Source organism: Micromonospora sp. NPDC049101 (assembly GCF_040648675.1).
Lineage (GTDB): Bacteria > Actinomycetota > Actinomycetes > Mycobacteriales > Micromonosporaceae > Micromonospora.
The window spans coordinates 1-110,935 of sequence record NZ_JBEZED010000024.1; the positions used below are offsets into that span (position 1 = coordinate 1).

At 71.6% G+C, this 110,935-nt stretch carries 115 protein-coding genes, 2 tRNA genes and 1 pseudogene; 47 read left to right on the forward strand and 71 right to left on the reverse strand.

Annotated elements, in window-relative coordinates; all coding sequences use genetic code 11:
* Positions 1-90: 90 nt before the first annotated feature.
* The 5 genes from AB0B57_RS27140 to AB0B57_RS27160 all read right to left on the reverse strand — a co-directional run bounded on the left by AB0B57_RS27140 (position 91) and on the right by AB0B57_RS27160 (position 6,407).
* Positions 91-1,371, reverse strand: a complete 1,281-nt coding sequence (locus tag AB0B57_RS27140; protein WP_357075595.1) for an ABC transporter permease — start codon at positions 1,369-1,371, stop codon at positions 91-93.
* 3 nt (positions 1,372-1,374) lie between these two features.
* Positions 1,375-2,748, reverse strand: a complete 1,374-nt coding sequence (locus tag AB0B57_RS27145) for an ABC transporter permease (protein WP_357075598.1) — start codon at positions 2,746-2,748, stop codon at positions 1,375-1,377.
* 174 nt (positions 2,749-2,922) lie between these two features.
* Positions 2,923-4,686 (reverse strand): ABC transporter ATP-binding protein, encoded by a 1,764-nt coding sequence (locus tag AB0B57_RS27150; protein ID WP_357075601.1) that lies wholly within the window; start codon positions 4,684-4,686, stop codon positions 2,923-2,925.
* Positions 4,687-4,718: 32 nt separating this feature from the next.
* Complete coding sequence (locus AB0B57_RS27155; RefSeq protein WP_357075960.1) at positions 4,719-5,786, reverse strand: BMP family ABC transporter substrate-binding protein; 1,068 nt, start codon at positions 5,784-5,786, stop codon at positions 4,719-4,721.
* 276 nt (positions 5,787-6,062) lie between these two features.
* Entirely contained in the window at positions 6,063-6,407 is a 345-nt protein-coding gene (locus AB0B57_RS27160; protein WP_357075604.1) for a hypothetical protein, read from the reverse strand.
* 212 nt (positions 6,408-6,619) lie between these two features.
* Here AB0B57_RS27160 and AB0B57_RS27165 point away from each other — a divergent pair, with 212 nt between their 5' ends.
* Both AB0B57_RS27165 and AB0B57_RS27170 read left to right on the forward strand, forming a co-directional pair.
* A complete protein-coding gene (locus AB0B57_RS27165) occupies positions 6,620-7,666 on the forward strand; it encodes a LacI family DNA-binding transcriptional regulator (protein WP_357075607.1) in 1,047 nt (348 codons plus the stop codon).
* Positions 7,667-7,960: 294 nt separating this feature from the next.
* Entirely contained in the window at positions 7,961-8,332 is a 372-nt protein-coding gene (locus tag AB0B57_RS27170) for a VOC family protein (protein WP_357075610.1), read from the forward strand.
* Between the two features lie 12 nt (positions 8,333-8,344).
* Here AB0B57_RS27170 and AB0B57_RS27175 read toward each other — a convergent pair whose 3' ends face one another.
* From AB0B57_RS27175 to AB0B57_RS27200, 6 genes are all read right to left on the reverse strand, one after another.
* Positions 8,345-8,782 carry a hypothetical protein gene (locus tag AB0B57_RS27175; protein ID WP_357075613.1) on the reverse strand — a complete coding sequence of 146 codons (438 nt, stop codon included), beginning with the start codon at positions 8,780-8,782 and terminating at the stop codon, positions 8,345-8,347.
* Between the two features lie 80 nt (positions 8,783-8,862).
* Positions 8,863-9,237, reverse strand: coding sequence for a GntR family transcriptional regulator (locus AB0B57_RS27180; protein WP_357075616.1), 375 nt, complete (start codon positions 9,235-9,237; stop codon positions 8,863-8,865).
* 11 nt (positions 9,238-9,248) lie between these two features.
* The gene (locus tag AB0B57_RS27185) at positions 9,249-10,175 is read right to left on the reverse strand and encodes a YhjD/YihY/BrkB family envelope integrity protein (protein WP_357075619.1); all 927 of its coding nucleotides are present in this window, start codon (positions 10,173-10,175) and stop codon (positions 9,249-9,251) included.
* A 79-nt stretch (positions 10,176-10,254) separates the two neighbouring features.
* The gene (locus AB0B57_RS27190; RefSeq protein WP_357075622.1) at positions 10,255-10,824 is read right to left on the reverse strand and encodes a 2'-5' RNA ligase family protein; all 570 of its coding nucleotides are present in this window, start codon (positions 10,822-10,824) and stop codon (positions 10,255-10,257) included.
* A 25-nt stretch (positions 10,825-10,849) separates the two neighbouring features.
* The gene (trpS, locus tag AB0B57_RS27195) at positions 10,850-11,875 is read right to left on the reverse strand and encodes a tryptophan--tRNA ligase (protein WP_357075625.1); all 1,026 of its coding nucleotides are present in this window, start codon (positions 11,873-11,875) and stop codon (positions 10,850-10,852) included.
* 33 nt (positions 11,876-11,908) lie between these two features.
* Complete coding sequence (locus AB0B57_RS27200) at positions 11,909-13,030, reverse strand: hemolysin family protein (protein ID WP_357075628.1); 1,122 nt, start codon at positions 13,028-13,030, stop codon at positions 11,909-11,911.
* A gap of 194 nt (positions 13,031-13,224) precedes the next feature.
* On the opposite strand from AB0B57_RS27200, the gene galE reads away from it, so the two are divergent.
* Positions 13,225-14,211 (forward strand): UDP-glucose 4-epimerase GalE, encoded by a 987-nt coding sequence (gene galE / locus AB0B57_RS27205; RefSeq protein ID WP_357075631.1) that lies wholly within the window; start codon positions 13,225-13,227, stop codon positions 14,209-14,211.
* A complete protein-coding gene (gene galK, locus AB0B57_RS27210; protein ID WP_357075634.1) occupies positions 14,208-15,377 on the forward strand; it encodes a galactokinase in 1,170 nt (389 codons plus the stop codon). The genes galE and galK overlap by 4 nt, the downstream gene beginning before the upstream one ends.
* A gap of 141 nt (positions 15,378-15,518) precedes the next feature.
* Here galK and AB0B57_RS27215 read toward each other — a convergent pair whose 3' ends face one another.
* From AB0B57_RS27215 to AB0B57_RS27250, 8 genes are all read right to left on the reverse strand, one after another.
* Positions 15,519-16,772, reverse strand: a complete 1,254-nt coding sequence (locus AB0B57_RS27215) for a GTP-binding protein (RefSeq protein WP_357075963.1) — start codon at positions 16,770-16,772, stop codon at positions 15,519-15,521.
* A gap of 74 nt (positions 16,773-16,846) precedes the next feature.
* On the reverse strand, positions 16,847-17,758 hold the full coding sequence (gene cysD, locus AB0B57_RS27220; RefSeq protein WP_357075637.1) for a sulfate adenylyltransferase subunit CysD: 912 nt from the start codon (positions 17,756-17,758) through the stop codon (positions 16,847-16,849).
* 75 nt (positions 17,759-17,833) lie between these two features.
* Positions 17,834-18,664: an inositol monophosphatase family protein gene (locus AB0B57_RS27225; RefSeq protein ID WP_357075640.1), complete on the reverse strand. Its 831-nt coding sequence runs from the start codon at positions 18,662-18,664 to the stop codon at positions 17,834-17,836.
* A gap of 134 nt (positions 18,665-18,798) precedes the next feature.
* On the reverse strand, positions 18,799-19,392 hold the full coding sequence (pth, locus tag AB0B57_RS27230) for an aminoacyl-tRNA hydrolase (RefSeq protein WP_357075643.1): 594 nt from the start codon (positions 19,390-19,392) through the stop codon (positions 18,799-18,801).
* A gap of 88 nt (positions 19,393-19,480) precedes the next feature.
* On the reverse strand, positions 19,481-20,170 hold the full coding sequence (locus AB0B57_RS27235; RefSeq protein ID WP_357075646.1) for a 50S ribosomal protein L25/general stress protein Ctc: 690 nt from the start codon (positions 20,168-20,170) through the stop codon (positions 19,481-19,483).
* Positions 20,171-20,483: 313 nt separating this feature from the next.
* Positions 20,484-21,464, reverse strand: coding sequence for a ribose-phosphate diphosphokinase (locus AB0B57_RS27240; RefSeq protein ID WP_357075649.1), 981 nt, complete (start codon positions 21,462-21,464; stop codon positions 20,484-20,486).
* Positions 21,465-21,522: 58 nt separating this feature from the next.
* Entirely contained in the window at positions 21,523-23,058 is a 1,536-nt protein-coding gene (gene glmU, locus AB0B57_RS27245) for a bifunctional UDP-N-acetylglucosamine diphosphorylase/glucosamine-1-phosphate N-acetyltransferase GlmU (protein WP_357075652.1), read from the reverse strand.
* A 109-nt stretch (positions 23,059-23,167) separates the two neighbouring features.
* Positions 23,168-23,239 (reverse strand) — tRNA-Gln (locus tag AB0B57_RS27250).
* 383 nt (positions 23,240-23,622) lie between these two features.
* Here AB0B57_RS27250 and AB0B57_RS27255 point away from each other — a divergent pair.
* Complete coding sequence (locus AB0B57_RS27255; RefSeq protein ID WP_357075655.1) at positions 23,623-24,588, forward strand: acyl-CoA desaturase; 966 nt, start codon at positions 23,623-23,625, stop codon at positions 24,586-24,588.
* 223 nt (positions 24,589-24,811) lie between these two features.
* Positions 24,812-25,507, forward strand: coding sequence for a TetR/AcrR family transcriptional regulator (locus AB0B57_RS27260; RefSeq protein ID WP_357075658.1), 696 nt, complete (start codon positions 24,812-24,814; stop codon positions 25,505-25,507).
* 7 nt (positions 25,508-25,514) lie between these two features.
* Here the strand turns inward: AB0B57_RS27260 and AB0B57_RS27265 are convergent, their stop codons facing one another.
* The 7 genes from AB0B57_RS27265 to AB0B57_RS27295 all read right to left on the reverse strand — a co-directional run bounded on the left by AB0B57_RS27265 (position 25,515) and on the right by AB0B57_RS27295 (position 32,060).
* The gene (locus AB0B57_RS27265) at positions 25,515-25,991 is read right to left on the reverse strand and encodes a DUF4383 domain-containing protein (RefSeq protein WP_357075661.1); all 477 of its coding nucleotides are present in this window, start codon (positions 25,989-25,991) and stop codon (positions 25,515-25,517) included.
* A gap of 203 nt (positions 25,992-26,194) precedes the next feature.
* On the reverse strand, positions 26,195-26,650 hold the full coding sequence (locus tag AB0B57_RS27270; RefSeq protein ID WP_357075664.1) for a DUF4383 domain-containing protein: 456 nt from the start codon (positions 26,648-26,650) through the stop codon (positions 26,195-26,197).
* A gap of 101 nt (positions 26,651-26,751) precedes the next feature.
* A complete protein-coding gene (locus AB0B57_RS27275) occupies positions 26,752-28,557 on the reverse strand; it encodes an ABC-F family ATP-binding cassette domain-containing protein (protein ID WP_357075667.1) in 1,806 nt (601 codons plus the stop codon).
* Positions 28,558-28,677: 120 nt separating this feature from the next.
* Positions 28,678-29,628 (reverse strand): 4-(cytidine 5'-diphospho)-2-C-methyl-D-erythritol kinase, encoded by a 951-nt coding sequence (locus AB0B57_RS27280; RefSeq protein WP_357075670.1) that lies wholly within the window; start codon positions 29,626-29,628, stop codon positions 28,678-28,680.
* Positions 29,625-30,212 (reverse strand): Uma2 family endonuclease, encoded by a 588-nt coding sequence (locus tag AB0B57_RS27285; protein WP_357075673.1) that lies wholly within the window; start codon positions 30,210-30,212, stop codon positions 29,625-29,627. The genes AB0B57_RS27280 and AB0B57_RS27285 overlap by 4 nt, the downstream gene beginning before the upstream one ends.
* Positions 30,213-30,244: 32 nt before the next feature.
* A complete protein-coding gene (gene rsmA, locus AB0B57_RS27290; RefSeq protein ID WP_357075676.1) occupies positions 30,245-31,114 on the reverse strand; it encodes a 16S rRNA (adenine(1518)-N(6)/adenine(1519)-N(6))-dimethyltransferase RsmA in 870 nt (289 codons plus the stop codon).
* A gap of 46 nt (positions 31,115-31,160) precedes the next feature.
* Positions 31,161-32,060, reverse strand: a complete 900-nt coding sequence (locus AB0B57_RS27295; protein WP_357075679.1) for a TatD family hydrolase — start codon at positions 32,058-32,060, stop codon at positions 31,161-31,163.
* 226 nt (positions 32,061-32,286) lie between these two features.
* Here AB0B57_RS27295 and AB0B57_RS27300 point away from each other — a divergent pair, with 226 nt between their 5' ends.
* The gene (locus tag AB0B57_RS27300) at positions 32,287-33,531 is read left to right on the forward strand and encodes a hypothetical protein (protein ID WP_357075682.1); all 1,245 of its coding nucleotides are present in this window, start codon (positions 32,287-32,289) and stop codon (positions 33,529-33,531) included.
* Between the two features lie 45 nt (positions 33,532-33,576).
* On the opposite strand, the gene metG is transcribed toward AB0B57_RS27300, so the two are convergent.
* The gene (gene metG / locus AB0B57_RS27305) at positions 33,577-35,379 is read right to left on the reverse strand and encodes a methionine--tRNA ligase (protein WP_357075685.1); all 1,803 of its coding nucleotides are present in this window, start codon (positions 35,377-35,379) and stop codon (positions 33,577-33,579) included.
* A 159-nt stretch (positions 35,380-35,538) separates the two neighbouring features.
* On the opposite strand from metG, the gene AB0B57_RS27310 reads away from it, so the two are divergent.
* Complete coding sequence (locus tag AB0B57_RS27310) at positions 35,539-36,594, forward strand: hypothetical protein (RefSeq protein WP_357075688.1); 1,056 nt, start codon at positions 35,539-35,541, stop codon at positions 36,592-36,594.
* Between the two features lie 34 nt (positions 36,595-36,628).
* Here AB0B57_RS27310 and rsmI read toward each other — a convergent pair whose 3' ends face one another.
* Positions 36,629-37,477, reverse strand: a complete 849-nt coding sequence (rsmI, locus tag AB0B57_RS27315; protein ID WP_357075690.1) for a 16S rRNA (cytidine(1402)-2'-O)-methyltransferase — start codon at positions 37,475-37,477, stop codon at positions 36,629-36,631.
* Positions 37,478-37,561: 84 nt separating this feature from the next.
* On the opposite strand from rsmI, the gene AB0B57_RS27320 reads away from it, so the two are divergent.
* The 3 genes from AB0B57_RS27320 to AB0B57_RS27330 all read left to right on the forward strand — a co-directional run bounded on the left by AB0B57_RS27320 (position 37,562) and on the right by AB0B57_RS27330 (position 41,703).
* Positions 37,562-39,271, forward strand: a complete 1,710-nt coding sequence (locus AB0B57_RS27320) for a phospholipid carrier-dependent glycosyltransferase (protein WP_357075693.1) — start codon at positions 37,562-37,564, stop codon at positions 39,269-39,271.
* 366 nt (positions 39,272-39,637) lie between these two features.
* Positions 39,638-40,921, forward strand: a complete 1,284-nt coding sequence (locus tag AB0B57_RS27325; RefSeq protein WP_357075696.1) for a VWA domain-containing protein — start codon at positions 39,638-39,640, stop codon at positions 40,919-40,921.
* Positions 40,921-41,703, forward strand: coding sequence for a peptidase (locus tag AB0B57_RS27330; protein WP_357075699.1), 783 nt, complete (start codon positions 40,921-40,923; stop codon positions 41,701-41,703). The genes AB0B57_RS27325 and AB0B57_RS27330 overlap by 1 nt, the downstream gene beginning before the upstream one ends.
* A gap of 51 nt (positions 41,704-41,754) precedes the next feature.
* On the opposite strand, the gene AB0B57_RS27335 is transcribed toward AB0B57_RS27330, so the two are convergent.
* Positions 41,755-42,024: a hypothetical protein gene (locus AB0B57_RS27335; RefSeq protein WP_357075701.1), complete on the reverse strand. Its 270-nt coding sequence runs from the start codon at positions 42,022-42,024 to the stop codon at positions 41,755-41,757.
* Between the two features lie 201 nt (positions 42,025-42,225).
* On the opposite strand from AB0B57_RS27335, the gene AB0B57_RS27340 reads away from it, so the two are divergent.
* Positions 42,226-42,879, forward strand: a complete 654-nt coding sequence (locus AB0B57_RS27340; protein WP_357075704.1) for a 4'-phosphopantetheinyl transferase superfamily protein — start codon at positions 42,226-42,228, stop codon at positions 42,877-42,879.
* Positions 42,880-43,085: 206 nt separating this feature from the next.
* Positions 43,086-43,376, forward strand: coding sequence for a hypothetical protein (locus AB0B57_RS27345; protein ID WP_357075707.1), 291 nt, complete (start codon positions 43,086-43,088; stop codon positions 43,374-43,376).
* Positions 43,377-43,455: 79 nt separating this feature from the next.
* Here the strand turns inward: AB0B57_RS27345 and AB0B57_RS27350 are convergent, their stop codons facing one another.
* Positions 43,456-44,460 (reverse strand): hypothetical protein, encoded by a 1,005-nt coding sequence (locus tag AB0B57_RS27350; protein WP_357075709.1) that lies wholly within the window; start codon positions 44,458-44,460, stop codon positions 43,456-43,458.
* A 107-nt stretch (positions 44,461-44,567) separates the two neighbouring features.
* Complete coding sequence (locus AB0B57_RS27355; protein WP_357075712.1) at positions 44,568-45,653, reverse strand: Gfo/Idh/MocA family oxidoreductase; 1,086 nt, start codon at positions 45,651-45,653, stop codon at positions 44,568-44,570.
* 200 nt (positions 45,654-45,853) lie between these two features.
* Here AB0B57_RS27355 and AB0B57_RS27360 point away from each other — a divergent pair, with 200 nt between their 5' ends.
* From AB0B57_RS27360 to AB0B57_RS27370, 3 genes are all read left to right on the forward strand, one after another.
* Positions 45,854-46,741 (forward strand): hypothetical protein, encoded by an 888-nt coding sequence (locus AB0B57_RS27360; protein WP_357075715.1) that lies wholly within the window; start codon positions 45,854-45,856, stop codon positions 46,739-46,741.
* Positions 46,742-46,927: 186 nt separating this feature from the next.
* Positions 46,928-47,674, forward strand: coding sequence for a hypothetical protein (locus AB0B57_RS27365; RefSeq protein WP_357075718.1), 747 nt, complete (start codon positions 46,928-46,930; stop codon positions 47,672-47,674).
* A 76-nt stretch (positions 47,675-47,750) separates the two neighbouring features.
* Entirely contained in the window at positions 47,751-48,362 is a 612-nt protein-coding gene (locus AB0B57_RS27370) for a hypothetical protein (RefSeq protein ID WP_357075721.1), read from the forward strand.
* A gap of 224 nt (positions 48,363-48,586) precedes the next feature.
* Here the strand turns inward: AB0B57_RS27370 and AB0B57_RS27375 are convergent, their stop codons facing one another.
* From AB0B57_RS27375 to AB0B57_RS27410, 8 genes are all read right to left on the reverse strand, one after another.
* Positions 48,587-49,849: an ATP-binding protein gene (locus tag AB0B57_RS27375; RefSeq protein WP_357075724.1), complete on the reverse strand. Its 1,263-nt coding sequence runs from the start codon at positions 49,847-49,849 to the stop codon at positions 48,587-48,589.
* Positions 49,850-50,023: 174 nt separating this feature from the next.
* On the reverse strand, positions 50,024-50,236 hold the full coding sequence (locus AB0B57_RS27380; RefSeq protein ID WP_357075727.1) for a hypothetical protein: 213 nt from the start codon (positions 50,234-50,236) through the stop codon (positions 50,024-50,026).
* Positions 50,237-50,589: 353 nt separating this feature from the next.
* Positions 50,590-50,666: transfer RNA gene (locus AB0B57_RS27385), tRNA-Ala, on the reverse strand.
* A 347-nt stretch (positions 50,667-51,013) separates the two neighbouring features.
* Positions 51,014-51,796 carry a hypothetical protein gene (locus AB0B57_RS27390; RefSeq protein WP_357075729.1) on the reverse strand — a complete coding sequence of 261 codons (783 nt, stop codon included), beginning with the start codon at positions 51,794-51,796 and terminating at the stop codon, positions 51,014-51,016.
* 179 nt (positions 51,797-51,975) lie between these two features.
* Positions 51,976-52,626 (reverse strand): GNAT family protein, encoded by a 651-nt coding sequence (locus tag AB0B57_RS27395; RefSeq protein WP_357075732.1) that lies wholly within the window; start codon positions 52,624-52,626, stop codon positions 51,976-51,978.
* Positions 52,627-52,741: 115 nt separating this feature from the next.
* Positions 52,742-54,055 carry a gephyrin-like molybdotransferase Glp gene (glp, locus tag AB0B57_RS27400; RefSeq protein WP_357075735.1) on the reverse strand — a complete coding sequence of 438 codons (1,314 nt, stop codon included), beginning with the start codon at positions 54,053-54,055 and terminating at the stop codon, positions 52,742-52,744.
* Positions 54,052-55,014, reverse strand: a complete 963-nt coding sequence (locus AB0B57_RS27405) for a UTP--glucose-1-phosphate uridylyltransferase (RefSeq protein WP_357075738.1) — start codon at positions 55,012-55,014, stop codon at positions 54,052-54,054. Before AB0B57_RS27405 ends, glp begins: the two co-directional genes overlap by 4 nt.
* A 9-nt stretch (positions 55,015-55,023) precedes the next feature.
* A complete protein-coding gene (locus AB0B57_RS27410; protein ID WP_357075740.1) occupies positions 55,024-57,336 on the reverse strand; it encodes a diguanylate cyclase in 2,313 nt (770 codons plus the stop codon).
* 85 nt (positions 57,337-57,421) lie between these two features.
* On the opposite strand from AB0B57_RS27410, the gene AB0B57_RS27415 reads away from it, so the two are divergent.
* Both AB0B57_RS27415 and AB0B57_RS27420 read left to right on the forward strand, forming a co-directional pair.
* Positions 57,422-58,099, forward strand: a complete 678-nt coding sequence (locus AB0B57_RS27415) for a 5-formyltetrahydrofolate cyclo-ligase (RefSeq protein ID WP_357075743.1) — start codon at positions 57,422-57,424, stop codon at positions 58,097-58,099.
* Positions 58,096-58,302, forward strand: a pseudogene (locus AB0B57_RS27420) (FmdB family zinc ribbon protein); the annotation flags it as partial. The gene AB0B57_RS27415 and the pseudogene AB0B57_RS27420, both read left to right, overlap by 4 nt.
* A gap of 14 nt (positions 58,303-58,316) precedes the next feature.
* Here AB0B57_RS27420 and AB0B57_RS27425 read toward each other — a convergent pair.
* Together AB0B57_RS27425 and AB0B57_RS27430 are read right to left on the reverse strand one after the other, a co-directional pair.
* Positions 58,317-58,589, reverse strand: coding sequence for a hypothetical protein (locus tag AB0B57_RS27425; RefSeq protein WP_357075977.1), 273 nt, complete (start codon positions 58,587-58,589; stop codon positions 58,317-58,319).
* A 332-nt stretch (positions 58,590-58,921) separates the two neighbouring features.
* Positions 58,922-59,104 (reverse strand): hypothetical protein, encoded by a 183-nt coding sequence (locus AB0B57_RS27430; protein WP_357075746.1) that lies wholly within the window; start codon positions 59,102-59,104, stop codon positions 58,922-58,924.
* A 93-nt stretch (positions 59,105-59,197) separates the two neighbouring features.
* On the opposite strand from AB0B57_RS27430, the gene AB0B57_RS27435 reads away from it, so the two are divergent.
* Positions 59,198-59,530, forward strand: coding sequence for a hypothetical protein (locus AB0B57_RS27435; protein ID WP_357075749.1), 333 nt, complete (start codon positions 59,198-59,200; stop codon positions 59,528-59,530).
* A 19-nt stretch (positions 59,531-59,549) separates the two neighbouring features.
* Here AB0B57_RS27435 and AB0B57_RS27440 read toward each other — a convergent pair whose 3' ends face one another.
* Entirely contained in the window at positions 59,550-60,032 is a 483-nt protein-coding gene (locus AB0B57_RS27440) for a DUF2231 domain-containing protein (RefSeq protein ID WP_357075751.1), read from the reverse strand.
* Positions 60,033-60,236: 204 nt separating this feature from the next.
* Between AB0B57_RS27440 and AB0B57_RS27445 the strand changes: the two genes are divergently transcribed.
* Positions 60,237-60,662 carry a Fur family transcriptional regulator gene (locus tag AB0B57_RS27445; RefSeq protein WP_357075754.1) on the forward strand — a complete coding sequence of 142 codons (426 nt, stop codon included), beginning with the start codon at positions 60,237-60,239 and terminating at the stop codon, positions 60,660-60,662.
* Positions 60,663-60,734: 72 nt separating this feature from the next.
* The gene (locus tag AB0B57_RS27450; protein ID WP_357075757.1) at positions 60,735-61,598 is read left to right on the forward strand and encodes an oxygenase MpaB family protein; all 864 of its coding nucleotides are present in this window, start codon (positions 60,735-60,737) and stop codon (positions 61,596-61,598) included.
* A 21-nt stretch (positions 61,599-61,619) separates the two neighbouring features.
* Here AB0B57_RS27450 and AB0B57_RS27455 read toward each other — a convergent pair whose 3' ends face one another.
* From AB0B57_RS27455 to AB0B57_RS27505, 11 genes are all read right to left on the reverse strand, one after another.
* Complete coding sequence (locus tag AB0B57_RS27455) at positions 61,620-62,540, reverse strand: PD-(D/E)XK nuclease family protein (RefSeq protein WP_357075760.1); 921 nt, start codon at positions 62,538-62,540, stop codon at positions 61,620-61,622.
* Between the two features lie 44 nt (positions 62,541-62,584).
* A complete protein-coding gene (locus AB0B57_RS27460; protein ID WP_357075763.1) occupies positions 62,585-63,199 on the reverse strand; it encodes a MarC family protein in 615 nt (204 codons plus the stop codon).
* A gap of 41 nt (positions 63,200-63,240) precedes the next feature.
* A complete protein-coding gene (locus tag AB0B57_RS27465) occupies positions 63,241-64,113 on the reverse strand; it encodes a PHP domain-containing protein (RefSeq protein WP_357075766.1) in 873 nt (290 codons plus the stop codon).
* A gap of 61 nt (positions 64,114-64,174) precedes the next feature.
* A complete protein-coding gene (locus AB0B57_RS27470; protein ID WP_357075769.1) occupies positions 64,175-65,437 on the reverse strand; it encodes a hypothetical protein in 1,263 nt (420 codons plus the stop codon).
* Positions 65,434-66,252 (reverse strand): SigE family RNA polymerase sigma factor, encoded by an 819-nt coding sequence (locus tag AB0B57_RS27475; protein WP_357075772.1) that lies wholly within the window; start codon positions 66,250-66,252, stop codon positions 65,434-65,436. Before AB0B57_RS27475 ends, AB0B57_RS27470 begins: the two co-directional genes overlap by 4 nt.
* Positions 66,253-66,355: 103 nt before the next feature.
* Positions 66,356-67,231, reverse strand: a complete 876-nt coding sequence (locus tag AB0B57_RS27480) for a PH domain-containing protein (protein WP_357075775.1) — start codon at positions 67,229-67,231, stop codon at positions 66,356-66,358.
* A 6-nt stretch (positions 67,232-67,237) separates the two neighbouring features.
* Complete coding sequence (locus AB0B57_RS27485; protein ID WP_170285364.1) at positions 67,238-67,396, reverse strand: hypothetical protein; 159 nt, start codon at positions 67,394-67,396, stop codon at positions 67,238-67,240.
* 116 nt (positions 67,397-67,512) lie between these two features.
* On the reverse strand, positions 67,513-68,232 hold the full coding sequence (locus tag AB0B57_RS27490; protein WP_357075780.1) for a DUF6758 family protein: 720 nt from the start codon (positions 68,230-68,232) through the stop codon (positions 67,513-67,515).
* Positions 68,233-68,271: 39 nt separating this feature from the next.
* Complete coding sequence (locus tag AB0B57_RS27495) at positions 68,272-68,895, reverse strand: RNA methyltransferase (RefSeq protein WP_357075783.1); 624 nt, start codon at positions 68,893-68,895, stop codon at positions 68,272-68,274.
* A gap of 52 nt (positions 68,896-68,947) precedes the next feature.
* On the reverse strand, positions 68,948-69,484 hold the full coding sequence (locus AB0B57_RS27500) for a hypothetical protein (protein ID WP_357075786.1): 537 nt from the start codon (positions 69,482-69,484) through the stop codon (positions 68,948-68,950).
* A gap of 84 nt (positions 69,485-69,568) precedes the next feature.
* Complete coding sequence (locus AB0B57_RS27505) at positions 69,569-70,084, reverse strand: MaoC family dehydratase (RefSeq protein WP_357075789.1); 516 nt, start codon at positions 70,082-70,084, stop codon at positions 69,569-69,571.
* A 546-nt stretch (positions 70,085-70,630) separates the two neighbouring features.
* Here AB0B57_RS27505 and trxA point away from each other — a divergent pair.
* The 3 genes from trxA to AB0B57_RS27520 all read left to right on the forward strand — a co-directional run bounded on the left by trxA (position 70,631) and on the right by AB0B57_RS27520 (position 72,594).
* Positions 70,631-70,993, forward strand: a complete 363-nt coding sequence (trxA, locus tag AB0B57_RS27510) for a thioredoxin (protein WP_030329190.1) — start codon at positions 70,631-70,633, stop codon at positions 70,991-70,993.
* Positions 70,994-71,140: 147 nt separating this feature from the next.
* Positions 71,141-71,581 (forward strand): hypothetical protein, encoded by a 441-nt coding sequence (locus AB0B57_RS27515; RefSeq protein WP_357075792.1) that lies wholly within the window; start codon positions 71,141-71,143, stop codon positions 71,579-71,581.
* On the forward strand, positions 71,578-72,594 hold the full coding sequence (locus AB0B57_RS27520) for an HTTM domain-containing protein (protein ID WP_357075795.1): 1,017 nt from the start codon (positions 71,578-71,580) through the stop codon (positions 72,592-72,594). The genes AB0B57_RS27515 and AB0B57_RS27520 overlap by 4 nt, the downstream gene beginning before the upstream one ends.
* Here the strand turns inward: AB0B57_RS27520 and AB0B57_RS27525 are convergent.
* Complete coding sequence (locus tag AB0B57_RS27525) at positions 72,558-72,977, reverse strand: DUF393 domain-containing protein (protein ID WP_357075965.1); 420 nt, start codon at positions 72,975-72,977, stop codon at positions 72,558-72,560. The two genes, AB0B57_RS27520 and AB0B57_RS27525, sit on opposite strands and share 37 nt — an antisense overlap.
* A 93-nt stretch (positions 72,978-73,070) precedes the next feature.
* Here AB0B57_RS27525 and AB0B57_RS27530 point away from each other — a divergent pair, with 93 nt between their 5' ends.
* From AB0B57_RS27530 to AB0B57_RS27545, 4 genes are all read left to right on the forward strand, one after another.
* A complete protein-coding gene (locus tag AB0B57_RS27530) occupies positions 73,071-75,137 on the forward strand; it encodes an intein-containing Rv2578c family radical SAM protein (protein ID WP_357075798.1) in 2,067 nt (688 codons plus the stop codon).
* Between the two features lie 219 nt (positions 75,138-75,356).
* Positions 75,357-75,941 carry a sigma-70 family RNA polymerase sigma factor gene (locus AB0B57_RS27535; RefSeq protein WP_357075801.1) on the forward strand — a complete coding sequence of 195 codons (585 nt, stop codon included), beginning with the start codon at positions 75,357-75,359 and terminating at the stop codon, positions 75,939-75,941.
* Positions 75,938-76,900, forward strand: coding sequence for a hypothetical protein (locus AB0B57_RS27540; protein WP_357075804.1), 963 nt, complete (start codon positions 75,938-75,940; stop codon positions 76,898-76,900). Before AB0B57_RS27535 ends, AB0B57_RS27540 begins: the two co-directional genes overlap by 4 nt.
* Positions 76,901-76,961: 61 nt before the next feature.
* Positions 76,962-77,369 carry a CoA-binding protein gene (locus AB0B57_RS27545; protein ID WP_357075807.1) on the forward strand — a complete coding sequence of 136 codons (408 nt, stop codon included), beginning with the start codon at positions 76,962-76,964 and terminating at the stop codon, positions 77,367-77,369.
* A gap of 161 nt (positions 77,370-77,530) precedes the next feature.
* Here the strand turns inward: AB0B57_RS27545 and AB0B57_RS27550 are convergent, their stop codons facing one another.
* A complete protein-coding gene (locus tag AB0B57_RS27550; RefSeq protein ID WP_357075810.1) occupies positions 77,531-78,727 on the reverse strand; it encodes an acyl-CoA dehydrogenase family protein in 1,197 nt (398 codons plus the stop codon).
* A 176-nt stretch (positions 78,728-78,903) separates the two neighbouring features.
* Here AB0B57_RS27550 and AB0B57_RS27555 point away from each other — a divergent pair, with 176 nt between their 5' ends.
* Complete coding sequence (locus tag AB0B57_RS27555; protein ID WP_357075813.1) at positions 78,904-79,389, forward strand: DUF4190 domain-containing protein; 486 nt, start codon at positions 78,904-78,906, stop codon at positions 79,387-79,389.
* 24 nt (positions 79,390-79,413) lie between these two features.
* On the opposite strand, the gene AB0B57_RS27560 is transcribed toward AB0B57_RS27555, so the two are convergent.
* Entirely contained in the window at positions 79,414-80,319 is a 906-nt protein-coding gene (locus AB0B57_RS27560; protein ID WP_357075816.1) for an SDR family NAD(P)-dependent oxidoreductase, read from the reverse strand.
* Positions 80,320-80,438: 119 nt separating this feature from the next.
* Between AB0B57_RS27560 and AB0B57_RS27565 the strand changes: the two genes are divergently transcribed.
* On the forward strand, positions 80,439-80,963 hold the full coding sequence (locus AB0B57_RS27565) for a DUF4190 domain-containing protein (RefSeq protein ID WP_357075819.1): 525 nt from the start codon (positions 80,439-80,441) through the stop codon (positions 80,961-80,963).
* A 76-nt stretch (positions 80,964-81,039) separates the two neighbouring features.
* Here the strand turns inward: AB0B57_RS27565 and AB0B57_RS27570 are convergent, their stop codons facing one another.
* Positions 81,040-81,996: a CoA ester lyase gene (locus AB0B57_RS27570; RefSeq protein ID WP_357075821.1), complete on the reverse strand. Its 957-nt coding sequence runs from the start codon at positions 81,994-81,996 to the stop codon at positions 81,040-81,042.
* A 125-nt stretch (positions 81,997-82,121) separates the two neighbouring features.
* On the opposite strand from AB0B57_RS27570, the gene AB0B57_RS27575 reads away from it, so the two are divergent.
* Positions 82,122-82,946 carry an SDR family NAD(P)-dependent oxidoreductase gene (locus AB0B57_RS27575; RefSeq protein WP_357075968.1) on the forward strand — a complete coding sequence of 275 codons (825 nt, stop codon included), beginning with the start codon at positions 82,122-82,124 and terminating at the stop codon, positions 82,944-82,946.
* Positions 82,947-82,956: 10 nt separating this feature from the next.
* Positions 82,957-83,232, forward strand: coding sequence for a hypothetical protein (locus tag AB0B57_RS27580; protein WP_357075824.1), 276 nt, complete (start codon positions 82,957-82,959; stop codon positions 83,230-83,232).
* 31 nt (positions 83,233-83,263) lie between these two features.
* Here AB0B57_RS27580 and AB0B57_RS27585 read toward each other — a convergent pair whose 3' ends face one another.
* Positions 83,264-84,220: a DMT family transporter gene (locus AB0B57_RS27585; protein ID WP_357075827.1), complete on the reverse strand. Its 957-nt coding sequence runs from the start codon at positions 84,218-84,220 to the stop codon at positions 83,264-83,266.
* 105 nt (positions 84,221-84,325) lie between these two features.
* Between AB0B57_RS27585 and AB0B57_RS27590 the strand changes: the two genes are divergently transcribed.
* The gene (locus tag AB0B57_RS27590) at positions 84,326-85,045 is read left to right on the forward strand and encodes an HAD family hydrolase (RefSeq protein ID WP_357075830.1); all 720 of its coding nucleotides are present in this window, start codon (positions 84,326-84,328) and stop codon (positions 85,043-85,045) included.
* A 69-nt stretch (positions 85,046-85,114) separates the two neighbouring features.
* Here AB0B57_RS27590 and AB0B57_RS27595 read toward each other — a convergent pair whose 3' ends face one another.
* Both AB0B57_RS27595 and AB0B57_RS27600 read right to left on the reverse strand, forming a co-directional pair.
* Positions 85,115-85,645: a hypothetical protein gene (locus tag AB0B57_RS27595; RefSeq protein WP_357075833.1), complete on the reverse strand. Its 531-nt coding sequence runs from the start codon at positions 85,643-85,645 to the stop codon at positions 85,115-85,117.
* A 12-nt stretch (positions 85,646-85,657) separates the two neighbouring features.
* Positions 85,658-86,527: a PhzF family phenazine biosynthesis protein gene (locus tag AB0B57_RS27600; RefSeq protein ID WP_357075836.1), complete on the reverse strand. Its 870-nt coding sequence runs from the start codon at positions 86,525-86,527 to the stop codon at positions 85,658-85,660.
* Between the two features lie 33 nt (positions 86,528-86,560).
* On the opposite strand from AB0B57_RS27600, the gene AB0B57_RS27605 reads away from it, so the two are divergent.
* The 3 genes from AB0B57_RS27605 to AB0B57_RS27615 all read left to right on the forward strand — a co-directional run bounded on the left by AB0B57_RS27605 (position 86,561) and on the right by AB0B57_RS27615 (position 89,715).
* The gene (locus AB0B57_RS27605) at positions 86,561-87,847 is read left to right on the forward strand and encodes a CBS domain-containing protein (RefSeq protein WP_357075839.1); all 1,287 of its coding nucleotides are present in this window, start codon (positions 86,561-86,563) and stop codon (positions 87,845-87,847) included.
* Positions 87,840-88,490, forward strand: coding sequence for a DUF1003 domain-containing protein (locus AB0B57_RS27610; RefSeq protein ID WP_357075842.1), 651 nt, complete (start codon positions 87,840-87,842; stop codon positions 88,488-88,490). Before AB0B57_RS27605 ends, AB0B57_RS27610 begins: the two co-directional genes overlap by 8 nt.
* A 76-nt stretch (positions 88,491-88,566) precedes the next feature.
* Complete coding sequence (locus tag AB0B57_RS27615; protein ID WP_357075846.1) at positions 88,567-89,715, forward strand: Mrp/NBP35 family ATP-binding protein; 1,149 nt, start codon at positions 88,567-88,569, stop codon at positions 89,713-89,715.
* A 231-nt stretch (positions 89,716-89,946) separates the two neighbouring features.
* On the opposite strand, the gene AB0B57_RS27620 is transcribed toward AB0B57_RS27615, so the two are convergent.
* Both AB0B57_RS27620 and AB0B57_RS27625 read right to left on the reverse strand, forming a co-directional pair.
* Positions 89,947-90,372: a preprotein translocase subunit TatB gene (locus AB0B57_RS27620; protein ID WP_357075849.1), complete on the reverse strand. Its 426-nt coding sequence runs from the start codon at positions 90,370-90,372 to the stop codon at positions 89,947-89,949.
* Positions 90,373-90,448: 76 nt separating this feature from the next.
* The gene (locus AB0B57_RS27625; RefSeq protein ID WP_357075971.1) at positions 90,449-91,708 is read right to left on the reverse strand and encodes a trypsin-like peptidase domain-containing protein; all 1,260 of its coding nucleotides are present in this window, start codon (positions 91,706-91,708) and stop codon (positions 90,449-90,451) included.
* Positions 91,709-92,201: 493 nt separating this feature from the next.
* Between AB0B57_RS27625 and AB0B57_RS27630 the strand changes: the two genes are divergently transcribed.
* Entirely contained in the window at positions 92,202-92,852 is a 651-nt protein-coding gene (locus AB0B57_RS27630; RefSeq protein ID WP_357075974.1) for an O-methyltransferase, read from the forward strand.
* 59 nt (positions 92,853-92,911) lie between these two features.
* Here the strand turns inward: AB0B57_RS27630 and AB0B57_RS27635 are convergent, their stop codons facing one another.
* Both AB0B57_RS27635 and AB0B57_RS27640 read right to left on the reverse strand, forming a co-directional pair.
* On the reverse strand, positions 92,912-94,384 hold the full coding sequence (locus AB0B57_RS27635; RefSeq protein WP_357075852.1) for a leucyl aminopeptidase family protein: 1,473 nt from the start codon (positions 94,382-94,384) through the stop codon (positions 92,912-92,914).
* Positions 94,385-94,530: 146 nt separating this feature from the next.
* A complete protein-coding gene (locus AB0B57_RS27640) occupies positions 94,531-94,698 on the reverse strand; it encodes a DUF3117 domain-containing protein (RefSeq protein ID WP_007455245.1) in 168 nt (55 codons plus the stop codon).
* Between the two features lie 190 nt (positions 94,699-94,888).
* Between AB0B57_RS27640 and AB0B57_RS27645 the strand changes: the two genes are divergently transcribed.
* From AB0B57_RS27645 to AB0B57_RS27660, 4 genes are read left to right on the forward strand one after another with little or no spacing between them, the layout of a single operon-like run.
* Positions 94,889-95,707, forward strand: a complete 819-nt coding sequence (locus AB0B57_RS27645) for a PaaX family transcriptional regulator C-terminal domain-containing protein (protein WP_357075855.1) — start codon at positions 94,889-94,891, stop codon at positions 95,705-95,707.
* A gap of 4 nt (positions 95,708-95,711) precedes the next feature.
* Positions 95,712-96,503, forward strand: a complete 792-nt coding sequence (locus AB0B57_RS27650; protein WP_357075858.1) for an enoyl-CoA hydratase-related protein — start codon at positions 95,712-95,714, stop codon at positions 96,501-96,503.
* A gap of 59 nt (positions 96,504-96,562) precedes the next feature.
* Positions 96,563-97,861 (forward strand): DUF1800 domain-containing protein, encoded by a 1,299-nt coding sequence (locus tag AB0B57_RS27655; protein ID WP_357075861.1) that lies wholly within the window; start codon positions 96,563-96,565, stop codon positions 97,859-97,861.
* 14 nt (positions 97,862-97,875) lie between these two features.
* Entirely contained in the window at positions 97,876-99,117 is a 1,242-nt protein-coding gene (locus tag AB0B57_RS27660) for a DUF1501 domain-containing protein (RefSeq protein ID WP_357075864.1), read from the forward strand.
* Here the strand turns inward: AB0B57_RS27660 and AB0B57_RS27665 are convergent.
* The 4 genes from AB0B57_RS27665 to AB0B57_RS27680 all read right to left on the reverse strand — a co-directional run bounded on the left by AB0B57_RS27665 (position 99,114) and on the right by AB0B57_RS27680 (position 101,540).
* Positions 99,114-99,737, reverse strand: a complete 624-nt coding sequence (locus tag AB0B57_RS27665) for a hypothetical protein (protein WP_357075867.1) — start codon at positions 99,735-99,737, stop codon at positions 99,114-99,116. The genes AB0B57_RS27660 and AB0B57_RS27665 overlap by 4 nt on opposite strands.
* 25 nt (positions 99,738-99,762) lie before the next feature.
* A complete protein-coding gene (locus tag AB0B57_RS27670; protein ID WP_357075870.1) occupies positions 99,763-100,332 on the reverse strand; it encodes a DNA-3-methyladenine glycosylase I in 570 nt (189 codons plus the stop codon).
* A 69-nt stretch (positions 100,333-100,401) separates the two neighbouring features.
* Positions 100,402-100,899, reverse strand: a complete 498-nt coding sequence (locus AB0B57_RS27675) for an SRPBCC family protein (RefSeq protein WP_357075872.1) — start codon at positions 100,897-100,899, stop codon at positions 100,402-100,404.
* Positions 100,896-101,540, reverse strand: coding sequence for a DivIVA domain-containing protein (locus AB0B57_RS27680; protein WP_357075875.1), 645 nt, complete (start codon positions 101,538-101,540; stop codon positions 100,896-100,898). The genes AB0B57_RS27675 and AB0B57_RS27680 overlap by 4 nt, the downstream gene beginning before the upstream one ends.
* A 153-nt stretch (positions 101,541-101,693) precedes the next feature.
* Here AB0B57_RS27680 and folP point away from each other — a divergent pair, with 153 nt between their 5' ends.
* The gene (gene folP, locus AB0B57_RS27685) at positions 101,694-102,563 is read left to right on the forward strand and encodes a dihydropteroate synthase (RefSeq protein ID WP_357075878.1); all 870 of its coding nucleotides are present in this window, start codon (positions 101,694-101,696) and stop codon (positions 102,561-102,563) included.
* Positions 102,564-102,635: 72 nt separating this feature from the next.
* Here the strand turns inward: folP and ndhC are convergent, their stop codons facing one another.
* Positions 102,636-103,013: an NADH-quinone oxidoreductase subunit A gene (gene ndhC, locus AB0B57_RS27690; RefSeq protein WP_088986508.1), complete on the reverse strand. Its 378-nt coding sequence runs from the start codon at positions 103,011-103,013 to the stop codon at positions 102,636-102,638.
* Between the two features lie 128 nt (positions 103,014-103,141).
* Between ndhC and AB0B57_RS27695 the strand changes: the two genes are divergently transcribed.
* From AB0B57_RS27695 to AB0B57_RS27705, 3 genes are all read left to right on the forward strand, one after another.
* The gene (locus AB0B57_RS27695; RefSeq protein WP_357075882.1) at positions 103,142-104,587 is read left to right on the forward strand and encodes a hypothetical protein; all 1,446 of its coding nucleotides are present in this window, start codon (positions 103,142-103,144) and stop codon (positions 104,585-104,587) included.
* Between the two features lie 362 nt (positions 104,588-104,949).
* Positions 104,950-106,797: a 2-oxoacid:acceptor oxidoreductase subunit alpha gene (locus AB0B57_RS27700; protein WP_357075885.1), complete on the forward strand. Its 1,848-nt coding sequence runs from the start codon at positions 104,950-104,952 to the stop codon at positions 106,795-106,797.
* On the forward strand, positions 106,790-107,824 hold the full coding sequence (locus tag AB0B57_RS27705; protein WP_357075888.1) for a 2-oxoacid:ferredoxin oxidoreductase subunit beta: 1,035 nt from the start codon (positions 106,790-106,792) through the stop codon (positions 107,822-107,824). The genes AB0B57_RS27700 and AB0B57_RS27705 overlap by 8 nt, the downstream gene beginning before the upstream one ends.
* 70 nt (positions 107,825-107,894) lie before the next feature.
* Here the strand turns inward: AB0B57_RS27705 and AB0B57_RS27710 are convergent, their stop codons facing one another.
* Positions 107,895-108,539, reverse strand: a complete 645-nt coding sequence (locus AB0B57_RS27710) for an NAD(P)H-dependent oxidoreductase (protein ID WP_357075891.1) — start codon at positions 108,537-108,539, stop codon at positions 107,895-107,897.
* An 82-nt stretch (positions 108,540-108,621) separates the two neighbouring features.
* Here AB0B57_RS27710 and AB0B57_RS27715 point away from each other — a divergent pair, with 82 nt between their 5' ends.
* Entirely contained in the window at positions 108,622-109,101 is a 480-nt protein-coding gene (locus tag AB0B57_RS27715) for a MarR family winged helix-turn-helix transcriptional regulator (protein WP_357075894.1), read from the forward strand.
* A 27-nt stretch (positions 109,102-109,128) separates the two neighbouring features.
* On the opposite strand, the gene AB0B57_RS27720 is transcribed toward AB0B57_RS27715, so the two are convergent.
* A complete protein-coding gene (locus tag AB0B57_RS27720) occupies positions 109,129-110,142 on the reverse strand; it encodes a potassium channel family protein (RefSeq protein ID WP_357075897.1) in 1,014 nt (337 codons plus the stop codon).
* A 187-nt stretch (positions 110,143-110,329) separates the two neighbouring features.
* Here AB0B57_RS27720 and AB0B57_RS27725 point away from each other — a divergent pair, with 187 nt between their 5' ends.
* Positions 110,330-110,815 carry a helix-turn-helix transcriptional regulator gene (locus tag AB0B57_RS27725; RefSeq protein WP_357075900.1) on the forward strand — a complete coding sequence of 162 codons (486 nt, stop codon included), beginning with the start codon at positions 110,330-110,332 and terminating at the stop codon, positions 110,813-110,815.
* The last annotated feature ends 120 nt before the right edge of the window (positions 110,816-110,935 follow it).

A 110,935-nucleotide genomic window follows, 5' to 3' on the forward strand; every position in this document is an offset into this window, starting at 1 on the left:
CCCGCGGCCCCCGCCGCCGCCGCACTGGGGGGTGGGGGCCCCCCCCCGGGCGGCCGGGGGGGCCCGCCCCGCCGGGCACGCCTGTGGGCGTCAGCCCTTGATGTACGGCTTGCCGTCGGCGGCCGGCGCCCTAACCCGGCCGACCAGGCCGGCGACCGCGAGGATGGTCGCCAGGTAGGGCAGCATGGCCAGGAACTGGCTGGGGATCGAGCTGCTGATCGCGCCCAGGTAGGTGGCGAGCTGGTCGGCGAAGCCGAAGAAGAGCGCGGCGAGCAACGCGCCGGTCGGGTTCCAGCGGCCGAAGATCAGCGCGGCCAGCGCGATGAAGCCCTTGCCGCCGATCATGTTCTTGGTGAACGAGTAGAGCGCCAGCGTGTAGGACGCGCCACCGATGCCGGCGACCACCCCGGCCAGCAGCACGTTGCGGTAGCGAACCCGCAGCACCTTGACGCCGAGCGTGTCGGCGGCGATCGGGTGCTCGCCGACCGAGCGGGTGCGCAGACCCCACCGGGTGCGGAACAACCCGATGTGGATCACCAGCACCAGCAGCAGCCCGAGGTAGAGGAAGATGTTGCCGCGGAACAACGCCGGCCCGAGCACCGGGATGTCCTTCAGCAGTGGAATCTCCCAGTTGCTGAAGCGTGGCGCGCTGTTGTATTTCGCCGCGTCGGTCTGCATCAGCCGCTCGTAGAGGAAGCCGGTGACGCCGACCGCGAGCAGGTTCAGCACGATGCCCATGACGACCTGGTCGACCAGGTAGCGGATGGCGAAGACGGCGAGCAGCAGCGAGATGAACGCACCGCCGATGGCGGCGGCGACCAGACCCACCCAGACGCTGCCGGAGATGCTGCCGAACAACGCGCCGCTGAACGCGCCCATCAGCAACTGGCCCTCGATGGCCACGTTGACCACGCCGGACCGTTCGCAGAGGACCCCGGCGAGCGCGCCGAAGATCAGCGGCAGGGCCAGGATGAACGTGCCCCGGATGATGTTGACAAGCGGCATGAAGTTCTGCCCGGCCGGCGCGGCGGAGACCTGCCAGCAGAGGAACGAGAGCACGAAGCCGGCGAGCCCGACGCCGAGCACGGGGAGGAACCACCGCTTCGGCACCCCGGCGAGCAGCGCCGCGCCGGCGGCGATCGCGATGATCCCGAACAGGATCGCCCCGATCGTGCCGTTGATCTCCAACGCGGCACCGGCCGCGTCGTCGCTGAGCGTGAACCGGGCCTGCTGGTCGGTGGCGAGCGCGCCGAAGAGCACCGCGGCCAGCAGGCCGAGCGCCAGCAGGGTGAGGCCGACCTTGCGGCTCCGGGTCCAGAAACCCTGGTGGACCGGGGCGACCGCGATGTCGGGGACAGCCATGGTGGACATGAGCTACCAGCCCTTCGCCAGGCTCGTCTGCAACCGGGCGGCGCGCGCGGCCCGAAGCTGGAAGATCGCCTTCACCAGGGCCGGCGCGGCGATGAAGATGACGATCAACGCCTGGAGCACTGTCACCAGCTCCAGCGAGATCCCGGAGTACGACTGCATCCGGTTGCCACCGGCCTGCAACGCCCCGAACAGCAACGCGGCAAGCAGCACCCCCCAGGGCTTCACCCGCCCCAGCAGCGCCACCAGGATGCCGTCGAAGCCGATCTGCGCGACCACCAACGGGGTCAGCGCGCTGGCGGTGGAGCCGAGGACCATGTTCGAGCCGCCGAGGCCCGCCAGGATGCCGGCGAAGACCATGATCAGGATGTACGTCCGCGTGACGCTGATGCCGGCGGTGCGGGCGGCGTCCGGGTTGGCGCCGACCGCGCGCAGCTCGAAGCCGAGCGTCGAGCGGTTCAGCAGCCAGGCGACCGCCCAGGTCGCCAGCACGGCGAGCAGGATGCCGGCGTGCACCCGCAGGTTGTCACCGAACAGTCGGGGCAGCTGGGCGGAGGTGTCCACCGCCTTGCTGATCGCGTCGGTACGGTTCGGGTCCTGCACCCCGTCCTGCACGATCAACCAGGTGAGCAGGTACGTGGCGACGTAGTTGAGCATGATCGTGGTGATCACCTCGTGCGCGCCGGCGCGGGCCTTGAGGATGCCGGGGATGAATCCCCAGATCGCCCCGCCCAGGGCGCCGGCCAGCACCGCCACCAGCAGATGCAGGCCGGGTGGCAGGGGCAGCAGGAAACCGGCCAGCGCCGCCAGGATCACGCCGACGGTGGCCTGACCCTGGGCGCCGATGTTGAACAGGCCGCCCCGGAAGGCCAACGCCACCGACAGGCCCGTGAAGACCAGCGGCGCCGTGTAGGTGAGCGTCTCGGAGATGGGCGCGAGCACGGCCTCCCACCCGTTACTGCCGTTCAACCAGCCGGAGAACGCCTCGGGGTCGAAGACCGAACCCTTGAACAGGTTCGCGTACGCCTCGCTGACAAGCGTCCAACTGGAGTTGATCGCGTCGGACGGCCGCGAGGTGATGTACGAGTAGGTGGACAGCACCGTCGGATCAGAAATGATCATCAGCACCGCACCGACCACGATCGCCAGCACCAACGACAGCAGCGTCACCGTGAAGGTGTTGGCCGCCCAGAGGTTGTCCACGAACAACCGGCCCAGGCTGGGCTCGGGACGCTGGTCCGGCGCCGACGTCGCCGCCGAACGGTCCGGTTCGGTCGCCGACTCGGCCCGTTCGGTGTTGCCGAGCGCGTTCTGCGCGGCCTGCGCCTCGCTCGCCGGCCCCTTGTCCGGGGAACCCGACTGCGACGTGGGGTCGCTCATGCCGTCACTCCGCTTCGCTGCGTAACGCCATGAGACACCAACGCCCTGAAACGATGATTCGCTCGCTGACGCTCGCTCATGCCGTCACTCCGCTTCGCTGCGCGACGCCATGAGACACCAACGCCCTGAAACGATGATTCGCTCGCTGACGCTCGCTCATGCCGTCACTCTCGCTCATGACTCGTCCTCGTTCGCGGGGCCCGCGTCGCTCGCCGGGCCCCCGTCGGCCGCACCGGGCTCGTCGGCGGCGGGTGTCGCGACGGCTTCGTGGGCCTCGTCCGGGCTGATGCCAGCCATCAGCAGGCCGATCTCCTCACGCGGGGTGTCCGGGCCGACGACGCCGATGATCCGACCGCGGTACATCACCGCGATCCGGTCGGCCAGCCCGATCACCTCGTCGAGCTCGCTGGAGACCACCATGACGGCGGTGCCGACGTCCCGCTCGCGGATGATCTGGCTGTGGATGAACTCGATCGATCCGACGTCGACGCCACGGGTCGGCTGGGCGGCGATGAGGAGCTTCAGCGGCCGGGACAGCTCCCGGGCCACGATCACCTTCTGCTGGTTACCACCGGAGAGGGTGCCCACCGCCGCTTCCGCCGACGAGGTGCGGACGTCGAACTGTTCGATCCGTTCCTTCGCCGACGCCGCGATGGCATCGGGCCTGAGCGCGAGCCCCGCACCGAACGGCGGACGGTCGTAGATGTCCAGCACCAGGTTCTCCGCGACGCTGAACTCCTTGACCAGGCCGTCCACGCTGCGGTCCTCGGGCACGTAGCCGACGCCCGCGCGGAGCACCTTCTTTGGCGTCCAGCCGTCGATCCGGTCACCGACCAGGCTGACCGTGCCGGCGAGCACCGGGCGCAGGCCCATGATCGCCTCGATCAGCTCGGTCTGACCGTTGCCCTGTACGCCCGCCACGCCGAGCACCTCGCCGGCGCGAACGGTGAGGTCCACCCCGTCGACCGCGCGGACCTGCCGGTCGTCGTCGACGACGAGCCCGGCCACCTCCAGCACCGGGTCGCCCGGCGTGGCCGGGGACTTGTCCACGGTCAGCCGGACGTTACGCCCGACCATCAGGGCGGCCAGCTCGTCCCGGCTGGCCTCGGGTGAGGCGGTGCCGACGGTCTTGCCGCGTCGGATCACGGTGATCCGGTCGGCGATGGCCTTGACCTCGCCGAGTTTGTGGGTGATGAAGACGATCGACTTGCCGGCGGCCTTGAGCGACCGCATGACCGTCAGCAGTTCCTCGGTCTCCTGCGGGGTGAGCACGGCCGTCGGCTCGTCCAGGATGAGCAGGTCGACGTCGCGGGTGAGCGCCTTGACGATCTCGACGCGCTGTTGGATGCCGACCGGCAGGTCCTCGATCACCGCGTCCGGGTCGACCCGCAGGTTGTAGCGCTCGGACACCTCGGTGACCTCGCGCCGGGCGCGACGCCGGTCCAGGAAGCCGGCGATGCCGCCCCGGGTCTGCTCGGCGCCGAGCATGATGTTTTCGGCGACGGTGAACACCGGCACCAGCATGAAGTGCTGGTGCACCATGCCGATCCCGGCGCCGATCGCGTCGGACGGGCCCCTCAGCTTCAGCGGCTTGCCGTCGACCAGGATCTCGCCCTCGTCGGGCTGGTAGAGCCCGTAGAGCACGTTCATCAGTGTCGACTTGCCCGCGCCGTTCTCGCCGAGCAGGGCGTGAATCTCTCCAGGCTCCACCGTCAGGTCGATGTGGTCGTTGGCGACCAGATCACCGAACCGCTTGGTGATGCCGCGCAGTTCGAGTCTCAGCGCAACCTCCTGGAGTGCGAGCGATGGTGCAGCGTAGCTGCCGTCGACCCGACCGGACCGGCCCGGCCGACGTGGTGCGCGATCGGCCGCTCCGACCCCACGGTCACCCGCGAGGCCGAAGCGGCCGATCGGTCGTAGCTGTCCCCGCCGACCCACCCGATGATCTCACCGGAGGGGCTGGCCGGACGTCACTTGGTCGGCTGGGCCTTCGAGGTGACGGTGATGGTGCCGGCGGCGATGTCCGCCTTGATCTTGTCGACCTCGGCCTTCAGCTCGGCCGGAACCTTGCTGTCGAAGTCGTGGTACGGGGCGATCGAGACACCGGTGTTGGCCAGGGTGCCGACGAAGCCCGGGTTGGCCGGCAGCTTGTCGCCGCCGGCGGCCTTGACCACGGCCTCCTTGACGGCTTCCGGGATGTTCTTGACGACCGTGGTGATGATCGCCGAGCAGTCCGGGGTGCTCTGGCAGCCGTCAACGTCCACCCAGATGGTGCTGTACTTGCCGCCCGAGGCCTTGGCCGCGGCGGTGGTGCCGAGGCCGGAACCGCCGGCGACCGGCATGATGATGTCCGCACCCTGGGCGACCAGCGCGTCGGAGACCTTCTTGCCCTCGTCCTGCTTGGCGAAGTCGTTGGTGAAGGAACCCTTCTGGGTCTCCTTGTTCCAACCCAGCGCCTGGACGTTCTTCTTCTTCGTGGTGTTGAAGTACTTCACACCGTCGACGAAGCCGTCCATGAAGATGGTGACCGGCGGGATCGGCAGACCACCGTAGGTGCCCACCTTGCCGGTCTTGCTCATCCCGGCGGCCAGGTAGCCGGCCTGGAACGCGGCCTGGGCGGTGTCGAACTGCATCGGGTAGACGTTGGCGTCACCCGGGTTCGCGTCGACGATGCCGAACTCCTGGTTCGGGTTCGCCTTGGCGATCTTCGAGGTGGCGTTGGCCATCAGGCCACCGACCGCCAGGATGAAGTCGCACTTCTGGTTGACGTACTGCGTCAGGTTCGGCTCGTAGTCGGCCTCTGCCTTCGACGCGACGAACTTGATGTCGATGTTGTCGTTGGCGGCCTTGGCGTCCTTCAGACCCTGCCAGGCCGAGGTGTTGAACGACTTGTCGTCGATGCCACCGACGTCGGTCACCATGCAGGCGCTGAACTTCTTGCCGCCACTGCCGGCGTTGTTGTCATCCTTGGGGGCCTCGCCACAAGCGGCGGCGGTGAGCGCGAGCCCACCCACCGCGACGATCGAGGCGATCCGCATCCCACGCACCGAGCGCAAGACGTCTCCTTCCCATTGCACACCGCGCCTAGTGCGGTGGCAGCCCATCAGCCGACCTGCGGTGTGCCGCCGGCTGTCCCACGTTACGGACGGGAGCGTACGCCCGCGCCCACCCACCGGCCGACAATCGTGCACGACTGTTGAGCGCCTGTTACCCGGGTGTAACCCTTGCGTGGGGCAGGTCACTCCTGGCGCTGGTAGGCGCGTGTCCCGGCGTCCGCAACGTCCGCTTTCGGGGGCGGCTGCCCCCCTCGGACGTTACCGCCAAAAGACCGCGACCGCCGCGTTGACCAGGGTCAGACCGACTATCGCGAGGAAATGGCCACGGTTTACCACGTCCCGCTTCCGGGAGAAGAAGACCATGACGAAGATCAGCAGCGCGATGACCAACTTCGTCACAAGTTTGGCGAGTGCCGGCTCGTCGCCGTCGCCGCGCAGCGGGGCGGAGAGGCCCAGCCCGGTCAGCAACTGGATCACCGAGCCCCAGAGCATGGCCGGGTTGATCCGGAGCCGGCCACTGACGTATTGAGCGATCGAGCCGCCGAGCAGCAGGGCGAAGCCGATCAGATGGACATAGAGGAGAATGAGTCGCAGCGCTTCCACGCCGCTCATCCTCCCCTATCAACGACGCTTTGTAGTAGGGGGTCGGGCCGCTCGGCGCGTCGATGCCGCACGGAGTGGCCGTCGGGCCCGGGCCGGGTCGGTATCAGCACGCCCGAGCGTCGGGCGCAGCCGGTTGTCAGCAAGATTTTGCAGGCGGTGGAACGGCTTGCAGAACGCTCCGCAAGAACTTGCCGGTGGGCTAAAGTGCCGCCATGCGCGCTCGCCTGTCCGACATCGCCCAGCAGGCCGAGGTCAGCGAGGCCACGGTGTCGCGGGTGCTCAACGACCGCCCCGGCGTGGCCCCGGAGACCCGGCAGGCCGTCCTCACCGCACTGGACGTGCTCGGCTACGAGCGCCCGGCCCGACTGCGCAAGCGCAGCGCCGGGCTGGTCGGCCTGGTGGTGCCGGAGCTGGACAACCCGATCTTCCCCGCCTTCGCCCAGGTCATCGAGTCGACCCTGGCGCAGAGCGGGTTCACCCCGGTGCTCTGCACCCAGACCGCCGGTGGCGTGACCGAGGACGAGTACACCGAGATGTTGCTGGACCGGCAGGTCTCCGGCATCGTCTTCGTCTCCGGGCGGCACGCCGACGCGGCCGCCAACCACGACCGCTACCGGGCGCTGCTCGCCCGGCCGCTGCCGGTCGTTCTGGTCAACGGGTACGTGCCCGACATCGGCGCTCCCTTCGTCTCCTGCGACGACCGGGAGGCAGCCGAGCTGGCCGTCGCCCATCTGGTCGCGCTCGGGCACCGACGGATCGGGCTGGTCACCGGCCCGAACCGGTTCGTCCCGGTGCGGCGCAAGGTGGCCGGCTGGCGCTCCGCGATGACCCGACTCGCCGGTGTCGCGGAGGCCGACCTCGGCCCGCTGGCCGAGCTGTCGCTGTTCGGTGTGGAGGGTGGTGAGGCGGCGGCCGGCCGCCTGCTCGACCGGGGTGTCACGGGCGTGGTCTGCGGCTCCGACCTGATGGCGCTCGGCGCGATCCGGGCGGCCCGCCAGCGCGGCCTCCGGGTGCCCGACGACGTCTCCGTGGTCGGCTACGACGACTCGCCGCTGATGGCCTTCACCGACCCGCCGCTGACGACCATGCGGCAGCCGGTCGCCGCGATGGCGGTGGCCGCCGTCCGGGCGCTGGTCGACGAGATCAACGGGTACGGCGCTCCGCACTCGGAATACCTGTTCCGTCCGGAGCTGGTGGTACGCGGCTCGACCGCTGTCGTACCGAGTGCCGCACGGCTGCCTTACGCAAGAACTGCTTGACTCTTGCAACTCCGGGGCGGCATATTGCTCCGATGATCAGCACCGCCACCCCGGCCCAAGCCGACAGTCTGGTTACCACGGCGCTGAACGGGTAAGACCTACTCGACCTGGTCGTTCGTCGTGCCCCGCGCCGGCGGGCGACTGGGCTACCGGCCCCTTGTGGTGGGGGGTGAGGTGCCACCGGCGCCGCGCGGAGTCCGCTCCGCGTGGCGCCGGTGTCCGTGCGACGCGGGTGGTGTGGCCCGCAACCGACGCGGGTACCGCATCGGGCACCGTCGCCACGGAGGTGACCCGATGGGGGTACGGATCGGGCAGTGCACGCTCGACGTCGAGGACCTGGACGTGATGGTCGCGTTCTGGTCAGCGGCGCTCGGCTACGAGGTTGAGCGGGGCGACGACGGCAGCGCCAAGCTCTGGCCGCCGGGGCAGTCGCCGGCCACCGCCCCCACCGTCTGGTTGCAGGGCTCGGGCACCACCAAGCGGGGCAAGAACCGACTGCACCTCGACCTGGTCGCGGACACGGACCCCGAGACCGAGGTACGACGGCTGCTGGGCCTCGGTGCGCGGCACGTCGACGTCGGGCAGACCGGGACCGAACGGTTCACGGTGCTCGCCGACCCGGAGGGCAACGAGTTCTGCGTGCTGGACGGCCCGCCGACCCGCTGACGGCCCCCGAGGTCACTTCGCGGTGAGCAGCGCCGCGATCCGGGTGAAGCCTTCGCGTACCTCGGCCTCGTCCGGCGGCTCGGCGGACGCAGCGTGGCCCGCCTCGTCGGCGGCGGCGTCCAACTCCTCGTCGATCACGTCCTCGAAGTCGCCGTACAGGTCGGCGCCCTCGACCTGGCGGGCCTCGTCCTCGGCGGCGACCTGCGCGGCGGCGATCTCACTGCGGATCTCGTCGGCCGACAACGCCGGCAGCAACGGCTCCACCACCGCCATCAGTTGCTCCTCGGCCACCACCGCCTCGGCCAGCGCCAACGCGTGTGGCCGCTCGTACGGCCCGCAGACCACCGGCTCCCACTCGTCGAGGTCGCCGAGCGGACCAAAGGTGATGATCCACGGCAGACCGAGGAGCGGCGAGTCGGCCGGCAGGTCCAGTGTCATGAGTGCGCCCACCGGCTCATCATGGTCCGCGAACGCGAGCGCCGACGGCTTTCGGCTCAGTTTTCGCCCGTCCGGCGGGTGATCGACGACCCTCAGCCGGGGCGGGCCGCATCCAGGGCGGCGCGGACCAGGGCGAGGGCGGTGGCCGGCGGTACGCCGAGCCGTGCCGCCTCGGCCGCGTAGCCGGCCGCCGCCCGCTGGAGCCGGTCGACGGCGTCGTCCCGCCCGGGGGCGACGAACGTGCCGTTGCGCCCCCGGGTCTCCAGCAGACCGGCAGCCTCCAACTCCCGGTACGCCCGGGCCACCGTGTTCGCCGCCAGCGTCAGGTCGGCGGCGAGCTGCCGGACGGTGGGCAGTCGGCTGCCCACCGGCAGCCGACCGTCGCCGATCAGCTCGGCGAGTTGCCCACGAACCTGCTCGTACGGGGGCACCGACGAGTCCGGGTCGACCGAGATCAGCACCTGCACACCTTCCGTCCTCAGCCCGCACCGCCCGGCGTACCGGGATCGGTGTCCTCGTCGACCACCTTCGGTGCGGCGGGGGTCTCCGCCAGGTCCACCACCCGACCGTTGGTGCTTGTCGCGAGCAGGGCCGCACCGAACAGCACCAGTTGGTTGAGCAGGTAGAGGTAGAGCAGCAGCCCGACGGCGCCGGCCACCACCGTGTACGCCGGGTTGCGCTCGGTGCGCACCACGTAGTAGCGCCCCACCGTGTTCAACAGGGTGATGCCGACCGCGACCAGCAGCACCACCGGACGCAGCCGGGACCGGCTCATCCGCAGCCGGGGCACCGCGAGGAGTAGCGCGGTGGCGAGCACCGCGTTGACCACCACGCTCAGCACCGCGCTGATCGTGGTGAGCCCGACCGACCCGGTGCTGCGCAGCAGGAAACGCAGCAACGACTCCAACGCGTCCACCGCCGCGACCGAGACGCCGAGCAGCACGAAGATGCCGATCATCACGCCCAGGTCGACCAGCCGCCGGATCACCAGGTTGCCGGGCTGCTGGTTGAGCGCGTACATCAGCCGCTGCGAGGACCGGATGGCCTCCACCCAGCCGATCCCGGTGAAGACCAGGATGACCAGGCCGACCACCCCGACCGTGCCGCTGGAGTTGGCGATCTGCTCGGCGTCCAGGAAGGGCAGGTTCTCCTTGAGGAAGCCGGCCGCCGCCGCGCTGACGTCGTCGTTGTCCTCCAGGATCGCACCGAAGATGGAGAACGCGACAAGGGCGAGGGCGAACACCGCGAAGAAGCCGTAGTAGGCGATCGCGGCGGCCAGCCGCCCGGCCAGCACCTCGGCGTACAGGGCGCCGGCGCGCCAGACGTGATCGAAGAGCCCCGACCGGTGGCGCGCGGCGCTCACCCAGCGGTCGATGGCCGCCTCGATCCCGCCGATCACGTTCACGCGATCATCCTCGCCGATCTCCCACCGCCGTAGTGGCAACCGGCTCCCGATGCTCACCTACCGGCGCGTCGCCGACGGGTCAGTCGCCGAGGCAGAAATCCCGACGCGGCTGCCACCGGGCCTCCCCGCTGTGCGAGAAGAGGGTGAACGCGTCGACCTCGAACATCGCGGAGAAGTCGGCCAAGTCCTCGTACACCTTGTCCAGGGCCTCCGGAGCCACGTCCTGCGCCACGGTGACGTGCGGATGGTACGGGAAGCGGGCCCTGCGGTGTAGGTCCGGCGTCGCGGTGATGGCGGCGGCCAGCAACTCACACTCGCTGATGCCGGCGGCCACCGCGACGAACACCACCTGGGTGACCGGCCGGAACGTGCCGGTGCCCCGCAGGTGCAGCGCGAACGGCAGGTGCGCGGCGGCGACGGCGGCCAGGTGCCGCTCGACGGCGGGCAGATGTGCCGTCGGGATCTCGGTGGGCCCGAGCAGCGTCACGTGCGCGGGCACCGCGAGCGGGTCGCCGGCCTCGATCCGCCGGCGGGTGAGCTGGGCACCCCAGGGCTCGGGAATGTCCACCGCGATGCCGATCTGGATGGTGTCGCCGATCGGCGGCACCCCGCCACTGCGATCCACGCTTCGCGCCGCCCCTCCGGCCACCGACCCGTCCACCTGTCCCGCGGCGCTACTCGCCGCGCACGGGCGGGAAGAACCCGACCCGCTCGTACGTGGAGTGCAGGGTCGCCGCGGCCACCGCGCGGGCCTTCTCCGCACCGGAGGCGAGCAGCTTGTCCAACTGCGCCGGGTCGTCGAGGTACGCGCGGGTGCGCTCCTGGACCGGACGGACGAAGTCCGCCACCACCTCGGCCAACTCCTTCTTCAGGTCGCCGTAGCCACGACCGGCGAACGCGGCCACCAACTCGTCGATGCCGCGACCGCTGAGCGCCGAGTGGATGGTCAGCAGGTTGGACACACCCGGCTTCGTCTCGGCGTCGAAGACGATCTCCCGACCGGTGTCCGTCACCGCCGAGCGGATCTTCTTGGCGGATCGGGCCGGATCTTCCAGCAGGTCGATGATGCCGGCCGGCGAGGACGACGACTTGGACATCTTCGCCGTCGGGTCCTGCAGGTCGGTGATCTTCGCGGTGTCTTTGACGATGTGCGGCGCGGGCACCGTGAACGTCGGGCCGAACAGCGAGTTGAACCGCTGGGCCAGATCCCGGGAGAGCTCCAGGTGCTGGCGCTGGTCCTCCCCGACGGGGACCGCGTTGGCCTGGTAGAGCAGGATGTCGGCGGCCTGCAGGACCGGGTAGGTGAACAGCCCGACGCTGGCCCGCTCGTTGCCCTGCTTCTGCGACTTGTCCTTGAACTGGGTCATCCGGCTGGCCTCGCCGAAGCCGGTGATGCAGCCGAGCACCCAGGCGAGCTGCGGGTGCTCGGGCACCTGCGACTGCACGAACAGGGTGCTGCGCTCCGGGTCGAGACCGACCGCGAAGAGCTGTGCGGCGGCTACCCTCGTCCGCTGCCGCAACAGCGCCGGGTCGTGCCCCGCGGTGATGGCGTGCAGGTCGACCACGCAGTAGAACGCGTCGTGGGTCTCCTGTAGTGCCACCCAGTGCCGCACCGCGCCCAGATAGTTGCCGAGGTGGAACGAGTCGGCCGTCGGCTGGATGCCGGAGAAGACGCGGGGACGGGCGGGAACGTCGGACATGGCGATAATTCTGTCAGCAAGCAAGCGGGTCCGTCATGACGGGCCGGCGGGTCGGCTGCGGCCCGCCGTCGTCGGGGTGCTGACCTCGGGTGGTGCGCTCGGGCCGACCCGGCGCGTCGGCCCGGCCGCCGGCTGCCGCGCCGACGCGCCCTGGTGCTCGCGGGGCCGCTCGTGTTGCTGCTCGCGGCGCTGCTCCGGCACCCGGACGGCGGAGACGGCGAGCCGGGCCACCCGGCGGCCGTCCAGGGCGAGGACCCGCAGCAGCCAGCCGTCCGCCGGGTCGGCCGGATCCGGTCCGACGCCGTCGGCCGCTTCGCCGGGCACCGGCACCTCGTCGCCGGTCACCGGGAGCCGACCCAGCGCGGCCATCACGAACCCACCGACCGTCTCGTACGGCCCGGCGGGCAGCGCCACCCCGGTCCGCTCGGCGAAGTCGGCGAGGTTGAGGCGACCGTCCACGACGGCAGGCAGGCCGGCGCGCACCGGGTCCGGAGTCGCGTCGTACTCGTCGCGGATCTCGCCGATCAGCTCCTCGATGAGGTCCTCCAGCGTGACGATGCCGGCGGTGCCGCCGTACTCGTCGACCACCACCGCCAGGTGCTGGCCCTCCCGGCGCATCTCGGTAAGCGCGGGTAGCACCCGTTTGCTCCCGGGCAGTCGCTTCACCTCCCGGGCCAGCTCGCCGACTGTGACACACGGATCGGCGTCCGGACGCAGCAGCACGTCCCGCAGGTGCACGAAGCCGACCACGTCGTCGTGGGTGCCGTCGGTGACCGGGTAGCGGGTGTGCGTTTCGGCGCGCACCAGCCGGGCAGCCTCGGTGATGGTGAGCCGCGCCGGGAGGAAGACGACCTCGGTGCGCGGCATCATCACCTCGCGGATCAGGCTGGCACCGGCCACCAGGACCTCGTCGATGATCCGCCGTTCGTCCGGGTCGAGCACCGTGTTCGCGGCGACCAGGTCCCGCAGCTCGGCCTCGGTGATCCGCTCCCGGCCGGCCGCCGGCCCGGCCCCGAGCAGGTCGGTGACGAGTCGGGAGGCACCGTCGGCGGTGCGGACCAGCACCCGGGCGACGGCCCGGGCGAGCGGCCCGGGGTCGCGACGGGGTCGCACCCGCACGCGTCGCCGGAGCCCGGTACGGGCCACTTCCCGCATGACAGAGATGGTAGACACCGTTGGCTCACCGCACCCGCGGATCGCGCGGAGGAGCCGCACATGTTCGGCTCTGTTTAATCATGAAGGATTATGATGGAATGAGGATGGCGGTGCCGTCGGCCAGCGTGCCGGCCGCCGCCTTAGGGTGATCAGCGAAGGCCACGTCCCGGGCGGGCCAGGCAGGAGGCAACGACGTGAAACTGCTCGTCACCGGGGGCGCCGGCTTCATCGGCAGCGTGGTGACCCGGATGCTGCTCGACGCGGGTCACCAGGTGGTCGTCCTGGACGACCTGCGCACCGGGCACCGCGAGGCGCTCGCCCCGGACGCGACCCACGTCGAGGCGTCCATCCACGACGCCGCCCGCGTCCTCACCCGCGACGCCGGGTTCGACGGGGTGCTGCACTTCGCCGCCCTGATCGCCGCCGGCGAGTCGATGGTCAAACCCGAGCTGTACTGGCAGAACAACACAGTTGGCAGCCTCGCCCTGATCGACGCGGTCCGGGCCGCCGGCGTGCCGCGGATGGTCTTCTCCTCCACCGCCGCCGTCTACGGCAACCCCACCGAGCTGCCGATCCCGGAGACCGCCGTCAAGGCGCCCACCAACACGTACGGCGCCACCAAGCTCGCCGTCGACATGGCGCTCACCTCCGAGACGATCGCGCACGGACTGGCCGCCGTGTCACTGCGCTACTTCAACGTCGCGGGTGCCCACCTCGACGGCGACATCGCGCTCGGCGAACGGCACGACCCGGAGACGCACCTGATCCCGATCGCGCTGGAGGTCGCCGCCGGCCGACGGGAGAAGCTCCAGCTCTTCGGCGACGACTACCCCACCGTGGACGGCACCTGCGTCCGGGACTACATCCACGTCGCCGACCTGGCCCGCGCGCACCTGCTGGCCCTGGACGCGGCCACCGGCGGCCAACACCGGATCTACAACCTGGGCAACGGCAACGGCTTCACCAACCGCCAGGTCGCCGACGTGGTCCGCGAGGTCACCGGGCACCTTCTGCCCGTCGAGGTGGCCCCACGCCGCGAGGGTGACCCGGCCGAGCTGGTCGCCTCCTCCGCGCTGGCCCGCGACGAGCTGGGCTGGGTGCCGCAGAAGCCGACCCTGCACGACATGGTCGGCGACGCCTGGGCCTTCTACCGCGCACACGTCCTGGAGCAGCAGCCGTGACCGACCCCACGCGTGCCGTGGCCGACCGGGCCGCCGCCGGCTTCACCACGCGGTACGGCGGCCAGGCCGCCGGCCGCTGGGCGGCTCCCGGCCGGGTCAACCTGATCGGCGAGCACACCGACTACAACGAGGGGTTCGTGCTGCCCTTCGCGCTGCCGTTGCAGACAGTCGTCGCCGCCGACCGGCAGGACGCGGAGCAGTGGACGGTCTGGTCCGAGCTGTCCGACGAGACGATCACCTTCGGGGCGGACGACGTCGCCGAGGCGGGTCGGGTGACCGGCTGGGGCGCGTACGTCGCCGGGGTGGTCTGGGCACTGCGCGAGGCCGGTCACCCGGTTCCGGGCGCGCGGCTGGCCATCGCCTCCGACGTGCCGCTGGGCTCCGGGCTCTCCTCCTCGGCCGCGTTGGAGTCAGCCGTGCTGGCCGCCCTGCTCGACCTCGGTGGGCTGGAGCTGCCCGCGGAGCTGCAGCCCCGGCTGGCGCAGCGGGCCGAGAACGTCTACGTGGGCGCGCCAACCGGGATCATGGACCAGTCCGCGGTGATCCGCTGCCGTGCCGGGCACGCCCTCTTCCTGGACTGCCGCGACGAGTCGGTCGAGCAGATCCCCTTCGACCTGGACGCCGCCGGCCTCGCGGTGCTCGTCATCGACAGCCGGGCGCCGCACCGGCACGCCGACGGTGAGTACGCTGCCCGCCGCCGTTCCTGCGAGGCCGGAGCCGCCGCGCTCGGCGTCCCCGCGCTGCGGGACGTGAGCGTCGACCAACTCGACACCGCACTGGCCCAACTCGACGACGAGGAGACCCGGCGACGGGTCCGTCACGTCGTCACCGAGGACCAACGCGTACTGGACACGGTGGCGCTGCTGCGCGCGGCCCGGGTCCGCGACATCGGCCCCCTGCTCACCGCGTCGCACGTCTCCATGCGCGACGACTTCGGAATCACCGTGCCGGAGATCGACACGGCGGTCGAGGCGGCGTTGGCGGCCGGCGCGCTCGGCGCCCGGATGACCGGCGGCGGCTTCGGCGGCTGCGTCCTGGCCCTGATCGACGCCGACCGCGCCGACGAGGTGGCCGCCGCCGTGACCGCCGCGTACGCCGAACGAGGCTTCACCGCCCCCGGCACCCTGACGGTCCGGCCCTCCCCCGGCGCCACCCGCCTGCCCTGAGCCGTGATTCGGTGATCGTGCTCGAACATGGAAGTAGTGGCCTCGCCCAGTGGGTGAGGCCACTACTTCATGGATCGAGCGCGATCTTGCCGGCGGTCAGCAGCCGGCGACCGCCCGCGGCCAGCAGCGGTGAGCCGGGCCCTAGCTCGCTTCGACGATCATGGCGGCACCGACCGTGCGGTTGGTGGTCTCGTCGATGATGACGAAACCTCCGGTGGTGCGGTTGCGGCGGTATTCGTCGGCCAGCAGCGGGACCGTCGTCCGCAGCCGCACCCGGCCGATCTCGTTGAGCCGCAGCTCGTCGGCCGACTCGTCGCGGTGCAGCGAGTTGATGTCCAACCGGTAGTGCAGTCCGCGCACGATCGCCCGTGCCGAGCGGGTGGTGTGCTTGATCGCGTACCGACCGCCGACCCGCAGCGGGGCTGTCTCGTCCATCCAGCAGACCATCGCCTCGATGTCCTGCGCGACCGCCGGTGCGTTGTTCGGCCGGCAGATCAGGTCACCCCGGGAAATGTCGATCTCGTCAGCCAGTCGTACCGTCACCGACATCGGGGGGAACGCCTCCGGCACCGGCCCGTCGGCGGTCTCCACGGCGGAGATCCGGCTGGTGAACCCGGACGGCAGCACCATCACCTCGTCACCCGGCTTGAGCACGCCGGAGGCGACCTGACCGGCGTAGCCGCGGTAGTCGGTGACAGTCGTGGACTGCGGCCGGATCACGTACTGCACCGGGAACCGGACGTCGACCAGGTTGCGGTCACTCGCGATGTGCACCCGCTCCAGGTGGTGCAGCAGCGACGGCCCCTCGTACCAGGGCATGTTCTCCGAGCGGGCGACGATGTTGTCACCGCGCAACGCCGAGATCGGCACCACGGTCAGGTCCGGTGCGTCGAGCTTCGCGGCGAACGCGGTGAACTCGTCGGCGATCCGTTCGAAGACCTCCTGCGACCAGTCCACCAGGTCCATCTTGTTGACACAGAGGACCAGGTGCGGCACCCGCAGCAGGGAGCACAGGAACGCGTGCCGGCGGGACTGCTCGACCAGGCCCTTGCGGGCGTCCACCAGGATCAGCGCCAGATCGGCGGTGGAGGCGCCGGTGACCATGTTGCGGGTGTACTGGGTGTGCCCCGGGGTGTCGGCGATGATGAACTTGCGCCGGGGGGTGGCGAAGTACCGGTACGCCACGTCGATGGTGATGCCCTGCTCCCGCTCGGCCCGCAGACCGTCGGTGAGCAACGCCAGGTTGGTGTATTCGTCACCGCGGGCCGCGCTGACCGCCTCGACGGCGGCCAACTGGTCGGTGAAGAGCGACTTGGTGTCGTAGAGCAGCCGACCGATGAGTGTCGACTTGCCGTCGTCCACGCTGCCGGCGGTGGCGAACCGGAGCAGGTCCATCGCCCGGGCCTCCGGCCCGGCCCCGGTAACAGCCCGGGCCTCCGCATTCGCGGACGCCACGATCTCGGTGCTCATCAGAAGTAGCCCTCCCGCTTGCGGTCCTCCATGGCGGCCTCGCTGACCCGGTCGTCACCACGGGTCGCGCCACGCTCGGTGATCCGGGTGGCGGCCACCTCCTCGATGACCTTCTCCACGGTGTCCGCGTCGGAACGGACCGCGGCGGTGCAGGAGGCGTCGCCCACGGTGCGGTAGCGCACCTGTGCCTTGAACCGCTCCTCACCCGCCCGGGGGCGGAAGAACTCGTTGACCGCGTAGACCATGCCGTCGCGTTCGATCACCTCACGCTCGTGCGCGTAGTAGATCGAGGGCAGCGGGATGCGTTCCCGGGCGATGTAGTGCCAGACGTCCAGCTCGGTCCAGTTGGACAGCGGGAAGACCCGGATCGACTCGCCCGGGTGGTGTCGGCCGTTGTACAGCGACCACAGCTCCGGCCGCTGGTTCTTCGGATCCCACTGGCCGAACTCGTCGCGGAAGCTGAACACCCGCTCCTTGGCCCGAGCCTTCTCCTCGTCGCGCCGGGCACCCCCGAACAGCGCGTCGAAGCGGTGTTTCTCCACCGCGTCCAGCAGCACCGGCGTCTGGATCCGGTTGCGCATCCCGTCGCCGGACTCCCGGACCATGCCGCTGGCCAGGGCCTCCGGCACGCTCGCCACCACGAGCTGCAACCCCAACTCGGCGACCCGCTGGTCGCGGTATTCCAGGACCTCGGGGAAGTTGTGCCCGGTGTCGACGTGCATGACCGGGAAGGGAATGCTGGCCGGCGCGAACGCCTTCTGCGCCAGCCGCAGCATGACTATCGAATCCTTGCCACCGGAGAAGAGCAGCACCGGGCGTTCCATTTCGGCAACCACCTCGCGCATCACGAAGATGCTCTCCGCCTCCAGGGCGTCCAGGTGGGAGACCCGGTAGGCGGCGGGGGTGGTCATGACACCGGCTCGATTCGCTCGATCATCCGATTTCCAGACCTTTCCGGTCGGACATGTCAAGAAAGTGCGCTCAGGCTACCCGGAATGTCTCTGCAACGCTGCAAGCAACCGAGTGGCGAGATCCTTGCGACAGACCAGCAGGTCCGGCAGGCGCGGATCCGCCTCGTTGTATTTCAGCGCAGAACCATCGATCCGGGAAGCGTGTAGTCCGGTGGCCGTCGCCACAGCCACCGGTGCCGCCGAGTCCCACTCGTACTGACCACCGGCGTGGATGTACGCGTCCACCTCGCCGGTGACCACGGCGGCGATCTTCGCGCCGGCCGAGCCCATCGGCACCAGATGCGCCCCGACGTCCTCGGCCAGGTCGGTCAGGAAGACCGGCGGTCGGCTCCGGCTGGCCGCCAGGCGGATCTTCCGCTCGCCGGCGGTCGCGGCCTCCACCGTCATCGGCGGGTACGCCGGCGGGTAGTCCGTGCCCAACACCCGGTGCTGCGCCGGCAGCCCCACCGCCCCCGCGACCAGCCCGTGCGGGCTCGGCGCGTTACGTGCCCAGAGCGCCACGTGCACCGCCCAGTCCGACCGGCCCTCCTCGGAGAACTCGCGGGTGCCGTCCAACGGGTCGATGATCCACACTCGGTCCGAGGTCAACCGCGACACCGCCCCGGTGTTCACCTCGGCCGCCCAGGCCAACCGCGACCCCTCGTCCTCCTCGGAGAGCACCGCGTCGCCCGGCCGCCACTTCGCCAACTCCGTGCGGATCAGGTCGTGCGACACCTTGTCCCCGGCCGACTTCAGCGCGCCGGTGTCCGCGAAGCCCATCTCGGCGCGCAGGTCGAGCAGCGCCTGCCCGGCCCGGGACGCCAACCACCTGGCGAACGCGCCGTCGATCATCGGAGGACTGGTCATCTGCCCGCTCCCGTCGCCTCGCCGCGACCCGTGCCCGCACGGACCGATTCGCCGCGACCCGCGTCGTGGGCGCGGCACGCCGAAAGGCGCAGACTACCGGCCAACCGTTTCCGATCCGGTACGCCCCGCCCGACTCAGCCCCCGTGGTAGAGGTTCTGCGTCGGCTCCACACCCTTGACGATCACCGACTCCACCACGTCGGCAGCCCGGTCGACCAGGAAATCCAGCTCCTTGCGTTCTGCCGCGCCGAAATCCGACAGCACGTAATCCGCCGGATCCTGCCGCCCCGGCGGTCGGCCGACGCCGAACCGGACCCGGGCGTAGTCCTTCGTGCCCAACGACTTCGACATCGACCGCAGGCCGTTGTGCCCGCCCTCGCCGCCGCCGAACTTGACCCGCACCTGGCCGAACCCGATGTCCAACTCGTCGTGCACCGCGATCACCTGCGTCGCCGGCACCTTGTAGAACTGCGCCAGCGCCGCCACCGGCCCGCCGGAGAGGTTCATGTACGTCAGTGGCTTCGCCAGCACCAGCTTCGGCCCACCAAACCCCAGCCGCGCCTCGCCCACCTCGGCCACCGCCCGCTTGTGCCGACCGAACCGCGCACCCAACCGCCCGGCCAGCAGGTCGGCCACCATGAACCCGACGTTGTGCCGGTTACCGGCGTACTCCCGACCCGGGTTGCCCAGGCCGACCACCAGCCACGGCCCCGCCACCTCGTCCGTCACGACCCGTCCCTCTCGCCGTCCATCCCACCGGATACGCCGACAGGCGCCCCCGAACGTCCGGGAGCGCCTGTCGCAAAGCTGGAACCGATCAGGCCTCGGTGCGCGCCTCGGTGGTCTCTGCGCCCTCGGCGGTGTCCGCGCCCTCGGAGCCCTCGGTGGTCTCGCCGACCTCGGCCTCGGCCTCGTCGGTGGCCGCCTCGACCTCGGGCAGCGTCGCCTCGAGCTGCTCGGCGGTGGGGGCCGCGGTCACCGACGCGACGGTCAGGTCCGAGTCGGCGGCCAGCTCGACACCGGACGGCAGCTCGACGTCGCCGGCGGTCACCTGGGTGCCCGCCTCCAGACCCTCGATCGACGCCTCAAGGTGGTCCGGAACCTTGGTGGCGTCGGCGGTCACCGACAGGGTGTCGTGGTCGTGCACGATCAGGGTGTCGCGGGCGGCCTCGCCGGTCAGCTGCACCGGGACCTCGACGGTGACCTTCTCGCCCCGACGGACCAGGATCAGGTCGACGTGCTCGAAGGTGTCCCGGATCGGGTCGCGCTGGATCGCCTTCGGCAGCGCCAGCACCTGGGTGCCATCGGTGATGTCGATCGCGAAGAGCTGGTTGGCACCGCCCTTGCGGATCGCCGCGGCGAACTCCCGCGACGGCAGCGCGATGTGCTTGGGCTTCTCGCCGTGACCGTAAAGCACGGCGGGCACCTTGCCGGCCCGGCGGGTACGGCGGGCACCACCCTTGCCGAACTCGGTGCGGGGCTCGGCGCTGATCTTTACCTCGGACACGGGGAAACTCCTGATGCTTTTCGCTGCGGCGGCTTGTCGTCTGGCGGTGCTGGGGCGAGGGGCTCGCTGGGGCTCATGCGTCATGAACGACTGCCCGGAGCACCGCGTCGATGACGGTGCCTCCGTGCGGCGCTTTATCAGCGGCCCGCCGGGCACCCTCGCCGTGGCAACCGCACCAGTCTACCCGAGCTGTTTCCGGGGTTTCCGGCAGTCCCCGTTCACGGCTCCAGACCGGCGCGTCGGTGGTTTTCCCACCAGCGCGCCGGCCTCGTTTCCCTCAGTCTGCCAGCCCCGTTGCCCCCGGGGCGCGGGCTCAGCTCAGACCACCGAAGAGGGTGGTCACCGAGCCGTCGTCGAAGACCTCCCGGATCGCCCGCGCCAGCAGCGGCGCGATCGACAACACGGTCAGCTTGTCCAACTGCTTCTCCGGCGGAAGCGGCAACGTGTTGGTCACCACGACCTCGCTGATCGAGCTGTTCTTCAGGCGCTCGGTGGCCGGGTCGGACAGCAGCGCGTGGGTGGACGCGACCACGATCTCCGCCGCCCCCGACTCCTTGAGGATGTCCGCGGCCTTGGCGATCGTGCCACCGGTGTCGATCATGTCGTCGACGATCAGGCAGACCCGGCCCTCGACCTCGCCGACCACCCGGTTCGCCACGACCTGGTTCGGCTTCATCGGGTCACGGGTCTTGTGGATGAAGGCGAGCGGGCAGCCACCCAGCCGGTCGGTCCACCGCTCGGCCACCCGCACCCGGCCCGAGTCCGGTGCCACCACGGTCATCGGCCGGCCGGCGTACTTGTGCTCCACGTACTCGGCCAGGATGTCCATCGCGAAGAGGTGGTCCACCGGGCCATCGAAGAAGCCCTGGATCTGCGCGGTGTGCAGGTCGACGGTGAGGATGCGGTTGGCGCCGGCGGTCTTCAGCAGGTCCGCCACCAGGCGGGCTGAGATCGGCTCCCGACCACGGTGCTTCTTGTCCTGCCGCGCGTACGGGTAGAACGGCAGCACCACGGTGATCCGCTTGGCCGACCCCCGCTTCAGCGCGTCCACCATGATCAGGGTCTCCATGACCCAGGTGTTCACCCCGTGCGTGACGGACTGCACCACGAAGGCGTCCGAACCACGCACCGAGTCCTTGAAACGTACGAAGATCTCACCGTTGGCGAACTCGTACGCGTCGGCCGGGGTCGGCGCGACGCCGAGCACCTCACCGATCTCCTTGGCCAACTCCGGAAAGCCACGTCCGGAAAAGAGCATCAGGCTTTTGCGGTTTTCGGCGACGATGCTGCCCATGGGCCCGTCTGCTCCCGTTTTGTCGGCGGTACCCGACCCGGTGGTGGTGGGTCAGGGACTATTCGGTTGCAGTATCTCCCGTGCCGGACGCGCCGCCCACCGTCTCGGTCACCCCGTGGATTGCCTCACTGTCGCTTGCGGCGCGGGCCACCTCCGACGCACCCTCGGCACCGCGTACCGCACGCTCGGCAGCCGCCGCGGAGATCGTTCCGGCCCGCTTGCGCGCCACCCAGCCCTCGATGTTGCGCTGCGGCGAGCGGGTCACCCCGAGCGCGCCCGGCGGCACGTCCTGACCGATCGCGCTGCCCGCCGCGACGTACGCCCCGGCACCCACCTCGACCGGCGCGATCAGGCTCGTGTCGCACCCGACGAACGCAGCCTCGCCCACGACCGTGCGGTGCTTGTGCACGCCGTCGTAGTTGACGAAGATCGTCGCCGCGCCGATGTTGGCCTTCGCGCCGATCGTCGCGTCACCCACGTAGCTGAGGTGCGGCACCTTCGCACCCGGGCCGATCTCGGAGTTCTTCACCTCGACGAACGTGCCGACCTTGGCCTTCTCGGCCAGCTGGGCGGCGGGCCGCAGGTACGCGTACGGCCCGACGCTGGCACTCGCACCGACCTCCGCGCCGACGGCGTGACTGCGGATCACCGACGCGCCAGGGCCGACGATCGTGTCGATGAGCGTGACGTCCGGCCCGACCAGCGCTCCCGCACCAACGACCGTACCGCCGCGCAACTGGGTGTTCTGGTCGATCACCGCGTCGCGGTCCAGTGCCACCGTCACGTCGATCCAGGTGGTCACCGGGTCCAGCAGGCTGACCCCGGTGCGCATCCACGCCTCGTTTACCCGGTCGCGCAACAGCCGGCGCAGCGTCGCCAGCTCCACCCGGTCGTTGCAGCCCAATGTCTCGGAGTGGTCGACTGCGACGTGCACCGCCACCGGCTCGCCGGCCGAGCGGAGCAGACCGAAGACGTCGGTGAGGTATTCCTCGCCCTGGTCGTTGTCGGTGGAGAGCTTGCCCAGCGCCGCACGCAGCCGCACCGCGTCGAACGCGTAGATGCCCGCGTTGATCTCCCGGATCGCGCGCTGCGTCGCGTCGGCGTCGCGTTCCTCGACGATCTGCTCCAGCCGACCGTCGGCGTCCCGGACGATCCGCCCGAGGCCGGTCGGGTCGGGCACCTCGGCGGCCAGCACGGTAGCCGCCGCGGCCGCCTCCTCGTGCGCGGTCACCAACGCGCCGACCGTCTCGGGGCGCAGCAGCGGCACGTCCCCGTTGATCACCACGACCGTGCCGGCGCCCTCCGGGACGGCGTCCAGCGCGATCCGCACGGCGTGCCCGGTGCCGAGCTGCTGGGCCTGGAGCACCGGCGTGGCGTCCGGAGCGACCTCGGACAGGTGCGCCCGGACCTGGTCGGCACCGTGCCCCACCACGACCACGGTCCGATCCGCGGCCAGCGGCGCGGCGGCGCTCAGCACGTGACCGAGCAGCGTCCGACCGAGCAGGGGGTGCAGCACCTTGGGCAGTGTCGACTTCATCCGCTTGCCCTCACCGGCGGCGAGCACGACGACGGTACGAAGGTGGGGCTGGGGCACGACGTGGCTCCCGTCGGGACGGCGGACACTCTCGCGGCCATGCTAACCGCGGGGCCCGGCACCTTCCCCTCTTACCCCCACCCGAACCTAAAACGGACGTAGGGGGCAGCTCGGCCGCCAGGGTTCGAACCTGAAATACGGGTACCAAAGACCCGGGTGTTGCCAATTACACCACGGCCGATCAGCGACGCGAGGACGTCGCGCGGGTGACGGATCTCCCGCCGCTACACCTTAGCGCCCCGGCCGCCAGACGCCATCGCTCATCCCCGCCAGCACAACCACTGACAGCTCCGCCCCACACCGCCGCCGACACCTCCAAGCCGCCGTCCCACCACGTGCCCGCACCCCGGTGATCATGGAGTTATCGCCCAACACGCCGACGACACGCGCGCATAACTCCATGATCAACGCGTGTGGGTGGGGGTGGGTGGACGGGGGCTCACCTGCGAGTTTGGGCGGGTACGCGAGGGTGTTTCGAAACTTCCCCGTGCGATCTACGGGGCGGTAAGTTACGGTGACGTAGGCGTAGCTTCGTGACCGTCCCCCGTCCCCCTGCGAGGTCTCATGTCCACCACACTGCTCGATCCCAACCCGCCCGCCAGCGGTCCCAAACCACTCACCGACGGCAGTCAGGCCAACGGCATCCTGGCCGCTCTCTGGGCCTTCGTGGTGATCCCCTTCGTCGCCCTGCTGGTCGCCGTGCCGGTCGCCTGGGGCGGTTGGCTGGGCTGGAGCGACGTGATCATCGGCTCGGTCTGGTACGTCGTCTCCGGGCTCGGCATCACCGTCGGCTTCCACCGCTACTTCACGCACGGCTCGTTCAAGGCCAAGCGTTGGCTGCGGGTGACGCTGGCGGTGGCGGGGTCGCTTGCGGTGCAGGGCGAGATCATCCAGTGGGTCGCCGACCACCGGCGCCACCACGCGTTCTCCGATCTGGAGGGTGACCCGCACTCCCCCTGGCGCTTCGGCACCAGCCTCTGGGCGTTGACCCGGGGCCTGTTCCACGCGCACGTGGGCTGGCTGTTCCGCCGGGAGCTGTCCAACCGTGAGCGTTTCGCACCGGACCTCATCGCCGACCGTGACATCAGCCGGGTCGACAGGCTCTTTCCCGCGTTGGTGGCGATCTCGCTGCTCGGCCCGGCACTTATCGGCGGTCTGGTGACCTGGTCCTGGCAGGGCGCGCTCACCGCGTTCTTCTGGGCCGGGCTGGTCCGGATCGGCCTGCTGCACCACGTCACCTGGGCGATCAACTCGGTGTGCCACGTCTACGGCGAGCGTCCGTTCGCGATGCGCCAGGGCGACCGCGCGTCGAACTTCTGGCCGCTGGCGATCCTGTCGTTCGGCGAGAGCTGGCACAACCTGCACCATGCCGACCCCACCAGCGCGCGGCACGGCGTGCTGCGTGGCCAGGTGGACATCTCCGCCCGGGTGATCTGGTTGTTCGAGAAGACCGGCGCGGCGACGCAGGTGCGCTGGCCAAAACCGGAGCGCCTCGCCGCGAAGCTGGTGAAGCCGGTCGCACCCCGGTAAAACCGGGCGGTGCGCCAGGATGGCGCCTGGCAGGATAGCCGGATGACCGAGCGACGCGGGGGGACCGGGCGGCTCGGCAGACGGGGGCCGGGCCCGATCCGGGTCCGATCGGACGGCGCGGCAGGGCGGTCGGACCGCCGGCCAGTGAGGCGACGACGTGAACGGGCACAGCGGAGGCACCATTCCACGGCAGGGCGTCACCGAGCGCCAGCTAGGCGGCGACATGCCTGAGGTCACCGATGGTGACAGCGTCGGCGGCCGACGGGTGACACCGTCGGTCCCGGCTCCCAAACCCAAACCCACCTCCCGGGTCCGCATGTCGGCGGCCCAGCGCCGCGAGCAGTTGATCGCGACCGGCCGGCAACTCTTCGCCGAGCGTGGCTTCGACGCCACCTCCATCGAGGAGGTGGCGGCCCGCGCCAAGGTCTCCAAACCTGTGGTATACGAGCATTTCGGCGGCAAGGAAGGGCTCTACGCGGTGGTGGTGGACCGGGAGGTCCGGGCCCTGCTCGACCGGATCACCACGGCGTTGACCGCCGGGCATCCACGGGAGCTGCTGGAGCAGGCGGCGCTGGCCCTGCTGACCTACATCGAGGAGGAGACCAGCGGCTTCCGGGTGCTGGTCCGCGAGTCCCCGCTGATGTCCGGCACGGCCAACTTCAGCAGCGTGATGAACGACGTCGCGCACCAGGTCGAGCACATCCTGGGCGCCGAGTTCAAGAGCCGGGGGTACGATCCGAAGCTCGCCGAGCTGTACTCGCAGGCACTGGTGGGCATGGTGGCGTTGACCGGCCGCTGGTGGCTGGAGGTGCGCAAGCCGCGCAAGGAGACGGTGGCGGCGCACCTCGTCAACCTGGCCTGGAACGGGCTGTCGCACCTGGAGGCGAAGCCGACGTTGATCACCGCCCGGCGTTCCTGACCGTTCGTCAGCCGCGGTGCACGTCGGCCACCGGGTGTTTGCGGTTCGCCAGCTCCGCCTCGGCGTGTTCCGCCGGGCCGACCTTGTCGTACAGGCCGGTGCCGAGCAGGATCAGGCCGAACAGCATCGACACGACCACTGTCGACATCGAGAAGTTGAGGAAGTTCGCCCCGGTCTGCAGCACCGACATCATCAGGATGCTGGTCACCAGGAACACCACACCGGCCGTGAGGTTCATGTAGTGGCCGAGGTTCGTGCGGCGGGACGCCCCGATGATCAGGACGACGCCGAAGACCACCGAGGCGAGTGAGAAGGCCAGGTTGGTCCGCAGGCCGAGGGCCCAGGTGCTGCTTCGGTCGAAGAGTGGGTCGCCGATCGTCTCGGCGACACCCCAGACGCCGAACACCAGGATGTAGACGCCGATCAAACCGGAGAGGACCCGGTAGAGCGGCCGTGCCGGATGGTTGACCGGAAAGTGCGGCATACCAGACCCCCTGATGTGACCGTTTCAGGGGGAATTGTCACCCAAGGCAGAGCCAACTGTCCGAAGAACCAGAAAGCCGGAAAGGGTCCGTCGAATGGCTGGCCCAGGTCAGGTTTTCGCCGGAGCCCGAGCTGCGCAGGAATCAAGCCTGACCGCCCGGAGCAGCTCGGGCTCCGGCGAAAACCCACGACCGTAACCAAAAATCAGAGAACCAGCCGAGCCTTGTGGAACGCCTCCGCCTCCTCCTCCGAACCGACCTTGCCGTACATGCCGACCATCAGCAGCACCAGGGCGACGGTCATCGCGACGATGACGGTGACGATGCTGAAGTTGAGGACATTGGCGTCGGTCCGGATGAAGGCGAGGCTGGCCAGGCTGATCACCATCAGGGCGTACGACAGCCACTGGTTGATCGCCACGTCGATGTTGCGGCCGAGCGCGGTGCCGACCAGCACGACGAGCCCGAGCAGCACGCTGAGCAGCCCGAGGCCGAGGTTCGTGCCCTGACCGAGGACCCGGGTGTCGTCCTGGGCGAGGATCTCGTTGCCGGTGCTCGCGATGATGCTGAGCACACCGAAGACCACCAGGTACAGACCGGTCAGCCCGCCGATCGCCCGGTAGATCGGCCGCGCGGGGTGGTTGACGGGGGTGTGGGCCATGTCTGAGTCTCCAACGCCGTGGGGTAGGTGTCGCCGACGATTGTCCCGCATGTGGCGGTGTGACGCCGCACACGGCCCCCGGGCTGGTGCGTCCGGCCCGGTCAGCTCTCCGGAAGCTCCTCGGCGAGCGTCATCCAGGTCTCCTCGATCCGCTCCCGCTCGGCGCGCAGATCCTTGAGCTGGGTGTCCAGCTCGGCTACCCGGGCGTAGTCGGTGGCGTCCGCGGCGAGCTGGTCGAGCAGCGTGGTCTCGCGCTGGTCGAGCTTGCCGAGCTGCCGTTCCAGCCGGGTCAGCTCCTTGCGGGCCTGGCGGACCTCGGCGGCGGACATGCCACCTCCCGAGGCGGCGGCGGGCGCGGCGGACGACGTGCCGCCCGCCCGCGGAAGGCCGGCCCGCTCCGCGGTCCGGGCGAGGTATTCGTCCACACCGCCGGGCAGGTGCACCAGCCGGCCGTCGCCGAACATCCCGTACGCCGTGTCGGTGACCCGCTCGATCAGGTAGCGGTCGTGGCTCGCCACGATGATCGTGCCGGGCCACGAGTCGAGCAGGTCCTCCAGCGCGGCGAGGGTGTCGGTGTCCAGGTCGTTGGTGGGCTCGTCGAAGAGCAGCACGTTGGGCTCGCCGGCCAGCAACCGCAGCATCTGCAACCGGCGTCGTTCCCCACCGGAGAGGTCACTGACCGGGGTCCAGAGCCGGCGGTCGTCGAAGCCGAACACCTCGGCGAGTTGCGCGGCGGAGACCTCCCGGTCGCCGAGCTGCACCCGGCGGGCGACCTCCTCGACGGCTTCGAGCACCCGCAGGTGGCCGGGCAGCTCGCTGAGCTCCTGGGAGAGGAACGCGGGCCGCACGGTGGAGCCGGTGCCGAGGCGGCCACCGTCGGGGCGGGTGATGCCGGCCAGCATCCGCAACAGCGTGGTCTTGCCGGCGCCGTTGGCGCCGAGGATGGCGATCCGGTCACCGGGGCCGACCAGCCAGGTGACGTCGCGCAGGATCTCCTTGGGGCCGGCGTGCAGCTCGACGTTCTCCAGCTCGTACACCTGCTTGCCGAGCCGGGAGGTGGCCATGCGCTGGAGCGACATGGTGTCGCGGGCCGGCGGCACGTCGGCGATCAGCGCGTTCGCGGCGTCGATGCGGAACTGGGGCTTGGAGGTCCGGGCCGGCGGCCCACGGCGCAGCCAGGCGATCTCCTTGCGGAGCAGGTTCTGCCGGCGAGCCTCGGTCGCGGCGGCGACACGATCGCGTTCGGCGCGGGCGAGGGTCCAGGCGGCGAAGCCACCCTCGTAGGCGCGGACGGTCTGGTCGGCGACCTCCCAGGTGTAGGTGCAGACCGCGTCCAGGAACCACCTGTCGTGGGTGACCACGACCAGGGCGCCCTTGCGCCCGACCAGGTGCCGGGCCAGCCAGTCGACACCGCCGACGTCGAGATGGTTGGTGGGCTCGTCGAGGATGAGCAGGTCGGAGTCGCGCACGAGCAGCGCGGCGAGTGCCACCCGGCGCCGTTCGCCACCGGACATCGGGCCGACCGGCTGGTCCAGGCCGAGGTGCGGCATGCCGAGGCCGTCGAGGATGGCCCGCACCCCGGCGTCGCCGGCCCACTCGTGCTCGGCGCCCATGCCCTCGGCCAGCCAGGCGGTGCCGAGCACGACATCCCGGACGGTGGCTTCGGGAGCGAGGGTGAGCTGCTGCGGCAGCCAGAGCACGCGGAGGTCACGGCGGTGGGTGACCCGGCCGTCGTCGGGGTCCTCCTGCTTGGTGAGCAGCCGCAGCAGGGTGGACTTGCCGGCGCCGTTGAGGCCGACCACGCCGATCCGGTCGGCGTCGTCCAGGCCGAGCGAGACGTCCGTGAGTAGCCGCCCCGCGGCGCCGTACCCCTTGGACACCCGGTCCAGATTGACGATGTTCGCCACGTTCCACCCTTCATGATCAAGGCGTCCGGGTGCCGGCGGGCACCTGGACGCCTGACCCAAGGGTACGCGGACGCCCGCGCTGCCCGCGCCGCGCGCCCGCCGGCCCGCCGGGACGTGCGGTCAGCCGACGCGAGCGCCGGCGACCGGACCGCGCGCGACCCGCGCCTGACGGCACACGCCAGCGGCGGTCAGCTCGGCGGCGATCCGCTCCGCGTCGGCCGCGTCGGCGGCGAGGAACACGCAGGTCGGCCCGGAGCCGGAGACGATGCCGGTGAGCGCGCCGGCCGCCTCGCCGGCCTTGAGCGTGTCGGCCAACGCCGGACGGATGGCCAGCGCGGCGTCCTGCAGGTCGTTGCCGAGCGTCCGGGCCAGCACCCGGGGGTCACGTTGGCGCAACGCGCCCAACAGCGCATCGGTGCTGCCCAGCGGGGCACCGGCGGCACCGGAGTCGCGGAGCCGGTCCAACTCCCGGTACGCGGCCGGGGTGGACAGGCCGACGTCGGCGATCGCCACCACCCAGTGCCAGGAGGTGGGGCGGACCAGCACCGGGCTGACCGCCTCGCCCCGGCCGGTGCCCAGCGCGGTGCCGCCGTAGATCAGGAACGGCACGTCGGAGCCGAGGTCGGCGGCGATCCCGGCCAACTCGTCGCGGGACAGCCCGGTGCCCCAGAGCGCGTCGCAGGCCACCAGTGCGGCGGCCGCGTCGGCGCTGCCACCGGCCAGCCCACCGGCGAGCGGGATCTGCTTGCGCAGGTGCAGTCGGGCGTGTGGCAGCACGCCCGCGTACCCGGCGAGGGCGTGCGCGGCGCGGATCACCAGGTTGGTGTCGTCCAGCGCCAACTCGCCGGTGCCCTCGCCCTCCATGGTCAGGGCGAGCGTGTCGCCCCGGCGGGCCGTCAGCTCGTCGTAGATCGAGATGGCGTGGTAGACGGTGTTCAGCTCGTGGTAGCCGTCCCGGCGCAGCGGGCCCACCCCGAGGTGCAGGTTGACCTTCGCGGGCACCCGGACCTTCACCGGCCCGATGGCCCCGCGCCGCTCGTCCTCGTCGTCAGGTCGCCAGGCCTCGGTCACGGAGTGATGTCCCGTACGTGCAGGCGGATGTCGAACGGCTTGGCCACGATCAGCTCCTCGGCGGAGTCGGCGGCCAGCTCGTACCGGCCGTCGACCAGGTCGTACGCGTACACGTGCACCGGATTCTGCTCGATCCGCCAGTAGTGCGGGATCCCGGCATCGGCGTAGTCGGCCGGCTTCTCCAGCCGGTCCCGCCGACGCGTGCTGCGGGAGACGACCTCGACAACCAGAATCACGGGCTCAGCGGTCGAGTAGTGGCTGTCATAGTTGATCGTCTCGGCCGCGAGCAGCATGACGTCAGGCTCAAAGGTCTGGTCGACGCCGACCATGACGCCTGTGGCGAAGCTGGGCTCCATCCCCTTCGGCGAATGTTGCCTCAGCCAATTCCAGAGCAGGCCGCTGATCTTCTGATGGCCGAACGTCGGGGAGGGGACCACGATCATGACTCCGTCGCGTAGCTCCACCCGGGGAGCGTCATCGGGCAGGGAGAGCACGTCTTCGACGGTGTAGTTGCCGAGCCTCTGGCGCCAGAGGTCCGGACCGGACCAGCGGTCGCGCGGCGGGGGCAAAGCATCCGCGGTCACTCGTACACCTCCTCGGCGGGCACGGCGTCAGCCTACTTCGCGGCCCGCTTACCGGCCGGAGCCGACGCGGCGATGGCGGCGAACTGCTCGACGGTCAGTGACTCCCCCCGGGCGCCGGGGTCGACACCGGCCGCGGTGAGCGCGGCGGCGGCCCGGTCCGGGCCACCGGCCCAGCCGGCCAGGGCGGCGCGCAGCGTCTTGCGGCGCTGCGCGAACGCCGCGTCGACCACGGCGAAGACCTGCTCCCGCCCCACGTCGGTGCGGGGTGGTTCGTGGCAGGTGAAGGCGACCAGGCCGGAGTCGACGTTGGGCACCGGCCAGAACACGTTCGGCGGCACCTTGCCGGCACCTCGGGCGTGGGCGTACCAGGCGAGCTTGACCGACGGGATGCCGTACACCTTGGAGCCGGGACCGGCGACGAGCCGGTCGGCGACCTCCTTCTGCACCATCACCAGGCCGTGCCGCAGGGTGGGCAGCACGGCGAGCAGATGCAGCACCACCGGCACGGCCACGTTGTAGGGCAGGTTCGCCACCAGCGCCGTCGGTGCGGGGTCGGCCACGTCGGCGGCGGCGATGCGCAGCGCGTCGGCGCGGTGCACGGTGAGCCGGTCGGCGTCCGCGTCGGCGTGCCGGGCGACGGTCTCCGGCAGCGCCCCGGCGAGCACCGGGTCGATCTCCACGGCGTGTACGTGCCCGGCGACCGGCAGCAACCCCAGGGTCAGCGAACCGAGCCCGGGGCCGACCTCCAGCGCCACGTCGTCGGGGGTCAGCCCGGCGGCGGTGACGATCCGGCGCACGGTGTTCGGGTCGTGCACGAAGTTCTGGCCCAGCTTCTTGGTGGGCGCGACGCCCAGCCGGGCGGCGAGTTCCCGGATCTCCGCCGGGCCGAGGAGACCGGTCATGCCGGGCAGCGTAGCGACGGGGTCGGGGCCGACCGTCGGGCCGGGCTCACCACGGGCCGAAGGCCCGGTCACCGGTGGCGGAGATGGCCGCGCACAGCTCGTCCAGGTCGCTGCCGGTGGTCGCGGCGAGCGCGCGGACGGTGAGCGGGATCAGGTACGACGCGTTCGGCCGGCCCCGGTACGGCGTCGGGGTGAGGTACGGGGCGTCGGTCTCCACCAGGATCTGGTCCACCGGGGTGAGCGCGGCGGCCTCGCGCAGGGCGGCGGCGCTGCCGAAGGTGACGGTGCCGGCGAAGCTGAGCAGGTAACCCCGGCGGACGCACTCGCGGGCGAACTCGGCGTCACCGGAGAAGCAGTGCAGCACCACCGTGTCCGGGGCACCCTCGTCGTCGAGGATCCGCAGCACGTCGGCGTGTGCGTCCCGGTCGTGGATGACGAGCGTCTTGCCGTACCGCTTGGCGATGGCGATGTGCGCCCGGAAGCTCGCTTCCTGCGCGGCACGCCCCTCGTCCCCGGTGCGGAAGAAGTCCATGCCGGTCTCGCCGATCCCCCGGACCCGGTCGCGGGCGGCCAGCGACTCGATCGCCCGCAGTGCCTCGTCGAGGTCGGTCAGCCGGGGCGCCTCGTTGGGGTGCAGCGCCACGGTGGCCAACACGGCGGGATACGCCTCGGCGGTGTCCGCACTCCATCGCGAGGAGGCGACATCCACCCCCACCTGGACCAGCCGGTCCACGCCGACCTTGCCGGCCAACGCGATCGCCACGCCGACCGGGTCGTCGGCCGGCCCGCCACCGGGCACACCCGCCTCACTGACCGTGATGTCCAGGTGGGTGTGGCTGTCCAGCACCGGCCGGGGCAGCGGCTCGGGGGCGGGCGGAAACTCTCCGGCCCGCCGGGCGGCACGCTCGCGACGGGATTCAGTGGGCTCGCTCATCAGCCACAGCATCACACACCGGGCCTGTCCATCTGCCCGCCACCCGACGTTCACCCCGACTACGCCGCGCGACTCTACCGTCGCCGCGTGAGCGAGCGCGGCCGAGCGCAGCGAGGCGGTGGCGTGAGCGAGTGCAGCGAGCGAACCAGGTGGCACAGCAGCCCGGCGTCTCACGCCGCTGCCGAGCGCAGCGAGGCGGTGGCGTGAGACAGCGAACCGAACAGGGGGAGGTGGCAGCATGAGCGTCACCCCTCAGGTCGGCGCGGCCGGCGAACGCACCGGGCTGCACGTGGCGTTCGGCGGTGGCGTCTACCCGGCCGAGGAGATCGCCCGAGGCGCCGCGTACGAGTTGTTCAGCGCCGACGAGGTAGCCGGCTTCGAGTGGGCGCCCCGACCGGGCAGCGCCCTGCCGTGGCGGCGGTTCGTGCACGTCACCGAGGTGACCGCGGTGCACGGCGCGGGCGAGCCCTCCGACGAGCCGGAGACACCGCTGATGGTGCCGGCGCACCGCGAGCGGGGTTGGGCGTACCTGCACCAGCTCAGCCAGCAGCCGGCCGCGGCGGGAGACCCGACGCTGGTCGCGGCACGGGCGTCGGCGGTGGTCCGGCGGGGCACCCGGATGGTGAAGGTGCTCTCCACCCAGCAGGTCGCCGGGTACCTGCGGGGCTGGCTGCCGCACGGCTTCTGCTACCGCGAACACGACGTGGCGCATCTGCGTACGCCGGCGGCGACGACGGTGTTGCGCACCGACGGTGAGGTCGGCCGGGACGGCCCGGAGGTGACGTACGCGTTGCGCTGGCGGGCGTCCGACCCGGGCGACTACGACGTGCCGGCGGGCGAGGCGCACCGCGGCCTGACCGCGTTGGCCTCCCGAGACCGGCTCGGTGCGCCGGTGCTGGGCACGGGCTTCGTGCCGAGCAACGGTCAGCTCATCCCGGAGTTCGTCACCCGTGACTTCGCCGACCTGCCGATGCCGGCGAACGCCGCCCTGCTCGCCTACCCGGCCCAGGGGGAAGAGGTGGTGCTCTACACCTACCAGGCCGAGCAGCGCGGGTGGCTACGGATGGTGGGACCGCAGTGGCGGCACCTGCTGGCCGCGGTGCCGGGCCTCTCCCCGGACCAGGAGTACGTGCCGAACGCCGACGCGCCGCGCTCCACCCAGTTGGTGGGGCTCTACGGCGACACCGAGTACGAGGCGGTGGCCGACCTGCCCGGCGGGTTCCGGGTGTTGGCGATGACCCGGGCGGCCCGTTATCCGGTCAGCGCGGTGGCCCGCCGGGTCCGGTTCGCCCAGTGGCGGGGCGTGCCGTGCCTGGTGCTGCGGGAGGAGGCCGGCTGGCTGCGGGTGCGGCTGCGCCACCCGAACCCGGACGCGGTGCTGACGACCGGCGCGCAGTGCCACGAACGGGGCATCTACGAGGCCTGGGCACCGGGTGCCGAGGTCACCGACGACCAGGTGATGGACACCCGGTACGCGATGTGACGGCCCCCGGTCGACAGGATGTCCTGCCGACCGGGGGTCGGGCGTTCAGTCGGCCAGCCGGGCCAACTCCTCGTCGACGATCGACGGGTCGAGCTTGCGGAACACCGGCTTCGGCGTGACCAACGGCCGGCCCGCCTCGATCGACACCGACTCCCAGCGCGCGCCGACCGTGTAGTCCCCGGTCAGCACCGGGTACGCCGGGCCGCCGTCGAGGTCGTCGACCTGCTCGATGACCGGCATCGGCGCGTGCACGCCGGTGCCGCCGAGCAGCTCGTGCACCTGCTGCGCGGAGTGCGGCAGGAACGGCGTGAGCAGCGTGTTGGCGTCGCTGATCACCTGGAGTGCGACGTGCAGGATGGTGCCCATCCGGGGCTTGTCCGCCTCGTCCTTGAGCTTCCAGGGCGCCTGCTCGGAGAGGTACCTGTTGGCCTCGGCGACCACCTTCATGGCCTCGCCGATGGCCTGCTTCTGCCGGTGCCGGCCGATCAGGTCACCGACCGTGGTGAAACCGGTGCGGGCCGCCGCGAGCAGCGCCTCGTCGGCCTCGGTGAGCCCGGCCGGGTCGACCGGCGGGATCGCACCGAAGTTCTTCGCCGCCATCGACACACACCTGTTGACCAGGTTGCCCCAGCCGGCGACCAGCTCGTCGTTGTTGCGGCGCAGGAACTCGGCCCAGGTGAAGTCGGTGTCGTTGCTCTCCGGGCCGGCGGCGGCGATGAAGTAGCGCAGCGCGTCGGCGTCGTAGCGCTCCAGGAAGTCGCGAACGTAGATGACCACCTTGCGGGACGAGGAGAACTTGCGCCCCTCCATGGTCAGGTATTCGCTGGAGACCACCTCGGTGGGCAGGTTGAGCCGGCCCAACTCGCCCGGCTCACCGTCGCGGGAGCCCTCGCCGGAGTATCCGGAGAGCAGCGCCGGCCAGATCACCGAGTGGAAGACGATGTTGTCCTTGCCCATGAAGTAGTAGGAGCGCGAGTCCTTGCCCTCCGCGTCAGTCGACCACCACTTGCGCCACGCCTCCGGGTCGCCGGAGCGGCGGGCCCACTCGATGGAGGCGGACAGGTAGCCGATCACCGCGTCGAACCAGACGTAGATCCGCTTGTCCGGCCGGTCGCGCCAGCCGTCCAGCGGGATGGGCACGCCCCACTCCAGGTCGCGGGTGATCGCCCGGGGCTGGAGGTCGTCGAGCAGGTTGCGGGAGAACCGCAGCACGTTGGGCCGCCACCCGTCCCGGGTGTCCAGCCACTGCCGCAGCACCTCGGCCAGGGCGGGCAGGTCCAGGAAGAAGTGCTCGGTCTCGACGAACTTCGGAGTCTCCCCGTTGATCCGCGACTTCGGGTCGATCAGGTCGATCGGGTCGAGCTGGTTGCCGCAGTTGTCGCACTGGTCGCCGCGGGCGCTGTCGTACCCACAGATCGGGCAGGTGCCCTCGATGTACCGGTCGGGCAGGGTGCGCCCGGTGGACGGCGAGATCGCGCCCATGGTGGTCTTCGGCACGATGTAGCCGTTGCGGTACATCCCCTCGAACAACTCCTGCACCACCGCGTAGTGGTTGCGGGTGGTGGTGCGGGTGAACAGGTCGTAGGAGAGCCCGAGGCCGTGCAGGTCCTCGACGATCACCCTGTTGTACCGGTCGGCCAGCTCGCGCGGGGTCACCCCGTCGGCATCGGCCTGCACCTGGATCGGGGTGCCGTGCTCGTCGGTGCCGGAGACCATGAGCACGTCGTGGCCGGCCATCCGCATGTACCGGGCGAAGACGTCGGAGGGAACGCCGAAACCGGAGACGTGGCCGATGTGGCGGGGGCCGTTGGCGTACGGCCAGGCCACTGCCGCGAGAACGTGACTCATGAGCAGCAAGCCTAGTGACCCGTCCGGGGCGTCCGCGAACCAATGGGGGGTGCCCGGCCAAGCGGACCGGCCCAACCACCCCGGCCTTTGGTCCGATTTGTCGCCGACACGCGCCTCAACTGCCCGTTCCGCCCTCCCGGTCGGTGTGCAATGAACCTCGTGACTGGCAGACGAGCGGCGTGGGACCACGAGGACCGTCCCAGCGGCCCGGCGGTCGGCGGCGACCCCGGCAGCGAGCCTGCCGCGCCCCGCGGTGCCGGGGTCGCGCCGCAACCCCGGCTGGTGCCCGGCGTCGACTCCGGTGCGCAGCGGCCCACACCGGCGGGCAGGGCCGGCCCACCGGCCCGCCCCACGCCGGCGACGCCGACGCCGGTCCGTCCGACCCCGGCCGCACCGGTGCCCAGCCCAGCCCGACCCGGTCCACCGGGCCCCCCGGCCGGCACGGCCCCCGCCTCGGCACCGGGCTCGGACGCCGTCGAGGTGGAGCCGACCACCGGGGCGCCGGTGGACGCCGTGCCGAGTCGGGTGCCCGTCCGGCAGCAGAGCCGCCGGCAGCGGGGCCGCCAGCCCGGCAGCGACCTGCCGGACGACGACGACGGCGCCTTCTGGGCACCGATCGAGCAGGTGCACTGGGACGGCACCCCGGTCCGGGAGGACCCGTCGCCGGAGCGCGACCGCGGCTCACGACCGGCGGGGCGCCGAGCACCCAGCCGTGCCGTCCCACCGCCGGATCCGCTGCCCGGACTCGCCGCGCTTGTGGCACTAACCCTGGTCACGGCCTTCTTCGCCTGGGTCAGTGCCGGCCCGTTCTGGCTCGCGGTCGGGCACGCCCGGCCGGGCACGGTGGTGATCACCGACTGCACCGGCGGCGGGCTCACCCAGCGGTGCCGGGGGATCTTCACGGCCGAGGACGGGCGGTTCATCGCACACGGTGTCCGGGTCGGCGGCGTGCCCGCCGGAGGGGACGCCCCAGGTACGCCGCTGTCGGCCCGGATGACCGGCCCCGACGGCGGCACCGCGTACGCGGACACCGGAGTGGGCCGGCACCTGCGCTGGCTACCCGGCCTGCTGGTGATGCTGGGCTGCACCGTCGGCATCGTGCGGTGGACCGGGTCGGCGCGGCTGCCCGGCCGCCGGCACCGCCGCTGGGCCGTGGCCGTCGCCGTCGCCGGGCCGACGCTGATCACCGTCGGCTTCCTGGCCGCCGCCTGGTGAACCCGGGCTTCCGCGCGACGTGGGAGAGCCTCGGTCAGCTGTGCACGATCGTGTAGACGTCCCGGCGGCGCAGCGCGTACTCGGTGGCGACGTCGGTGATGGCGTCGCGGCGCGACCGGCCGGCGGCCTCCCGCTCGGCGACCGCCGCGCGCAGGGTGTCGTCGTCGGGGCGTTCCGGGGCGGTCACCGGTGCCCCGGCCACCACCAGGGTGATCTCACCGCGCGGGTCTCCCTCGGTGGCCCACCGGGCCAGCTCGCCGAGGGGACGGCGGAGCACCTCCTCGTAGGTCTTGGTGAGCTCGCGGCAGAGCGCGGCCGGCCGATCCGCGCCGAACGTGTCGGCCAGGTCGGTGAGCGCCGCGCCGATCCGGTGCGGGGCTTCGAAGAAGACGAGCGTGCGCTCCTCGGCGGCGAGCGCGCGCAGCCGGGACCGGCGGGCGCCGGGAGTGCGGGGCAGGAAGCCCTCGAAGCAGAACCGGTCGCAGGGCAGCCCGGACACCGCCAGCGCGGTGGTCACCGCGCTCGGCCCGGGAGCGACGGTGACCGGCGCGCCGACGTCCAACGCGGCCCGGACCAGCCGGTAGCCGGGGTCGGAGACGCTCGGCATCCCCCCGTCGGTCACCAGGGCCACCACGTACCCGCCGAGGATGACCTCGACCAGCTCGGGCGTACGCCGCTCCTCGTTGCCCTCGAAGTAGGAGACGATCCGACCGCCGACGGTGATGTCGAGATCGCGGGCCAGCCGGGTGAGCCGGCGAGTGTCCTCGGCCGCCACCACGTCGGCGCTGACCAGCACCTCCCGCAGCCGGGCCGAGGCGTCGGCGGGGTTGCCGAGCGGGGCACCGAGCAGGATCAGGCGCCCAGCTTCGGACATTTCACCCACGAATTCGTCTCCTTCATCGACAGCTGATACCGGTATCGGGGACGACGGGCGCCACCGGGCACCTTGGCAGCCTACGATCGCCGGGTGACGAGTGCGTCGACAGCGCAGAGCCCGAGCGCCGATCCTGCCAAGATGGTCGAGGTGACGGGCGAGCCCAGTCCCAACCAGGAGCCGACGGCACCACCTGCCGGTGCCGGCGGTGCGCCCGAGAGGATCCGGCGACGGTTCGCCACCGTCGACACCCAACTGGACCGGTTCTCCTGGGCGGCCACAGCGGTGGTGGTGGCCATCGCGGCGATCCTGCGTTTCGTCGGGCTGACAAACATCAAGGGCAAGATCTTCGACGAGACGTACTACGCCAAGGACGGCTACGGGCTGATCAGCCGGGGCGTCGAATGGAACTACAAGGACAACGGCCCGTCGTACGTCGTGCACCCGCCGCTGGGCAAGTGGCTGATCGGCCTCGGCGAGTGGGCCTTCGGCTACCAGGACGCCGACTCGAAGGTCTCCGTCCCCGGGCACCTGGTCACCGCCGCACCGGAGCTCGGCTGGCGGTTCTCGGCGGCCGTGGTCGGCACCCTGTCGGTGTTGCTGCTGGTCCGCATCGGTCGGCGGTTGTTCCGCTCGACGGTGCTCGGCTGCGCCGCCGGCCTGCTGCTCGCCCTGGACGGCTTCCACCTGGTGCTGTCCCGCACGGCGCTGCTCGACATCTTCCTGCTGTTCTTCGTGCTGGCCGCGTTCGGCGCGTTGGTGCTCGATCGGGACGCCCGCCGTCGCCGCTGGGCGCGGGCCCTGGACGACGGGCTCGACCCGAGCCAGCCGGGCCGGGCCGGGCGCCCGCCGACCGGTTGGCGCACCTGGCCGTGGTGGCGGCTGGCCGCCGGGGTTCTGATCGGGTGCGCCTGCGCGGTGAAGTGGAGCGCACTGTATTTCGTCCCGGCCTTCGCGCTGCTGGTCCTCCTCTGGGAGGTCGGCGTCCGCCGGTCGGCGGGGACCCGCCGACCCTGGCGGGACGCCCTGCTGGACGAGCTGCCCTGGCTGCTGCTGGCCGGCGTGCTCATGATCGGCACCTATCTCGCCACCTGGTCGGGTTGGCTGATCACCGACGACGGCTACTACCGGCTCGCGTCGGCCTACCCGGCCGCCCACCTCAGTGACCGCCCGGTGATCGGCCCGCTGATCAACCTCTACGAGTACCACCGGGCGGCGTACGGCTTCCACGCCCAGCTCGACGATGCGCACAAATACCAGTCGTGGCCGTGGCAGTGGTTGCTACTCGGCCGCCCGGTGGCGTTCCACTGGACGCAGGAGGTCGGCTGCGGCGCGCCGAGCTGCGCCTCCGAGATTCTGCTGCTGGGCACTCCGCTGCTCTGGTGGTCGTTCCTGCCCGCCCTGGCGGCGCTGGCCTGGCTGGGCCTGGCCCGTCGCGACTGGCGGGCCGGCGCGATCCTGCTCAGCGTGGCCGCCGGGCTGCTGCCGTGGTTCTGGTTCGCCCTCGACGGCCGGACGATGTTCTCGTTCTACACCGCTCCGGCGCTGCCCTTCCTGGTGCTGGCCGTGGTCTACGTGCTGGGCGCGATGATCGCTCCCGCCGGGGGTGACGTGGGCACGGTGGCGCCGCTGGTGCCCGGCGACCCGGCTTACGAACGCCGACTGGTGGGCAGCATCGCGGCCGGGGCGTACGTGCTGCTGGTGGCGCTCTGCTTCGCGTACTTCTATCCGATCTTCGTCGGCAAGAACATCCCGTACGCGGACTGGTTGTCGCGGATGTGGCTCGACGGTCGGTGGATATAAGCACCGACAGGCGACGCGCCGCACAGCGCGACGGAGAAGGGCCCGCACGCCGAAGCGTGCGGGCCCTTCTGACATAGACGCGCGCCCCGATCGCCTGCCACGGGGGAAGCGGGCGATTGGGGCGCGCATGAAGAGCTTAACCACCGCGCACCACCGGCACAACGGGTCAACTTAAGTCAGATTTCCGACCGATGGCGGCCGAACCCATGCTTGCCGTCGAGCAGTTGACCGAGGGTGACCCGGAGTGGACCCAGAGCGCGATGTCGATCGACCAGGGGTGGTCGTCGGTTCGGGCGGGACGGGCAGGACTGGAACCCGCACCAACCCGGGTGATCATCCAAAGTGGATCTCATTACACTGCGGGCCGTGATCAACTTCAGACGATCGGCGGCTGTCCTTCTCGGACTGTTGGCGACCACCGCGCTGACCGGGCCGGCCCCGGCGCGGGCAGACGAGGAACAGGCGCCGGAGCCTCCCCGGGTCGAGCTCGTGCTCGACGTCAGCGGCTCGATGCGCGCCGCCGACATCGACGGACGCAGTCGGATCTCGGTCGCCCAGCAGGCCTTCAACGAGGTCGTGGACGCGCTGCCGGAGGAGACCCAGCTCGGCATCCGGGTGCTCGGGGCGACCTACCGCGGCAAGGACAAGCAGGTCGGCTGCCAGGACACCCAGCAGATCGTGCCGGTCGGTCCGGTGGACCGTGCCGCCGCCAAGGCCGCGGTGGCGACACTGCGGCCGACCGGCTTCACACCCGTCGGCCTCGCCCTGCGCTCGGCCGCACAGGACCTGGGCACCGGGGCCACCACCCGGCGGATCGTGCTGATCACCGACGGCGAGGACACCTGCGCCCCGCCGAACCCGTGCGAGGTGGCCCGGGAACTGGCCGCCCAGGGCACCAGCCTGGTCGTCGACACCCTCGGTCTGGCCCCCGACGAGAAGGTCCGGCGGCAACTGCTCTGCATCGCCAGCGCGACCGGCGGCACCTACACCGCTGCCCAGAGCGCCGAGGAGCTGACCGGCCGGATCAAGCAGCTCGTCGAGCGGGCCGGCGACACCCACACCCGGGCGCCGACAGTCGTCGGCGGCGCGAACGCCTGCGACTCGGCGCCGCTACTCGCCCCCGGGGTCTACGCCGACCGGGAGGCGTTCTCCGAGCACCGCTACTACCGGGTGCCGGTACGCCCCGGGCAGGAGCTTCGCGCGTCGGTCAGCATGGCGCTGGACCGCCCCGTGAACCGGGACTACGGGGTGTTGCTGCGGGCCACCGCGGCGGACGGTCGGGAACTGGTCCGCGGCGCGGACGCCGGAAGCGGGCGGGCCGACGTGCTCTCCGCCGGGTTGCGCTGGTCCGCCACCGCCGACGACGAGGATGCCGCGCAAGCCGAGGAGACCGCCAACCCGGTCGTCGAACCCACCACCGTCTGCCTGGTGGTGAGCAACTCGTTCGCCCCGCGCCCCGGCACCGCGGCGACCCCGGGCATGCCCGTGGAGTTGACAGTCGACGTGGTCGCCGCCGCCCCCGCGCCGGACGGACCGGACCTCGGCCGGGGTTGGGTGCTGCTCGCCCTGCTCACCGTCGCCGGGCTGCTCACCGGTCTACTCGCCGGCCTGCTCACCCGCTGGTGGGTTGCCACCTGGAGGGAGAACTGATGCGTACCGCACTGTTGCGTTCGCTGGCGGCGCTGCTCGCCGCCGGCGGGGCCGCGCTGCTCCCGGCCACGGCCGTCGCCGCGCCGACCCCCTCCCCCGGGGCCACCCCGGTGAACCGGGCCGGTACGTCGTTCCTCAGCGCCACCCCGATCTCCGCCGGGCAACCGGTGCGGGTGGACGCCTCGATCGGTGACCACCTCTACTGGTCGTTGCCGGCGACCGCCGGTCAGGTGCGGGAGGTCAGCGCCACCGTCACCTTCCCGAAGGGACGCAGCGGCCCCTCCACCTGGACGGTCGACGTCTTCGACGGGTTGCGGCGGCGCCAGGCGTGCACCGCGGGGGCGCAGACCCCCACCGTGGACGCGAAGGCGACGAGCGTGGCGCTGGGCTGCACCCTGCGCGAGGTGCGGCCGTGGGCCGAGCCCTGGTCGGCCGACCCGCTGCCCGGCACGTACGTCGTCCGGCTCTCCGTGACCGATCTGCCGGAGTCGGATCTGGGTGCGCCGATCGACGTGGACCTGCTGGTGGGCACCATCGCCGACCGGGGTTCCTCGGCCGACGACGGTGAGTTGGCCGCACCGCTGGTGCCGAACACCAAGGCGGGCACGGTGCTCAACGCCGTACCCCCGGTGGACCCGGAAGCCGACGACGAGAGCGACCCGCTCGCGGACTGGTTGCCGGACCTCGGCTCGCGCTGGGTCTGGACCAGCATCGGCGGCGTGCTCGCCGCGGTGGCCGGCGTGGTCGGTTTCGCGGTGACCCGACGACCCCGGCGGCGCTGAACGACGCCCGGCCCCGCTGGTGGCCCCGCCCGACGGCGGGGCCACCAGCGCTCAGGCGCGCCGGCGACCGCGTGGCAGCCAGCCGATGAACCGGCTCTGCAGTGACATCACCGGGGCAGCGCGCAGATCCTCCGTGGCGGCGGCGAGGCAGGACCCCAGATAGACGCTGAGCATTGCCCGGTCACTGCCGTACTCGGCCAGCAGCCGGCTGCGTTTCGTCGCGCACGGCCATTCGTCGCCGCAGGAGCCGCAGCTCCAGCAGGGGGTCTTCGGGGCGTGATCATCGGCCCGCACGCCCGGTCGTTCGGCACCATCGGTCATCGCACGTCCTCCCAGATGTCCAAGGGTCTGGCCGGCAGCCGTGCCCGGCCAAGGTTCGATGGTCGTCCCCCCGGAGCCATCAGAGAGAGCGATGCGCAGCCCTCCGGTGATACATCCTTGCGGTACCTTCTCCGGTTGTGGGAGTCGGAAATTTGACGCTTGACCCGATGCTCCATCCCTACCGACGGGTAAGCCAGCGCGATGCGTGACCTGTTGCCGTCGACTGTCGCGGTGGCCGTCGCCGGCCCGGACGACTGGGTCGGCGAGCTGCTCGCCGCCGAGCAGGCGTGCCTCAGCGACCAGGCCGTGCCGACCCGCCGGAGGGACTTCACCGCCGGGCGGGTCTGCGCCCGCAGGGCTCTGACCGGGCTTGGCCTGCCACCGACCGCCGTGCCGGCCGCCGACCGCGCGCCGGTCTGGCCCGCGGGGGTGGTCGGCACCATCACCCACACCGCAGGCTACTGCGCCGCCGCCGCGGCGCGCGCCAGCGACATCCGGTCCGTCGGAATGGACGCGGAACAACACCGCGAGATCAGCCCGGGAGTACGCAGACTCGTGCTGCTGCCCGAGGAGGAGGCCGATCTCGCGCGGTTGCCCAGCGGCATCTTCTGGCCGATCGTGCTGTTCAGCGCGAAGGAGACCGTCTACAAGGTCTGGCATCCGGTCGTCGGGAGCTGGTTGGATTTCCAGGACGCCCGGCTCGACATCGACCCCGACGCGGGCACGTTCACGGCCCGGATCGCGCCGGCCCGGATCGCCGAGGCGGACGTCGACGACCCACCGGCGACGATCAGCGGCCGCTTCGTCGTCGCCGACGGGCTCGTCCGCACCGCCGCGGTGCTCCCCCCGCGCTGAGCCCCGGGCGCTCGGCGCTTGAGCCCGGGCCCTCGGCGCTGAGCCCCGAGGCGCTCGGCGCGACGGTCCGGCGGTCGGCCACGCACGGTAGCGTCGGTCGGGTTCCCGGAACCGCACGTACCGAGGCGTCAAGGAGTACGGTGACCCACCCCCAGCCCCCCGTCGGGCCGCACCACCGCCAACAGTCGTACCAGGGGTCGTCGTTTGTGGCGACAACGCAGCCGCCGTTCTCGGGCGCCGCGTATCCGACGGCTGGCGGTGGGCACCCGGGCACCGACCGCCCGTTCCCGGTGACCGGTCTGCCGGGCTATCCGCTCGTCGCACCGGCGACGGCACAGACGAACACCTCCAAGCGCACCGCCGTGGTCGTCGCGATCACCACTGCGGTGCTCACCCTGCTCTGCTGCGTGGGCGGGATCGTGGCGGCGGTGGTCAGCACCAAACAGGACGACGACGCCAAGACCAACGCGATCGGCACCACTGGCTGGAAGTCGTAACCCAGGCGCGGGGCGACCGCACGCGCGGAGGGCGGGCACCCGTACGGGTGCCCGCCCTCCTTGTCAGTTGCCTCCGACGTCAGCAGCCCGTCCAGCGCACCGGGGTGACTCGCTCCGCGTTGCGGAACCCGACGATGGTGCCCGTGTCCGAGATGGACCGCGCGCCGATGGTCACCCGGTCGCCGCCGCCCGGCAGCACCCGGGAGATAGCGCCGCGGGCGACCCGGTCACCGCCCACCACGACGCCCTTGGCGTTGACGTCGCCCAGCCACTGCAGCTGCGGGTCGAGCATCGTGTACGAGCCGTCGCGGAGGTTCCACCGCACCTTGTCCCAGCTGCCGTTCAGGTCGACATTGCCGATCGCCCAGTGACCCGCGGCCGTGTTGACCTGGGCCGTCTGCGCGCCGGGGACCGTGAGTGCGTCGAACCGACCGTTCGGCCGGCGGACCCAGCTGGTCCAGGCCGCGAATTCACCGGCGAAACCGACGATGGTCCCGTTCGCCGTGATCCCGGTCGGCTGGGCGTTGGCCGGGGCGTCGAGCACCTCGACGGTGCCCGGCCGGGTGGCCGGCCAGCGCACCGCGAAGAACTCCCCGGTGTCGGCGTCGTTGCCGCTGCCGACGATGTCGCCGGCCGCGTTGATGGCGGTGACGGAGACACCCGTGGAGGACGGCACCACCGGCAGCAGCTCGACCTTGCCGTTGCGGTACCGCCACGGCTGGCCGTCGCCGCCCCAGCCGTTGCCGATCACGACGCCGTCGGCGTTGACGTCGGCGGGGGTCGCCATGCTCGGTGCCTCGACCTCGGTGAGCCGATTCCCGTCCCAGAGCAGCAGCAGGTACTGGTTGCCGGTGCCCACCTTCCGCAGGGCCGTGCCGGCGACGTAGCGGCCCGTCGGGTCGATGACGTTCGCGTCGGCACGATAGGTGTCCGTCGGGTACGGCAGAGTGCTGATCTTGCAGGTGTTGAAGGTCGCAGGCCTGGGCGCGGCGGTCGCCGGTGCGGAGACAGCGACGCCGAGAGAGGCGGCCAGCAGTCCGGCGGCGGTGACGCCGGCCAGAGTCCGTCGAGCGGTGTGAGTCATCTCTACTCCCCGTGTGAGCCCGGGTGATCCCGAGCGCCGTTTACTACTTGTGTCACACGCGACCGGGCCGCACGGTTGCAGCGTGTCGGGGAAAATCTGCGACGGAACTAGGGCGCCCACGGTTCGGCAGCGGTGACGACCGGCCCGCCGGTGCGTACCGATTCTTCGATGGCGAGGCTGATCAGATGGTCCTGACACGCCTCGGCCAGGGGGTACGGCGCCGGGCCCTCGTCGCGCGCCCACGCACCGGTGCGGGCGACGATGTCCGCGACCGCGATGTCGTCGTCGGACATTCCACTGCCGACGAACGGATTGCGGTAGACCACGACACCGTCGAAGCTGATGTGCTTCAGGTCGAGCCCCTCCAGGTTCAGGTCGAGCCCGGTCTGACGGCGCACCAGGGACGACTCCACAGGCGTTTCCGGGTCGACGAGGCGGACGACCCGCTCGTCCACCAGCTCGCCGAGAGACCCCCGGACCACCAGCCGGCGTGCGCGCAGCGGATTCCACCACTGGTTGTCGGTGAAGTCGTACAGGCCCATTCGCCCGTCGAAATCGATTGTCGCGAGGGTGGTGGTGAGCTGCTGTGGGGTGCTGTCTGCCCGCCAGCCGGCCGGTGACAGCGGGTCGGCCAGCGGTGCGACGAAGGCGCGCGCACTGACCTCGGCGACGTCGAAGCCGACGCCGAGCAGGCCACGGATCAGGGAGACGGCGTGGTAGAGGTGCGTCGAGGAGAGCTGGACCGAGGTCGGCTCGCCGAGCACCCCGGCGCGGACCAGACCCAGCCGGGCCGCGTGCCCGGGCATCAGCAGGTACTGCTCGGCGACCTGCACCAGACCGCTGCCGCCGACGTCGGTCCAGAGTGACCGCAACCCCGCCAGGTCGGGGGCGGGCGGCGTTTCGGCGAGCACCGGTACGCCGGCCGCGACCAGCTCGCGGGTCACGTCGGGCGTCACGGGCCAGGGCACCGACACGATGACGAAGTCCGGTCGCTCGTGGGCGAGTAGGTCGGCCGTCGTGCGGAAGGTCGGCACGCCCCATTCGGCCGCGACCACGGCACCACGCGATTCGGTACGCGTGACCACCCCGGTCACCCGGAACCGCTCCGGTAGGAGGCGAGCCAGTCGGAGGAAGAACTCGCCCCGCCAGCCGCTGCCGACGATGCCGAACCGGGTCTGGGTCGCCGCTGTCATCTGGGCTCCTCTCGTCGAGACCCGGATGCTAGTCGCCCGACCCTCGACTGCCTGACGGATTGGGGCCACACGGGCGGCTGGTCCCCTTTGTACGGTTTGTCGCACCGGCCGAATATGACCATCAATCCGTGCCGTAATTGACGGACAGTAACCGCCGGGCAACCGCCCGTGCGGCTGTCCTGCTCCAGAGAGGAACGGGGATGCAAGGATCCTGGCGTAAGGCGGCACTCGCGGCCACCCTGTCGATCGTGGGTGTCTCGGCCGGGTTGGCCCTGGCGACACCCGCGCAGGCGCAGATCGTGGAGTCCGGTTCGGTCTCCTTCGGCGGCGACCCCGGCGACTACATCACCGATGGCGGCTCCTACTCGTACTCCACCGACGACGGCGACCAACTCAAGGTGGACGGCCCGCTCGACAACAGCCGTGTGTCGGTCAGCATCAGCGGTTACAACGGCGACCAGTGGTCCCTCACCTTTGACGCACCCGGCAGCGCGGCACTGACTCCGGGCACCTACGAGACAACGAACCGATACCCGTACAACGGGGCCGGCCCCGGCCTCGACCTGTCCGGCAACGGGCGGGGCTGCGAGAACGCGACCGGCACCTTCACGATCATCAACGCGGTATTCGGCTACAAGGGCTACCTGCGGACCTTCGACGCCACCTTCGAGCAGTACTGCAACGGCGCGACGGCGGCTGCTCGCGGCGAGGTGCACATCGCCAACCCGCCGCCGCCCGAGCGGCTGGAGCTCTCCCTCGCCGTGGCGACCGACGGCATCGCCCACCGGGTGAACGGCAACGCGGTTCTACACGGCACAGTGACCTGCAATCAGCCCGTCTCGGTGTCGCTGGACGGCACGGTCACGCAGATCGTCCGGAAGGTGATCGTTCGTGGCAGCTTCTCCACTCAGGTGACCTGCACACCGGGCAGCGCGGTCCCGTGGACGGCGGCGGCCGTCCCGACCGGCACCACCCCGTTCGCCAAGGGCCTGGCCGAGGCCATCACCCGGGCCATCGGTTACGACATTCCCTACGACGAGTACGTCTTCCTGACCGACACCTCGACCGTCAAGCTCACCCGGTCCTGACCCGTCGACGCCTGGCCGCCAGGCACGGCCGAGCGCACCTGATCGCCGGCCGCACCTGGTCGCCGGGCGCGACGGGCCGCCGGGCGGCGACGATGGCCGAGCACGCTTGGTCGCCAGGCGACGACGAGCCCCCCAGGCGCTACGGTGGCCGGGTCCGCGACGGAAGCACGACGAAAGATGTCACAGATGGCTGCCCACCCCGGACACACCGCGCCTCGCCCAGCGGTCACCACGGCGAGCCAGCCACCGTCCTCCTTGGACTACTACCTGGTCCTGCCTCGGCCCGGTGACCCCGACCCGGCCACCGCGGTCGGAGGGCTCGTCGTCGAGGAGTTCACCCGCGAGCACGACCAGGTCAGCACGGGCCTGGACAGCGCGGGCTGGACGCCGGCCACCGGCTGGTGGAGTTCCGCCTCGCTCAGCCGGGGCATCCGCACCGACCCGGCCACGCTGGCACGTGTGGTGCCCACCTCTCGCGCCCAGGCCGAGGGTCACTACCGCAGACTCGGCGGCGGGCAGCTGCCCGACGAGGCGGTGCTTCGCTCGTACTTCCTCGCCCACCAGCCGATCCCGACCGCCGCACCGCTGCGGCTCGGCCCCGACCAACCGCCGGCCGGCTACCGTGAGCGACGCGTCTACCGCGTCCTCTTCGCCAAGGACCTCCACCCAGACCAGGTGACGAGCCTCCGGGCGAGCTGGCGTACGCCGGTCGACGCCACCAGCACATCAGCCGCGAGCGGCCACCTGGAGACGAACGTCGACCGGTTCAGCTGGGAGCTGCGACGGGTCGGCCACACACGTGCCTGGGCTCTCGACGTGATAGTCCTGCTGGGCACCGCCGCCGACGACGTGGTGGGTTCGGCCCTGTCCGACCTGACGAGAGTCCTGCGTCAGCACGGTCTGATACCGGTGACGACCGAGCGCTTCAGCTAGGAGCAGCGGTGACGTCACATTCCGCCTCATGGCGGCGCCAAGACGTCCCCTCCGATGGCTGAGATGGTAAGCGCGCATGGCTGAGCAAATTTCGGCAGGTCAGATTCTGAAGATCGGTATGGCCATTGGTGTGATCCCAGAATCCGCGACGGTGGATCGCAAGGGACATGCTACGTGGTCTTCGGATGAGTTGGCGCTGGTGGCGATGCTGGAGCGACGCCCTGATGGCCGGCTTGGCTGGCACATTTTCGTTGGCGACCTCAAGCTCGGCCCGGCATTGTCCAGCTTTGGCAGCCTGACGGTCGCGATCGATCCCGCGGTAGATGATGCCATCGGTTGGCCGATGACAGACGAAACCGTCGAGCAATTCTTGCGCGGTGGCATCGGGATTGCCCGAGGGTTCGTTGTGGACCGTCTCGATCTCGCACAGCTGCTCGCCTCGGCATTGAACGTGCGACGGGGCAGTCTGACCACCTGGCTTCCCTTGGCCAACTATCCCGCGCGACTCGTCCAAGCACTGATCCTTGCTCGCGACCTGGGAGCGACCGAACTCGAAGTTGAAATCCAGGCAAAGCTAGGGTCCGGGACACTGCTGCTGCCCGGGGGGCAGGAAGTCGATGTTGCGGGCTCGGCGAAGCGCTGGGCGAAGCAGTACGCGGGGGCCCTCGGCCGCGAGATCTTGGTCTAGTGGCCGTCGGTAAGACAGGACTCAAGTTCAGCCCTGCCTCTATCGGTCAGGGTGGCGCTGCTGGATCAGCACTCGAGGATTTCGGAGCAGAAGATCAGGGCCGGGCTCGGTGCCCGACGTCGATGACGGGCTGCACGTGGGCCGCCACGGACAAGCGGACGGCGGACCGCGGCCGGCGCGGGTGCTCGCATTGGCGCCGTCGCCGCCGGAGGCGAGCGCCCTGGTCAGCATGTCCGTGGGCCGGCAACCTGCCACAAGGCACTAACCGGCAATGCGCGGAGCCTGTCGCCGAACGGCAGTGTCGAGGTCCCGGTGTAGAGGACGATGCCGGCGATGAAGTCGTCGCCGAGGCGGTCGGCGAGTCGACGTAATCCGCGGAAATCGTCGGATCCGACGGTTGTGGCTGCCTTGACCTCAATCCCGACCACATGGCCGGATCTGTTTTCGAGCACTGCGTCGACCTCGTACCTACTCTGGTCGCGGTAGTGGGAGAGGTCGGCAGACTGCTCCGACCAGGTGAGCTGGCGGGACAGCTCGGACAAGACAAATGATTCGAGCAATGCGCCGAAAGATGCGCCCGGCCGGAGCAGTGCGCGGGCGTCGGTCGCGATCTCGTTGGCGGCGATGCCCGAGTCGACAAAGATCAGTTTCGGCGCGGCAGTTGAACGGGTGCCAAGATTTCGGGACCAGCCAGGGATCCGCTTGATGAGGAAGATCTCTTCCAGTGCCTGGAAGTATCGTGCGATCGTCGGGCGGCTCAGTCCGAGGGCGGATTCGAGGGCGTTGGCGGCGATGATGGTCGCGGATCTGGCGGCGAGTAGGCGCACCAGCTTGCGCAGCTCGCCCTTGTGCTGAATGTCGGACAGTTGTCGCACATCGCGATCGATGAGCGCTTGGACATACGCGTCAAGGAATCGTTGGCGGCGCCGCGGGTCGACGCGGTTCGTGGCCTCGGGCAGGCCGCCTCGCACGATCCTGGCCGCGTAGTCGGCGCGGGTCACGTCCGACTCGTGTCGCAGTTCGGGGCCGAGCGCGAAGACGGCGTCGACGAATCCGTCCGGCTCGCCGTCGAGTTCGCCTTGTGAGAACGGCCAGAGCTCGACGGTTTCCATCCGGCCGGGCAACGCGTCCGGGGCAGCCACCATGCCGAACAGCCGCGATGAGCCGGTGAGCAGATAGCGGCCGGGACGAACGTCCTCGTCGACGGCCGCCTTGATGGCCAGCAGCAGTTCCGGAGCGCGCTGGATCTCGTCGATCACCAGCAGTTCGGCGGAGTCCACGAAACCAACCGGGTCGGCGATCGCCGCAGCCCGGTCCTGCGCCCGGTCGAGATCGCGGCGCTCGGCGAGCCGGTCGCCCGCGACGATGCGAACCAGGGTGCTCTTGCCTGCTTGGCGTGCTCCGTTGATCAGCACGACGCGGGTGTCAGCGAGTGCTGCGTCGACTTGCGCGGCGGCGTGGCGGGGGATCAAGTGCGGTGTGGGCACGAGTCATGATAACCGGCGGGGTTACGATCTGCGGGCAAGTCTGCTTTCGATCTGCGGCTCGGCGATGTTCGGTTCGCGGGCCTGTGGCGTTCGATATGCGGCGGCACGCCGATCGACGAGGAACATCGCCGGACCGCCACCTGGCTCGGCCGCAATCACTTGCCGCAGTCTTGGTCAACTGGCGGTGAGCACTCTGATTTTGCTGAAGGTCACGAACAAGCCGCCAGCGGCTGTCGTCGGGTGGGTGGTCTCTTGCGGACCCGGTGGCCCGTGCCAGGCAGCAGGACGTACCGAACCGGTTTCGCGGACGCCCAGGTCCGGTTCGGTAATCCGCCAGAGGTTTTTCGCGTGCCGGTGGATCAATGCGCCGCAGATCGGTGCTGGCATCAGCGCCTCTACGCCAGGAGTGCTAGCGGTCAATTTTCCCACAACAACCGGGACGCACTCTGTAGCTGGCAATTACTTCAGCATCCAGCGAACCACATCTTCATCGACGCACAGCGCCCGTCAAAGTGAGGGGCGGGAGCTATGAGCCGCACGGTGACGCACATCGTGGGAGCACTCGACCGCTGCGCAACCTCACGCTTGGGGCCACCGCCTCCGTCGAGCTCAGCCGTTCGGCTCAGGTTCTGCCGCCCCGTGCCGCGGTCTGGGGCCTCCGTCCGGCGGTCAAACGACGGTCAAATGTTCAAGGGCGGGTTCCCCGTCATCCGGAAACCCGCCCTTGACCTGCTGTTTCTTGGTGGAGCTGAGGGGATTTGAACCCCTGACCCCCTCGATGCGAACGAGGTGCGCTACCAGTCTGCGCCACAGCCCCCCACCGGCGAACCGGCTTCGGTCCCACCCGGCTTACACCGGGCGGGCCGGCAGCAAGGCTAACAGGTCGCCGGCCCCCACCGCGAATCCGCCCCCGGTGCGGCGCTCCACCCCACCCGGAGATCCACTCGGGTTCCTGCAAACCGGGGCATCCGGGACGCCCCGACACCCCACTTTCCTGAAACCCGAGTCGATCAAGCCGCCGGCCACCACCCGGCCAAGCCGCCGGCCACCACCCCGGCCACCACCCCGACCAAGACGCAGGCCGGGGCGCAGGCCAAGCCGCCGGCCACGACGCCGGCCAAGACGCCGGCCAAGACGCCGACCACGACCCCGGGGCGCTGGCGGTCAGGCTCCTCGGCCGGCCTCGTAGGGGCGTCCGCGTAGCCCGCCGGACCGTCGGTACGAGACCGAGCCACCGTTGACCGCCGCTGGCAGGTCGCCGGGGCGGTCCAGGCCCATCGCGGCTCGGCGTACCCCCTCGCGTTGGGCCGCCAGGCGGCGCTGCGCCTCTCGGCGGGCCGCGGCGCGGCGGGCCTGTTCCCGGCGCACCTCGGCCTGCCGGGCGGCCAGCCAGGCGGCCTCCCGGGCCCGGGCGCGGCGGCGGCGACGCCCGGCGAGGGCCCGACCGCGCAGGTGGACGACGTAGACGGCCAGGAGCAGGAAGGTGACCGCGAAACCGATCCAGAAACCGGGGCTGGCGAACAGCACGCCGACCAGCTCGACGACGTTGAGCAGCAGCAGAGCGGCGAGCACCCGACGACGCCGGTAGACGGCGGGAGTGTGCTGGCGGCGGGGCGGTGGGCGGCGGCGGGACCGCTTCGATGCGGGTGGCACGGCGCGCAGGCGACCGGAGCGGCGGCTGGCCGGAGGCGCGGAGACCGGTGCGGTCAACGCTCCGGTGGTCGCATCCTCGCTCAGGGTGACGACAAGTGCGCGCGGAGGGTGGACCGGGCTCCGACCAGGCACAGTACGGCGCCGCCGGCGGCGCTGGAGCACCCGCGCCGTCGACTGCGCCCGCTCCGCCACCAACCGCTCGGTGGCGTCGTACCGGCGAACCAACGCCGGGGCCAGGGCGAGCAGGCCGGCGGCGGCGAGGACGGCGAGGAGCACCGAGGTCGGCACCCTCACCCCTCCCGTCACCGAATTCGGAGCAACCGTCGCCCGACCGCAGGATCTTCCACCGATCGCGCCTGGATGCGTGGATCGTCCGGCCGGGGAGCGCTTGCCGCAGCTTGCAGTTACTTGAGGTTACGGCGCGCCGACCAGGATGCCGCCACGCCGCGCCGATCCCGTCCGTGGGACAGCCTCTACCGGGCGTTGGCGCGTACCCGATGCCAGCGGGCCAGCAGGCCACCCTCGGCGGCGATCTCCTCACTCGTCAGCGCGTATCCGATGTGGTCACGCCACGCGCCGTCGATGTGCATGTAGCGCACGTGGTACGACTCCTCGCGGAAGCCCAGCTTTTCCACCACCCGCCGCGACGGGCGATTCTCCGGGCGGATGTTGACCTCCACCCGGTGCAGCCCGCCCGGACCGAACGCGTGGTCCACGGCGAGGGCGAGCGCCGTCGGGATGACACCCTGCCCGGCGACCCGGGCGTCCACCCAGTAGCCGACATAGCCGGAGCAGAGCGCCCGTCGCACGATGCTGCCCACGTTGATGTGCCCGACCAGCCGGTCCCGGTTGGCCTCACGCAGGCAGACCGCGAACGGCATGCCGTCACCCGCTCGGGCCGACCGTCGCTGGTCGCGGTGCACCCAGCGGAACGCGGCGGGTGAGTTCAGCTCGTCCCAGCCGCCGGGCAACGATGACTCCCAGGGCGCCAGCCAGGCCCGGTTGGCCCGCCGGATATCCGACCACGCGGCGGCGTCGGAGCGCCGGTAGGGCCGCAGCAACACCGGGCCGTCGGCCAACTCCACCGGCCAGCCGGGTGACCGCGCGGGTCCGAAGAGACTCACCCGCACAGTCTCCCGCGCGGGACCGTGTCGTGCGCAAGTGGACCCGCGGTGATCCGGCGACCACGCGACGCGGAGGCCGACCGCGGACGGACCGAACGGACCGAACGAACAACCGTCACCGGCGACGGTCGAGCAGCAGGACGTCCACGGTGGAGCCGGCGGCGGCGGTGGTGACCCGCTCACCGAGCACCAGCAGCCCGTTCGCCTCGGCCAGCCCGGAGAGGGTGAAGGGCCCGCCGCTGAGTGGCTGGACCGTGTACCCGCCACCGCGCCGCTCGGCGACGTGCGCCGGTCGGAACTCGCGCAGCCCCGCCGGGGACGACACGGTCTCCAGCAGGTGCGCCCGCACGCTGGGACGGAACACCGGCTCGGCGCCGGCGAGCAGTTGGATGGCGGGACGGGCCAGCACCTCGAACCCGATCAGCGCGGCGCCCGGGTCGCCGGGCAGGCAGACCACCGGCACCTCCTCGGCGCCGACCGTGCCGAACCCGAGCGCGGTGCCGGGGTAGAGCGCCACGTCGGTGAACGTGACCGGCCCGGCCCGGCCGCCCTCGCGGCGGGACAGGATGCGGCGCACCATGTCGCCGGGGCCGGTGCCGGTGCCCCCGGTGGTGAGGATGAGGTCGGCGCGCAGGGTCTGGTCCTCCAGCAGGCCGCGCAGCCCCTCCGGGTCGTCGTCGCAGATGCCCACCCGGTACGCCAGTGCGCCCACCTCGGCCGCGGCGGCGGTCAGCGCGTGCGAGTTCGCGTCGACGACCTGCCCGGGTTGACTGCCCCGACCCACGTCGACGAGTTCGTCACCGGTGGCCACGATGACCACCCGCGGACTGGGCCGGACCACCACGTGCCCGATGCCGGTGGCGGCGAAGACCGCGACCAGGGCCGGGGACACGTACGTGCCGGCCCGCGCGAGCAGGGTGCCGGCGGGCAGTTCCTCGCCGGCGCGGCGCACGCCGTACCCCCGTTTGGGGGTGCGGAAGATCTCCACCGCGGCCATGCCCTGGTCGGTCCACTCCACCGGGACCACGACGTCGGCGGCCACCGGCAGCGGTGCCCCGGCGGCCACCGAGAAGCACGAGCCCGGGGTGAGCCGCACCGGCCGCCAGCTCGCCGCCCCGAGATCGCCGACCACGTTGAGCCGGATGGTCCGGCCACCGCGCGTGCCGGAGGGGGCCGGGACGTAGCTCGGGCCCCGGCCCCCTCCGGAAATGTCCTCCCAGCGTGCCGCGTAGCCGTCCACGGCCGCCTGGTCGAAGGCCGGGAAGGCGTGCGGCGCGACGACGTCCTCGGCGAGGACGTTGCCGTGCGCCTGGGTGAGCTCGAGGTCGAGTGGCGGCAGCGCACGCAACCTGCGCAGCACGCTGCCCAGGTACTCGGCGAGCGGCGTCAACTCGTTCGCGGCCGCCTCGGCGTCGGCCGTCGCGGTCATGTACCAGATCCGCCTGCCGCGTCGGCCTTGACGAAGTCGGCCAGCCAGGACCGGAACTCGGTGCCCAGATCCTCGCGCTCGGCGGCGATCTGCACCACCGTCTGGAGGTAGCCCAGCGGCATGCCGGTGTCGTAGCGGGTGCCCCGGTAGACGATCGCGTGCACCGGAGTGCCCTCGGTGCGCAGCAACTCCATCGCGTCGGTCAGCTGGATCTCGCCGCCGCTGCCCGGCTTGGTCCGCCGGATCGCGTCGAAGATCTTGCCGGGCAGTACGTAACGGCCGAGCACCGCGAGGTTGCTCGGGGCGTCCTCCGGCTGCGGCTTCTCCACCATCCCGGTCACCTTGACGACCTCACCGATGTCGGTCAGCTCCGCCTCGGCGGGCTCGACGGAGGCGATGCCGTACCGCTTGGTCTCGGCCGGGTCGACCTCGAAGAACGCGAGCACCACACCGCCGGTGCGGGCCTGCAGCTCCAGCATCGCCGGCAGCAGCGGCTCCGACGGCTTGACGAACTCGTCGCCGAGCAGCACCGCGAAGGGCTGGTCGCCGACGTGGGACTCGGCGTACCCGATGGCGTGGCCGAGCCCGAGCTGCTCGGGCTGCCGCACGGTGTAGATCTCCGCCAGCTCGCTGGGCCGACGCACCGCGGCCAGCCGCTCGGTGTCGCCCTTCTCCTCCAGCCTGGTCTCCAGGTCGGGGCGACGGTCGAAGTGGTCCACCATCGACGTCTTACCCCGACCGGTGATCAGCAACACGTCACCGATGCCGGCCTGGGTGGCCTCCTCGACGATGTACTGCAGAACCGGCCGGTCCACCACCGGCAGCAGCTCCTTGGGCACCGCCTTGGTGGCCGGCAGGAACCGGGTGGCCAGTCCGGCGGCCGGGATGACGGCCTTGACCGCCAGGGGACGGCCGGTCGCGGCGGCCGTCGATGAGGGGTTCGCTGAGTGCTCCGACATGCCGCGAGACTATCGGCCACGGCTCTGCCGCGGCGGGTGTGGCCCAGAAGACGCGCCGCCACCCGGCCCCGGCCGCGCCGCGTCCGGCCCGGTTCGGGCCGCATCCGCGTCGATGTCCGCCGGGTCGTCGGCCGAGTCGGGCCAGGCGTGCCCGGGCGACCCCTCCGGTACGCCCACCGCCGGCTCCGACCGGGCGGGCCCGCCCGGCTCCCGGTTGACAGGCCCGGGCTGGCCGGCGCGCGGCAGCCCGTCGGGCGGGCTCACGGCCCCCGCGAGCACCGGTATCTCCCGCGTCGCCGCCTCCGGGCGCACCTCGGCGACCCGGTACGTGTCGCGGCCGGCGGCCTTGGCCGCGTAGAGCGCGTCGTCGGCGGCCTCCAGCACCTCCCGCCCGGTGCTGCCGTTGTCCGGGTAGACGGCGATGCCCACCGACACCGTCACCAGCACCGGCCCGGCGTACGCCTCGACGGCGATCGGCGTCTCGCGGACCGCCGCGCCGAGCCGCTCGGCCACGATCGCCGCACCTCGCGCGTCGGTCTCCGGTAGCAGCAGCACGAACTCCTCACCGCCCTGCCGGAAGGCCAGGTCGACCTCACGGATCTCGCCGCGTACCCGCCTGGCGAACTCGGCGAGCACGGTGTCCCCCGCGGCGTGCCCGTAGGTGTCGTTGACGTCCTTGAACCGGTCGAGGTCCAGCGCGAGGACGCTGAGCATCCGCCCGAAGCGGCTGGCCCGTTCCACCTCCCGGCGGATCGACTCGCGCAGGTAGCGGTAGTTCCACAGCCCGGTGAGCGGGTCGGTGAGGGAGAGCCGTTGGGCCTCCTCGTGCACCCGGACGTTGTCGACCGCCACCGCCGCGTGGCCGGCGAAGGTACGCAGGGTGACCAGGTCGTCGTCGTCGAACTCGTCGGCGCCCAACCGGTCGTACAGGGCCAGCACCCCGAGCGCCGCCGCCACACCGGTCTCGTCGGCGGCGCATCCGCCGAGGGCGGCCGCGACAGCTCCCGGGGCCGCGAACGGAACCGCCACGTACGTGCGGCAGCGTGGCTCGACCGACGGGGCGTCGGTCGGCTCCGCCCTGCCCCGCTGCGGTTCCCCGGTGGCGGCGACGGCGCCGACCACGCCGACGCCCACCGGCACCCGGAGCGTCGGCGACCCGTCCGCGTCCACCTCCGGCCAGCGCCCCTCCAACCCCTCGGTGCACTGTGCGACGAGCACCCCGCCGGTCTCCACCAGCAGCACCGCGCCGGCACGCGCGCCGGTGGCGCCGATGGCGCTGCGCAGGATCACCCGCAGGATGCGTTGCAGGTCGTGCGTGCTGGCCAGGGTGTCGCCGAGCACCGCGAGGTGACCGCGGAGCTGGTCGCGGTTGCTGGTCAGCGCCGCGACGTAGGAGCCGGTCTCCCGGGTCATCCGGTTGAACGCGGCGGCCAGCCGGCCCAGCTCGTCGCGGCTGCGCACCGGCACGCGGGCGGTCAGGTCGCCGTGGGCCACCCGGTCGACCGCGCCGGCCAACTCCATCAGCGGCCGGGTGGTCACCCGGGCCAGCCGCCAGGCGGTCAGCACGGCGAGCAACGCGGCCACCACGACCACCCCGATCAGCGTGACGTACAGCCCCGGCGGTCGCTCGCTGGGCACGGAGACCACCAGGGGCAGCGGCTGCGCGTCCGACGGCCCGATCCGGCGCACGTACCGGCCCTGGCTGGTCTCGGTCACCCGCTCGCCGTCGGCGGTGCTGGCGGCGGCCAGCACCGCGTCGCGTACCTCGCGGGACTCGGTCGTGTGGGTGACCCGCGCGGCGCTCGCTCCGCTGTCGAGCAGGGTGACCGCCACCCCGGTCACCGCCGCCAGCCGGGCCACGAAGGCCGGGTCGACGAGCTGCGCGGCGGTCACCGTGCCCAGCAGCGCGCCGGCGCGGTCGCGGAGGTCGACGTGGGCGGCCAGCGCGCGGACCGGACTTGTCGCGTCCGTGGTCGGGCCGGAGCAGTCCCGCCACGGGGTCGACGGCGCGCCTGGCGAAACGTAGCTGACCTGGCCGGCCACGTCGGTGATCAGCACCGCGGTCACCAGGCCCCGGCCGACCAGTTGCGCGGCGGCGACGGCCGGATCGGTGGTGAGGGCCACCACGTCCGCGGCGGCCCGGAGCTGCTGGCAGAGCGCGTCGACCGAGGTCCGCACGGTGGACGCCGCCACCGCCAGGCGCTCGGTGGAGCGGCTGCGGTCGACGGCGGTGACGGTGGAGGCGACGAAGAGCGCGCCGAGCAGGACCGGGCCGAGCACCACCACGAGGAAGGCTGCCGTCAACCGCCCGCGTAGCGTCACTCGGTCCCCCCGGAAGTTCCGCCTCCGTTGCTTGCGATGCTGACACAGTGCAACCGTGGGAGAGGCGTTGCGTCAGGAGTGTTGCGTGGCGGAATTTTCTGATGAAGCGGAAGTGACACGTGCGGCGAAGCGGGACGCCCGGGTCGAGCTGCTCGCCCGCCGCCGGTCGCTGAGCGGTCCGGCCCGGGCCGTCGCCGCCGGGCGCGTGCAGGCCGAGCTGGTCACGCTGGTACGCCGGCTGCGCCCGCGCCGGCTGACGGCGTACGTGCCGGTCGGCTCCGAACCGGGTGGCGCGGACCTGCCGGAGGTGCTGCGGGCGGCACTTCCCGCCGACGCCGAGTTGCTGCTTCCGGTGCTCCTCGACGACCTGGATCTGGACTGGGCGGCCTATACCGGGCCGGGGGCCTTGATCGCCGCGGGTCGGGGTATCCGGGAGCCGTCCGGGGCCCGCCTCGGGGTGGCCGCCGTGGCGGAGGCGGAGCTGGTGGTCGTACCGGCTCTCGCGGTCGACCGTCTCGGCCGGCGACTCGGGCGCGGCGGCGGCTCGTACGACCGGGCACTCGCCCGGGTGCCCGAGGCGACGCTGACGGTGGTGCCCCTGCACGACGGGGAACTGGTCGAGGCGCTGCCGGCGGAACCGCACGACAGTCGTGTCCGCGCGGTCGTCACCCCCGCCGACGGGGTGCGTACGCTTGACGCCGGCCCGGGTGCCCCGCACGGTGTCGCGCCCCACACGTCCGCTGGACGAACCCGGGGCGAATGACGCACCATTGGCACTCGAATACATCGAGTGCCAACTGGCTGAGCCCAGATCCGGAGGAGAACGTGCCCACGTACCAGTACGCCTGCACCACGTGCGGTCACCAGCTCGAGGCGGTGCAGTCCTTCTCTGACGAGCCGCTGACCGAGTGCCCGGCGTGTCAGGGGCGGCTGCGCAAGGTCTTCAACTCGGTCGGCATCGTCTTCAAGGGCTCGGGCTTCTACCGCACCGACTCGCGGGCGACCGCCGGCGGCGCGACCAGCAAGCCGGCGAAGTCCGAGTCGTCGTCCTCGGGTGGCGACTCCGGGTCGTCGGGTTCGTCCTCGTCGTCGGGTTCGTCGTCGTCGGGATCGTCCTCGTCCGGGTCGTCCTCGGGCTCGTCGTCCGGGTCGTCCTCGTCGGGGTCGTCCTCGTCCGGCGGGTCGAGCGGCGGCAAGGCACCGGCGGCCAGTTCCGCGTCCTGACCCGCCCGCCCCGCCTCGGTCGGCAGCAAGACCTTGATCGACTCGGTTTCACGGAAATCGGCCTGTCCGCGCCCGACCGGACCTTGATCAACTCGGGTTCATGAAAGTCGCGCTATCCACGCCGGGCGGACACCCCGGTTTCCGTGAAGCCGAGTTGATCAGCGGCGCGGCGGGCAGCAGCGCGGAAGGCCGGGCGGGCAAGCACCGCGGCAGGCGCGGCGGGCAGCAGCGCGGAAGGCCGGGCGGGCAAGCACCGCGGCGGGCAGCGGGCTGGTCGAGCCGCCCCGGGTCACCTCGCGGATCCTGCCGGAACGCCGGGCCGACCTGCGCACCGCTGCCGACCCGACCAAGGGGCGAGCGGTCAGCCCCAGTGCGGAGGGCGTTCGGCGAGCAGCCAGTCGTCGTTGCCGTCCACCCGCTCGCCCCAGCCCCGGTCGGTGTCGTCGGAGGTCTGCTCGGGCAGCACCACGAGGTCTTCGCTCAGATCGACGGTGCGGTCGTCGTCGCCGCGCGCGGCCGGGGTGCCGGGGTCCATGGTGCTCACGAGCGGCAAGACTAGCGCAGCGGACCGTCGCCGACGGTGGCACGCCGTGCAGAAACGGACGGGCCGCCGGCCGCGTTGGTAGCGTCGGACGGCGTGACGACCCCCAGCGGTGGCAGCAACCCGGACGACTACTGGCGACGGCCCGGCACCGGTGACGACGCGGTGGCCGACCAGCCCCCCGCCCCGTCCACCAACCCCCCTGCGAGCGGGTATGCCGGCCCGCCGCCGAGTGTGCCGCCGCCCAGCGGTTGGCGACCACCCGTACACCTGCGGCCGGCACCGCCGCGACGGCTGCCGCCGCAGGACATGGCCGACCTGGACGTGGCTGAGCAGCGCTCGCAGCGGGTCACCTACGGCTTCGGTGTGGCGGCCGGCGTGGTGCTGGTGGTCGTGGTCTGCCTGCTCTGCTCGCGGATCATCTTCTGAGTCACGCCCTGCCCGCCGGTCAGAGGGTGGTGCCCCAGACGGCCTCGGCGCCGCTGTGGCCGGTCAGGTAGACGTAGACCAGGGCGGCGATGGACAGCGCCACGACCGCCACCGCCAGCACGGGGGTGACGAGCGCCGGCAGTTGCGGCACCCGGGGGTGCCCACTTGTCGCCACCAGCAGGAGGATGGCCACGATCCCGAGCGGCACCACGATGCGGAACAGGATGTCGCCGTAGCGGGAGTGCTCGAAGATCTGGTCGAGGATCTGCCCCTGGAAACCCCGGGCGACAAGCGCGTCGGTGAACGCCTCACCCGACTTGACGGCCACGAAGGCGGTCACCGGCGCGGCCACGGCGAGGAGGCCCAGGGCCCAGTCCAGCCGGTGCCGCCACCGCGGCAGCCCCACGTACGCGATGGCCAGCGCCGCCAGCAGCGGCACGAACACGACAACCGCGTGGACCACCATCACGTGCGCCGGTAGACCCAGGATCTCCTCGAACATCGAACCCCTCCAGGTGGATCATGGTCAGGAGAGGGTCAGCGTACGGTCCGCCGGCCGCCCCCAGGCTCTCGACCGGTCACACGCGCGCGGCGTCGATCGGGTTCATCCTTGGAGGGCCGCGCCCCTGACCTTCGTGGCTGTGTCGGTGAGCACCCGAGCCGGGCGACGGTTGTCGATGCTGGTCGCGCGTGCTGTCATTGGCGAATGTCCGCCGAGGAGCTGCTGCGATCGAAGGGCCTGCGTGTCACGCGGCCACGCCTCGCGGTGCTCGACGTGCTTGCCGGCGGGGGCCACCTGGAGGTCGACGAGATCAGCCGGCGCGTCCGGGAACGCCTCGACTCGGTCTCCACCCAGGCGGTGTACGACGTGCTGGGTGCCCTGTCCCGGGCCGGGCTGTCCCGCCGGATCGAGCCGGCCGGCGGTCCCGCCCGTTATGAGGCACGCGTCGGCGACAACCACCATCACGTGGTCTGCCGGAGCTGCGGCGAGATCGCCGACATCGACTGCGCGGTGGGCAGCGCGCCCTGTCTGGAGCCGAACGTGTCGCACGGGTTCGAGGTGGACGAGGCGGAAGTGACCTTCTGGGGTCTCTGCCCGGGCTGCCGGGCGCGCCGCTCCGCCGACGTGTGAGCCGACGACTGAGCCGACGGCATCGACGGGACGTGCCCGGCGGGGTCGGCCCGCGCGTGGCACTCTTGGGCGGTGGACTCCGATGACCTCGGCCTCTTCGGTCCGGGTTCGGTCACGTGGAAGGTGCACGAGGAGCCGATCCTGATCGTCGCCGGCCTGCGCTCGCTCTACCTGCAGGCGTTGCATCCCCGGGCGATGGCCGGGGTCGCGCAGAACAGCAACTACCGCACCGACGCCTGGGGTCGCCTGGTCCGCACCTCGACCTACGTCGCGACCACCATCTACGGGACCACCGCCGAGGCGGAGGCGGCCGGCGCCCGACTGCGTCGACTGCACGACCGGTTGCGGGCCACCGACCCGTTCAGCGGTGCGGAGTTTCGGATCGACGAACCGGACCTGCTGCGTTGGGTGCACGTCACCGAGGTCGAGTCGTTCCTCAGCACCGCCCGGCGGGCCGGGCTGCCGCTCACCGACGACGAGGTGGACGGCTACTACACCGAGCAGCGCCGCGCGGCCGCCCTGGTCGGTCTGGACCCGGCCACCGTGCCCGGCACCGCGGCCGAGGTCGCGGACTACTACGAGGCGGTACGCCCGCAGTTGCGGATGACCAGGGAGGCCGCCGAGACGGCGCTCTTCCTCACCGCCCCGCCGCTGCCGTGGAAGCTCAGCCTGCCGGCCCGGTTGGGGCTCACCCTCGGTCCGCCGCGCTGGGCGTACCTGGGCATCGCCGGCACCGCCTTCGCGCTGCTGCCGGCCTGGGCGCGCCGAATGTACGGCGGGCTCGGTCTGCCCACCACTGCGATGTCGGCGGACCTGACGGTGCGCGCACTGCGGCTCGCGTTCGCTGCCGTGCCCCGTCGCTATCTGGAGGGGCCGTTGATCCAGGCCGCCAAGGAGCGGGCCGCCCGCCACGCCGCCACCCCGCTGGCCGGCTGACCCGACCTCGGCGGTCGGAGGTCAACCGTCGGCGGGCCGGTCCATGGCCGCCCACGGCTCCTTGCCCGGCACCTGCGCGCCGGTCGGGCAGTGCCGCCGGAAGTCGCACCAGCCACAGCGGGGGCCGGGTGCCACCGGGAACGCCTCGTCCGCGTCGGCACCGTCCGCGACCGCCCGTTCGGCGGCCATGATGTCGCGGGCCGTCTCCTCCGCGCGGGTCAACTGCCGGGCCAGCGACTCGACGGTGTGCTCGTGGCCGGCGATCGTGCCGGTCGGCAGGTGGTGCAGCTCCACCCGACGGCACGGCTTGCGGAACACCCGCTCGGCCGCGTACGCGTAGAGCGCCAACGCCTGCGAACCCCGGGCGTCGTCCGCGTCCAGACCGGTGCGACCGGTCTTGTAGTCGACGATGACCAGCTCGGGCCCTTCTGGCCCGGGCCGTGAGTCGATCCGGTCGGCTCGACCGTTGAACGCCAGCACGGCGGTCTTGACCGCCACCACCCGCTCCACGCCGAGCGGGTCGGCATCCGGCTCCAGGGTTTCGACGTAGCCCTCCAACCAGCCCAACGCCCGCCGGTAGGCGGCCCGCTCCTGCTCGTCGTCGCGGTAACCCTCGCGGACCCAGGTGCCCTTGAGCAGGGTGGCCAACGCTTCGGGACGGCGCCGGTCGGCGGGCAGCGCATACCAGTTTTTCAGGGCGGTGTGCACGCTGGCACCGAGTGAGTTGTGCGCCCACGGCGGGCCCTTGGGCGGGGCCGGTCGGTCGACGTAGGAGTAGCGGTAGCGGCGTGGGCAGTCCGCGTACGCGCCGAGTTTGCTCGGTGTGCAGACGAAGAGGCGCTCCGGCATGCCCTCGAAGCCAAGCTGCTCGGCGCCGCCGGCGCGCTGTCGGGGAGCCCGGCCACCGGCCGCCGGCCGTCCCGCTGAGGAGGATCGTCGCACGCCTGCGATCCTGCCACCCACCCCCGACACCGTGCGGGAGCCGGTCAGGTCATGTTCACGTACTGGGTGACGAAGGCGAACACCGCGTCGGCGATGAGCTGTACGGCGATGGCCGCCAGCAGCAGGCCGGCGATCCTGGTGAGCACCTCGATCCCGCCCGGGCGGAGGATCTTCACGATGCCGCCGGAGAAGCGGAGGACGATCCAGACCGCGAGCATCACGGCGAGGATCGCCACGGCGATGGCCGTGAAGTCGGCGAACCCGTCGGCCTGCTGGACGAAGAGCATGGTCGCCACGATGGCGCCCGGGCCGGCCAGCAGTGGGGTGCCCAGTGGCACCAGGGCGATGTTCGAGGTGGCCTCCGAGCTCGGACCGTCGGTCTTGCCGGTGAGCAGTTCCAGTGCGACGAGCACGAGCAGCAGCCCACCGGCCGCCTGCAACGCCGGCAGGTCCACGTGCAGGTAGTCCAGCAGGGTCTGCCCCGCCACCGCGAAGACCACGATCACGCCCAACGCCAGCGTGACGGCCTGCCAGGCGGCCCGGTTACGGTCGCGGGCCGGCAGCGGGCCGGTCAGCGCCAGGAAGATCGGCATCATGCCCGGCGGGTCGGTGATCACCAGCAGAGTCACGAAGACCTCGCCGAACAGCTTCAGATCCACGTGATCAACCTAGCCGCGCCGCAGTGGGCAAAATACCCGGATCACCCCGAAGCGACCTCGGTCACCCCGGCGGCGACGATGCGCTCGTACGCATCGGCGCCCGTCGTGAACGCGCCGAGCTGGACGGTCTTGTGAGTGCCGTGAAAATCCGACGAGCCGGTGACGAACAGGCCCAGCTCGGCGGCGAGCGCCCGGACGTGCTCCCGTTCGGCCGGGCTGTGGTCCTCGTGGTCGGCCTCAAGTCCGGCCAGCCCCGCGGCGGCCAGCTCGGCGATCAACTCGTCGGGCACCACCCGACCGCGCCGGGTGGCCCGGGGATGGGCGAAGACCGGCACGCCGCCGGCCGACCGGACCAGGTGGATCGCCCGGAACACGTCGATGTCGTCCTTGGGCAGCCGATAGCGTTCGCCCAGCCAGTCCGGACCGAATGCCTCCCGGGTGCTGCCGACCAGGCCGGCCCGGATCAACGCCTGCGCGATGTGCGGACGGCCCACGGTGCCGCCGCCGGCACCCGCCAGGATGTCCGGCCAGCTCACGTCGATGCCGTCGGCGCGCAGCAGCGCGACGATCCGCTCACCGCGCTCCTCCCGGGCGGCCCGCACCCGGCCCAGCTCGGCCACCAACTCCGGGTGCTCCGGGTCGAACAGGTACGCGAGCAGGTGCAGCGGCACCGCCGGCCGGGTGCCGGACCAACGGCAGGACAGCTCCGCGCCCCGGACCAGGCGCAGCCCCGGCGGTAGCGCGTCCACGGCCGGCGCCCAGCCGGCGGTGGTGTCGTGGTCGGTGATCGCGAGCACGTCCAGCCCCGCCGTGGCGGCAGCGCGTACCAGGTCAGCCGGGGGCAGCGTGCCGTCGCTGGCCGTCGAGTGGGCGTGCAGGTCGATACGCGGGGCGGAGCCGGTACGCGAGGTCACCGCCCGACGCTACCGAGGAACAACCGAGCCCGGCTCACGGAGGCCACCTCGACCGCGCGGATCAGAAGTCGGCCACCAGGACCGGCTGGTCCCCGGCCGACACACCGGGCACGGCGGCGGGGCTGGCGGGTGTTCCGGCCCGCGCCTGGCCGACGTCGACCCGGACCAGCGCGCCGGAACCATCGAGGTAGGAGGCGTGGGACTCGTCGCTCCAGACGATCGCGCCGGTCATCGGCGGCCCGGCCGGGACGGCTGACGTGTTCGGCCCGAGCCGCCGCAGGTCGACAAGCAGCGCCCGGGTGGCCTCGCCGACCCGCCCGTTCACCAGCAGCCACCGCCCGTCGGCGGAGACCGCGCCGACGCCGTCCTGGCTGAGGTCCGGCCCGCAGCCGGTCTGGACCGGGTTCAGCTGACGTGTCGGGTCGAGCAGGGCCAGGCAGGACCGGCCCGGGGCGACCGTGGAGATCTGCCCGACGAGCCGCCCGTCGGGCAGCCGGCCGTAGAAGTTGAGGCTTTCCTGGTCGACGGCCTCGGTCAACTGCCCCACGCCGGGCCGCCACAGGGTGTGGCCGGCCTCCGCCGGGTCGGGTCGGACCAGCACGCTGTCGCCGACGAACCGGACGGGCACCGCCCCGGCGGGCACCGGGGTGCGCGCCGCCCCGATGAGCTGATTGCCGACCACGCCCGCCACCAACAGGTCGCTACCGTCCCGCCAGGCGACCTGGCCGCTGTCCGCCGCCAGGACGATCGGACCGGCTCCGGCCAGCAGTACCTGCACGAGACCGTCGCCCTGCACCGTCCAGAGGGAGCGGCCGGCGGCGGTCGGCGTGCCGACCACCAGCCAACCGTTGCCACCGGGCAGGAGCTGGGCGCGTTCGGCCGGCCCGACGTCGTGCAGCACCAGCCGTCGACCGTCGGCGCTGACAAGCGTCTCGCTCCCGAGCAGACCCGCCGACGGCCCGGGTGCGGGATCGGTGCCGGGCACACTGGCCGTCGGGATGGGCCGGCTGGACGGATCCGGGTCACCGATCACCACGATGGGTGTCCCGTCGCGCCCGGTCTCGGCACCGAGCCGCGCCATGCCGGCGCTGAGCAGGACGGTGACGACCGCCGCGACGGCGACACCAGCCGCGGTACGCCGACGCCGGATCCGGTTCGCCCGGCGGATGGCCTGGCCCGCCGGGTCGACGCCCAGGGGGCGGGCAAGGGCGACCTGGTGCGAGAGGGTCTCCCGCACCGCATCTTCCAGCTCGTCCGGCCGCACCTGGTAAGAACGCCGCGGCCCGTCCGTCAGGTTGTCGGACTCGCCGGGAAAAACGCTCACTGCGGCTCCCCGGAGCCCGTGCCGACGGGCACGGCCGCCGGGGCGGAGGGGAGCACGACCTGCGGACCGATCGGCTGCGGCGCGGCCGGACGGGGCGCGGGTCGGTCGACCGCCTGCCGGGCTGTCGGCGTGGCGGCGGCACCGGCGGCCGGAACCCGACCGCTCGGGGCAGCCGAGCCACCGGACCGGGTGGCGCCGGCTGCCGACCGACCGGCACCGGCTGACGCCGCCCGAGGGGCGTTACCGGCGGTGGCCGACCGACCGGCGGCACCGGCGGTGGCCGACCGACCGGCGCTGCCGGCGGTGGCGGTCAGGTCCGGTGCGTCGGCGCCCATCCGACGGCGCAGCGTGGCCAACGCTCGGGACGCCTGGCTCTTCACCGTGCCCGGGGAGATGTCCAGCATCGCGGCGGTCTGCGCCTCCGACATGTCCTCGTAGTAGCGGAGCACCAGCACCGCCCGCTGCCGTTGGGGCAACAGCCGGAGATGCCGCCAGAGCAGATCCCGGTCGAGTTGCTGCGAGATCTCGTCGACGCCGGCCCGCTCCGGCAGCACCTCGGTGGGGCGTTCACCGTGCCAGCGTCGGCGCCACCAACTCGTCGATGTGTTGACCATCACACGTCGGGCGTACGGCTCGACGGCCTCGATCCCCCCGAGCCGCTTCCACGCCAGGTAGGTCTTGGTCAGTGCCGTCTGGAGCAGATCCTCGGCCGTGGCCCAGTCGCCGGTGAGCAGATAGGCGGTGCGCAGGAGCGCGGCGGAGCGGGCCGCGACGAACTCGCGGAACTGCTCCTCCAACGAGTCCCTGCTCGCCACCGCCCACCTCCACACCCCAGCCGTCCTGGCAGAGTGCCACGTCAGAGGCGGTCTGGTCCATGACGAAAGGTGCGCACTTGCTCCGATGTTCGGTCGAAAACCTTCACGCCCCGTCGTCGGCCTTGGCCTCGTCGGCCTCCTTGCCGAGCCGGGCCTCGACCGCCTGCGGCTCGTACATCTCCTCGACCACACGCAGGTAGAGCTCGTTCGGATTGGGCAGATTCTTGATCTCGCGGAGCGCCTGCTCCTGACCGGCGGACTCCAGCACGAAGGTGCCGTAGTTGAGCGCGCGACCAGTCGGCGTCTGCTCATACTTCATGTCGGTGACCCGGACCAGCGGCATCATCGCCACCTTGCGGGTGACGATGCCGTTGACCACCATGACCCGCTTGTTGGTCAGGATGAAACGGTCATACCACCAGTCGGCGACCTTCCACGCCACCCAGCCCATCACCCCGAACCAGAGCAGCACGGCGATGGTGGTCAGCGCGCCGACGTCGTTGCCGGCGAGGAAGCCGGAGAGATAGCCGAGCACGAAGGTCGCCGCGACGCCGATGAGCAGCGGGTTGGTGAGGTGGATCCAGTGCCGCTTCCACTCACCCCGGTAGCGCTCGGTGGGGAAGAGGTAGCGGGCGACGAGCGAGCTGGGCTCGTCTTCCAGGGGCAGCACCCGCCGTGGAGTCGCACCTGTCGCGTCGGCGCGCAACCCGGCCAGCTCGTCCTCGGAGATCTGCGGCTGCTGGTAGCCGGCCTCCGGATCACGAACCCACGCTCGACCCGACCGGCCCTGGCCGGCATAGCCGGGCCCGTCGCCATAGCCGACGTCGTCCGAAAGGGACGGACCGTCGGACAGGCCGGGACCGGCCCCGTAACCCGGGCCGTCATCAGGCCCGATCCGCGGGATCGGCTCGGTGTCGCGCTCGCGACGCTCCCGGTCGGGGTCGTCCGGGTCGAAGGGTGGTCCGGAGGGGCTGCCCATCGGCGGTTAAGCGACGAGGCTGGTGAAGAAGTCGCCGAACCCTTGAGCAATATCCATGATCCCGCCGCCGAGCGACTTGAACACGTCTGCCGCAGAGTTTGGCCGGTAGGCGACGAAGAAGATCAAGAATGCAACTCCGGCCCAGGTGAGGACCTTCTTGACCATGGCGGGCCATCCTCTCGCGCGGCGCCGGGTCCCATTACCGCAGCGGCACCCAGAGTATCAGTGTGGTGTCGTACAGTGAATATCTGCGTCCGTTCTCCGTCAATCCGGATGGGTTGTCAAGCCCTACCGGGTAAGTACGGGGACGGTGCGCCGTACACGAGCTCGGGCGGAGTCCACTCGGTCAGGTCGTGTAACACGACATCTTCCGCGAGCAGATGACCCGCACTCGCCGGCCAGGCTATCGCATGGAGCCACATTCCCCGAGCCTCGCCGGCGTACGCGCTTCGATCTGTCGGAGAATTCACCAACCACAGTGGAGTAGGGTGCCCGCCGACCCTGATCCTGGCCTGGCCCACATGGTCGGGGTGACCCGGCCCCGGGTCGGTCAACGCGCCGGCCAACTCCGGCCCCGGATCCGGGCCGGCCAGTCCGGCGAGCCGGGTGCCCAGGCCGACGCCCGGCTCCTCGGCCACGAAGACCAGATCGGCCGGGCCGCCGCCGAGTGGCGCCGGGCCCGCGCAGGCCACCGCGGTCGCCCGCACACCAGTCCGCTCGTCCCCGGCGTACGCCACACCGGTGAGAGTCCAGCCGGTGGGCAGCGGCCACGGGCACCACAACGGTGTCACCGGCGGATCCGCGGCGGTGGTGATCCGTTCCACCACGCTCGCCACGATCTCCGCTCCGATGTGCTCGGGCACGTGCAGCGGCGGCACCGGGCCGCACCGCAGACACCTCGAGTCGGTGTGCATCAGATCCGGCGCCCGGACCGGGCCCCCGCATCTCGGACAACTCACCGCGACACTCACAACTCCACCGTCACCCCGCAGCGCCGGCACGTCAAGCCGGAACGTCCGATTCGGTCGCTGGGGCGAGGGTCAGTCCGGCGGCGCGCCGGCGTGCGCACGGATCCAGGCGTGCATGGCGATGCCGCTGGCCACGCCCGCGTTGATCGACCTCGTCGAGCCGTACTGGGCGATGGAGTAGAGCCTGTCGCACGCGGCCCGGGCGGGCGCGGAGAGACCGGGCCCCTCCTGGCCGAACAGCAGCACACAGTCCCGGGGCAGGGTGCCGGTTTCCAGCGGGCGCGACCCCGGCAGGTTGTCGATGCCGAACACCGGCAGCCGGCGCTCCCCCGCCCAGGCCACGAACTCCTCGATCGTCTCGTGGTGCCGCACGTGCTGGTAGCGATCGGTCACCATGGCGCCGCGCCGGTTCCACCGACGCCGCCCGACGATGTGCACCTCGGCGGCGTTGAACGCGTTGGCGTTGCGGACCACCGTGCCGATGTTGAAGTCGTGCTGCCAGTTCTCGATCGCGACGTGGAAGCCGTGCCGGTGCCGGTCCAGGTCGGCGACTATCGCCTCGTGCCGCCAGTAGCGGTAGCGGTCGACGACGTTGCGCCGGTCCCCCTCCGCCAGCAACTGCGGGTCGTACCGTGGGTCGTCCGGTGGGTCCCCCGGCCAGGGGCCCACACCCACCTCAGGCTGGTCGTCGGTCACGGTCATCAGAGGGTACGGACCGGGCCGGGGCGCGGTGCGACGGCCCGCCGGATCAGCCCAGCCCGAGCGCCGCACCGAGGTGGTCCAGGAAGCGCCGGTCCGCCGGGGTGGTGGGTTGGTCCTCCCGGCGCTCGCCGGGGCCGGGCACCGCCCGGCAGACCCGGGCCGCGACCGACTGCACCCACTGGCGGTACGCGGCCGAGTCCGCCGGGTCGGCGCGCCGCCTGAGGACCCGGCTCGCGGCCCGACAGGCGGCCAGCAGGTCCACCAGGTCGGTGAGGCGTTCGGCGGGCGGTGGGGTGCCGTCCGGACGGGCGTAGATCGCGGCGACCACCGCGCGGACCAGATCGCTGTCGAAGGCTCGGCCCGCGGCCACGGCGTCCAGGCCGGCCAGACCCGCCAGGACCCCCCGGTCCGTGCGACCGGGACCGGAAGCCGCCGCGGTCACGAGGACCCGACCGGGCAGGCTGATGAGCAGATCCCACTCGGTGGCCGAGTAGACAGCGGTGGTCAGGGGTGCGGCTCGGCGGCCGGCAGAGGGCGGCTCTCCGGCGACGGAGTGGCTCATCGGAACCTCCGGCGCCAGCATATGTCCCCCGCGACCCGGACAGCGCCCCTTCCCGGCAGACCCGCTGTCGGCAGAGGGCACCTGGAGTGCGGCGGCCCGGGCCGTTCAGCGTGGCTCGGGGAAGCTGGGCCGCTCCGGGTCCACTCCCTCGGGGACGGCGCTGGCCGCGTACTCCCGTTTGGGGACCATGACCTTGCGCCGGAAGACGCAGACCATCGTGCCGTCCTGGTTGTAGCCACGGGTCTCCACCGACACCACGCCCCGATCGGGCTTCGAGCCGGACTCACGCTTGTCCAGCACGGTGGTCTCGCCGTAGATGGTGTCGCCGTGGAAGGTCGGCGCGACGTGCCGCAGCGACTCGACCTCGAGGTTGGCGATCGCCTTCCCGCTCACGTCGGGCACCGACATGCCGAGCAGCAGCGAGTAGATGTAGTTGCCGACCACGACGTTGCGCTTGAACTGGCTGGCCGTCGCCGCGTAGTGCGCGTCCATGTGCAGCGGGTGGTGGTTCATGGTGAGCAGGCAGAAGAGGTGGTCGTCGTACTCGGTCACGGTCTTGCCCGGCCAGTGCCGGTAGACCGCGCCGACCTCGAACTCCTCGTAGTAGCGGCCGAACTGCATCCTGGTCCCCTTCGACGGGCGGCGATGGAGTTCGGCACAGCATGCCTTACCGAAGGTTAAGGAAACTGGCCGGGAGCGGCGCCGGCGGAAATGTCACACCGGTCACTCACCAGGGGGAGACGCAATGAGCGGCGGGGCCCTCCCCGGCACCCGCCGCCCACGCTCTGATGGGGAGAATTCTGCCCTACGGAAGCGTAGGTCCGACAGAGATCGAGGTCACATTTATCTTTTTGTAACACTACTCTCGGTGACGAACCGGGGGTTGATCGGCGATCTTCGCAGGCCGGATACCTCCTCGCCAGGTGCCAAGTTACCGATTCGTAGTGCTCGAATGGGTGGATCTCCCTGGAAACGCTCCCATCACCGCAGGTCACGCAAGTGCGTCATGCATTTGCGTTCCGCAGATCGAGATGAACAGACGTGGGTCGATGACCCCCGGCGCCCACCGGCAGGCTGGGCACGTTTCGGGCCTGAGCGCCCGGGAATTCGATACGGTCAGCCCTGGTTCTACGGGACGTAGACAAACCGCGGTGATCGGAGAGTGCAATGGCAACCGTTGAGCTGACCTCGGCGAACTTCGACGAGGTGACCGGCAACGACGGCATCGTCCTGGTCGACTTCTGGGCCGACTGGTGTGGTCCGTGCAAGCGGTTCGCCCCGGTCTACGAGCGCTCCTCGGAGAAGCACCAGAACATCGTCTTCGGCAAGGTCGACACCGAGGCTCAGCAGGAGCTGGGCGCCAAGTTCGACATCCGGTCGATCCCGACGATCATGGCGATCCGCGACGGCGTGATCGTCTTCGCCCAGCCGGGTGCCCTTCCGGAGTCCGCTCTGGAAAACCTGATCGAGCAGGTCGAGGCCCTGGACATGGACGACGTTCGTAAGCAGTTGGCCGAGCACAATCACTGAGTCGTCGCCACGACGACATCCGAAGGCCGGGCCCCGACGCGGGCCCGGCCTTCGTCGTACCCCCTCCGTGATCACCTGCCTGGGCAGGCCCAACTGACCGTCGGAGGGACCCGACGCGGCCGGTACATCCCGTATCGTCACGACCTGATGGAGACCCTGACCACCCGCGGGCGCGTGACCCGGCTGGGCGCGACCGCACTCGCTCTCGTCCTGCTGCTGGTCGGCACCTTCTGGGGCAGCGACGACGACTTCCCGTTCGGCCCGTTCCGGATGTACTCCACCTCCAACCCGCCGAACGCACCCGCCCCGGACACCCGCGTCGAGGGGGTGAACAGCACGGGCGCCGTGGTCGACCTCGACCAGGCCGCGACCGGCATCCGCCGCGCCGAGATCGAGGGGCAGCAGAGCAGGTACGCCGCCGATCCGGCGCTGCTCGCCGAGGTCGCCGACGCGTACGCCGAACGTCACCCGGATGCCGCCGCGCTGGTCGAGGTCCGCATCGTCATCCGCTGGCACGGCATCCGGGCCGGCCGGCCAACCGGCCAGCACACCGACGAGACAGTGGTCCGCTGGCAGGCCCCGCGATGAGCCGTTGGCTGACCGAGGCCGTGCCGCGCGGTCGCATCGCCGCGTTCCGCACCGTGATCTACCTCTTCGTCGCCGCCGACCTGGTGATCTTCACTCCCTGGGTGCGCACCCGGGTCAGCGTGCCCGGCGACCTGTACCAGCCGCTCCTGATCGGCCGCCTGCTCCCCCTGCCGACGCCAACCGAGACGCTGGTGACGGTGATCTTCTGGGCGTTGCTGCTGCTGGCCCTTCTCGCCGCGACCGGACGGGCGCCCCGACTGCTCGGCTGGACGGTCTGCGCGCTGTACCTGCAATGGATGATCATCGCGATGAGCTACGGGAAGGTCGACCACGACCGGATCGGGCTGCTCGTCGCACTGGCCGTGCTGCCCACCGCCGGTCGAGCCCGGCACGGCGACACCACCCGCACCGAGGCCGGCGGCTGGGCGCTGCGTGCCACCCAGATCGCGGTGATCTGCACGTACTTCCTGGCCGCCTTCGCCAAACTGCGCTACGGCGGCCTGGACTGGCTGACCGGCTCGGTGCTGGCCCGCGCGATCATCCGGCGCGGCACCGACCTGGCCGACCTGATCGCCCAGGTGCCGCACCTGCTGATCGTCGCCCAGTTCGGCATCGTGGCGTTCGAGCTGCTCAGCCCGGTGGTCTTCCTGCTACCGGCCCGCTGGCGACTCGCCATGGTCGGTTTCTTCTACTCGTTCCACGTGGTCACCATCGCGACCATCACGATCTCGTTCGCGCCGCACCTGGCCGCGATGACCAGCTTCCTGCCGCTGGAACGGGTGCGCCCGGTGGTGTGGGCCCGCCGACTCCTCGGCCGCGACCCCGCCGGGACAGCGACGGAAACCCCGGCCCCGACACACGCCGACACGGCAGCGCGCCTCGGCGACCAGGCCACGGGGCGGGCCGGCGCGGACGTCGCTCCGCCCGGAGATCAGGCGCCGGTGCGAGCCGGTGCCGATCTGGTGCCGCTCGGCGATCAGGCTCCGGTGGTCGGGCGTCCGGCCGGGCCGTAGAGCCGCTCCCGCGCCTCCTGCGGCAGCGAGCAGGCCGCCGTGCCGCCCGGCAGGCGGTGCCGGTTACGCGCCACCCAGCGGTACACCGGCCAGGCCGCCGCACGCACCGGCGGGAACCGCAGGCCCGCACCGGCGATCCGCCAGAGCGGGCCACTGTCGGCGAGCAGCTTCGCGATGGCATCCGGGCCGGCAGCACGCGCGCCGTCCGCACCGACCCACTGCACGGCCTCCTCGCACTCGGCCACGGTGAGGCCGAGCGCGTCCAGGTCGGAGAACTGCCAGGGCACCACCCGCGCGCCCGTGGGGATCCGGCGAGCGATGAACTCGGCGCACTGCGTGCAGAACGCGCAGTCCCCGTCGTAGACGAAGGTCGACGTCTCCATGGAGTCCATCCTCCCCTCCCCGACCACCAGAACCACCACCGGTGTACGGCGGGTCACTTGCACTCCACTCGTACGCGTGTTCGAATAGTGGTCATGCGCTGGGACAACCTCACCGCTCCCCCGATCGAGGGAGATCCCGAGCGGGCAGCGCCAGCGACGCCACCCCTGCCGCTGGCGCTGCCCGGCGCCGTCGCCCGCACCTTCGACACCCCCGAGTTCGCCGGGATGACCTTCTACGAGGTGCAGGCCAAGTCCATCCTCAACCGGGTGCCCGGCCAGTCCCGCGTCCCGTTCGAGTGGACCATCAACCCGTACCGTGGCTGTTCTCATGCGTGTGTTTACTGCGTCTCCGGTGACACCCCGATCCTGATGGCGGACGGCCGCACGAAGCCGATCAGCGAACTGGAGCCGGGTAACCGCATCTATGGGACCGAGCAACGAGGTAACTATCGTCGATACGTGATCACTACCGTCCTCGACAAGTGGTCCACGGTGAAGCCGGCCTACCGGGTCACTCTGGAGGACGGCACGACCCTCATCGCCAGCGGCGACCACCGGTTCCTGACGGATCGAGGCTGGAAGCACGTCACCGGCAGCATGTTCGGCACCGACCAGCGCCCCTATCTCACCACCAACAATCGCCTCATTGGCACTGGGGCCTTCGCGGCTACTCCGAAACAATCTCACGACTACCGTCGTGGCTACCTCTGCGGCATGGCTCGTGGCGACGGAACCATAGGCAGCTATGCCTCAGGCAAGAGCTGGAGTCATCAGTTCCGCTTGGCGCTCGCAGACAGCGAGGCCCTTGATCGGACCCAGCAGTTCCTGAGAGAGGCGGGCGTCGAGACAAGCCGCACCTCCTTCGGGCAGGCGAGGCCCGACCGACGGGCGATGGAGGCGATCCGCGCGTCGGGGAAGCGGAAGGTCGATGCCATCAGGGAACTGATCCGATGGCCGCAGCAAGCTACTTCCGAGTGGCAGAGAGGATTCATCGCTGGCATTTTCGATGCTGAAGGAAGTTGCAGCCAGGGGATCCTCAGGATCGCCAACTGCAACGATCAGATTCTTATCCACGCCGCCGAGGCACTACGCGCCCTTGGCTTCAGCACCGTTCTCGAGGATCGAGGGCGAACAAATCGACTGCGCTACATACGAGTGACCGGGGGCCTTCCCGCCCGGCTCAGGTTCTTCCACCTGACCGACCCGGCCATCACCAGGAAGCGTTCGATCGAGGGCGCCGCACTGAAGTGCAAGGCTGACCTAAGGGTTGTCGGCATCGAGGAACTCGGGCTGGAGTTGCCGCTCTGGGACATCACCACTGGCACCGGGGACTTCATCGCCAACGGAGTGGTCAGCCACAACTGTTTCGCGAGAAATACTCACACTTATCTCGATCTCGATGCTGGTGCGGACTTCGACCGGAAGGTGATCGTCAAGGTCAACGCCGGTGAGTTGGTCCGACGCGAGTTGGCCGCGCCGAAGTGGCGGGGCGCGCACGTGGCGATGGGCACCAACGTCGACTGCTACCAGCGGGCCGAGGGGCGCTACCGGCTGATGCCGCAGATCATCGGCGCCTTGCGAGACTTCGCCAACCCGTTCTCGATCCTCACCAAGGGCACGCTGATCCTGCGCGACCTGCCGCTGCTGCGCCAGGCCGCCGAGGTCACCACCGTGGGCATCTCCTTCTCGGTGGGGTTCGTCGACGAGCAGCTCTGGCGTTCCGTCGAGCCGGGCACGCCGCACCCACGCCGCCGACTGGACGCGGTCCGGGCGCTCACCGACGCCGGCTTCTCGGTCGGGGTGCTGATGGCCCCGATCCTGCCCGGCCTCAGCGACGGCGACGAGTCCATCGACGCCACGGTGTCGGCGATCGCCGCCGCCGGGGCGACAAGCGTGACCGCGCTGCCCCTGCACCTGCGTCCCGGCGCCCGGGAGTGGTACGCGCACTGGCTCGCCCAGGAGCACCCGCACCTCGTGCCCCGCTACCGCGAGCTCTACCGGGCCGGTGCGTACGCGCCGCAGGCGTACCAGCGGGAGTTGACCGCGCGGGTGCGGATCGCGGCCCGCCGCCATGGCCTGCACCGCGCCGAGGTGGGCGACAACCGCCAACTGCCCGAGCCGCCCCCTGCGCCGACCGCCGAGCAGCTGACCCTGCTCTAGCCTTGCGTGCCGGGCAGGGACGCCTCTACCTGCAGGAACGCTGATCGGTCGCACCTGTTTCGCGCACCTGCGGCACGTGGCGGTCAACGGACAGTGGTCGGCGCGACACGCGGCGCCCGCCTCGGCCTCGGGCCGGAGGAAACGGGAACCTGGCGTCGGCTCCAGACAAGAACCAGGTATGAACACACCGTCGAACCAGGGGGCCGCCGGGACATGACTGTGACCGAGCGCTCTGACGCGCTGTTGGTAACGGGGGCGCCTGAACTGTTCGGGGAGCTGTACGAGCGGTACGGCGGCTGGCTGTACGACTTCAGCGCCCGGCGGGTCGGGCGGCAACTCGCCGAGGATCTGGTCGCCGAGACATTCCTGGTGGCGTTCTCGCGACGCGACAGGTACGACACGTCGGTGGCCAACGCGCGCCCGTGGCTGTTCGGCATCCTGAGCAACCTGCTGCGCAACTACCACCGTGCCGAGGTGCGGTGGCTGCGGGCACTGGAGAAGTCGGGTTCGGACCCGCTCGGCGGTTCCGGTCAGCACAACTTCGCCGACCGGGCCAACGAACGGCTCGACGCCAAGGCCGCCACGCAGGCACTGGCCGGCGCGCTCGCCGCGATGCCGCACGACCAACGCGATCTGCTCCTGCTGCATGTCTGGGCCGGCCTGGACTATCCGGAGCTGGCCTCCGCGCTCGGCCTGGCACCGGGCACCGTCCGGTCCCGCCTCCATCGGGCCAAGGCACGCCTGCGCCTCGCGATGCCCGCGCACTACGCACCGTCCACGTCTGCGAACGAGGGAACCGCATGACCATCAATTCTGACTCAGACAATTCGGGCGTCGACCTGCTTGTCGGCTTCCGGGAGAACCTGACCGGCGCTCCGGCGGACGCCACCGACCGGATGCGGCACGCGATCCTCAACGGGTCGGTGTACCGGCGCCCGGCCCCGAAGCGCTGGTTTCTGCGCCGGCCAGTGATGGCGACCGCGACCGCTTTCGCTCTGGCGGGTCTCGCCGTCGGTGGTGTCGCGCTGAGCACGCTTGACGGCGGCACCGGTCAACCGGGCGGAGCCTCCGCCAGCTCGACGGACACGTCCCGCCAGTCGCAGTTGCGCGACGTCGTCTACGTCAGCGCGCAGACCCAGGCCGCGCTTGGCGACGCGGACGACTACGTCGTGAAGGTGCGGGACGCCTACCCGGGCGGCCGGATCGACTACTGGACGGACAAGCAGACCGGAAGCTCCCGGGTCGACATGTACCGGGGCGACGGCAGCCCGGACTCCTCCCTGGTGACGGTCATCGCCGACGGGAAACAGCGCGGCACCCAGATCAGCCACCTCGAGCGGACGTACTTCGAGTTCGTCGGTTCCGCGAAGGACGCGACAGGCACGGTCTTCGTGCCGAACGACCCGGCGACCATCAGGGACTGGCTCGCCAAGGGGAGCCTGGAGATCGTGGGCCAGGAGAAGGTGGACGGGCACGACACCGTGCACCTGCGGTTGAAGCCGGGAACGGCGACCTACACCGCCGAGCTCTGGGTGGACGAGACCTCGTTCCTGCCGTACAAGACGGTCGCCGACAAGAGCGGAAAGGTGACAGGCAAGGCAGAGGTCAGCACCTTCGAGTGGTTGCCCCGCACGGCCGAGAACCTGAGCCATTTCGACCTGACGCCGCCCGCCGGTTACACGAAGTTCGAGGGCAGGACCAAGGGCGACTCGACGAGCACCACTGGCGCCGCCCCGACCCTTCCCGGCGGGCCGACCAACTGACGGTCCGGCCTGATCGGTTCTGCGTCTGCCTCCGGCGGGCGGACGGCGCTACATTCGGCGGGTGCGTACCGCTCAGCAGATCCTCGCCGAAGCCGCCGTGATCGCCGTCGTGGGCGCGTCCCGCGACCCCGGCAAGGCCGCGCACGGCGTGCCGTTGCAGATGCAGCGGTACGGCTGGCGCATCATCCCGGTCAACCCGACCGTCGACGAACTGTTCGGGGAACGGGCGTACAGGTCGCTGGCCGACATCCCGCACCCGGTCGACCTGGTGGACGTGTTCCGGCCGGCGGCCGACGCCGTGCAGGTGGTCCGGGACGCGGCGGCGATCGGCGCCCCGGCGGTCTGGCTGCAGTTGGGCATCGTCTCGGCCGAGGCGCGAAAGATCGCCGAAGAGGCCGGCATGGACTACGTCGAGGACCGGTGCCTGATAGTCGAACGCGCCGCCGCCAACCTGACCCGCCTCACCTAACCAGAAGCGGAGACGAGTGGTCCGTCGGCGCGGACAGCCTCGGTCAGGAGCGTGATGCCCGTGAGTCATCTTGATGCCTCACAGTCATCACGCTCCTGACCGACCGCGCGGCCAGACCGATCGGAGGACGACGGCACGGGCGACCGATCAGCAGGCGCTGATCAGAGCTTGTACTCCTTGAGCAGACCCCGGGAGATGATTGTCTTCTGGATCTCCGAGGTGCCCTCGCCGATGAGTAGGAACGGGGCTTCCCGCATCAGCCGCTCGATCTCGTACTCCTTGGAGTAGCCGTAGCCGCCGTGGATGCGGAACGCCTCCTGGACGACCTCGGCGCAGTATTCGGAGGCGAGCAGCTTGGCCATCCCGGCCTCGACGTCGTTGCGCTGGCCGGCGTCCTTGAGGCGGGCGGCGTTGACCATGAGGGCGTGCGCGGCCTCGATCTTCGTGCCCATCTCGGCGAGCTTGAAGGCGATCGCCTGGTGCTTGGCGAGCGGCTGACCGAACGTCTTGCGCTGCTGGGCGTAGCTGACGGCCAACTCGAAGGCGCGGATGGAGATGCCGCAGGCGCGGGCGGCCACGTTGACCCGGCCCACCTCGATGCCGTCCATCATCTGGTAGAAACCCCGGCCCACCCGGTCGGCCCCACCGAGGATGGCCGAGTCGGGCACGGTCACCCCGTCGAGGACCATCTCGGTGGTCTCGACGCCCTTGTAACCCATCTTCTCGATCTTGCCGGGGATGGTCAGGCCGGGGGCGGTCTCGCCGAAGCCCGGCTCCTTCTCCAGCAGGAAGGTGCTCATGTTGCCGTAGACGGACTCGGCGCCGGTGTCGGTCTTGACCAGGGTGGCCACCACCGAGGAGTACGCCCCGTTGGTCAGCCACATCTTCTGGCCGTTGAGCACGTAGTGGTCGCCCTCCCGTACGGCGCGGGACCCGATCGCCGCGACGTCCGAACCGCAACCGGGTTCTGACATGGAGAACGCGCCGCGCACCTCGCCGGTGGCCATCCTCGGCAGGAGGCGGGTCTTCTGCTCGGCGGAGCCGTGCTGGGAGATCAGGTACGCCACGATGAAGTGGGTGTTGACGATGCCGGAGATCGACATCCAGCCCCGGGACAGTTGCTCCACCACCAGCGCGTAGGTGAGCAGGGACTCGCCCAGCCCGCCGTACTCCTCGTCGATGGTGAGACCGAACAGCCCCATCTCGCGCATCCCGTCGAGGATGTCGGTGGGGTACTCGTCGGCGTGCTCCAGCCGTTGCGCGTGCGGGATGATCTCCTTGTCGGCGAACTCCCGAACGGTCTCCAGGATCGCCTGTTGCACGTCGGTCAGGCCGGGTGTCTGGGCGAGTCGGGCCATCTCAGCCTCCGGGGATCCGCGCACTACTCGTGGGTAACTGGACGCTGGGTCAGTATCGGTCTCCGCGCCGACCGGGCCAAGGTGACCAGTCCTCACAACCGCTGTGAAAAGGTTCACCGCTGCGGGTAGCGTCCGGCAAGAGGGACTTTTCCGGCACCGGCAGGAGGAGTACAGCTGTGAGCCACCCGCCGCCGTCGGGACCGCCGGCAGACGACCAACCGCCGTCACCCTACGAGCCGCCTCGGGACCAGTCACCGTACGCGCCACCGCAGGGCGGCCAGCCACCGTACGGGCCACCAGCGGACGAATCGTCGCCGTACGGGCAGCAGGGTCCGCAGCAGTCGGCGCACTGGAGCCAACAGCCGTCGTACCCTCCGCAGGGCCCCTACGGCCAGTACGGCCCACCCCCGTCCGGCCCCGGCCGGGGCACCAACGTCCTGGCGATCCTGTCGCTGGTGTTCGCCTTCGTGTTCCCGCCGGCCGGCGCCGTCCTCGGCCACGTGGCGAAGCGGCAGATCCGCACCAGCGGCGAGGAGGGCGACCAGCTCGCCACCTGGGGGCTGATCCTCGGGTACGTGTTCACCGGGCTCACCCTGCTGGCCTGCTGCGGTTGGCTGGCCCTGGTGGCGCTGAGCAACAACGGCGACAGCGGCGGGTACTGACCGCCGGCAACACCCGGATCGCGGTCAGCGGAAGCGGGCCTCGCGGACGCTGTTGCCGCCGTCCACCACAAGCATCTGACCGGTGATGTACGAGGCGGCCGGCGAGCAGAGGAAGCTGATCGCGGCGGCTACCTCGTCCGGAGTGCCCGGTCGACCCACCGGCGTACCCAGCCCCTGCTTGATCTCGGCCATGGTGGACGCCGCGGTGTAGATGGTGCCGGGCGCCACCGCGTTGACGGTCACCCCGTCGGCGATCATCTCCATGGCCAGTGCCCGGGTCAGCCCGACCACCCCGGCCTTCGCCGCCGCGTACGCGGCCTCGGTGGGCAGGGCGTTGACCGGGCCGGCCGTGGCCGCCAGGTTGACGATTCGACCCCAGCCGCGCTCGGCCATTCCACCGATGAACGCCCGACTGCACAGGAAGGCGGTGGACAGGTTGCGGTCGATCTCGCCGCGCCACTCGTCGTAGGTCAACTGGGCGACCGGCCGGAGCACCCCCTGGCTGGCTCGACTGGCGAGGCCGGCGTTGTTGACAAGCACCTCGACGTCGCCCAACTGCTCGGCGACCGCGTCGGCCAGCGCGCCGACCTCGGACTCGTCGGTCAGGTCCGCGACGAAGCCGGTCACGCCCAGTTCGCCGGCCCGCTCGTGGATGCGCCGGGTGGTGGAGACGATGGCCACTCGCGCGCCCAGGTCGACGAGGCGCCGGGCGGTGGCGTACCCGATGCCGTCCGGGCTGCCCGCCCCGGTCACCAGGGCGACCCGCCCGTCGAGCCGCATGGTCACCGGGTCGGTGAGGGCGACCGGCTCGTCCGGGCCGGGGCTGCCCGCCGGCGTGGCCGCGCGGGCACGTCGGGCCCCACCCGGGCGGCTGACGTCCCGTCTGGGTCGGCTGCCGGAACGGTCCGCGGCGCGCGCGTCGAATGCCATGCCAGGATCCTGCCTGTTAGGACCGGCCCGAGCAACGCGGCACCCGGTAGTGGGGGCGTCGGGTTTGCGGTGTGCTGGCTACCCTGACAGCGCATCCCGACCTGACGAAGAGAGCTCGCATGACCAATCCCCCGCCACCCGGCAACTGGTCCGATCCCACGTGGTCGGCTCAGCCGTCGAGCCCCACACCGGATCCGACCCTCGTGGCCGGTCAGTCGGTGCCCACCCAACCCGGCCCGGCCGACCCGTACGCGCCGGTCGACCCGTACGCCGGGGGCCAGCCGCCGTTCGGTGAGCCGATGAAGGGTTACGCCCCGCCCGCCTACGGCCCGCCCGGCTATCCCCCGCAGTATCCCGGCTACGGCTACCCGGCCGCGCAGAAGACCAACGGGATGGCGATCGCGGCGCTGGTCCTCGCGCTTGTCGGCATCGCGTCCTGCATCACCGCGCCGGTCGGCGCGATCCTCGGGCACGTGGCGCAGAAACAGATCCGGCTCAGCGGCGAGGGCGGTGCGGGGATGGCGAAGGCCGCCATCATCGTCGGCTGGATCCTCACCGGGCTGCTCGGGCTGCTGATCCTCTTCTACGTTGGCGCGATCATCCTCGCGGTCACCACGGGCGCGAGCAACGACAGCAGCTACTGACCCACGGGCGGGGTCGGCGTACCGCCGGGTTTCGGGCCAGGTCGACAGCCGGCGGCGGTCGTCCCGGCCCGACCGGTCACTCGGCCGGTGGGGTGAACGACGAGGTACGGGTCATCCCGGCGGCCCGGCCCTTCGCGGCGACGACGAGCGCCATCTTGCGCGACGCCTCGTCGATCATCTCGTCGCCGAGCATCACCGCGCCGAGCCTGCCGCCGGCCTCCGAGGTGTAGTGCTCGTACGCGTCGAGGATCAACTCGGCGTGGTCGTAGTCGGCCTGCGCCGGTTGGTAGACCTCGTTGGCGGCGTCGATCTGACCCGGGTGCAGCACCCACTTGCCGTCGAAGCCCAGCGCCGCCGAACGCTTGGCCACCGCACGGAAACCGTCGACGTCCCGGATCTGCAGGAAGGGGCCGTCGATGGCCTGCAGGGCGTGCATCCGGGCGGCCATCAGGATCCGCATCAGGATGTAGTGGTACGGGTCGCCCGGGTAGTCCGGGATCAACGCGCCGACCACCAACGACCTCATGTTGATCGACGCCATGAAGTCGGCCGGGCCGAAGATGATGGTCTCCAGCCGCGGCGAGGCGGCGGCGATGGCGTCCACGTTGACCAGGCCGGCCGCGTTCTCGATCTGCGCCTCGATGCCGATCCGGCCGACCTCCAGGCCGAGCGTCTTCTCGATCTGGGTGAGCAGCAGAGCCAGCCAGTGCACCTGCTCGGCGTTCTGCACCTTCGGCAGCATCAGGCAGTCCAGGTTCCCGCCGGCGCCCTCGACGACCTCGATGACGTCCCGGTAGGTCCACGGGGTGGTCAGGTCGTTGACCCGCACGACCCGGGTCTTGCCGGCCCAGTCACCCTCGTTGAGCGCGGCCACGATGTTCTTGCGCGCGTCCGGCTTCGCCAGTGGGGCGACGGCGTCCTCCAGGTCCAGGAAGACCTGGTCGGCCGGGAGCCCCTGGGCCTTGCCGAGCATCTTGACGCTGGAACCCGGCACGGCGAGGCACGACCGGCGGGGACGACCGACTGCGGCCATGGATGCGCTCCTTCCAGCGTTCGGCGGGCATGCCGACGCCACCTGACTTCGCGGGAAACTTAACGATCCCAAAGGGCGTTGTGACGTCACGGTAACCTCGCGCCATGACCGGGGTGAATGGACCTGTGGAAGATCTCACTGGGCGTCGACTGGTGGTGGTGACCGGGGCCAGCTCCGGCATCGGCCTGGCCGCCGCGGTGCACCTGGCCTGCCGGGGTGACCGGGTGGTGCTGGTCGGGCGGGACCCGGCCCGCCTGCAGGCCGCGGCGGAACGGGTACGGGAGAACTCCGGTGAGCGCCCCGAGCTGTTCCGGGCCGACTTCGCGATCCTCGACGACGTACGCCGACTGGCCGAGCAGCTCCGGGCCGCGTACGACCGGATCGACGTGCTCGCCAACAACGCCGGGGCGATGGCACTGCAACCACTGCGCACCGTCGACGGCTTCGAGATGTCGATCCAGGCCAACCACCTGGCCCCGTTCCTGCTGACCAACCTGCTCGCCGACCGGGTGGGCCGGATCGTGGTGACCGCCTCCGGCGCACACCGCTTCGGCTCGCTCGACCCGGACGACCTGAACGCCCCGCTGCGCGGTTACCTGTCGATAAGCGCGTACGGCACCAGCAAGCAGGCGAACATCCTGTTCACCGCCGAGGCGGCGCGGCGCTGGCCGGGCATTCCCGCGTACAGCTTCCACCCCGGGACGGTGCGCACCCGGTTCGCGAACGACAGCAAATTCGTGGCGTTCGGCATGCGGGTCATGCCGTTCCGCAGCCCGGAGAAGGCCGCCGAGACCCTGGTGTGGCTGGCCAACCAGGACCGCTCCCGGCTTGTCGACGGCGGCTACTACAGCGACCGTCGGCTGCGTCGGCCGTACCGGAAGGCCGCCGATCCACAGCTCGCCGCCCGGCTCTGGGCGGCCAGCGCCAAGGCCGTCGGTCTCGACGCCTAACCTGGCCGGCATGCTGACTCTTGTCGCGCTCGTCGAGTTTCCGGTCGGGGCCGAGGCTGCCGGGCAGCGTTACGAGGACACCGTGTTGGCCCTGCTCGGGCGGCACGGCGGCCACCTGGACCGCCGGTTGCGCGGCACCGACGGGCAGACCGAGGTGCACGTGATCCACTTCGAGGGTCGGGCCGGCTACGAGTCGTTCCTCGCCGACCCGGAGCGGGCCGCGCTGCGTACCGCCCTCGGCGAAGCCGCTCCGACGACCCGGGTCATCGAGGTCCACGAGGTCTGAGCGCCCGCCGCAACCCGGCTGGGCCGTGCGGTCAGCCGTTCAACGGGGTCGGGTCGGCGGGCAGCGCGGTCGGTGTGCCCCGGCGGGCGGCCCGGCCACCGCCGAGCACCACCACCGCCACCCCGACCAGCAGCAGCGCCATCCCGACCAGCGCGTACGGGCGGGGCAGTTGACCCAGCCAGGCCCAGCCGAGCAGAGCCGCGCCGGGCGCCTCCAGCAGGATCAGCACGCTCACCGTGGTCGCGGAGATCTTCCGCAGGGCGTAGTTGAACATCGAGTGCCCGAGCAGTTGGGCGCCGGCTACCAGGGCCAGGATGGCCAGCCAGGTGTGCCCGTCGAACCCGGTCAGCCGTACGCCGCCGACCAGGCACACCACCAGCAGGATCAGCGCGCAGATCCCGTAACAGATGGTGGTGTAGGTGGTGGTGCTGATGCTGGCGCGCGCCCGCTCACCGAAGGCGGTGTAGACGGCCGCGAACAGCCCGCCGGCCAGCGCCAACACGTCGCCGAGGACGGCGCTGCCGGAGACACCCACGTCGGTCCCGGTGGCGATCGCCGCGCCGCCGACCGCCACCGCGATGCCGATCCACACCACCCGGGGCAGTCGACGCCCCTGGGCGCGGGCGATCAGCCCCTGCCAGACCGGCTGTGTGGCGACCAGGGCGGTGGACGTGGCGACGGAGGTGAGCTGGGCGCTGGGCACCCAGGTGGCGAAGTGGCCCGCCAACGCGACCCCGGACAGGACGCAGAACAGGCCCTCCCGCCGTCGGACGCCTCGGGTCAGCCCGCGGAACTCGGCGCGGCGCCGGGCCAGCGCGAAGGGGCTCAGCACGGCCACCGCGAGCAGGTTGCGCCAGAACGCGATGGCCAGCGCGGGGGCGGCCGCGTACGCGATGAGCGGCGCGGACGACGACACGGCGACCACGGCCAGGCCGACCGCGCCGGTGGTCAGCAGATCCGGGGATGGGCGGTGTGGAGGTGGGGGCACGGGACGTAATCCTCACACGTATGACGGTCAGCACGGAGGGTCAGCACTCCGTTACGCTCACGCGGGTCCCGCCGAAGACCCGCTACCGCCCGGAGGCGTTCCCCCATGCCCAGCTACCAGGCGGTGCTGTTCGACTTCTTCGGCACCCTGACCCGTTCGGTGCAGCGTGGTGTCGCGCACGTCGGCACCGCCGAGCTGCTCGGGTGCCCCACCGACACCCTGACCGAGGTGCTGGACCGCACCTACTACGAGCGGGCCACCGGCCGGCTGGGCGACGCGGAGGCGACCCTGCGCTGGGTGTGCGCCCAGGCCGGCGTACACCCGAGTGACCATGCGGTGCGGGCGGCGGTGGCGTCGCGGCACCGGGCCGTCCGCGCGGACACCTGGCTGCGGGCCGACGCGGTGCCCGTCCTGGCCGCCCTGCGCCAGCGCGGCCTGCACACCGGTGTGATCAGCGACTGTACGCACGAGCTGCCGGCCTTCCTGCCACAGCTCGCGGTGGCCCCACTGCTCGACGTGCGGGTCTTCTCGGTGCAGGTAGGACGGTGCAAGCCGGATCCGGTGCTGTACCTGACCGCCTGCCAACGGCTCGGGCTCACGCCCGCCGACTGCCTGTACGTCGGTGACGGCGGCAGCCAGGAGCTGACCGGCGCCGAGCGGGCCGGGATGACCGCCGTCCGACTGGCCGCGCCGGACCTGGCCACGCACCTGGTGTTCAACGCCGATCTGGACTGGCGAGGGCCCACCCTCGGCGCACTGGGTGAGGTGCTCACCCTCGTCGACGACTACGTCGAGGTGGTGGGCGTCGGCGGCCGGGCCGGCTGATTCCGCCAGCGGCGGCTCCGGTGCGGGCCAGCTCGGGCGGCGGCGGACCCGGTGCGGGCGGGCGCGCGGTCAGCGGCGGCGGACCCGGTGCAGGCGGAACGGTTTGCGGGTGGCCCGGACCGCCGGGGTGGCCCGGGGTGCCTCGGCCTGCGCGTCGGCCGGCAGGTCCGCGCCGGCCAACGGCGTACCCGCCGGGCTGAGTCGGTTCACCGCGCACCCGTCCGCGGCCCAGCGGGCCACCAGGTCGGCAGTCGGGCCCGGTGCGTTGAGGCGCTTCGCCGCCACCAGGGGCGCGGCGGTGTCCCACGCCTCGGTGCCCGGCAGCACCCGGCTCACCCGGGCCGGCCAGGTGACGATCCGACCGCCGTGGTCACCGCGCAGGGTGACCTGCGCCTCGGTCGCCTCGGCGAGGCCCGGCGCGGCCTGCTCGCCCGGCCCGGAAACCACCAGCAGCGCGCCCTCGAGCGGGGCGCACCAGAGCGCGAGCGCCGGCCCGCCGGACACACTGACCCAGGCCACGGCGGCCTTCTTCATCGCCTCGTCGACAAGTGGCGTGCCGCCGGGGGCGTCCTCGTCCGTCACACCCGCATCCTCCCGCATCGGTGCCTCCGCTCAACCCACGAAGGGCGGAACGCTGATCTCGCCCCGGGCCACCGGCATCACCTGGCCGGCGACCGTCGCCCCGACCGCCACCCCGTTCGCCGCGGTGACCGTGCAGGTCAGCGCGGACGGGCGGTTCATCTCCACACCCTGGCGGACCGCGTACTCCGACAACCCTTCGCCGGGCAGCAGCCCGGTCGCCACCAGCCACACACCGAGGCCGAGCGCGGCCGAGCCGGTAGCCGGATCCTCCGGGACGCCCATCCCCGGCACGAACACCCGGGCGTGCGCGCTTCGCGCGGCGGCGTCCCAGGAGAAGACGCTGACCTGCGACACCCCGTACCGCTGCGCCGCCGCCGGCTGCACGCGGGCGCGGGCCACCGACTCCGGTCGCACCGGCAGGTACGGGAACTCGAGCCCGCAGCCGGCGACGCGTGGGGCGGGCCCGACGTGGTCGTCGGCGGTCAACCCGGCGATCTCCAGCAGCGGCTCCGGGTCCAACTCCGGCCCGAGGGTCGGTGCGCCACCGGTCAGCGTCGCCCCGGTCGGGGTCACCTCGATCGGCAGCACCCCGGCCCCACATTCCTGAGTGACCTGCCCCACAGCGAAGATGCCGCGCCGGCTCGCGGTGACCGCCGCACCGACGCTGGGGTGCCCGGCGAACGGCAACTCCTCGGCCGGGGTGAAGATCCTGGCCCGGTAGGTGGCTCCGACCTGGGTCGGCGGCAGCACGAACACCGTTTCGGAGAGGTTGAACTCCAGCGCGAGCGCCTGCATCTGCTCGGTGGCCAGCCCCTCCGCGCCGAACACCACGGCCAGCGGGTTGCCGGCGAAGGGGCGGTCGGTGAAGACGTCCACGATCTCGTAGGCCAAGGTCGACATGTTGATAAACACTAGGCGCTTAGGCTGGTGCCCGTGAGCACGCCGACCCGGGTCTACATCGCCCGTCTCGCCGGAGTCGCCGTCTTCGACCCGAACGGCGACCAGGTGGGCCGGGTTCGCGACGCCGTGGCACGGCTACGGGCGACCAAACGACCGCCGGAGGTGGTCGGCCTCGTGGCCGAGATGCCGATGCGTCGTCGGATCTTCCTGTCCATCAACCGGATCACCTCCATCGACGCGGACGCCGTCGTGCTCGGCTCCGGCACCCTGAACCTGCGCCGGTTCGAGAAGCGCGGCAACGAGCTGCTGGTCCTCCAGGAGCTGCTCGACCGGCGGGTGCAACTCGACCCGGGTGGCCAGCCCGGCACGGTCGTGGACGTCGCGATGGAGTGCACGCGGGGCGGCGAGTGGTCCCTGACCCGTGTCGCCGTGCGCGAGCAGACCGGTCGGCTCAGCCGCCGCGGCCACCTGCACCAGGTCGAGTGGGACCGGGTGCGCGGCCTCAGCGGCATCGCCGACAACCGGGGTACGGCGAATCTGCTCGCCGTCCTGGAGGACATGCGACCGGCCGACCTGGCCAACGCGCTTCAGGACCTGCCCGACGCACGGCGCAACGAGGTCGCGGCGGCGTTGGACGACGAGCGGCTGGCCGACGTGCTCAGCGAGCTGCCGGAGCACGACCAGGTGGAGATCCTCGCCGCGCTGGACCGGGAACGGGCCGCGGACGTGCTGGAGGAGATGGACCCGGACGACGCCGCCGACCTGCTCAACGAGCTGCCCCCACCGGAGCAGGACGTGCTGCTGGACCTGATGGAGCCGGACGAGGCCGACCCGGTGCGTCAGCTCCTGAAGTACACGCCCGGAACGGCGGGCAGTGTGATGACCTCGGAGCCGGTCATCCTGCCGCCGGACGCCACAGTCGCCGAGGCGCTGGCCCGGATCCGGGAGCCACAACTGTCCCCCGCCGTCGCCGCGCAGGTCTTCGTGACCCGGGCACCACAGAACACCCCGACCGGCCGCTACCTGGGCATGGTGCACTTCCAGGCGCTGCTGCGCGAGCCGCCTGCCGACCTGCTGGGCAAGGTGGTGGTCAACGACATCGACCCCCTGCGCCCGACCACCCCGCTGCCGGAGATCACCCGCCGGATGGCCACCTACGACCTCGTCGCCATGCCGGTGATCGACCGGAGCAACCGGCTGGTCGGCGCGGTGACCGTGGACGACGTGCTGGACCACTCGCTACCCCGGGACTGGCGGGACCGCGACGCCCTGACCGCCTCAGGCACCACCGACGCGGCGCTGGACGGCGCGGATGGCTGAGCAGCGGCGTAACGAACGGCTCGACCAGCCGCGTGAGCCTCGGGGCATCAAGCTGCCCCGGTTCGACGCGGAGGCGTTCGGCAGGTGGTCGGAGGGCATCGCCCGGGGCATGGGGACCGCGAACTTCATCGTCGTCATGACGGTGGTGATCATGATCTGGTTCGTCTGGAACACGGTGGCCCCGGCGAACCTGCGCTTCGACCCGTACACCTTCACGTTTTTGACCCTGGTGTTGTCGTTGCAGGCCAGCTACGCGGCCCCGCTGATCCTGCTGGCACAGAACCGGCAGGCCGACCGGGACCGGGTGGCCCTGGAGGAGGACCGGCGGCGAGCCACCGCGCAGAAGGCGGACACCGAGTACCTGGCCCGGGAGATCGCGGCACTGCGGATCGCGCTGGGTGAGGTGGCCACCCGCGACTTCCTCCGCTCCGAGCTGGCCCGACTGGCCGAGGAACTCGACGAGATGGGGCAGCGTCGGCAGCGGCTGGACCGCCGCCAACAGGAGAAGGACAGCCGGCAGGAGAAGCGCGGCCAACGACCGACCGACGGTGTCGGCCTGGACGAGCCACGCGACGACCTGGACGGCGACTTCGTCCGGGACGCCCGGCCGGACGGCACCGGGCCGCGCCGGTCCGACAGCTGATCGGCGGGTCATCGATTGGCTCACACCGCACCGGGCAGCGGCGGCAACGGATGCCCCGCGACGTAGCATTGCGGGCATGTCAGCACCCGTGAGCACCGTCGAGGACGCGATCCAGGCCGCCCTGGCCACCGTCAACGACCCGGAGATCCGCCGGCCCATCACCGAGCTGGGCATGGTCCGCTCCGCCACGATCGCTGCCAACGGCGTCGTCCGCGTCGAGCTGCTGCTCACCGTCGCCGGCTGCCCGCTCAAGGACAAGCTGCGTACGGACATCACCACCGCGGTCGCCGCGGTGCCCGGCGTCACCGGCGTGGAGATCGACTTTGGTGTGATGACCCCCGAGCAGCGGCAGTCGTTGCAGTCGCAGCTGCGCGGCGGAGGCGCCACCGAGGAGCCGGTCATCCCGTTCGCCCAGCCCGGCTCGCGCACCCGGGTGTACGCGGTGGCCAGCGGCAAGGGCGGCGTCGGCAAGTCCAGCGTGACGGTCAACCTGGCGGCGGCGCTCGCCGCCCGCGGGCTCTCCGTCGGCGTGGTCGACGCGGACATCTACGGCCACTCGGTGCCCCGGATGCTCGGCACGGAGGCCCGGCCCACCCGCGTCGAGGACATGATCATGCCGCCGCAGGCGCACGGCGTGAAGGTGATTTCCATCGGCATGTTCACCTCCGGCAACGCCGCGGTGGTGTGGCGCGGCCCGATGCTGCACCGGGCGTTGCAGCAGTTCCTGGCCGACGTCTACTGGGGCGACCTGGACGTGCTCCTGCTCGACCTGCCGCCGGGCACGGGTGACGTGGCCATCTCACTGGCCCAGTTGCTGCCCAACTCGGAGATCCTGATCGTCACCACCCCGCAGACCGCCGCCGCCGAGGTGGCCGAGCGAGCCGGTGCGATCGCCCTGCAGACCCACCAGCGGGTGGTCGGCGTCATCGAGAACATGTCCTGGCTGGAGCTGCCGGACGGCTCCCGGATGGAGATCTTCGGTGCCGGCGGCGGCACGGCCGTCGCCGAGTCGCTGAGCCGGACCATCGGCGCCCAGGTGCCGCTGCTCGGTCAGATCCCGCTGGACACCCGCGTCCGCGAGGCCGGCGACGCCGGCAACCCGATCGTGCTGGCCGAGCCGGAGTCCCCGGCCGCACAGGCCCTCGGCACGATCGCCGACCGGCTCGCGCTACGCCGCGAGTCGCTGCTCGGCAAGCCGCTCGGCCTCAAGCCCGCCGGTCGCTGATTGCTGACCGCCAAGGGGTGCTGCCCGCCCCGTCGCTGGGCGCTGGCGCTGCCTGCCCCGTCGCTGGGCGGCGGGCGCGGGCTGGTCGCCTGGCGCGGGCTGGTCTGCGGGCGCTCGGCGGCATGATCGACTCGACTTTCAGGAAACCGGGGCATCTCGCGCCCGTTAACCGGCCGACATCCTGAAAACCGAGTTGATCTTTGCTGCACCCGCGGGTGGGATGGCTGGCGGTCAGGTGGCGTCGTCGTAGCTGACGCGGGGTGCCGGGGCCGGGGTGCTGCTGCTGGTGGCGGTGCCGGGCCCGGTGCCGTTCGACCGCAGGTCCGCGGCACTGGCCACGTCCTTCAGGTCGTCGTGCACGCTGCTGACGTCCGCACGCAGGTTGTCGTAGACGCCCTGCAACGGCTTGCGGATCGCCGCCTCGTCCTCCTCGCTGAGGAGGTGCTTGCGGATGAACGCCTTGGGGTGCAGGTCCTCAAGCTGGATGTCGGTGCCCAGCTCACGACTCAGGTCGCCGGTGGCGTTGCGGGCCATGTTGCGCAGGTTGCGCACCAGCCGCAGGCCGTCGTTGATGACCGTGGGCAGCTTGTCACCGAAGATCAACAGCGCCAGGAGCAGCAGCGCACCGATCTCCCACCAGTTCAGGTTGTCGAGCATCCCGCGGGCCTCCTCTCGGCGTCAGCAGCAAGACTACGCACGCCGCCCGACTTTCGGGCAAGGGGTGAGCCGCTGTTCACTTCGCGTCCGCGGCAAGAGTTACCGAGGTGTTCTGCCGGGCGGAGCCCCGTCGAAACTCGACAGACACCACCGAGCCGGGCGCGAACTTGCGGACCAACGCGGTCAGGTCCGTCGGCTCGGTCATCGGCCGTCCGTTGATCTTGAGGATGACGTCGCCGACCTTCAACCCGGCACTGTCCGCCGGGCCGGACGGCTCGACCTCCGCCAGCCGAAGGCCACCCCCGGGCGCCCCGGTCGGGCCTTCCGGCCGGGCGCCGATCACCGTACGCCGGGCCTTGCCGGTGCCGATGATGTCCTGGGTCACCCGCTTGGCCTGGTTGATCGGGATGGCGAAGGCGAGCCCGATGTTGCCCGCCTCCTGCCCCTCGGCGACAAGTGACTTGATCGTCGAGTTCACCCCGACCACCCGTCCGGCGCCGTCGACCAACGGCCCGCCCGAGTTGCCGTGGTTGACCGCGGCGTCGGTCTGGATGGCCGCGTAGTAGCGCATCGGGCCACCCGGCTCACCGGCCTGCATCGTCCGGTCCACGGCGCTCACGATGCCGGCGGTGACCGTGTTGGCGAGCGACAGCGGCGAGCCGATGGCGAGCACCGGGTCACCGACCGCCAACGAGTCGGAATCGCCGAACTCCACAGGTCGCAACCCGGTACGACTCACCTTGATCACCGCGATGTCCGACTCCGGATCCTGACCGACGATGGTCGCCGGCGCGGTGCTGCCGTCGTTGAAGACCACCGACGCCTTACCGCTGCCGCCGGCCACCACGTGGTCGTTGGTGATCACATGGCCGTCGGCGGTGGCAATGAACCCGGAGCCCTCGCTGGTCCCGCCGAGGCTGCTCACCCGGACGGTGACCACGCTGGGCAGGACACGTTCGGCGACACCGGCCAGCGACTCCGGCTTGCGCTGGGCCAGCGCTGGCACCTCTGCTGGCGCACCGCCGAGCACCACCCCACCACCAACCCCGCCGCGTACCGCGAACGCGTAGCCCAACGCCCCACCGAGGGCGCCGGCCAGCAGCGCGGTGAGCACGGGAATGAGCAACAGGTGTCGTAGCTTCGGCCGACCCGGCGCGTCCGGATCGGAGACCGGCTCGGGCTCGGTGCCGGCCGCCACCACCCCCGGCACCACCACCGCGGCCGGCGCCGCCGGGTCCCGCCAGGGATCGGCGAGCGCGTCCGACCACCAGGGCGACGCACCGGCCGTGCCGGTCGCGCCGGCGGTCGGCACCGGCCAGCCCGCCGACGGCCCCACGGCCGGCCCACCCCTCACCGGCGACACCGGCGGGTACCCGTATGCCGACCCGCCGGTCAGCGGCACAGCCGGCACACCACCCGGCGGCACAGCCGACCCACCACCCGGCGGCCCAGCGGGCGCACTGCCCGGCGGCACGGCAGCGGGCGTACTGCCGACGCCCGGCGTGGTCGGCAGTCCCGCCGGTGGGGCCCCTGCCCCGGGCGGTCGCGCCGGAGCCGGAGTCTCACCGCCCCGGCGCCAGTCCCAGCCGTCGGTCACGTTGGTGCCTCCCAGTCCGTCCCCGGATCCCGCGCCGCGTCGCCCGGCCACGGGCCGTTTGGTCGCGGCTGACGGGATACCGCTTCCAGGATTGCACGGATGCACGCGGTGGGGTCAGCGGTTGACCCGGTGATCGCTTCAGCCGGAGGCCCGACTGCGCCCCACGACGGTCGCCTCTACGCTCACAGTGCCAACCCGCCCCCGCACCACGCACCGCCCCCGGAGGTGCCCCATCGCCACGGTCGCCGGTACCGGCAGTTCGACGGCCCAAGCTCAGCAGTTCGCCGAGTCTTACGTCACCGAGGATCTCGTCCTGCGCACCGCCCGCAGCCTGGCCCTGGAGGTGGGCCTCGACGCGGTCACGCCCGGCGCGGGCGCGGCGTTACGACTGTTGGCCGCCGCCGGCAACGCCCGCGCGGTGGTGGAGATCGGCACCGGCACCGGGGTGAGTGGGGTCTGGTTGCTGCGCGGCATGCGCGCCGACGGCGTGCTCACCACCATCGACGTGGAGGTGGAGCATCAGCGGATCGCGCGGCGGATCTTCGCCGAGGCGGGCTTCGCGGCCGGCCGGACGCGGATCATCACCGGTCGGGCGCTCGACGTGCTGCCCCGGCTGGCCGACGGCGCGTACGACCTGGTCTTCGTGGACGCGGAGGCGACCGGCTTCCACGCCTGTGTGGAGGCCGCGCTGCGGCTGTTGCGCCCGGGCGGCGTGCTCGCGCTCAACGGCGTGCTGGCCAGCGGCCGGATCGGTGACCCGGCCGCCCGGGACGCGGAGACGGTGACGGTCCGCGAGACGATCAAAGCGGTCCGCGAGTCGGAGCACTGGATCCCCGCGCTACTCCCGGTCGGTCACGGTGTGCTCGCCGCGGTGAAGTGCTGATCCAGGCCATCCCGCCGATCTGGCGGTTGCCGCGCGGGGAGCCGTGGCGCGCGGGGGGCCTAGACGCTGGCCAGCCAGCGCAGCAGCCACCGCACGCCCCAGCCGGTGGCGCCGCGGCTGACCTCGGCGGCGTCGCCGTCCGCCCAGGACGGGGCCGACATGTCCAGGTGCAGCCAGCGGTCCCGTAGTTCGCCGGTGAACTCGCGCAGGTAGAGGGCGGCCAGCACCGAGCCGGCGCCCTGTGCCGGCGCGCTGTAGAGATCGGCGATGTCGCTGCCCAGGTATTCGGCGTAGTCGTTGTGCAGCGGCATCCGCCACGCGGACTCGCCGGCCGCCTCGGTCGCGGCCAGCACGTCGGCGGCCAGTTGGTCGTTCTCGCTGTAGAGGGCGGCGGTGCGCTTGCCCAGGGCGACGGCGTTGGCACCGGTGAGGGTGGCCAGGTCGATCAGCAGGTCCGGTTTGAGCTGCTGCACCGCGTACGCCAGGGCGTCGGCGAGGACCAGACGGCCCTCGGCGTCGGAGTTCGTCGTCTCGCTCGTCGTGCCGCCGTAGTGCCGGATGACGTCGCCGGGGCGGAACGCCGAGCCGCTGACCATGTTCTCGGCGAGCGGGGCCAGCGTGGTGATCCGGACCGGCAACCGCAGCGCGGCGGCGCCGAGGGTGGCGGCGACGACCGCGGCGGCGCCGGCCATGTCCTTGCGCATCAGTTTCATCGCCGGCACCGGCTTGATCGAGATGCCGCCGGTGTCGAAGGTGATGCCCTTGCCGACCAGCACCACGTGCGTACGCGCGTTGGCGGGGTGCCAGTCCAGCTCGACCAGTCGGGGGCCGCTGGCCGAGCCACCGCCCACCGCGAGGATCCCGCCGAAGCCCTCGGCGACCAGCTCGGCCGGGCCGCGGACCCGCAGTCGCAGGTCCGGCAGGTCGACGGCGGCGGACGTCACCTGGTCGGCGAACCACTGCGGGGTCTTCACCGACGAGGGGGTGTTGGTCAGGTCACGGGCGAGATGGGTCATCGCCGCGGTGGTCCGGGCGGTGGCGACGGTGGCCTCGAACGTGGCCGGGTCGGCGAGCAGCAGGTCGACGGCGCTGAGCGTCGGTGGGTCGCCCGCCTCGGTCAGCCGGTACCGGTACGGGGCGAGCAGCAGCCCCTCGGTCAGCCCCCGCACCGCGGCCGGAGTGACCTCGGCCGGCAGCGCGATAGTGATATGCGTCTCATCCGCGGCGGAGCGGGCCAGGGCCGCGCCTGCCGTCCGCCAGGCCGCCTCGCCACCGTCGCCGATGCCGAGCAGCAGGAGCCGGCCCGGGGTACGACCGGGGCGAAGCTGGGTGTGGATCTCGCCGGCTCGGCCGGTCAGTCGGGCCGCCGGCACCAGCGCGGCTGCCTCTCCGGCCGTGTCGTCCGGGGGCGTCGTGGCGGTCGACACGGGCTCGACCGAGGCACCTCCGTCCACCGCCGGATCGACGGGACGGACAGGCAGGACGAGGACGTCGAGCCGGTCGGGCTCAGCGGTCAGACGGATGGCGAGCACGCGGAACCGTACCTCCAGGAAAGTGTCGCGGAGCGGGACTGAGCCGCCTGCCCGCGCCGATGAAGACCCTGAGCCACCGGCGATACCGGTGGCTCAGGGTCCGAAGAACGCTCCGGGCGGCGCAAGCCGCCCGGACCACTCCTTACTCAGCCGGCCGCCGCCTTCAACGCGTCACCGAGCGCGTTGGCCTCGTCGGGAGTCATCTCGACGACGAGCCGGCCACCACCCTCCAGCGGGACCCGCATGACGATGCCCCGCCCCTCCTTGGTGACTTCCAGCGGACCGTCGCCCGTCCGCGGCTTCATCGCCGCCATGTTGTCTCCCCTCAGACCTACACCAGGGTCGGTGGGTTGCCCCACAGCCACTTCGTCACGACCACCCGCAACAGTCGCGGGGGTGTCGACAGACGATTTTCCCTGATGAACACCGCCGGACCCAAACCGGAGCAGCATTGATGTAACAGCATCTAGCTTATCTTGAGAAGGCCTGTCACAATGTGCGGTCATGCAGGCACGGTCGGCACTCTTCGACCTGTACGGCGACCACCTCCGACCCAGGGGTGGCCGCGCACCGGTTGCTGCCCTGGTCAAGCTGCTGGCGCCGCTGGGAATTGCACCGCCAGCCGTTCGCACGGCCGTGTCCCGGATGGTGCGCCAGGGCTGGCTCGAACCGCTGCGGTTGATCTCCGGACCGGGCTATTCGATCACACCGAAAGCCGCCCGGCGACTCGACGAGGCAGCGTCGCGGATCTACCGGACCGGCCGGGTCACCTGGGACGGCCGGTTCGATCTGCTGGTGTTGGAGGCCCCCGGCTCCCGACGGGACCGGCAGCGGCTCGCCGCCAACCTGAGTTTCCTCGGCTACGGCACACTCGACGAGCAGACCTGGGTCGCGACCCGCCCCGCCGACGACGTCGACCTGATCCTCGCCGAGGCCGGCATCCGGTTCGAGCGGTTCACCGCCTCGCACTTCTCGGGCACCCCCGGCGCCATGGGTGTGGTCCGCCGCGCATGGAACCTGACCGAGATCGGCCGCGCCTACGAGCGGTTCGTCGCGGACCAGCGCCCACTCCTCTCCGCCGTCACCGTGCGCAGCAGCGACGAGGAGGCGTACGCGACCCGGTTCCGGCTCGTGCACGCCTGGCGTACGTTCCTCTTCCGGGACCCGCAGCTGCCCCCGGCGCTGCTGCCCGAACGCTGGCCCGGCACCGCCGCGGCCAGTTTCTTCGACCGGCACGCGGCCCGCCTGCGTCCGGCCGCGGACCGGTACGTCGAACAGTGCCTCGATGCCGGCAACCGCCTCGTCCGACAGAAGGGTCGTTAGACACGTGACCGAGCCGCTGCTGGTCGACCGGACCGACGCCGTCGTCACCCTCACGCTGAACCGGCCGAACGCGATGAACGCGCTCGACGTGGCGCTGAAGGAGGCGCTGCGGGACGCCCTGGCGGAGCTGGAGACCGACCGGTCCTGCCGGGCCGTCGTGCTGGCCGGGGCCGGCACCTCGTTCAGCGCCGGTCAGGATCTACGCGAACACGTGTCGACCCTGGAAAACTCCGCAAATGATCCGCTGGGCACCGTGCGGGCGCACTACAACCCGATCGCCGCTCGGCTCGCCAACCTGCCCAAGCCGGTGATCGCCGCGGTTCGTGGCATGGCCGCCGGCGCGGGCGCGTCGTTGGCGTTCCTCGCCGACATCCGCATCGGTGGCCCGACCACCAGCTTCCTGATGGCCTTCGCCAAGGTGGGCCTCGCCGCCGACACCGGCGCCTCCTGGACCCTGCCCCGGCTGGTCGGCCACGCCAAGGCGGTGGAGCTGCTGCTGCTGGCGGAGCCCGTCCGCGCCGAGGAGGCCTGCCGGCTGGGCCTGCTCAACCGGCTGGTGGATGACGACGAGAAGGTGTTGCCGACCGCCCAGGAGCTGGCCGCTCGCCTCGCCGCCGGTCCGACCATCGCCTACGGGGCGATCAAGCGGCAGCTCTCCATCGCCGACGCCGGCACCCTCGCCGACGCCCTTGCGGCCGAGGCGCAGGCCCAGTCGATCTGCGGTGCCACCGCCGATCACCGGGCGGCCACGCTCGCCTTCGTCGCCAAGCAGAAACCGGTCTTCGAGGGACGCTGAACGCAATTCACACGCCGCCCTTACCGTCCTCGAACACCGGCCGCCTAACGTCGGCGTCCATGAGCGATCGTGAAGCGGTGGCGCACCTGCTGCGCCGGGCCACCTTCGGGCCGACCGCAGACGAGGTGGACGCCGCCGAGCGGGCCGGTCCGGCGGCCACCCTGGACAGCCTGCTCACCCCGACCCGCGCCGATCGTGGCGCGGCGGCCACTCCGCCGCCGGTGCTGGCCACCGACCCGTACGCCCAGCTGAGCGGCAAATCCACCCGCGAGCAGCGGCAGCAGGCCAACGCGGAGCGTCGCAAGCAGCTCCAGCAGATCACCGGCTGGTGGCTGGACCGGATGGTGGCCGCCGAGGACGGGCTGACCGAGAAGCTGCTCTTCTTCTGGCACGGGCACTGGGCGACGAGCGCGCAGAAGGTCAAGTCGGCCCGGGTGATGCAGGGCCAACTGGACACGCTGCGCCGGCACGGACGGGGGCCGCTGGCCCCCCTCGTCGCCGCGATGGTGCGCGACCCCGCCCTGATCATCTGGCTGGACGGGCAGAAGAACACCCGCAAGGCGCCGAACGAGAACCTGGCCCGCGAGCTGATGGAGTTGTTCACCCTCGGCATCGGCACCTACTCCGAGGCGGACGTGAAGGCCGGCGCGCGTGCCCTGACGGGCTGGGTGGTCGACAGGCGTACCGGGGTGGCCCACTTCGAGGCCAAACGACACGACCCCGGCGCGAAGACCATCCTCGGCCAGAGCGGCCAGTTCGACGCCGAGTCGTACGCCGCTCTGCTGGCCGCCCAACCCGCGGCGGCGACCTTCGTGGCCGGCCGGCTCTGGTTCCGCTACGCCGGCACCGACGTCCCGGCACCGCAGGGCCTGGCCGGCGCGGACACCATCGCGACCCTGCGGGCGATCCTCTCGTCGCCGGCCTTCGCACAGACCCGGGGCACGCTCGTCAAGCAGCCGGTGGAGTGGCTGGTCGGCGCACTGCGGCAGTTGGGCATCCGACCCTCCGCCCTACCCGAGCAGCAACACAAACAACTACTGGCCGGCCTGAACGCGCTGGACCAGGTGCCGCTGCGACCGCCGAGCGTGGGCGGCTGGCCGGCCGGGGCCGCCTGGCTGACCACCTCGTCGCTGCAGGCCCGGCTGCGCACGGCCGGGATGCTCGCCGCCGCGGTGGCACCGGCGGTGCTGGCCCGGCTGACCGCCGCGCCCACCGCCGGTCGGCCGGACGCGCTGGCCCGGCTGCTGGTGGTCGACGGCTGGAGCGCGCGCACCCGCGCCGCCCTCACCCCGCTGGCCGGCGAGCCCCGCAAGCTGCTGGCCGCCGGCCTGGTCAGCCCCGAATACACAGTCAGCTGAGCGGAGGAGTCGACATGGACACCCAGACCCGACGCAGGTTCCTGCTGACCAGCGGGGTGGTCGGCGCGGGCGCGCTGGCCGCCGGCGCCGGCGCGTACAGCCTGCGGGACCTGCTGGACACCAGCGGGGACCGTGATCCGCAGGCCCGCACGCTGGTGCTGGTGACCCTCTACGGCGGCAACGACGGGCTCAACACGGTCATCCCGTACGCCGATCCGGCCTACCGGGCGGCCCGCCCCGAGCTGGCGTACCCGGACGGCGAGGTGCTGCGGTTGGACGACGGTTTCGGCCTCAACCCGGCACTGGCCGGCCTGCACCGGCGCTGGTCCGACGGTGGGCTGGCGATCGTGCGCGGGGTCGGCTACCCGAAGCCGGACCGCAGCCACTTCCGGTCGATGGACATCTGGCACACCGCGCAGCCGGACCGGCCGGGCAACACCGGTTGGCTGGGTCGTTGGCTGGACTCCGCCGGTGGGGACCCCCGGCTGGCGGTCTCCTTCGAGCCGGCGCTGCCGCCACTGCTGGCCGGGGAGCGGAGCGCGGGCGCGGCCGTGCCGGTGGCCGACCGGAAGGCCGCCAAGGGGCTGCCCGCCGAGACGCTGGCCGCGCTCGCCGCCGCCGAGGCGGGTGAGTCGGCGGCCCGGGGCCGGGCCGCCGCCTGCTTCGCCGACCTGCGGTCGGTGGACGAGATGATCCGCCAGGTACGCGACTCCGCCGACCCGGACGCGGCGGACCCGGACGGCGAGCAGGCGCCCGCCACGGCGACCGGCGGGGCACGCACCCCACTCGACGCGCAGCTCGACCTGGTCGCCCAGTGCGTCGAGGCGGGAGTGTCCACCCGGGCCTTCTCGGTGTCGCTCGGCGGCTTCGACACGCACGCCGACGAGAAGCAGTTGCAGGCCGTCCTGCTGGGTCAGGTGGACCGGGCGTTGACCGGGTTCGCCGACCGGATGAGTCGCACCGAGGCGGGCCGCAAGGTGGTGGTGGCGGTCTACTCCGAGTTCGGCCGTCGCGTCCGGGCCAACGCCTCGGACGGCACCGACCACGGCACCGCCTCGGACGTGCTGCTGCTCGGTGCGGGTGTCCGGGGTGGCTGGCACGGTGCGCCGCCGAGCCTCACCGATCTCGACGACGGCGACCTGAAATACACCACCGACTTCCGGGATGTCTACGCCACGCTGCTGGAACGGGTGCTGGACACCGACCCGGGCCCGATCCTCGCCGACTGGCGGGGACGAGTGGACAAGCTCTTCTAGTCGTCCTCTTCCGGGTCCTGGTTGGCCTGCTCGCCCAGCACGAACGCCTGCATGGCCAGCTCGTCGCCGGACGGCGAGACGAAGGTGGGCAGCTCACGCGGGCCCAACTCCTGCACGTACGACCAGAACAGTCGGACCGCCTCGGCCCGCGTGGCGGCCTCGATCGGCAGGTCGAGGCTGACCAGCCAGGTGCGCCGGGCCGGGGGTGGGCCGAGCTGGTCGGCCAGCGCCCGGAAGGCCGCCGGGTCCAGGGCGGTGACCGGCCCGTCGAGCGTCAGCAGGTCGGCCGGCACCGGCTCGTCGAAGGACCGCCGGGTGTACGCCACGACGACGGTCTCCGGCTCGACCGGCGACTGGGGGTCGTCCGGATCGTCCCGGTGGCGCTGACCCGCCGTGCTGACCCGACCGAGCGCGACCAGCCGTGGTGGCGCGTCGACGAGCACCGCCACCCGGTCTCCCGGCCCCGGCCGGGCGATGCCGGCCAGGCCGGTCAGCTCCAACGTGTCGTGGTGCACGAGCCGCTCGGCCTCGTACCGCTCGGCGGGCAGCAGCACCGCCCAGGTGCCCACGCCGTCGGCACGGCCGGATCCACCGGCCCGGTACGCGGTCTCGGTCGTCATACCCGCCATCCCATCATGTCGCCGGTCAGCGGGTGACGTGACAGCCGACGATGTGATCGTCGACCATGCCGGTGGCCTGCATCAGCGCGTACGCGGTGGTCGGGCCGACGAACCGGAAGCCGCGCTTCTTGAGTGCCTTGGCCATCGCCGTCGACTCCGCGGTGATCGGCGCCAGCTCGGCGAATGAGGTGAGGCGGGCGGGCCGGGGCGCCGGGGCGAAGGACCAGAGCAGCGCGGACAGCCCTTCCGGCACCTCCAGGGCGGCGCGGGCATTGGCGATCGCCGCCTCGATCTTGGCCCGGTTGCGGACGATGCCGGCGTCGGCGAGCAGCCGGGTCACGTCGGCGTCGGAGTAGCCGGCGACCGTCGGAATGTGGAACTCGTCGAAGGCCAGCCGGAACGCCGGGCGCTTGCGCAGGATCGTCAGCCAGGACAACCCGGACTGGAACGCCTCAAGCGTCATCCGCTCGTACAGTGCGTCGTCGCCGTGCAGCGGCCGCCCCCACTCGGTGTCGTGGTAGACGGCGTAGTCGGGGGTGCTCGACCCCCAGGCGCAACGGGGCAGCCCGTCGGCACCGATCACCAGGTCAGTCACGTCGTACACGCTAGGGCATCGGTCCGACACCCCGTCGCCACCGCCGGGTTGGCAGGGTGCCGGTCGCGCTCAGGGCAGCCGGCCCTGCTCCACCAGACGGGCGAACCTCTTCAGCGCCTGGGTGAGGCCGAGCTTGGAGCCCGGCCAGAGCACCGGCCACGCCAGTCGACCGGCCCGGCCGCCCGGCAGGTGGAACCACTCGTGCCAGACGACCTGGGTGCGGTCCCGGCCCAACTGCGTGCAGCGCAGCACACCCGGGCCGCGCAGCAACTGGCCGTAGTGCACCACGCCGATCTCGTACGGCTCGTCGACGCGGGTCACCCGCATCTCGTCGCGCAGCACGGCCCGGCCGATCGCGGTCACGGCCTCGATCCGGCTGCCCTCGCGCCCGTCGCCCTCGACCACGCGGACGCGGGTGAACGGGATCCAGTCGGACTGACGCTCCCAGGCGAGCAGGGCGGCGAAGACCCGCTCGGCCGGGGCGTCGACGATCACGGTGGCGGTTACCTCACCAGCACCGGGGTGGGCGGCCTCACGAAGATCGTCCGCCCCGCCCGGCCCGGTCACGCCGACTCCGACCGAACCGTCGCGCCGTGTTGCCCGGTGCCGGCGGCGGGCGCGCCGTCGGTCTGCTCACGATCGGCCGGCTCGTCGCTCGGGGGAACGACGGCCACGCCGTCGGAATCCGCGGGTGACGAGGTGGCGGTGGGCAGCGGACCCGTGCCGGTCGCGCCGACCGGCGCAGCTCCGGAGCCCGCCTCGTCGGTCGACGAGACCGCCGCGACGTCGGACTCCGCGACGTCGGGCTGGGCCGCGTCGGGCTGGGCCGCGTCCGCGGACGCCGCCTTGCTGGCGGACTGTTCGCGGGCGTCACGCAGCACGTCCGCGTCGTCGGTGCGGCCCTCACGCAACGCGGCGACCTCCGCCTCCAGTACGCCGATCAGCTCCGACTTGTAGCCGATGTCGTAGGCGGCACGGCGCATCGCCTGATCGACCTGGGACATCCGGTACCCGCGCAGAGCGGTGTCGAAACGGACCGCGCCCACGTCGGACTCACGCAGTGGTCGGGTGCCGGGCAACGCCACGGCCTGCGAATCCGGCTCGGCGGGCACCAGACCGGGATCACGGCCGCTGACCAGCACCGTCACGCCGAATACGACCGCCGCGACCGTCAACGCCACGACCAGGAGGAGCAGAAGCTGACCCATGTACTGATCGTGGCACGGCAGCCGGCCGGTAGCGACCCCGCCACCCGTCCCGATCACGATCCGTACCGACGCCGCCCACGGTCGCGGCCCGGCTACCAGCTAGCGTCGGGGTCGGCCGACGCGGCGGCGACGGCGGACTCTCGGGAGGCGGGCATGGCCGGGGCGCTTCGGCTGGGCGGGCGCACGTTCGCCCCCGACGAGCTGGTGGTGATGGCGATCATCAACCGCACACCGGACTCGTTCTTCGACCGGGGGGCCACCTTCGCCGCCGACAGCGCTCTGCGTGCGGTGGAGCGGGCCGTGGCCGAGGGCGCGGCGATCATCGACATCGGCGGGGTCAAGGCGGGCCCCGGCGTGGAGGTGGACGTCGTCGAGGAGATCCGCCGCACGGTGGACACCATCGCCACCGTCCGGGCCGCGTTCCCCGAGGTGGTGATCTCGATCGACACCTGGCGCGCCGAGGTGGCGACGGAGGCCGTGGCGGCCGGCGCCGACCTGCTCAACGACACCTGGTCGGGTGCCGACCCGGCCCTGGCCCGGGTGGCCGCGCGGACCGGCGCGGGCCTGGTCTGCGCGCACGCCGGCGGCCTGGTCCCCCGGACCAGACCGCACCGCGCCGCCTTCACCGACGTGGTCGCCGACGTCGTCGCGACGGTGACCGGCCTCGCTGAGCGCGCGGTGGCGGCCGGGGTACGCCCCGACGGCATCCTCATCGACCCGGCGCACGACTTCGGCAAGAACACCCGGCACTCCCTGGAGATCACTCGCCGACTGGGCGAGCTGACCGGCACCGGCTGGCCGGTGCTGGTGGCGCTCTCCAACAAGGACTTCATCGGTGAGTCGCTGGACCTGCCGGTGCCCGAACGGCTGGAGGGGACGCTCGCCGCGACGGCGGTCTCGGCCTGGTTGGGCGCCCGGGTGTTCCGGGCCCACCAGGTCGGCCCGACCCGCCGGGTGCTGGACATGGTGGCCTCGATCCGGGGCGACCGCCCGCCGGCGGCGACCCGCCGCGGCCTGGCCTGACTGTCCGGTCGTCGCCGCACCCGACCGCCGACGGTCGGGCCGACCCGGCACGATCGCCGCAGGTCGGGGCGCTCAGGTCCAGCGGAGGATGTTCCGGCGCCAGGCGTAGAGGATGCCGAGCGCGAGCACCGCCACGAACACCGCCATCTCCACCACCGTCACCAGACCGAAGCCCGGCCGGTCGAAGACCACCGCCCACGGGAAGAGGAACACCGCCTCGACCGCGAACAGCACGTACAGGTACGCGTACACGTAGTAGCGGATCTGCATCTGTGCCCAGTCCGCGCCGACCGGGTCGAGCCCGCACTCGTAGCTGGCCCGCTTGCCGGGCGGGTCGGCCGGACGCGCGGGGCGTAACACCCGGTTGGCCGAGAACGCCGTAACAAAGAACAGAACGCTGGCGAGCAGCAAGAGACCGAGCGTCGCGTACGAGCCCAGGTATCCGGTCACAGTCGGGAGCCTACCGCCCGCCCGGAGTGGCCGTCCCAAACACGTTACGGATTTGTTTCCACACGGGACTAGTGCACCGGGGCAACTGTTACGGATATTGGACCCCCACCCATGTCACCGGAGGACAGATGGCCCGCCTGAAGGCATCGCCCGGTACGCGGGCGGTTGGGCCGCGCCCCACGTCCCTGCTGGCGGTCTCGCTCGCGCTCGGTCTGCTCGCGGCGCTCGCCGTTGGGCCGGCCTGGGCCAGCGCGGCGGCACCGGACGCGGTCCCGGTCGTGTTGTCGACCGACCCGGTCAACGAACCGGGGGGCGACCCCGGGGCCACCCCGACGCAGGACCCGCCGCCGACCGAGGAACCGAGCGGGGACCCGGTGCCGACCAACCCGGCGCCGGAGACCACCGCGGCGCCACCGGAGACGACGCCACCGGCGCCGGAGACCACCGCGCCAGAGGTGCCGCCGGCACCGAGCAACGCCGCGCCCGGGCCGGGCGGAGCACCCACACCGGTGCCCCCGGTGCCGCCGGCTCCCCCGGTCCCGTCGGTCCGCCCGCCGGCCCCGGGTCCGGAGGCACCGCCGCCGAACCCGCTCGGCGTGCAGGTCACCACCCAGGACGTCACCCTCACCGAGGCGTACTGGAACGCGGCCAGCTCGGCCGCCACCCTCCAGGTGACTGTCAACAACACCGGCACGACGGCACAACGCATCCGCCTCTCGTACACGCTGCCGGCCGGGCTGACCGACGCCGGGACGAAGGGCTGCACCGCCGCCGGCGGCGGCGCGTACTCCTGTGGGGCCTGGACGACCGGAGCCGGCGCCCGGTTCAGCGCCCTGCTCCGCCTGCGGGTCGACGGCACCGCGTGGCAGAGGATGCCTCTCGCCGGCTCCGTCCGGGTCGTCGCGGACGCGCCGGGCGTGCCCAGGGAAGCGGTCGACGACCAGGGTTTCGCGGTGCTCTTCCCGCCCGGCCCGCCGGTGCCCGGGATCACGCTGGCCGCCGACGAGGTCGCCTTCGACATCAGCGGCGCCGCCAGTGCCCTCGCGCTCCGGCTGGGCAACACCGGCACGGTGGACGCCGCCGGTCAGGTCGAGGTCGTCCTGCCGGCCGGGGTGACCGTCCCGACCCCGCCGCCCGGCTGCGTGGCGGTCGACGAGACCAGGACCCGGTGCGACGCGGGCCCGGTGCCGGCGGGCGAGACCGTCGAGTTGCGGCTGCCGGTGGAGGCGACGCCGCAGGCCCAGCGGGAAGCGCCGTCGTCCGGTGCCCTGATCGGTCGACTCGACCCGCGCAGCGGCCCGACCCGGCAGGTGCAGATGAGCTTCCGGATCACCGCGGCGGCCGCGCTGGCCACACCGGTGGTCTCACCACCCGCGCCGACCGGCTCCCAGGGCGTACTCCCCGGGGGTGTCGCCGCCGGCGACGACGGGATGACCTCGGTGCAGCGCACCGCGGTCCTCCTGATCGTGGTGTCCGGCCTGCTGGTGGTGCTGGCTCTCACCCTGGCCACCACGGCGCTGCGCCGCCGGTTCTCCGGCTCCAGGCCCGAGCCCGCGCCCCACGCCGCCGACTGATCGACGGGCGACCCCGACCGCGCGTGCTCGGGGTCGCCGGGGTCGCCGAGTGGTGATCTGAATTACGGCGGGCGGTGCGTAAGACCGCAAACCAGGGCATTCCCTAGCCCAGGGTGGTCCCAGTCGGCGGACCTCCGGCAGTGGTTAGGGCCCCCTTAGACGTAGGCTCTCGGGTGAGGGTACGACAGCGGCCGGACTCGCCTGAGGCGGTGCGGTGAAACGTCGCGTCAAGGAGGTTCCGTGGCCGGGCAAGGCGAGGTCACCATCATGTTCAGCCGCCCGTGCGCCCGCGCGCAGCGAGGCGTGAGTGCGAGGAGTGAGCCGGTCTTGCCAGCCCCGCAGTCGCGAACGAAGGTGGCACAGTGACCAAGCAGATCCGTCAGCTCGACCGGGTCGTCATCCGGTTCGCCGGTGACTCCGGCGACGGCATGCAGTTGACCGGCGACCGGTTCACCTCGGAGACGGCGCAGCTCGGCAACGACATCTCCACGCTGCCCAACTTCCCCGCCGAGATCCGGGCTCCCGCCGGCACCCTGCCCGGTGTGTCGAGCTTCCAGGTGCACTTCGCCGACTACGACATCCTCACCCCGGGCGACGCGCCCAACGTGCTGGTGGCGATGAACCCGGCGGCCCTCAAGGCCAACCTGGCCGACCTGCCGCGCGGCGCGGACATCATCGTCAACACCGACGAGTTCACCAGGCGCAACCTCGCCAAGGTCGGCTACCAGGCCAGCCCGTTGGACGACGACTCGCTGGCGGGTTACGTCGTGCACCCGGTGGCGCTGACCTCGATGACGGTCGGCGCGCTCGCCGACTACCAGGTGTCCAAGAAGGACGCCGAGCGGTCGAAGAACATGTTCGCCCTCGGCCTGCTCTCCTGGATGTACTCGCGACCGTACGAGTCGACGCTACGCTTCCTGGAGCGCAAGTTCGCGTCCCGCCCGGAGCTGGTCGCGGCGAACGTCGCCGCCTTCAAGGCCGGCTGGAACTTCGGCGAGACCACCGAGGACTTCGGGGTCCGCTACGAGGTCAAGCCGGCCAAGATGAAGCCGGGCACCTACCGCAACATCACCGGCAACGCGGCGCTCTCGCTGGGGCTGGTCGCCGCCGGGGTCCGCTCCGGGCTGCCGGTCTTCCTCGGCGCGTACCCGATCACTCCGGCGTCGGACATCCTGCACGAGCTGAGCAAGCACAAGCGCTTCGGCGTGCTCACCGTGCAGGCCGAAGACGAGATCGCCGCGGTCGGCGCGGCGCTTGGCGCGTCGTACGGCGGGTCGCTCGGCGTGACCACCACCAGCGGCCCGGGTGTGGCACTCAAGAGCGAGACGATCTCGCTGGCGGTGGCGCTGGAGCTGCCGCTGGTGATCGTGGACGTGCAGCGCGCCGGCCCGTCGACCGGCATGCCGACCAAGACCGAGCAGGCCGACCTCAACATGGCGCTCTACGGTCGGCACGGAGAGGCACCGGTCGCGGTGATCGCGCCCCGGTCACCATCGGACTGCTTCTTCGCGGCGTTGGAGGCGGCCCGGATCGCGCTGACCTACCGCACGCCGGTGATCCTGCTGTCCGACAACTACGTGGCCAACGGCTCGGAGCCGTGGCTGCTGCCCGACGTGGAGTCGCTGCCCGACCTGCGGGTCGAGTTCGCCACCGAGCCCAACGGCGACGACGGCACCACCTTCCTGCCCTACCTGCGCGACCCGGAGACCCTGGCCCGCCCGTGGGCGATCCCCGGCACCGCCGGGCTGGAGCACCGCATCGGCGGCCTGGAGAAGGCCGACAAGACCGGTGACATCTCCTACGACCCGGCCAACCACGACTTCATGGTGCGCACCCGCGCCGCCCGGATCGAGGCGATCCCGGTGCCGGACATCGAGGTGGAGGACCCGGACGGCGACGCCCGGGTGCTGGTCCTCGGCTGGGGCTCGACGTACGGGCCGATCGGCGCGGCCTGCCGTGGGGTGCGCCAGCGCGGCCTGTCCATCGCCCAGGCGCACCTGCGGCACCTGGCCCCGATGCCGGCCAACCTCGGTGCGGTGCTGCGCTCGTACGACAAGGTGGTCATCCCGGAGATGAACCTGGGCCAGCTCGCCCACGTCATCCGGGCCCGCTACCTGGTCGACGCGATCAGCTACAACCAGGTCCGTGGCCTGCCGTTCACGGCCGCCGAGCTGGAGACGACGCTGGAAGAGGTCCTGAAGAATGTCTGAGCCCGTCGCCCTCAAGCTCACCGCGAAGGACTTCAAGTCCGACCAGGAGGTGCGTTGGTGCCCCGGCTGTGGTGACTACGCCATCCTGGCGGCCATCCAGCAGTTCATGCCGGAGCTGAACATCCCGCGGGAGCGCACCGTCTTCGTCTCCGGGATCGGCTGCTCGTCCCGCTTCCCGTACTACATGAACACGTACGGGATGCACTCGATCCACGGCCGTGCCCCGGCGATCGCGACCGGCCTGTCGGTGTCCCGACCGGACCTGTCGGTCTGGGTGGTCACCGGTGACGGCGACGCGCTGTCCATCGGCGGCAACCACCTGATCCACGCGTTGCGGCGCAACGTCAACCTCAAGATCCTGCTGTTCAACAACCGGATCTACGGTCTGACCAAGGGTCAGTACTCGCCGACCTCCGAGGTCGGCAAGGTCACCAAGTCGACCCCGGCCGGCTCGGCGGACGCCCCGTTCAACCCGCTCTCGCTCGCCCTCGGCGCGGAGGCCAGCTTCGTCGGCCGAACCATCGACTCGGACCGCAAGCACCTGCAGTCGGTGCTGCGGGCCGCCGCCGAGCACAAGGGTTCGGCGTTCGTGGAGATCTACCAGAACTGCAACATCTTCAACGACGGGGCGTTCGAGCAGCTCAAGGACCCGTCCACCCGGGACGACTACCTGATCCGCCTGGAGCACGGCCAGCCGATCACCTTCGGCGCCGACGGGCAGTTCTGCGTGGTGCACCCGCCGGGTGGCTTCGGCCTGGAGGTCCGGGAGACCAGTTCGGTCCGCCCGGAGGAGATCGTCGTGCACGACGCGACGGTGACCGACCCGGCGTACGCCTTCGCGCTGTCCCGGTTGCCCGGCCTGGACCTGCGCAACACCCCGATCGGGGTGTTCCGCTCGGTGGACCGACCGTCCTACGACAGCGTGGTGCAGGGTCAGCTCGCGGCCGCCAGGGCGACTGTCACCGAGACCCCCGAGCAGCAGCTCGCCGGCCTGCTGGGCAGCGGCGACACCTGGACCATTCTCTGACCCGTCCGACCTGACGAGAGCGGCCGTCCCCGATCCGGGGGCGGCCGCTCTCGTTCGTACCGGTGCTGGCTCAGCGCTGGGCGGCGGCCGGCGTCCAGAGGTTGTCGATCTCCTTCTCGGTGGCCGCGAGGCTCGCCTCGTGCAGCGGGATCAGCTCGGCCATCGCCGGCACCGAGGGCGCCAGGGTCAGCTCGGTGCTGATGAAGCGCGGCTCCAGCCCGGTCATCGACAGGCCGTGCGGGAGCCACTGCTCGGCGTGGTCCCATCCGTGCCGTGGGGTGCCCTCGCCGTAGCCGCCACCCCGGGTGGCCAGCACCACGAACTCGCGGCCGCCGAGCAGGCCCTCCTGCGTCGTCGGGTCGTAGGTGAGCCCGGCGACGATCAGGTGGTCGACCCAGGACTTGACGCTGCTGGGTGCGCCGTAGTTGTAGAGCGGCAGGCCGAGCAGCACCACGTCGGCCTGCTTCACCTCGTCGACCAGCCGCTCGCTGAGCTCCCAGGACTCGCGCTGTGCCGGGGTGTGCTGGTCCGCGGGCGTCATCCGGGCCAGGCCGCCCGCCGCGTCCAGGTGGGGCAGCGGATCCGCGCCCAGGTCCCGGTAGGTCACCGTGCCATCCGGATGGGCCGCACGCCACGTGGCGACCGCGCGGGCGGTGAGCCGGCGGCTGACCGACCAGTCACCCCGAATGCTCGAGTCGATATGCAGCAAATGCATTATTCCTCCTCCAAGGATCGTCTGTGCAGCACCAACTATTTATAGCAGGCCGATGTTCCGTCGGGTCGGTAGACTGGGTCACATGTCCGCGCAGCCGCTCGACTCCGCAGAGCACCGCTCGGGCGCCCTCCTGGACCATCTGGCCCGACGGATGCGACTGCGGTCGGAGTCGGTGCTGGCACCGCTGGGGCTACGCCCCCGGCACCTGGTCGCGCTCACCGTGCTGCGCGCTGGCGGCGGCACCGGCCAACAGGCGCTCGCCACGATCCTGGAAATGGACAGCACCAACATCGTCGGGCTGCTCAACGACCTGGAGGCGGAGCAGCTGGTGGAGCGTCGGCGCTCCCCCGAGGATCGCCGCCGGCACGTCGTCGAGCTCACCGAAAACGGGGCGAAACGCCTCAACGAGGCCGAATGTGCCCTGGCCAGTGCCGAGGACGAGGTGCTGGGCGCTCTGGATCCCGCCGAGCGGGAGACGCTCTACAAGCTGCTGAGCCGGGCCTCCAGCGGCACGTCGGTCAGCTGCACCGAGGTGCTCAGCGGCACCGACGACACCTGCTGACCAGCCGCCACCACAGCCGCCCGACGATCAGGCGGTCGTCGCCGACTGCGGGCGGTCGTCGCGTACGTGCACCAGCATGTCGCCGGTCTCGATCACCGCGCCGGCCCGGTCGGCCAGGGTGACCACCTTGCCGCGGCGCACCAGAGCGATCACCAACGATTCCAGTTCGCGTGGTGAACGGCCCACCTCGTCCCGCTCCGCCGAGCGCATCGCCAACGCCATGCCCTGACCCGGAGTGAGCAGATCCTCCACCACGTCGATCAGCGGCGGGGCCGAGGTGGACAGGCCGAGCAGCCGGCCCGCGGTGGCCGACGAGACGATCACGTGATGCGCGCCACTCTGCTTGAGCAGGGGCGCGTTCTCCGCCTCGCGGGCCGCCGCGATGATCCGGACCTGCCCGGCGGTGAGCTGCCGTACGGTGAGCGCGACGAGCACCGACGCGTCGTCACTGTCGGTCGCGATGATCACGGCCTTGGCGTTCTTGACGTGCGCCTCGTTCAGCACCGACGAGCGGGTCGCCGAGCCCTCGATCGCCACCAGACCGGCGGAGGTGGCCTGCCGCAGGGCGGCCGCGCTGCGCTCCACCACCACGATCCGCGACCGGTCCAGACCATTCTCCAGCAGCGCGGAGACCGCGCTCCGCCCCTTCGTGCCGTAGCCGCAGATGATGACGTGGTCCTTCACGCTTCTCCTCCACCGCGACAGGCGACGGCCGGTCCGGTACTGCTCGGTCAGAACTTCCAGGGTGGTGCCGACCAGGATGATCAGGAAGATCACTCGGGCCGGAGTGATGAAGAGGACGTTGACCAGCCGGGCCGACGGCGCGGCCGGCGTGATGTCGCCGTAGCCGGTGGTGGAGAGCGACACGACCGCGTAGTAGAAGCAGTCGAGCAGGGTGAGGCCGTCCTCGTTGACATCGCGGTAGCCGTCCCGGCCCAGATAGACCGCGGCGACCACGGCGAAGACCAGGCCCAGGGCGGCGGCGAGCCGCAGGCTCAGCGCGCTCAGCGGGCCCCGGCGCTGCGCGGGAAAATGGATCACCGTCGAACCTGCCCCGCCACCGTCGCCTGCACGAGCACAACATAGCGGGTACGCCGTGCCCGGCACGTCCGGGTTGCGCAGCGGACCAGCGTCGCCGAGCGGCGCGGGCCCGGACGGGTCGGCCCGGACGGCCGGAGACGGGCATGATGAGGATGTTCCCGACGACGACCGCGAAAGTGAGGCCGGCATGTCGTTGCTGCGACGAGTCATCGGCGGAGTGCTCCGCCGACTGCGCCAGAGCCAGGGCCGAACACTGCGTGAGGTGGCCGCGTCCGCCGGTGTCTCCGTGCCCTACCTGTCCGAGGTCGAGCGCGGTCGCAAGGAGGCCTCCTCGGAGGTGCTCGCGGCGATCTGCCGGGCGCTCGGCATCCGCCTCTCCGACCTGCTGGAGGCGGCCCGCGACGACCTGCGCCGGGTGGAGCCTCGGGTCCCGGCCGGGCCACGGGCGCAACTCCCCCGACTCGACCGCGCCGAGGCGGCTCGGCACGACACGGGCCAGCACGCACTGCGGACGAGCCGGCCGGTCCTGCACCGGACGCCCGGGGCGAGCGGCCCGACCCTCTGCGTCGGGGCGATGGCCTCCGCCGGTGGCTCGCGCTCCGGTCCGCGTACCGCCGCTCTGCGTGCCTGTGCGGGAGCCCGGGCGGGCGCGCGGCGGGTGATCGCCGCGTAGGCCGCGCGCGTTCTGCCGTCGGCGGATCTGCCGGCGGCAGAATCACTGGGCCAACGCCCACTGTCGCCGCACGCTGGAGGGGCCGGTCCACCGGGCGGTCCCACCGCTCGCCGGCACGGT

What these genes read in the sequence shown, in the direction of transcription:
- AB0B57_RS27590 (WP_357075830.1), top strand. Translation starts at nt 84,326, where the DNA reads ATGCCCAGCTACCAGGCGGTGCTGTTCGACTTCTTCGGCACCCTGACC.
- AB0B57_RS27295 (WP_357075679.1), bottom strand. Translation starts at nt 32,060, where the DNA reads ATGCTGTGGCTGATGAGCGAGCCCACTGAATCCCGTCGCGAGCGTGCC.
- AB0B57_RS27725 (WP_357075900.1), top strand. Translation starts at nt 110,330, where the DNA reads ATGTCGTTGCTGCGACGAGTCATCGGCGGAGTGCTCCGCCGACTGCGC.
- AB0B57_RS27640 (WP_007455245.1), bottom strand. Translation starts at nt 94,698, where the DNA reads ATGGCGGCGATGAAGCCGCGGACGGGCGACGGTCCGCTGGAAGTCACC.
- AB0B57_RS27660 (WP_357075864.1), top strand. Translation starts at nt 97,876, where the DNA reads ATGGACACCCAGACCCGACGCAGGTTCCTGCTGACCAGCGGGGTGGTC.
- AB0B57_RS27140 (WP_357075595.1), bottom strand. Translation starts at nt 1,371, where the DNA reads ATGTCCACCATGGCTGTCCCCGACATCGCGGTCGCCCCGGTCCACCAG.
- cysD (WP_357075637.1), bottom strand. Translation starts at nt 17,758, where the DNA reads ATGACCACCCCCGCCGCCTACCGGGTCTCCCACCTGGACGCCCTGGAG.
- AB0B57_RS27695 (WP_357075882.1), top strand. Translation starts at nt 103,142, where the DNA reads ATGGCCCGCCTGAAGGCATCGCCCGGTACGCGGGCGGTTGGGCCGCGC.
- AB0B57_RS27570 (WP_357075821.1), bottom strand. Translation starts at nt 81,996, where the DNA reads ATGGCCGCAGTCGGTCGTCCCCGCCGGTCGTGCCTCGCCGTGCCGGGT.
- AB0B57_RS27600 (WP_357075836.1), bottom strand. Translation starts at nt 86,527, where the DNA reads ATGTCGACCTTGGCCTACGAGATCGTGGACGTCTTCACCGACCGCCCC.
- AB0B57_RS27170 (WP_357075610.1), top strand. Translation starts at nt 7,961, where the DNA reads ATGGGGGTACGGATCGGGCAGTGCACGCTCGACGTCGAGGACCTGGAC.
- AB0B57_RS27580 (WP_357075824.1), top strand. Translation starts at nt 82,957, where the DNA reads ATGCTGACTCTTGTCGCGCTCGTCGAGTTTCCGGTCGGGGCCGAGGCT.
- AB0B57_RS27655 (WP_357075861.1), top strand. Translation starts at nt 96,563, where the DNA reads ATGAGCGATCGTGAAGCGGTGGCGCACCTGCTGCGCCGGGCCACCTTC.
- AB0B57_RS27515 (WP_357075792.1), top strand. Translation starts at nt 71,141, where the DNA reads ATGGAGACCCTGACCACCCGCGGGCGCGTGACCCGGCTGGGCGCGACC.
- AB0B57_RS27330 (WP_357075699.1), top strand. Translation starts at nt 40,921, where the DNA reads ATGCGTACCGCACTGTTGCGTTCGCTGGCGGCGCTGCTCGCCGCCGGC.
- trxA (WP_030329190.1), top strand. Translation starts at nt 70,631, where the DNA reads ATGGCAACCGTTGAGCTGACCTCGGCGAACTTCGACGAGGTGACCGGC.
- AB0B57_RS27445 (WP_357075754.1), top strand. Translation starts at nt 60,237, where the DNA reads ATGTCCGCCGAGGAGCTGCTGCGATCGAAGGGCCTGCGTGTCACGCGG.
- AB0B57_RS27595 (WP_357075833.1), bottom strand. Translation starts at nt 85,645, where the DNA reads ATGCGGGAGGATGCGGGTGTGACGGACGAGGACGCCCCCGGCGGCACG.
- AB0B57_RS27705 (WP_357075888.1), top strand. Translation starts at nt 106,790, where the DNA reads ATGTCTGAGCCCGTCGCCCTCAAGCTCACCGCGAAGGACTTCAAGTCC.
- metG (WP_357075685.1), bottom strand. Translation starts at nt 35,379, where the DNA reads ATGAGTCACGTTCTCGCGGCAGTGGCCTGGCCGTACGCCAACGGCCCC.
- AB0B57_RS27525 (WP_357075965.1), bottom strand. Translation starts at nt 72,977, where the DNA reads ATGGAGACGTCGACCTTCGTCTACGACGGGGACTGCGCGTTCTGCACG.
- AB0B57_RS27620 (WP_357075849.1), bottom strand. Translation starts at nt 90,372, where the DNA reads ATGCTCGACAACCTGAACTGGTGGGAGATCGGTGCGCTGCTGCTCCTG.
- AB0B57_RS27500 (WP_357075786.1), bottom strand. Translation starts at nt 69,484, where the DNA reads ATGCTGGCGCCGGAGGTTCCGATGAGCCACTCCGTCGCCGGAGAGCCG.
- AB0B57_RS27240 (WP_357075649.1), bottom strand. Translation starts at nt 21,464, where the DNA reads ATGGGCAGCATCGTCGCCGAAAACCGCAAAAGCCTGATGCTCTTTTCC.
- AB0B57_RS27615 (WP_357075846.1), top strand. Translation starts at nt 88,567, where the DNA reads ATGTCAGCACCCGTGAGCACCGTCGAGGACGCGATCCAGGCCGCCCTG.
- AB0B57_RS27200 (WP_357075628.1), bottom strand. Translation starts at nt 13,030, where the DNA reads ATGCGGGAAGTGGCCCGTACCGGGCTCCGGCGACGCGTGCGGGTGCGA.
- trpS (WP_357075625.1), bottom strand. Translation starts at nt 11,875, where the DNA reads ATGTCCGACGTTCCCGCCCGTCCCCGCGTCTTCTCCGGCATCCAGCCG.
- AB0B57_RS27365 (WP_357075718.1), top strand. Translation starts at nt 46,928, where the DNA reads ATGGCTGCCCACCCCGGACACACCGCGCCTCGCCCAGCGGTCACCACG.
- AB0B57_RS27550 (WP_357075810.1), bottom strand. Translation starts at nt 78,727, where the DNA reads ATGGCCCGACTCGCCCAGACACCCGGCCTGACCGACGTGCAACAGGCG.
- AB0B57_RS27665 (WP_357075867.1), bottom strand. Translation starts at nt 99,737, where the DNA reads ATGACGACCGAGACCGCGTACCGGGCCGGTGGATCCGGCCGTGCCGAC.
- AB0B57_RS27680 (WP_357075875.1), bottom strand. Translation starts at nt 101,540, where the DNA reads ATGGGTCAGCTTCTGCTCCTCCTGGTCGTGGCGTTGACGGTCGCGGCG.
- AB0B57_RS27270 (WP_357075664.1), bottom strand. Translation starts at nt 26,650, where the DNA reads ATGGCCCACACCCCCGTCAACCACCCCGCGCGGCCGATCTACCGGGCG.
- glp (WP_357075735.1), bottom strand. Translation starts at nt 54,055, where the DNA reads ATGACCGCGACGGCCGACGCCGAGGCGGCCGCGAACGAGTTGACGCCG.
- AB0B57_RS27360 (WP_357075715.1), top strand. Translation starts at nt 45,854, where the DNA reads ATGCAAGGATCCTGGCGTAAGGCGGCACTCGCGGCCACCCTGTCGATC.
- AB0B57_RS27215 (WP_357075963.1), bottom strand. Translation starts at nt 16,772, where the DNA reads ATGGACCTGCTCCGGTTCGCCACCGCCGGCAGCGTGGACGACGGCAAG.
- AB0B57_RS27520 (WP_357075795.1), top strand. Translation starts at nt 71,578, where the DNA reads ATGAGCCGTTGGCTGACCGAGGCCGTGCCGCGCGGTCGCATCGCCGCG.
- AB0B57_RS27715 (WP_357075894.1), top strand. Translation starts at nt 108,622, where the DNA reads ATGTCCGCGCAGCCGCTCGACTCCGCAGAGCACCGCTCGGGCGCCCTC.
- AB0B57_RS27565 (WP_357075819.1), top strand. Translation starts at nt 80,439, where the DNA reads ATGACCAATCCCCCGCCACCCGGCAACTGGTCCGATCCCACGTGGTCG.
- AB0B57_RS27405 (WP_357075738.1), bottom strand. Translation starts at nt 55,014, where the DNA reads ATGTCGGAGCACTCAGCGAACCCCTCATCGACGGCCGCCGCGACCGGC.
- AB0B57_RS27355 (WP_357075712.1), bottom strand. Translation starts at nt 45,653, where the DNA reads ATGACAGCGGCGACCCAGACCCGGTTCGGCATCGTCGGCAGCGGCTGG.
- AB0B57_RS27155 (WP_357075960.1), bottom strand. Translation starts at nt 5,786, where the DNA reads ATGCGGATCGCCTCGATCGTCGCGGTGGGTGGGCTCGCGCTCACCGCC.
- AB0B57_RS27645 (WP_357075855.1), top strand. Translation starts at nt 94,889, where the DNA reads ATGCAGGCACGGTCGGCACTCTTCGACCTGTACGGCGACCACCTCCGA.
- AB0B57_RS27145 (WP_357075598.1), bottom strand. Translation starts at nt 2,748, where the DNA reads ATGAGCGACCCCACGTCGCAGTCGGGTTCCCCGGACAAGGGGCCGGCG.
- AB0B57_RS27710 (WP_357075891.1), bottom strand. Translation starts at nt 108,539, where the DNA reads ATGCATTTGCTGCATATCGACTCGAGCATTCGGGGTGACTGGTCGGTC.
- AB0B57_RS27265 (WP_357075661.1), bottom strand. Translation starts at nt 25,991, where the DNA reads ATGCCGCACTTTCCGGTCAACCATCCGGCACGGCCGCTCTACCGGGTC.
- AB0B57_RS27480 (WP_357075775.1), bottom strand. Translation starts at nt 67,231, where the DNA reads ATGGGCAGCCCCTCCGGACCACCCTTCGACCCGGACGACCCCGACCGG.
- AB0B57_RS27530 (WP_357075798.1), top strand. Translation starts at nt 73,071, where the DNA reads ATGCGCTGGGACAACCTCACCGCTCCCCCGATCGAGGGAGATCCCGAG.
- AB0B57_RS27610 (WP_357075842.1), top strand. Translation starts at nt 87,840, where the DNA reads ATGGCTGAGCAGCGGCGTAACGAACGGCTCGACCAGCCGCGTGAGCCT.
- folP (WP_357075878.1), top strand. Translation starts at nt 101,694, where the DNA reads ATGGCCGGGGCGCTTCGGCTGGGCGGGCGCACGTTCGCCCCCGACGAG.
- AB0B57_RS27225 (WP_357075640.1), bottom strand. Translation starts at nt 18,664, where the DNA reads ATGACCAGTCCTCCGATGATCGACGGCGCGTTCGCCAGGTGGTTGGCG.
- AB0B57_RS27440 (WP_357075751.1), bottom strand. Translation starts at nt 60,032, where the DNA reads ATGTTCGAGGAGATCCTGGGTCTACCGGCGCACGTGATGGTGGTCCAC.
- AB0B57_RS27370 (WP_357075721.1), top strand. Translation starts at nt 47,751, where the DNA reads ATGGCTGAGCAAATTTCGGCAGGTCAGATTCTGAAGATCGGTATGGCC.
- AB0B57_RS27380 (WP_357075727.1), bottom strand. Translation starts at nt 50,236, where the DNA reads ATGCCAGCACCGATCTGCGGCGCATTGATCCACCGGCACGCGAAAAAC.
- AB0B57_RS27505 (WP_357075789.1), bottom strand. Translation starts at nt 70,084, where the DNA reads ATGCAGTTCGGCCGCTACTACGAGGAGTTCGAGGTCGGCGCGGTCTAC.
- AB0B57_RS27350 (WP_357075709.1), bottom strand. Translation starts at nt 44,460, where the DNA reads ATGACTCACACCGCTCGACGGACTCTGGCCGGCGTCACCGCCGCCGGA.
- AB0B57_RS27260 (WP_357075658.1), top strand. Translation starts at nt 24,812, where the DNA reads ATGCCTGAGGTCACCGATGGTGACAGCGTCGGCGGCCGACGGGTGACA.
- AB0B57_RS27335 (WP_357075701.1), bottom strand. Translation starts at nt 42,024, where the DNA reads ATGACCGATGGTGCCGAACGACCGGGCGTGCGGGCCGATGATCACGCC.
- AB0B57_RS27485 (WP_170285364.1), bottom strand. Translation starts at nt 67,396, where the DNA reads ATGGTCAAGAAGGTCCTCACCTGGGCCGGAGTTGCATTCTTGATCTTC.
- AB0B57_RS27255 (WP_357075655.1), top strand. Translation starts at nt 23,623, where the DNA reads ATGTCCACCACACTGCTCGATCCCAACCCGCCCGCCAGCGGTCCCAAA.
- AB0B57_RS27165 (WP_357075607.1), top strand. Translation starts at nt 6,620, where the DNA reads ATGCGCGCTCGCCTGTCCGACATCGCCCAGCAGGCCGAGGTCAGCGAG.
- rsmA (WP_357075676.1), bottom strand. Translation starts at nt 31,114, where the DNA reads ATGACCGGTCTCCTCGGCCCGGCGGAGATCCGGGAACTCGCCGCCCGG.
- AB0B57_RS27300 (WP_357075682.1), top strand. Translation starts at nt 32,287, where the DNA reads ATGAGCGTCACCCCTCAGGTCGGCGCGGCCGGCGAACGCACCGGGCTG.
- AB0B57_RS27540 (WP_357075804.1), top strand. Translation starts at nt 75,938, where the DNA reads ATGACCATCAATTCTGACTCAGACAATTCGGGCGTCGACCTGCTTGTC.
- AB0B57_RS27560 (WP_357075816.1), bottom strand. Translation starts at nt 80,319, where the DNA reads ATGGCATTCGACGCGCGCGCCGCGGACCGTTCCGGCAGCCGACCCAGA.
- AB0B57_RS27340 (WP_357075704.1), top strand. Translation starts at nt 42,226, where the DNA reads ATGCGTGACCTGTTGCCGTCGACTGTCGCGGTGGCCGTCGCCGGCCCG.